This window comes from Acinetobacter colistiniresistens, from assembly GCF_000413935.1.
GTDB lineage: Bacteria > Pseudomonadota > Gammaproteobacteria > Pseudomonadales > Moraxellaceae > Acinetobacter > Acinetobacter colistiniresistens.
In genome coordinates, this window is the sequence record NZ_KE340380.1 from 115,343 (window position 1) to 230,685 (window position 115,343).

The following is a 115,343-nucleotide window of genomic DNA, read 5'->3' on the forward strand; positions in this document are numbered from 1 at the left end:
CTCGAGGAGAGTAGTTTTACATGTCAAATCAATTGCCCGTCATCAATTTAATGGGGCCTACCGCAAGTGGTAAAACAGCATTGGCATGTGAACTATATGAGCGCGGTAATTTCGAACTGATTTCCGTTGATTCTGCTTTGGTTTATAAAGATATGGATATTGGTACGGCAAAGCCAACCAAAGCAGAGCAACAACAATATCCGCATCATTTGATTGATATTATTACGCCTTTAGAAGTGTATTCAGCAGCACAATTTGTGGAAGATGTCTGTCCATTGATTGATGATATGCATGCACGCGGTAAAACCCCGATTTTAGTGGGGGGAACCATGCTGTATTTTAAAGCCTTGCTTGAAGGTTTAGCGAATAATTTACCCAATGCTGATCAGCGTATACGGGATGAGATTATTGCTAAGGCTGATCTTGAAGGCTGGCAAGCGGTTTATGATGAGTTGGCTACAGTCGATCCTGTGGCTGGGCAAAAATTTAAAGTTTCTGACAAACAGCGTATTATTCGTGCACTTGAAGTTTATCGAATTACGGGTCAGCCGATAACAAAACTACAAGCTGAACAGCCTAAAAATCAACCATATCGTTACACATTTCATAACTACGCATTGATGCCTGATCGTTTAGAATTACATCAACGCATAGAGCAAAGATTAAGCAAAATGTGGAGTATTGGTTTTTTAAATGAAGTAGAGGAATTGATTAAAAAATACGATTTAAATGATAATTTACCGTCTATGCGGTCCGTCGGTTATCGTCAAGCATTGGATTTTTTACTAAAAAGTGACTTAAGTCTCGAAAATAAAGTAGAAATGGAGAACAAAGCCCTTTTTGCGACGAGGCAATTAGCCAAACGTCAATACACATGGTTACGTTCTTTGCAAGAATTACACGATTTTAAAACTTACGTGACGATAAAGCAGGCGAAAGAAGACTTGCGAAACTTCTTTGGATAAAGCAAAATTCGCAGGCTGTCTTTTTATAATTTTTAGTTGAAAAATAAAGATAGTTTTTTTGCGCTGATTTAAAAATTTTTTGGAGTTAAAAATGTCTAAAGGTCAAACTTTACAAGATCCGTTCTTAAATTCTCTCCGTAAAGAACGTATTCCAGTTTCTATTTTCCTTGTAAACGGTATCAAATTGCAGGGGCATATTGAGTCATTTGACCAATATGTTGTTTTATTAAAGAACACTGTAAGTCAAATGGTTTATAAACACGCAATTTCTACAGTTGTTCCTGCGCGTAACCCACGTCCAGCTGGTGCTCAAGGTACTGCGGGTGGCTTCCCAGCTCAAGGTGCAGCAGGCGGCTTTGGTGGTCAAGGTTCTACTGGTGGCTTCGGTGGTCAAGGTGGCTTCGGCGGTCAAGGCGGCGGCTTCGGTGGTCAAGGTGGCGGCTTTGGTGGTCAAGGTGGCTTTGGTGGTCAAGGTGGCTTCGGTGGTCAAGGTGGCGGCTTCGGTGGTCAAGGCGGCTTCGGTGGTCAAGGTGGCTTCGGTCATCAAGGTGGCTTCGACGGCGAAACTAAATTTGAAGATGGTCAAGAAGACGAAAATAATCGTTAATTGATCAATGATCTTTAAGGAAATGCCAGTCTCTGTGTAGACTGGCATTTTTTTGTCTTTAAAAAGCTAGAATAAATATTATGGAAATGATTGTTGCTGCGGCATGTTGTAGTGTACTTGTCTCGATCTTGCTGAAATACTTAAAAGCAAAAGGATTTGATGTTTTTCAAATGATCGCGTGGAATTATTTGAGCGCCAGTCTTTTATGCTTCTATTGGTTTAAACCAGATATCACGCATATATCTTTAAATAATACCCCATGGTGGTTGATCCTTATTCTTGCGGTGTTATTGCCAAGTATATTTTTATGTTTAGCCAAATCTTTGCAATTTGCAGGCATCCTCAAAACTGAAATTGCGCAACGCTTAGCCGTGATACTTTCGTTATTAGCGGCCTATTTTATTTTTGGCGAACAGTTTAGCCAGTTAAAATTAATAGGTGTGGCACTCGGGATTATTGCGATTTTAGCGATCATTATTGGACAGGCCACAGAGCAAGCAAGTAAGGGCATAAATTTAAAATCAGCCTTGTTTTTGTTTAGTGTCTGGGCAGGTTATGCTGCAGTTGATGTACTACTCAAATATAGCAGTAGTTTAGGTTTACAGTTTGCGGTCACGCTGAATTTAACGTTTATAGCAGCCTTCATTTTGTCCATCGCCTATATCGCAATTACTCAGCCGAACTGGCAACCTAAAAATATTTTTATGGGTTTGTTTTTGGGTGTGCTGAATTTCGCCAATATTGGCTTATATGTCAAAGCCCATATGATGTTTAAAGAAACCCCAGCGATTGTTTTTGCAGGTATGAATATTCTGGTGGTTGTGTTGGGTGTAGTCAGTGGCGTGGTGCTATTTAAAGAACGGTTAAAAGCCTACACCTGGATTGGATTGATTTGTGGTGTCGTTGCGGTACTGTGTTTAGCCAAAGCAATGATGAAATAAAATAAGGGAGTAAGCAGCGTTACTCCCTGAGAATAAATCATTATAAACGGGTAAAAACAACCTCATCTGGGAGTCGTGATTTAGGCAATTTGGCATTGAAGTCTGTTTCACTGCGATAACCTAAAGCAACAACTACTGAGGCTTTTAGCCCTTTTTCAGTTAATCCGAATTCTTGATCAATCAGTGTTCGGTCAAATCCTTCCATTGGAGTCGCATCAATGCCTTCTAAGCCTGCTGCAAACAATAATTGTCCGAGTGCAAGATAGGTCTGGTTTTCCATCCATGCAGGAAGATTTTTGAGTTCATTGCGATAGAATTCAACATAGCCATGACGGGTATCTCGTTGGCCTTGTTTGGCTGCTTCATCTTTAAAGCGACCACTGAGATCATCTTGTTGTAAGAGTTGCTCTAGGTATTCAGCTGAAATATCTGTACGGGTACAAAATACGAGCGTATGTGAAGAGTTGAGAACTTTGGCTGCGTTATACACATAATTGCCTGTCAATGCCGATGCGATACGCTGCTTTGCCTCGTCAGATTCTGCAACCAAGAAGTGCCACGGTTGAATATTGACTGATGAAGGGCTAAAACGTAATACTTCTAACAGTTTCTCAAACTGGGCTTGGGGAATCTTTTTTCCTGCATCATAAGCTTTTGTGGCATAACGTGTTTTTGCTGTAGCTAAAGTATCCATCCGTCATTCACTCGATTTAAAAAATTTAATTTATTCTACTTGATCTAAATTTCACGAAAAGTAGCTAAATGTGATTTCTATATAGATTTAAGTCGTATATGAGCTTAATCAGAGCGACTAATGTTCTGATCAAGCGCAAGGAGATAACCGATTGAAGTGAAGATTTAGCGAAGCGCAAGAAAGTTAAAACTGACCAAAGCTCTAATCAAATACAATAAGTTAATGGATTAATGAGGGTGTAAGGCATAAAAATATTAAAAGAGGGCACTAAAGCAGCTAAAGAATGCTTAATTAATAAAACCACTGTTTAAACTCTAATTGATAATTTTCCTGCTCATTGAGCTCTAAAATCCAAGCTGAATCCTCACGCCAATCTCCCAAAACAATACGTTGTTTATTATGGATATGGTGTATTTCTGGCCGATGAGTATGACCATGAATAAGATAATCAACCTCGGTGATGACATTTTCCACAACTTGAGTATTTACATCCATGATGTCATAACTTTTCAGCTGCTTGGTTTCGCTACTTTTTTTACGGAAACCGTTGGCCAGTTTTTGTCTAAAGCTGAGAGGTGTGCGTTTTAATAAGCCCAGTATTACGGGATTACGGATCACTTTGCGAAAACGCTGATAGGCAATATCATCGGTACAGAGTGCATCGCCATGTTCCAGTCGGAAGATATGCTGCTGAATCTGCAGGGTATAAACGTCTGCTAATAGAATGCCATTAAATTGAGATAGGAATTTTTGCCCCAAAGCAAAATCCCGATTACCGACCTGAAAGTAAACTTGGTTGCCTGTACCCGTAAACACTTGTAAGGCACTGACAATTTCATCTAACCACGGTGCAGTATAATCATCACCAATCCATGCATTAAACCAGTCTCCTAAGATATAGAGCTGGGTGTTTTTATTTTGGTATTCATTTAATAAAGCCAAAAACCCTCGAACGAGTCGAGGGTGATCGGGTGACAAGTGTAGATCTGAAATAAACAGGTAGGTCACACTTTTATCCTTTTAAATCTCCCTAAATCCCTCTTTAAGAAAGAGGGAATAACCTCCCTTTATAAAGGGAGGTTAGAAGGGATTATTATTCAGAGATAATTTTAGCAGACTCAATTACAACGTTCTCTAAAGGAACATGTGCATGGTAACCACGGTTACCCGTACGAACACCTTTAATTGCTTCTACAATATCAAGGCCTTCAACAACTTTACCAAACACGGCATAACCCCAACCTTGTGCTGTTTTACCAGTGTGGTTTAAGAAAGAGTTATTTTTAACGTTGATAAAGAATTGAGCAGATGCAGAGTGCGGAGCTTGAGTACGCGCCATTGCAATAGTGCCTTCATCGTTGCTTAAGCCGTTGTCAGCTTCGTTTTCGATAGAGTCACGTGTTGCTTTCTCTTTGAAGTTTTCATCCATGCCACCGCCTTGGATCATAAAACCATCAATCACGCGGTGGAAAATTACGCCGTCATAGAAACCGTCACGTACATATTCTAAGAAATTTGCAACCGTTTTTGGTGCTTTTTCAGCGTTAAGCTCAAGAACAATACGACCTTTGTTGGTGTTTAATTCGACTTGAGGAAAACTCATTACATTAATCTCCTAAACATGGGCAAATTGACCATGGGTTTTTGGTTGAGAGAAGCATAAGCAAACTGTAAACTACAAGGCAAGTAAAAAACGTTAAAATCTTTCATAAAAAGTAAAGATTGCGTTTTTATTTCCCATTTTTAACTGTAAGAAGTGATTTACACCCTATGAAGCCAAATGATGTTGTTTCTGAACTGCCAAAGACCCCGACGCCGAATACCCATGCCTCTGTCGATGCCGCGCAGCAAGAACAACAGGCAGGCTTAGACTTTGTTCGTCAAGTGATTACCGATGATCTTAAAGAAGGTCGTACCCGAAAAGTGGTGACACGTTTCCCACCTGAGCCAAATGGTTATTTACATATTGGTCACGTGAAAGCGATTTGTCTCAACTTTGGTATCGCTGAAGAGTTCGAAGGTTTATGTAATTTACGCTTTGATGACACAAATCCGGATGCCGAAGAACAAGAGTACGTTGATGGTATTGCCAATGATGTGAAATGGTTAGGTTTTAACTGGAATGGTGAGCCACGTTATGCATCAGATTATTTTGATCAACTTTATGCATGGGCTGTTCAGTTGATTGAACAAGGTGATGCTTATGTTGATTTGCAAACACCAGAAGAAATCAAGATGAACCGTGGTAATTTCGTTGAGCCAGGTAAGAACTCACCATATCGTGATACCACCATTGCAGAGAATCTTGCGCGTTTTGAGCAAATGCGTAATGGTGAAATCCAAGAGGGTGGTGCTGTACTACGTGCCAAAATTGATATGGCTAGCCCGAACGTGCATATGCGTGATCCGATTCTTTATCGTGTCTTGCATTCAGAGCATCACCAAACCGGTGATAAATGGAAAATGTACCCAATGTATGACTATGCGCATCCATTGTCGGATGCGATTGAAGGCATTACGCATTCATTATGTACACTGGAATTCCAAGATCACCGTCCATTCTATGACTGGATTGTAGAGAAAGTGCATTCGCAAGCTGTTCCACGTCAGTACGAGTCGTCACGCTTAAATATCGACTATACGATTACCTCTAAACGTAAATTGCGTAAATTGGTTGAAGGCAACTATGTACAGGGCTGGAATGATCCACGGATGCCAACCGTTGTTGGTATGCGCCGTCGTGGTTTTACTGCAGAAGGCCTACGTGATTTCTGTAAGCGCGTTGGTGTATCGAAAACGGATGGTATTGTCGATGTGGCAATGCTTGAGTTCTGTATTCGCCAGTCTTTGGAAAATACCGCAGCACGCGGCATGGCGGTACTCAATCCATTAAAAGTAACCTTGACCAATTTGCCTGAAGAATTGGATCTCACCCATGCGCGTCATCCAAACGTGGATATGGGCGAACGTATCATTCCTTTGACACGTGAACTTTATATTGATAGTAAAGATTTTGAAGAAGTACCACCAAAAGGTTTTAAGCGTTTGATTCCTGAGGGTGAAGTGCGTTTACGCCATGCTTATGTGATCAAGTGTGATGAAGTGATTAAAGATGCCAGTGGTGAAGTGATCGAGCTTAAATGTTCAATCGACCCTGAAACTTTGGGTAAAAATCCAGAAGGCCGTAAGGTAAAAGGTGTGATTCATTGGGTATCAGCAAGCCAAGGTGTACCTGCAGAAGTTCGTATTTATGATCGTTTGTTTACCGAAGCGGCACCGGATGCGGATGATGATTTCTTGGCACATCTAAATCCTGAATCCTTAAAAGTAGTACAAGCGGTAATTGAACCTGCTTTAGCACAAGCGAAACCAGAGGATCGTTTCCAGTTTGAACGTGAAGGTTATTTTGTTGCGGATCAATATGATCATCAAGCTGACAAGCCAGTGTTTAACCGTATCCTTGATTTAAAGGATAGTTTTAAAGCAGATAAGAAGTAATTAAAAAAGGGCCTAATAATTGATTAGGCCCTTTCAATTTAAATAATCATAGAACTGTAAATATTGGGTAAATTGTGATTTAAATATCAGTTCTTAGCTTGGTGGGTTAATATGATAAAAGTAAATTATCATCGTAATTAATAAAAAAATAGCAGCCATTAGATAAGTGTTAACTGTATGAAAGCTTTTGATAAATTTTTAAAATATCCATTTTCCCGACCAAAAAAATATAACCAAGCACTGTATTAATTAATATACATTTCATTAAATATTGTAACTAACTACACTTTTTTTTCAATATTTTAGTCATCAAAATTTAATATTTATTTTTTTTGAGAATGATTATTTTTCGTTTTAATGATTTATTTCTTTAAGTGTCTCTACCGTCTAAATTTATTTAGACGGTAGATGAATCAAAGATTTGTAATGTAGGCTTTTAGTCTTGATCTAAATGGGACAGAAAATGATTCATAATTTGGGCAGTTTTATTCTCTAACTGTGCAGCATAGGCCTGATTATCTTGGCGCAATTGAGGAATCGATAAGCTCGCATGGCGTATTTCACAGGTATGCCCAATCAGCCATTTCTCAAAACTTTGCCCAACCACTTCAAGATGAAATTGTAAGGCGAGAATATTATTGCCAACAGAAAAGGCCTGATTTGGATAGATTGCTGAGCTTGCAAGTAAGGTCGCATCTGCTGGTAGATCGAAGGTATCCCCATGCCAGTGCAATACTTCCACATTTTCCAGTGCGGCTAAAGGATTCTGCTCAACAGCCTTAATTTCCAATTGGCTCCAACCAATTTCTTTCTGGTGTCCTGCATAGACTTTTGCACCCAATGCATGCGCGATGAGTTGTGCACCTAAGCAAATGCCAATGGTTGGTTTATTGGCTTTTAAGCGCTGTTTTAAACCTGCAATTTCATCCACTAAAAATGGATAGTCCTCGGTTTCATAGACGCCGATTGGACCACCGAGAATCACCGTTAAGCCTTCATAATTAAGTGCAGGGCTCAGATCATCGACACCTGCTTCGAAATAACGGACACGGAAGCCGAACTGATAAAAAACATCTTCTAAAGAACCGAGATCTTCAAAAGCAAGATGTTGAATGGCATAGACTGTTTTTAGATGAGCGGCGAGGGGCATAACCGAGTACCGTTGAATAAAAATATTTTGTATCTTAAATCATTTTTAAGACAGATGTCTTGATGTTGTATGCTGTGGGCGGCGCTAAAAAATAGTGTTGCCCACATCGCCATTTTAAAAAAGCAGTTTAGGTTGATGATTGTCTTCCAGAGTCGGAACAACATGTTCATCCTTTAAATCAACGCCAGAAAGCCCCAGTCGCTTGGAATTATGCATTAAAGCCAGTAAGCGTTGGGTCGCAATCGGGATACTTAATCCTGCGGGACGAATATTTGAAATACAGTTACGTTGTGAATCCAGACAGCCACTGTATGCATCCAAGGTGTAATAGAGTCCCATGCTGTCAGGTGAGCTGAGCCCCGGACGCTCACCAATCAGCATAATCAACATACGCGCCTGAAAAATTTCAGCGATTTCATCACCCAACGCAACGCGGCTGCCTGTGGCAATCACCACAGGCGCTAAAGACCATTGTTGTTCTGCAAAAGGTTGGATCAGTGCCTGTATAAAAGGCAGCGCATTTTCCTCAATGGCTCGGGCAGATAAACCATCACCAATCACGATGCAGACATCATAACCTTGCTGATGTTGTTTAGTCTGCTGAAGCTGCTGTACCGACTGGGGTGCAAGTAATCGTCCTAAATCAGGTCGTTTTAAATACAGCTCTTTGTGTTCTGCCTGACTTTGTACATGGATTGGATTGAGCCCCAGTTGTTGTAATTGCTCAGTGAGTAATTCAACATTTAAGCACTGGAAAACTGCATCTTTGGCCTGAGCATGGCTGAGTTGAAAATCCAGTAAAGCACGGGTTGGAATACTGCAACCGGTGCGTCCAATGGCAATACGAGCATCGGTAAACTGTTTTAGGGTTTCCCATTGGTCTTGATGTGTTTGGGCTGGAAATTGAATGTCTTTTGAAAGTTTCATCAGACTCTCCTCAATGCATCAATAATTTGGAGAATTGAGCGGGCATCTGTTTTGCCCAATGAATATGCTGGTGTTGCTGTTTTAAAATCCCTTGCTGCTCTAACCAAGCGGAAAACTCAGGTGCAGGCTGTAGTCCAAGTAACTGCCTGAGATAGAGTGCATCATGAAAAGAGGTCGTTTGATAATTCAGCATCACATCATCTGAACCCGGAATGCCCATAATAAAATTAATGCCTGCCGTACCAAATAGGGTCAGTAGTACATCCATATCGTTTTGATCGGCATCGGCATGATTGGTATAGCAAATATCACAGCCCATTGGCAGACCGAGCAGTTTGCCACAGAAATGATCTTCCAGACCGGCTCGGATAATTTGTTTTCCATCGTAGAGATATTCGGGGCCAATAAAACCGACTACAGTATTGACCAATAAGGGATTGTATTTGCGTGCTACTGCATAAGCACGTGCTTCAATCGTCTGTTGATCGACGCCATGATGCGCATTGCTGGACAGGGCACTGCCTTGACCTGTTTCAAAGTACATCACATTGTTGCCAAGCGTACCTCGATTTAAAGCCAGCGTCGCTTCATAACCTTCCTGCAGCATGGCAAGTGAAATACCGAAACCCTCATTGGCTTTCTGTGTACCTGCGATGGATTGAAACATCAGGTCAATTGGAACATTTTTTTCTGCCAGTTGAATGCCTGAACTGATATGGGTTAGGACACAAGACTGGGTTGGGATTTGATATTCCTGAATGACGTGGTCGATCAGTTTTAACAGTTCAGATAAATTATGCAGATTGTCAGTTGCAGGATTAATCCCAATCACCGCATCGCCATTGCCATACATCAGACCATCCAAGATACTGGCGGAAATACCCAGTACATCATCGGTGGGATGATTTGGTTGTAGACGGGTCGATAGGTGTCCTTTTAAGCCAATGGTATTGCGAAATTGGGTGATGACCTCACATTTACTTGCGACATAAATCAGATCTTGATTGCGCATGATTTTACTCACAGCTGCAACCATTTCAGGGGTTAATCCCGCTGCAAGTTGTTGTAGTTTCTCAGTTGTTGCATCCTCGCTGAGTAACCAATTACGGAAATCGCCAACCGTAAAATGTGCAATCGGTGCAAACAGATCAGCACGATGTTCATCAATAATCAGACGGGTAATTTCATCGCTTTCGTAGTCCACCACGGTTTCATTTAAAAAGTTTTTTAAAGGCACATCTGCCAGCGTGATTTGTGCTGCAACTCGTTCAGTTGCATCCTGTGCCGCAACGCCGGCCAGTTGATCGCCAGAACGTAAAGGGGTGGCTTTTGCCATCAAGGTTTTAAGATCAGCAAATTGATAATGTTGTTGGGCCACGATTTGACGGTAACGCATGCGCTTCTCCTTAATCTTCCTGATTATTGCTTTTCATCTGCGGTGATCTGGGCAAACTCTTCTTCTGGTGTTCCTTGGATGAGTCGATGGCGGCTATAAAATATAAAATAAGCAATAAAGACCATATAAATGCCTGCTGCAATACACCACACTTTAGGATTGACCAGAAAGCCTGCAACAACTGCAATCGCTGCCAGAATCAAGGCAATACTCGAAGTGAAAATACCGCCAGGTGTCTTATAGGGACGGTGCATTAAGGGGCGAGATACGCGCAGCTTAATATGCGACAGCATCATCAATACATAAGAAATGGTTGCACCGAAGACTGCAATTAAAATCAGTAGGTCACCTTCTTTACTTAAAGAAAGCAGAAAACCAATAATGCCGGGAATAATGATGGCTAAATAAGGGGCATGGTTTTTATTGGTCAATGACAGCGATGTGGGTAAATAGCCGGCACGGGAGAGGGCGAAAATTTGGCGTGAATAGGCATAGATAATCGAAAAGAAACTGGCGACCAGTCCAGCAAGACCGACAAAATTGACAAAGTTCGCCAACCAAGTGCCTTGTCCATAGACTTTGATGAGGGCATCGACCAACGGGGCACTGGAATGTTGTAAAGTACTGGCACCGGCTGCGCCTGCGCCCAAAAATAGAATCAGTAAAGCAAAGGCGGTTAAAATCAACATCGCACCAATCAGTCCGCGTGGCAGTGATTTGGCAGGATCTTTGGCTTCTTCTGCGGCTAAGGGTACACCTTCAACAGCCAAGAAAAACCAGATCGCATAGGGAACAGCGGCCCAAATACCTAAATAGCCATAAGGTAAAAAGCTGCTTGCGCCAAATTGTTGTCCTGCAGGAATATCAAACAGATTTTGCGAATTAAAATGAGGCAACATCGCAACGATAAAAACAGCCAGTGCAATCGCCGCAACCAAGGTGATGGCAAACATAATTTTAAGGGCTTCGCCAGCACCTTTCAGGTGGATACCCATAAAAATCAGATAACAGGCTAAATAAACCTGCCAGCCACCAATGCCAAATAACGATTCACAATAGGCCCCAATAAAGACCGCAATCGCTGCAGGCGCAATTGCGTATTCAATCAGAATCGCGGTACCTGTTAAGTAACCACCGAGTGGGCCAAATGCGATGCGGGCAAAACTGTAACCGCCACCCGCTGTTGGTAGCATGGTCGCCATTTCAGACATGGCAAGACATAGACACAGATACATCACGGCAACCACAGCAGTGGCAACAAACATGCCGCCCCAACCGCCTTGAGCGATACCAAAATTCCAGCCAGCGAAATCACCTGAAATGACATAGGCGACACCTAAGCCGATCAGTAATAACCAGCCCACGGCACCTTGCTTGAGTTTTCTTTGGGCAAAATAGTCTTCAGAAGTGGTTGTCGATGCTGAAAGTGCAGAAAGTGGTTCTTGATTGTTCATACAAAGCTCCGTGTATGGTTCTATCAGCAAGATGCAAAAGCAATGCCGATGTTGCACACCCTGTGCAGAAATTGAATTTTTATTTGCTTTGGTGATTCAGTTTTAGTGAAAAATAGAGGTTTTGTTTATAAACCAACAGCTATCGATTTAAACCGGTATAAGCCTTTAAAGATAAGGCTTATACCGGTCAGCAAACCGATTTGGAGCGCCTAGAAAAAGCCCATGGCTTTGGTCGAATAACTCACCAACAAGTTTTTGGTTTGTTGATAGTGATCGAGCATCATTTTATGGTTTTCACGGCCTACACCTGACTTTTTATAGCCTCCAAATGCAGCATGAGCTGGGTAGATATGATAACAATTGGTCCAAACTCGACCTGCCTCAATGGCACGACCAGCCCGATAAGCGGTATGGGTTGAACGTGACCAGACCCCAGCACCTAAACCATACATGGTGTCATTGGCGATCTGGATGGCTTCATCAAAATCCTTAAATGTGGTGACCGATAGTACAGGCCCAAAGATCTCTTCCTGAAACACTTGCATCTGGTTGTGGCCTTTAAAGATGGTCGGCTCGATGTAATAACCATTGCCCACCTCGTTGCGACCATGTCCACCCAAAAGTACCTCGGCACCTTCTTGTCGGCCTGTATCGATACAACGCAGGATTTTCTCTTGTTGTTCTAAGGAGGCTTGTGCACCGACCATGGTGTCGGTATCGAGTGGATGCCCAAGCTTGATGCGCTTGACCCGTTCGATGGCTTTTTCCATAAATTGATCGGCGATACTTTCTTGAATCAAAGCACGAGATGGGCAGGTGCAGACTTCACCCTGATTCAGCGCAAACATCGCGAAACCTTCAAGGGTTTTATCGAGGAAATCATCGTCATGATCCATCACATCGGCAAAAAATACATTCGGTGATTTTCCGCCGAGTTCCAATGTCACAGGAATAATGTTTTCAGTGGCATATTGCATAATCAATTGCCCAACTTGGGTTGAACCAGTAAAAGCAATTTTGGCAATGCGTGGACTGGCGGCCAGTGGGCGACCCACTTCGGCGCCGTAACCATTGACGATATTGAGGACACCTGCCGGTAATAGATCCTGTATCAGTTCCGCCACCAATAAAATACCAACTGGGGTTTGCTCCGCAGGTTTGATCACCACACAGTTCCCCGCAGCCAATGCGGGTGCCAGTTTCCATGCCGCCATCAAGATCGGGAAGTTCCACGGGATGATTTGCCCCACCACACCGAGTGGCTCATGAAAATGGTAGGCGATGGTATCTTCATCAATTTCTGAAATGCCACCTTCCTGAGCACGAATACAGCCTGCAAAATAACGGAAATGGTCAATGGCTAATGGGATATCTGCAGCCAGTGTTTCACGGACTGGCTTACCGTTATCCCAGGTTTCAGCAACCGCCAACATTTCCAAATTGGCTTCCATGCGGTCTGCAATTTTTAGTAGCAAATTAGAACGCGTGGTCGGAGAGGATTTGTTCCATTCTCTCTTGGCTTTATGGGCAGCATCCAGTGCCAGTTCAATATCTTCGGCACTGGAGCGTGGAATACGAGTAAAACTTTTGCCATCGACAGGGGAAATATTGTCAAAGTAAACTCCTTTGACTGGCGCAACCCATTGCCCACCGATAAAGTTTTCATACTGGTCTTTGAAATGGATTTTTGAACCAGATTGATTGGGATCAATATAGCGCATAGACATACTCCTTTATGTGTTGTGATATTTTTAAATAAAGTACCCAGTACGTTATTAACACTGAACATATCGCGCTAAAGGTTGGAAAAAGGTTGGAATTGCATGTCAAGGATGTAGGGAATTACAAATGCATACAAAAAAGGAATTATTGCAACAGCGCAAGCAGGTTGAACAACTGAGGACGCAAAGTAGCCTCAACCCGCAACATGCTGAAAAAATGGAACAGAGTATCGCCAGTTCATGGGAGCGTTCGAGTTTGGCAGATATTCCCAAAGAACGTCTGGCTGCACCTTTATCCAATCAATCGACTGAAACAAGAAGTTCACTCAGCTTGGCTTTGCAAGCTTGTCGGGAAGATCTCAAGCATGTGGCAGAACAGTCTTCAATGGTACTTGCTGTCGGTGATATGGGCAGTACCATTATCTGGACGGCGTCTTGTACACAGATGCGTAATGCGGCTGAAAGGGTTCACTTTGTTGCAGGGGGGCAGTGGCAGGAAGAACTGGTTGGCACCAATGCCTTGGCGCTTTCACTCAAGACCCGTAAATCCAGTTGTGTATTTTCCAATGAACACTATATGGCGTCGGTACATGATTGGGTTTGTTACGCTGCGCCGATTATTGACCCTTATTCCAAGCAGCTTTTAGGTGTGGTGGATTTATCCACCACATGGGAAAACCACAATAGTTTAGGGTTATTGGCCGTCGAGCGTTGTGCCGCAATTCTGCAAATGGCAGTACAGCAATTACAGCAACAACAATTGTATTTACGGACCTTTAATACGGCACAGGCCTTGATGAACGGACAGAATTTGACTTTAACTCCAAGACAAATTGAAATTCTGGTGATTTTAGCTTTGTGCCCGCAGGGATTGAATTTAGAGAATTTACATCAGGCTCTCTATGGTGAGCGTAAAGTCAGTCTTGGAACCTTAAAGGCAGAAATGTCGCATTTAAGAGATCGTTTGGGTGATGCAATTGGTTCACGACCTTATCGTCTCAACGTTCCTATTGAGGCAGATTTCTTGCAGCTTGAGCAAGCCTTGGATGCCGGTTATATCAGTACCGCACTGCAATGTTATACGGGCATCTTTTTGGCCAAAACTGAAAGCCCATTTTTATGTGCATGGCGAGATGGCTTGGAATCCCGTTTGAGTCATGCGATTTTTCAGACACAGGGCAGTGACGCTTTATTAAAGCATCTGGCCTATTCGCCTGAAGCGGTGGATGCTGCTGAACGTTTACTGGAATTACTGCCAGCTTCGCATCCTGCTAAAAATATGCTCAGCAAGTACCAAGACCACTGAGCATCCAGATATTTAAAAGGGTCGTCAGTATTACTGAATTTTTTCTGCTAACCAAGCAAACAGATCCTTATATACCTGTGCACGCACAGGCGGTGCAGATAAAACCAAATCATGCAGACCATTTTGAATGGACAGTGTTTGTACATCACCTTTCATTTTCTTGGCATTCTGAGTCATGTCTTTGACATCGAGAATCACATCGCTTTGTTGAGCGTCGATTCCCCATTTTCTTGGATTGTTAGATTGATGTGAATGCATGATCAAAGTCGGTACATTTAAAGTTACGCCTCGATGAATTTCCTTTTGTGCTTCGTGAATCGCCGTGACAAAAGACAAGTGCACAAAAGGCATGCTTTTCGGTTTCCAATCGAGATTGAAATCCCACTCACCATAAAAATCTTTATGTAAGCTTGGGGTATACCATTGATTTAGACCACTTGGAAATTTGCCATTCGGCAGGCGTTTACCCACTTCACTCAAGAGCGGGATCCCTACTTTTTTCTCAAGCACACTTTTATAGAAATCATAGAATGGACTATTGTTCCAGACTGCTTTGATTAAGCGATGATCTGGATAATGTGCCGCATATAAGGTGGCAATTAGACCGCCTGTTGAATGGCCAGCTAATAGTACTTGATTGTGATTCTCTTGACCGATAATTTCCAGTGCTTTGCTGATCTCGGCATCGTATTCACGTAAATCAAGCACATAGTAGAATTTTTGGTGAGGGAGGCGAGAGCGACCATATTTTCTCAGGTCAAGGGCGTAAAAATCGTAGCCATGCTGATTAAATTGTTCAGCCATTTCTTTTTGGAAAAAATAGTCTGCAAAACCATGAATATATAAAACCGCTTTTTTGGTCGCTTCAGCAGCCTTCTTGCGAACCAAAGTAGCAACAACTTTTCCATCATAATCATCAGCGAAATTTAAGGTCAGTTGCTGATAATTTTTACCTAGTATATCTGGTTGATATGTATAGAGATTTGAAGTAGTCATTTTTATAGATCAAGTCTGAATTCATTAACAACCACATTAAATGAAATCATCTGTATGTCAATGCAATTATGCGATAGCTATCGTTCACAAAAAGTGGCGATTCGGTGAGGAAATGCGGCGAGATTTCGTATTGCATTTTTATTTTGGGCAAAAAATCGTTAAGCTATGCGCTGTTGTTTTTGACTGAAGAAATTATGAAACAAGAGACTGCACTCAAGTTACTTAAAGCTGGGGAAAATGTTTTTTTAACGGGCTCAGCTGGTGCAGGTAAAACCTATACGCTTAATCAATACATCCATTATTTAAAAGCCCGTAAAGTGCCTGTGGCGATTACCGCATCGACAGGGATTGCGGCAACCCATATGAATGGTATGACCATTCACACTTGGGCAGGGATTGGGATTAAAGATCGTTTGAGTGATGATGACCTCAAGCGAATGAAAGAGCGTAAATATTTAAAAGAGCATTTAGAAAATGCCCAAGTTCTGATTATTGATGAAATTTCCATGTTGCATGCCAAGCAACTGAATCTGGTCAATCAAGTCCTGAAATACTTTAAAGAAAGTGATGAGGCCTTTGGTGGGATTCAGGTGATTGTGGCTGGTGACTTCTTTCAGTTACCGCCCGTTGGTAAAAAGGATGAAAGCAATCGCGATAAATTCTGCTTTATGTCTGATGCATGGGTCGAAGCCAAATTCCGTGTCTGTTATTTAACGGAACAGCATCGTCAGGATGATGAAATCCTCAATCAGATTTTAAATGCGATTCGTGCCCAGAATATTCAAGGCAATCACATCACCGCCTTACAACAATCTCGCCAGCACGATATTGGTGAGACCTTTACCCGTTTATATACGCACAATATGGATGTCGATAATATTAATTATCAGCATCTGAATGAAATCGACAATGAGAGCCATCAATTCAATGCGGTTGTCGATGGCAATGAGAAGTTGATGGAAACCTTAAAATCATCGGTGCGTGCGCCTGAAGAACTGACCTTGAAGAAAAATGCCAAGGTGATGTTTGTCAAAAATAACTTTGACATGGGTTATATCAATGGCAGTTTGGGTGAGGTGATTGGTTTTGAGGAAGACGATAAACAGGGAATCTTGCCTAAAGTAAAATTGACCGATGGCACAACCTTCTTGGTTGAGCCTGAAACATGGTCGATTGAAAATGAAGCGGGTAAGGCCATTGCCAGCTTTCAACAGATTCCGTTGCGTTTGGCTTGGGCGATTACTATTCATAAAAGTCAGGGAATGACGTTGGAAGCCGCAGAGATCAATCTGACCCATACCTTTGAAAAAGGTCAGGGCTATGTAGCGCTATCACGCTTAAAATCGCTGACAGGGCTTAAACTGCTTGGCTTTAATGAACAGGCGCTTGAACTGGATAGCTTGGCAATTAAAGCGGATCGCCGTTTTCAGGAATTATCGAGTGAAGCGGAAGTCAACTTTGAAAATATTGATTTAACCACCCAGCATAATGCCTTTATTCGCCATTGTGGCGGTACTTTGAATACCACTGAAATTGCCCGTAATGAAAAGAAAATTGCCAAGGGTGCCAAACAGAACTATGCCGCTGCAACCTTGGATGAAACCCGCACTTTATTTGAAGAGGGGTATGAAATCGAAGATATTGCACATGAACGTGGTTTAACCCCTGCAACGATTATCAATCATCTGGCACGTCTGCATAAAGAGCAGGGCTTGGATATTTCGGTGGCCAGTCCGGGGGATGAAGTGATTGAAGAAGTGCGCAAGATTTATAAGCGTCTGCATAAACGTAAAAATCCCGAACATTTTACTGATGATGGTGCAATTAAATTACGCCCTATTGTGGAAGCTACCAGTCCGCGAATGGCGTATGATCAAGTCCGTTTAGCCTTATTATTTATTGAATAGGAATCATAAAAAATGCCGCATTTGATTGCCAACTATTCAGCCAATTTAACTGAATTAAATCCACATCAATTATTAAAAGATGCGAATATTGCATTGGTTGAAACGGAATTATTTATCGCACATGATATTAAATCCCGTGCATTTAAAGATGACGTATTTTTAATCGGTTTGAATGAAACAGAAGAGGCCTATATTCATTTAAAGCTGTATATATTGAGTGGACGAACGCAGGCGCAGAAGCAAGCCGCGGGTGCAGCATTGTTGCGTCAACTGGAGCAAAAAAACTATATGCAATCTGAGGTCAGTTATTCCGTTCAGCTCTGTGTTGAAGTGATTGATATGCCCAAAGAAGATTATTTTAAAGCGACAGCTTAGTTTTAAAATCATCGCTGTTTTATCAAATAAGGAGAATTGGCCTTATTTGATAAAACATATCGATTTAGATGTATTTTGATTTAATAATCTTAAAAAAATTATTGCTAGTCATTCTAATTACTTATATTAAAATAAAATCTTTATTTCAAAATTCGTTGCAGAACATAACATTAAAAATATAGACAGATTTGTATGCTATTTATAGAATAGCGTAAATTTAAGTTAATTTTTTTATAAAATAATGTTGAGTAATATATTTCAGGCCTTGGACAGTTTGGGCCTTACTGCACAAAAACGTGCAATCCATATTCAGTTTTCCAATCAAAATTTAAATACTCAAGTGTTCCTGCAACGTATTGATGGTCAGCATCAACTGAATGCGGGCTTTAAAGCAGAATTAATTTGCCTGTCGACTAACGCCACCATACCCTTAAAACAATTTATTGGTAGCCAAGCCGCAATTGACACCGTTACGGATCAAGGTCAACTGACCCGTGTCACAGGCATTATCACCCAAGCCCTGCAAGGGCAATCGGATGGTAGCCTCACGGTATATAAGCTGACATTAGAAGACCCAACTGCACTGTGGAAACAGCGCCGTAACAGCCGCGTATTTATGAACAAGAGCGTACCTGATGTGGTGCAAATTGTCTTCAAAGAATGGCAACAAAAGAGTCCCTTATTTGCATCAAGCTTAACTTTAGACTTAAGTGGACTCAGTCAAGATTACGATATCCGTCCCTTTATTATGCAATATAACCAATCGGATGAAGATTTTTTAACATCCTTGATGCGTAGCGAAGGCATTAACTGGTTAATTGATGAAGCCGAGCGAACCGTTGCACTCAGCAGTGCAGCGATTCAGCCACAAAAGCTACGCCTGATTGATGACAATAGCCAATACCAAGCGCTAGACAGAAGAACGATTCGTTACCACCGTAGCAGTGCCACCGAACAATATGACAGCATGACCAGGCTGGTCGGACAACGCAGCTTACAACCGAGCAGTGTGCATGTACAGCGTTGGCAAGCTGATGCACTGGAACAGGAAGATGGTGCCGGCAGCATACAAAGCACGCATAAACACAGTGCTCAATACGACAATGCTAGTCTAGGGCTAGAACAGGCATGGCACTTTTCACCGGCTTGGATGCAAGACCTGAATGGGGAAGATGGTGCAACTGCATCGGGCAATTCACAGATTGAAAAACTGAATCAGAATCTGGGTCAATATTACGATCTGCAATCCAAACAATTTACCGCCGATAGCACCGTCCGCGATACCCATGTCGGTTACTGGTTTGAATTGACCGAACATCCTGAAATTGATCAACACGATGGCAACGATAAAGAATTTCTGATTACAGGCAAAAACTTCTATAACCAAAACAACTTACCTAAAGACCTCAATCAGCAAATCAACCAATTATTAGCGCAAAGCAACTGGCAGCCAACCCAACAAAGTAGCACTGAAGAGCGCCAAGCCAATCAACTAACGCTACAACGCCGTAGTATTAAAATCGTACCCGAATTTAATCCCTTACAACACCGTCCAGTCGCTTCGCCACAACGTGCCAAAGTGGTTGGACCAAGCGGTGAAGAAATCCATGTGGATGAATGGGGACGAATTAAAGTCCGTTTTCTATTCACTCGTAATGACGACCATAGCCACGATGGTGGTGCGGGTGCCAATGACAATGACACCGATTCAGCTTGGGTTGATGTACTGACGCCTTGGGCAGGTGAAGGTTATGGCGCACGCTTCTTGCCACGTATTGATGAAATCGTGGTGATTGACTTCTTTGATGGCAATATTGACCGTCCATTTGTAGTGGGACGTATCCATGAAGGCCATCGTAGCCCGACCAAGTTTGATCATGTAGGTAAGCTGCCAGACACCAAGAAACTGGCAGGGATTAAGTCCAAAGAAGTTCAAGGTGAAGGTTTTAACCAACTGCGTTTTGATGACACCACAGGACAGATCAGTGCCCAGTTGCAAAGTAGCCATGCGGCCAGTCAACTGAACCTCGGGAAACTGAGCCATCCCAAAGATAAAGCTGAAAGTGAAGACCGAGGTGAAGGTTTTGAGCTTCGTACCGACCAGTGGGGTGCTGTACGTGCAGGCGATGGTTTATTGCTTTCCACACATAAACAGAATCAAGCCCAAGGTGAACATCTGGACGCACAACCTGCCAAGCAACAGCTGGAAGGTAACGAGAGCAATGCCAAAGCCTTAAGCGAAGTGGCCAAGAATCAGCAGACTGATGAAATAGAATCGCTGGATCAACTGAAAGAATTTGCGGAGCAGATTCAAGAGAAAATTGCACAATTTAAAAAATCACTATTACTACTCAATTCACCAGCAGGGATTGGCCTAAGTACCAATGAAGATATTCATCTCTCTGCCGATGGCCAGATTAACCAGCTTGCGGGCGATAGTATCAATCTAAGCACGCAGAAAAATCTGATCACACATGCGCAAAACAGAATCAGTGTGTTTGCAGCGCAGAATGGGATTAAACAGGTGGCTGCAAAAGGTAGGTTTGAAGTTCAGGCTCAAGGGGGTGGGATGGATTTACTTGCCAAGCAAGGGATTCAGATCATTTCGACGGAAGATCGTATTGAAATCACTAGCCCGAAAGAGATTGTGATTACTGCGGGTGGTTCTCAGATTAAGCTGAATGGTTCAGGGATTTTCCCTGTGACCAGTGGCAAGTTTGAAGCGAAGGCAGGGCAGCATTTGTTTATGGGTGGGGCAAAAGTAAATACAGTTATTTCAGCATTACCCGATGTAGAAAATCCTTATGTTTTACAATACTTGGTGAAAAATAAAGAAAGTCGGGTCATGGCTGATAAACCTTACATATTATTTGATGAAGAAGGAAATGTTCAAAAGGGCACAACTGACCAAAAAGGATTTATGAAACTAAAAACATCACCATCTGCTCAACAAATTACGACTCTAGTAATGATGAATGAAATTGAGCAAGCTGGAGAAGAAGACTCGGGAGATCAACTATGAGTACCTATTTCAGTCGTCTAAAGCTCAGTGTTCAAGCCCCTCTCAAATTGAAAGATTTAACTTATAAATTTGTTGTAATAAATAATTCGACCAAGAAAAAAACAGCATTTGATGGACGTTTTGATGAACAGGGATTAACAGGTTGGACTGAAATATATAATTTAAATACTTCTCTGATTTATGAAGTCTATTTACGTGGTGAAATTCTTCAAAAAATTGCGGTACAAGCTTATCCCAATAAGAAAACGCATAGTACCTTTACCATTAAAATGACTACAGAAATGACGGAGAAAGTGAAGCAAAACATTAAGGAAATTTTTTTGAATGATAGTGAAGTTGCTTGGTATTTAGTTAAAAAAACAGAGACCATGCATGACTGGTCTAAACGAGTTTTTAAGAAGCCTTTAATTGCATCAGATTGGGATATCCTAAGGGTAAACAATCCACATATTTCGAATATAGTGCCTATTCGAATATTGTCACCTGGAATGGTCATTGTTCTATCAAATTCAACTACAGCAAAAGAGCTTCCAAAATATAAAAGGGATGCTCAAGATGCATTTAAAAACTTAGAGGAAATGAAAAAAGATAAAGATTTTGATGCTGAATTCTTTGCACAAAATTATGAATTTTTTTATAATTCTTTAATAAATGAAGATTATGTTGGCCTTAGCCATACACCTATAGAAAATGTAGATGGTACTGGTACAATATTAGCAACAAGAGCAAAAAATACTGTAGATGGTGCACTATTATTTGTTGAGGCAACTAAAAATAGAACTTTGGGAGCTTATTCCCAATTGGTAAAAAATTATGCCCAAGAACACCAGAAGAAAACACGTTTAGCAAATCCTAAACACTTTAGTAAGTTCGAAGCAGTCAATGCAGCTTTATTGAGAGATTTTGAAAATAGCATTTCCCAAAGGATGTTTAAGTGGGATACGGGAATACAAACAACAAATTTAAGAAAAAATCTGAGAAGTACAGCATTTGTAAAAAGTGCTTACTATCAAGGTGGTTTACCAGCCTATTTAAAGAATATGAATGAGGTTGGACGTGTGACTAGCGTTCTTAAACAAGGCGGTAATTTTATGATTGGGGTCGGAATTGGGGAAGCTGGAATTAATATTTACCAAGCAACTGAAACGGGGGATAATAAAAAAATTAGAAAAGCCGTATTAGTAGAACCCTTAAAGCTAGGAGGGAGTATTTATGGAGGATTAAAAGGAGCCTCTCTAGGTGCAGCTGCTGCGGTCTTAGTTATAGGGGTTGGAACAGGTGGTGTTGGATTAATTGTTATCGGTGCTTGTGCTGTTGCTGGGGGAATAGGAGGGGGAATATTAGGAGGACAAATTGGTGAGATTATAGGAACTGGTGCTGATCGTAGTATAGAATGGATGACCCAATAAAATGTTAGAAAAGACTTTTGAAATAGCTTTTGCAATTATTAGTTCAATATGGATTTCTTATTCCTTAATATCTAGTTTCAAAAGTTATGCATATGTTAAAAAGAATCTGAGTTCTATCTCTCGTTTACTTTTTGATAATCCGAAACAGTTTAAAAAGTTAGATTTGACTAGCTTCTTTTTAATAGAGACTACGACAGGAATGCTTGCTGCTGCTAGATTTAGAGAGCTAAAAGTACTAAAAAGAGATACCGTTTTTTCTAAAGGCCCCTTTCCATTAGCACCCAATATGAATGACAAAAATCTTAACCTATTATTACTAAATCATGGGGAGTGGTATAAATCTGTTGTAAAAAATTTTATTTTCTCTGCTTTTTGTTTATCAATATTGGCAATAATACTATTTTTCCCAAAGTAAAAAGGCTTTGTTGCACAAAGCTGTTGGTAAGGTCTGATTCAGCAATATAATTTCAGAATGAAGAAGCTTGCACCGAGTATTTCACATTTTAACGTATGCTTTGCCCTCAAATGGCTGAAGCATTCCTTTTATACTTTTAACTTTCATGAATTATAGAATTTAGCCCAATCGTTCATTAAACTTTTCCTTTTTCAAGATAACCTCCTCGTAAGTAAGCAGCTTCCACTTCATGTGGGAGTTTATGAGCCAGAACATGCTCACAAACTTCACGTGGATAATCGGTCTTATCAGCTGACCAGTCGGCATGGGAGCCAATATCCAACATAATCTTAGCTATACTTTTGTTATTCCTTTAACGAAATAGGACTCAATTAAAATGAAACTTTTATTTATTACTCTAATGTTAACCATGAGCTTAATTGGATGTGATGTAAATGCCAATAAAGTTAATAAAGAAGGCGATAACTCTAATTTATATTTATCTAAGATGAGTGATATTTTAACAAGTCAAAACGAAGAAGAAAAACGTGATTATTTTGATAAAATCATGATGGAAGCTGAGAGGGGGAATTCAGTTGCTCAAAACTTGATGGGTGTGATTTTTGAGAATGGATATTTTAACCAAGAGAAGGATATTAAAAAGGCAATATATTGGTATAACAAGGCTGTAGATAATAATGGATTGGCTGAAAACAATATGAGTGGTTTGTATGCATATGGTAATGGAGTAAAACAGGATTATAAAAAAGCATACGAATACTATGAAAGTGCAATGAAAAAGAATATACCTGAAGCAATTAATTCTATAGGGTTTATGTATTTTAATGGCTTTTATTTACGTCAGGATTATAAAAAAGCCTGTGAGTATTATGAGAAATCTGCTGATCTAGGATATTACCCTGCACAATCAAATCTGGCTAATTGTTATAGTAATGGTTGGAATGGTCCAGTAAATCAAAAAAATTTTTTTGAATATTCACTAAAAGCTGCTCAGCAAGGCTCTATTTCATCTCAATTTAATGTGGCGGCTGCATTTCAACGAGGTATAGGTGTTGATAAGTCTATTCCTGATGCCATCGTTTGGTATAAACGAGCTTTAGATGGAGATGATTCGAGAGCTGCATTTAATTTAGGTGTTATTTATGAAAATGGTAATGGTGTGGAACAAGATATTAATATTGCCTATGCCTATTTTTATTTGGCCAAAGAGCTTGGTTTAGATATTGCTCAAGAAAAATTAGATAAGCTCACTACTAAAGTGAATAAAGAAAATATTAGAATTTTAAAGAATGAAGGAAGTATACAAATCGCAGTAGATCAACCAGATGAGAAATGGAAAGTTTATGATGAAGAAGAGGTTGGTGGATTAGAAAATCTACAGAAAAAGAAATAATGGAATTTGTTATTAAGTTAACATTTTTTCATTTCTTATTAATTTAAAGAATGGAAAAATTATATTACAAGTTTTTTTTATCTTATATGAGTCTCCATTAAACACACTCCGTAAAGACCGACTTTATAGTTTAAGCGTTGTTTGTCTGCATGAATTTCTTCATTTTCATATGAGGTTAAACAAGGACGTACAACAATGAAAAAAGCACTGCTTCTCTTGAGTTCAATGAGTATCTTGGCAAATACGCCAGTCTTGGCCGCCGATTTCAGTATCGGTGATCCGAAAACACAAGCGGGTGAACTGAAACTGACGGGCGCCATCCGTACCCGCTATATCCATAAAGACTATATTGTCGAAGCCAATGAAGGCTCTAAAAATGATGACTGGCGGCTGGCAGATATCAAAGCGGTACTCAGTTATGAAAATCCAGACTGGATTGCTTCGATGGATGTGCGTTGCTACCAGTATGACCGCTTATGTGATGCACTATTTTTAAAAGATGCTTGGGCAGGCTATAAATTCTCGGATCAGCAACGACTGACATTCGGTTTTCAATCGGTTGATTTTGGCTTTGGACGACTATGGGGCAATAGCTATTATGAAACTTTGCTGAATACCGTTGGACTGGAAGACATTCAAAACCTTGGAGTGAAATATCAGTTTAAGGACAATCTGTATAATTTCATTCTTGGTTTTTATCCAACCGATGGTGGCAATTACAAAGGTACCTCCAAGGATTCCAGTCGCTATAGCGGTAACTTTGTGAGGGCAGATGATCTGACTCAAGGCACCGATATTGATGAAAAGAATATGTGGGTGACACGCTTATCCCGAAAATTTGAGCTCGATCAATCTCAGAATTTTTCGACTGAAATTGGCGGTTCTTACTGGTACTCAGAACTAGAAAATAATCGTACCAATCGAGATGGGCATCGCAGTACTTGGAGTGTTTTTAGCACTACCAATTATCAGGCATGGCAATGGTTGTTCTTGGCAGGAGAGCAGAATATTAAAAATGCAGATGATCTTTTGCCAAAAAGCTCGACCATTGGCGCATTTGATTATCCTTATCAAGTAGCGAACAAAGGCAAATATATGGCCAATGAAATTAACTACACCTTTGCCAAACCTTTCCATCAGTTAGAAAACATTAAACCTTATGTGTCATATAGTCGTTTTTATAAAGATGAATCAGGCTATCAAGATTCAGATCGCTTAATCGCAGGCCTATATTTTAACTATAAAAAAGTCGGCATACAGGGCGAATATATCTGGAGCCGTAATGACCCAATGACGGGTAGTGGCGCAGATGGACTGGCACAAGGGGACAGCAATCAATGGAATAAACTGTTCTATTTATCGCTGGGTTATTACTTCTAAACTTAGCACTGAAAATGAGCCAGTCTGTTTGAGATAGACTGGCTTTTTTGTTTAGGCAATTCTTAGAATCAAAGCCCCAATTAAAATGAGACAAGAGGAAATAATCCGTACCGCATTGATGCGTTCTTTTAGAATAAAAATTGAGATTAATGTAGCAAATAGAATTGAGGTTTCCCGTAGTGCCGCCACAACGGCAACAGGCGCAAAGGTCATCGCCCATAGCGCCAAGCCATAAGAGAAAAATGAACCAATGCCACCAATTAAGCCCAGATGCCAATTACGACGGAAATATACACCCATCTGACGATATTGCATTCTTAAGGCAAACATAAAAAAGATCAGACCAGACAGCACGAAACTCCACAGAATATAAGCAATTGGGGAACCCGACAGGCGAATCCCATGCCCATCCAGCAAGGTATAGCCTGCAATCAGCACTGCATTCAGCAAAGCCAGACCAATACCCTTACGTCCTGTTTGGGGAGCAGCCAAGATCATGGATAAGATCCCGACAGAAATGGTGATGATGCCGAGCCATGCATTGAACTGTAGTTGTTCATGCAGCAAAAATGTACCTAGAATTGCCACAATCAATGGTGCAGTGCCACGCATTAGCGGGTAGGTCAGTCCCATATCGGCGATGCGATAGATTTTAGCCACCAGTCCAAAATAGAAAATTTGTATAGTGGTAGACGCCAGAATATAAGACCAGCTGTCGCTGTGCGGCATTGGGAAGAAGGGCAAGAGCAGCGCTGCTAAAACTGCTGCTGAGGCAGTGACCAATACCGTGGTTAGAAACTTATTTGTGCCTGCTTTTACAATGGCATTCCATGTAGCATGGCATACCGCTGCGATTAAAATAAGGACAAATATTGCCGTGCTCATAAGCTGCCTGTTAATTCATGATCTTGCTAATGTGCATGATATGGTTGAAAAAAGAAAGCAGGCAGCTGATTGCGATTATAAAAAGACTTTTTCCGTATTTGGATTGATTGGCTCAATCGGCTGGATCAACTGACCTCGAGTCAGATTCTGAACATGTTGTAAGCGGTTGATCAGTTCATTCTGAATAAACAAGATACAGGTCTGTAGTTTAGACGAGCTTTTTAAGCGAGAAGGATATACTGCCCAAACATCGGCATCTTGCCAGTATTCAGGCAAGATATGCTGCAATTCACCGCTAATCAGTTCATCGGCGACATCCCAGATTGAACGTAAGATAATGCCATGTCCTTCAATGGCCAGTTGATGAATAATTTCGCCATTATTGGAGATAAAGCGCGGCGTGACATGCACCGACCGATCTTCCGAAGGATGACGTAATTTCCATAATACTGAGGATTGGTCACGCTCACTGATGGTCAGGCAATCGTGGTTACGTAAATCCTCCAGACTTTCAGGCATGCCATGTTTTAACAGATAACTGGGGGCTGCGCAGAAAATCCGAAAATTTGAGACCATTTTTTTCGCGATCATATTGGGGGCAATGTCGTTGCCAATGCGAATATCCAGATCAATGCTGTGTTGAATCAGGTCCTTGGTGTTGTCGATGGTATCAAATTGAATTTCCAGTTTGGGGTACATGGTCATCAATTTAGACAGAATAGGCGCAACATGTTTACGGCCAAAACCGAAGCTGCTGACAATATCGAGATGACCTGTGGGTGTGCTTAAGGGGTTATTCACCAGCTCACTGATTTCATCAAATTCATCCAGAATATTCGAAACCCGATCCAGAATCAGTTTGCCATCTTCAGTCAAACTGACATGACGGGTACTGCGATGAAACAGCTTGCAGTTCAGGTTGGTTTCTAAAATGTTGATGCGTTTACTGATAAATGCAGGTGAAGCACCCAGCTCCTCAGCTGAATCGACAAAACTCTTGCGTTTTGCGACTGTGCAAAAAACCTTTAAATCCGATAGGTTAGGTAGATTATTCACGATCCGTGTCCATTGGGGTGATAGTTTTCTTATTGATCATTGTTGCTGAAAACAGCATGTTTACAGCTAAGGATATTAACCAAAGGTGTAAGGGTGCGTTATGGCAAAAAAGTATAAAGTTGCCACGATTGCGGGTGATGGGATTGGTTTAGAAGTTCTACCAGAAGGCATCAAGGTTGTAAAGGCAGCAGCAGACAAATATGGCATTCAACTTCAAATGGATAGCTTCGATTGGGCCAGCTGTGATTACTACCTTGAACACGGCAAAATGATGCCGGATAACTGGTTTGAGGTCCTGCAGGAATATGATGCAATCTTCTTTGGTGCGGTGGGATGGCCTGAAAAGGTGCCTGATCACATTTCACTGTGGGGGTCATTGCTGCAGTTCCGTCGTCGTTTTGATCAGTATGTGAATTTACGCCCTGTTCGGTTAATGCCTGGGGTGAAATGTCCACTGGCTGGCAAACAACCCGGCGATATCGATTTTTATGTGGTGCGTGAAAACAGTGAAGGTGAGTACTCTGCCATTGGCGGTAAAGCTTTTGAAGGCACCGATCGCGAGTTTGTGTTGCAGGAAGCGGTATTTACCCGTCATGGCGTCGATCGTATTTTGAAATATGCCTTTGAATTTGCGGATCAGCGTGAGGCTAAAAAAATCACGGCTGCAACCAAATCCAATGGTATTGCCGTCAGCATGCCGTACTGGGATGAACGTGTCGATGCAATGGCAAAACACTACCCACAGATCAAGGCAGATAAACAGCATGTTGATATTTTAGCAGCACGTTTTGTCTTGCAGCCTGAGCGTTTTGATGTGGTGGTAGCGTCGAATTTATTCGGGGATATCTTGTCGGATTTAGGACCAGCCTGTACTGGCACCATTGGTTTGGCGGCTTCGGCAAACTTAAACCCTGAACGTAAGTTTCCTTCGCTATTTGAACCTGTACATGGTTCAGCACCTGATATTTACGGACAACAGATTGCCAATCCGATTGCTGCCATTTGGTCGGGTGCGATGATGCTGGATTTTCTAGCAGATGGAGATGAGCAGGTGATTCAGGCAGGACAGGAAATTATGCAGGCAATTGAACATGTCTTGGTGCATGGTCCAAAAACGCCTGATGTCGGTGGAACTGCCAAGACCTATGAAGTGGGCGATGCGATTGCCTCCTGTGTGACTGAGCAGAAAATGGATTTATTCGCGATGGAGTAAGTACCCCTTAGGGAATAGTCACTATCCGAGATGGATTGAATAGATATGGATAATCAAATTACAAAACCTTATACAGATAAGACGCTTGCGATCACCAGTCTTGCCGTTGTGTTTACATCGGTGGCTGGTCTGGCAATCTACTCATCTGAATCAATACAACTGGCTGCAAAATGGATGCAGTGGACCACTTCGATGTTCACCACGCCAGTCCTGTTATTTGCTTTTTTATCAATTATTTTTACCTTTGGTTTGGCCTTTAGTAAATACGGCAAAATCAAGCTGGGTGAAGGCAAACCGCAATATAGCACCATGTCATGGATTTTCATGTTCATTTTGTCGGGGATTGGGTCCTCCACCTTGTATTGGGGTTTTTTAGACTGGGCTTATTATTATCAAACTCCTGGGTTAAATTTAGCACCTGAATCGGCAGAAGCACTGAAATACAGTGTGGCCTATTCCTTCTTTCACTCTGGTCTAAGCGCATGGTCGATCTATGCCTTGGCGTCGATTTCACTGTGCTATAGCTACCATGTCAGAAAGAATAAAGGGCTGAGTCTGGCATCTGTGATTGAAGCAGTAACGGGCTTTAAAGCAACAGGTCCAGTTGGTCGTGTGGTTGATCTGATGTTCTTGCTGTGTATGTTTGGTGCCTTGACCATTTCACTGGTACTGACTGCCGTGACCTTTACCAACATTCTGTCGCAGCTGACAGGTATTCCCAACACCTTCGTGACTAAAGTCATCATCATCTTGGTGGTATCCATCTTATTCGCACTCAGCTCTTATGTTGGAATGGATAAAGGCATGCAGCGTTTAAGCCATATGGTGTGTTTGGGTGTGGTGTTGTTTGCGATCTATGTGCTGTGCTTTGGCCCAACCCAATTCATTATGAATAATTCATTGATGAGTTTTGGTCTGATGGCGACCAACTTTGTTGATATGAGTTTATTTACCGACCCGATGGGCGATGGAAAGTTCACCCGTGAATGGACCGTATTCTATTGGTTGTGGTGGATTTCTTATGCACCCGGTGTGGCTTTGTTTGTGACCCGTGTATCCAAAGGACGCACCATTAAAGAAGTGATTCTTGCCATGGTTATCGGCGGTAGCGTTGGTTTATGGTTCATCTTTGGGGTATTTGAAAATTATAGCGTTCACAGCTTCATTCACGGCATGGTGAATGTACCGCAAGTTCTGAGTCAACAGGGCGGTGAAGTGGCGATTGGTCAACTGCTCGGTTTATTGCCAGCAGGTAAGCTGATGATGTGGTTGTTTCTTGGCATTATGGTGATTTTCCTTGCAGCGCATATGGATGCAGTGGGCTATGCCGTCTCTGCGACCTGTACCCGTGGTCTGCGTGAAGGACAGGATCCGTCACCGAATGCGCGTTTATTCTGGTGTGTGATGTTAACACTGGTTCCGATTGCGATGATTTTCTCTAAAGCGCCATTAGATACCATGAAAACCGCGACCATTGTGACTGCCTTGCCATTTATTGTGATTATTCTGGTACAGACTTACGGCTTGGTGAAATGGCTGATCGAGGATTACTCCAAAGTGCCATCGCATTTGATCGAGCAGAATAGCTTTAATGACTTGGAAGCGCTTGAGCACACTGACTCCAATCAACAGATGCAGATTGATATTGCAGCAACCCAAGTTGCACATAAAAGCAGTCAAAAGGAATTGTCATGACAGCACAACCGAACACACGCGATGAGTTAAGTGAAGAAATGCAAAGTCTGGTGTATTGGAGCAGCATTTATTCAGCAGCGGATAACGATATTGATTCAATTCGTGCAGCCTATGATGCGATGTGCTTGCACTACACTTTACCCCGCGATGGTACGGTGAATATTGAAGATAAAACCGTTGCGCATGCAACTCATCCCGTCAATGTTCGGTTGTATTCACCTTTGGGTGAGGCTCCTGAAACGGGTTGGCCTTGTATTCTGTTTATCCATGGTGGTGGCTGGATGCTGGGAAATCTGGATTCACATGAATTTATCACCCGTTATTTATGTCGTGATCTGAATGTTGCGGTACTGAGTGTGGATTATCGTTTGGTGCCAGAACATCATTTTCCAGCTGCTTATGAAGACTGTGAAACGGCCTATCACTGGCTACGTGAGCATGGCGCAGACTGGAACATTGATCCAATGCAGATTGTGTTAGCAGGCGACAGTGCGGGTGGCAATTTAGCCACAGCATTGGCCGTTCAGTTGCAATATACCGGTGCTCAGGCCTGTGGTTTGACCTTGATCTATCCCTGTTTGGGCAGCAGTTTTGATACCGCGTCTTGCCAGCAGTATGCACAGGCGCCGTTACTCACGTTAGAGGAAATGCATTATTACCTGAAACAATATGCACCGAATGAAAGTGATTGGCAGGACACACGTTTAGCACCGCTTTTTGCAGAAGATTTCAGTGATATGCCACGCAGTTTTGTTGCGGTGGCTGAATATGATCCGCTGTGTGATGACGGACGTATTTTTGTGGACAAGTTAAAGCAAGCCAATATTGTGGCCGAGTTTTATCTCGGCAAAGGATTACTACATGGCAGTTTACGTTTAGTACGGGATTGTCCTGTGGTACAGGATTTATATCAGCACATGCTGAGTTCGTTAAAGCAAATGTTCAAGTGATTTGAACATCAGCCAATTTTGATAAAACGGTCGTTAGGACAAAACAGTTTAATGGAGTAAAACCATGAATGCAGTTGAAAAATTACCAGAAGATTTCTGTTCAAACCCAGATGTGGCATGGACATTTCCAAAAGTGTTCTATACCTCATCTCAGGTATTTGAGCGCGAAAAAGAAGAAATTTTTGCGAAAAGCTGGATTTGCGTGGCACATGGCAGTGAAGTTGCCCAAGCCAATGACTATATTACCCGTAAGGTGATTGGGGAAAATATTATCGTGATTCGCGGCAAAGACAGCGTATTACGTGCATTCTATAATGTCTGCCCGCATCGTGGTCATGAGCTATTAAGCGGTAGTGGTAAAGCCAAAAACGTGATTACCTGTCCGTATCATGCATGGACATTCAAGTTGGACGGTAGTTTAGCGCTGGCACGTAACTGTGATCATGTTGAGTCTTTCGACAAGCAAAACTCCAGCATGGTGCCATTAAAAGTGGAAGAATATGGCGGTTTTGTCTTTATCAATATGGATGAAAATGCCACTTGTGTTGAAGATCAGTTGCCTGAATTTGCACAAAAACTGAATGAAGCCTGTGCGGTCATCAAAGACTTGAAACTGGCTGCACGTTTCGTGACGGAAACACCTGCCAACTGGAAAGTGATCGTGGATAACTACTTAGAATGTTATCACTGTGGCCCAGCACATCCCGGTTTTGCTGATTCGGTGCAAGTAGATAAATACTGGCACACCACCCATCAAAACTGGACGCTGCAATATGGTTATGCACGTTCTTCAGAAAAATCTTTTAAGCTTGATCCATCGGTTAAAGATCCGACCTTTAGTGGTTTCTGGACGTGGCCGTGCACCATGTTTAACGTACCGCCGGGTGCAAACTTCATGACGGTGATCTATGAGTTCCCGATGGATGCGGAAACCACTTTGCAGCACTATGACATTTTCTTCACCAATGAAGAGCTGACCCAAGATCAGAAAGATTTGATTGAATGGTATCGCAATGTCTTCCGCCCTGAAGATCTTGAACTGGTTGAAAGCGTACAACGTGGTTTAAAATCACGGGGTTATCGTGGTCAGGGGCGTATCATGACTGACAAGCAACGTTCGGGAATCAGTGAACACGGTATTGCGTATTTCCAGAATCTGGTTGCGCAACATCACAAGTAATTTTGTCTCAGGCATCAGATAATTTAAGGTGCGGTGATCAGGCCGTACCTTGCTTCAATCGATAGGAACATGACATGTCAAGTTTGCAAGCAAGTCCGTTATTTAAACAACGCGGACTGATCAATGGTCAATGGGTCAGTGCACAATCCGATGCCACCATTGCTGTGACCAATCCTGCAACGGGAGAGGAAATTGGTGTCATTCCCAATATGGGGGCAGACGAAGCCACTGTCGCGGTGGAAGCGGCGTATCAGGCTTTAGCAGCGTGGAAAGGTTTAACTGCACAAAAACGTGCAGACCTGTTATTGGCTTGGTATCAATTGGTTTTGTCACATGCCGATGAACTGGCGCGAATGATGACCATTGAACAGGGTAAACCCTTAGCTGAAGCGTTGGGTGAAGTGAAATATGCGGCTTCGTTTATCCAATGGTTTGCCGAAGAAGGCAAACGTGTTTATGGCGATGTGATTCCAACCACCAATAGCCAGCAGCGATTTATTATCACCAAAGAACCTGTCGGTGTGGTGGCGGCAATTACGCCGTGGAATTTCCCGATAGCGATGATTACCCGTAAAGCAGCGCCTGCTTTGGCGGCAGGTTGTACCATTGTGATTAAACCCGCCAATGAAACGCCGTATTGCGCACTTGCGCTTGCCAAACTAGCGGAAATGGCTGGTATTCCAGCAGGGGTGGTGAATGTCGTCACTGGCAAATCACAAGACATTGGTTCGGTGTTTACCAGCCATGAAAAAGTTAAAAAACTGACCTTTACTGGTTCTACACCTGTGGGTCGTTTATTGATGCAGCAATGCTCAGGCACCATTAAGAAATTGGCGCTGGAACTCGGTGGCAATGCACCATTGATCGTGTTTGATGATGCGGATCTGGATAAAGCGGTACAAGGGGCAATTTTTGCCAAGTTCCGTAATGCAGGACAAACCTGTGTCTGCGCCAATCGAATCTATGTGCATGACAAGGTTTATCAAGCATTTACCGAGAAATTTGTGCAAGAGGTACAGAAATTCAAAATCGGCAATGGTTTGGAACAGAATGTACAGATCGGGCCGTTAATCAATGACAAGGCGGTACTGAAAGCAAAACAGTTGATTGATGACGCTTGCGGTAAAGGTGCAAAAGTCGCTTGTGGCGGTCAACAGCATTCACTGGGTCAGACTTTCTTTGAACCGACGGTTTTAACCGATGTGTCTCGTGATATGGAGATTGTTCAGGAAGAAATTTTTGGGCCAGTCGCGCCGTTAATCCGCTTTACTGAGGAAGCTGATGTCATTGCGCAAGCCAACGATACCATTTTTGGTTTGGCCGCTTATGTGTATAGCGAAAACATTTCACGGATCTGGCGTGTCGCTGAACAGCTGGAATACGGCATGGTCGGGATGAACTCAACTGCGATTTCCAACGAAGTGGTGCCATTTGGCGGGGTGAAACAATCAGGTGTTGGTCGTGAAGGTTCTAAATATGGTTTGGAAGAGTTCATGACCATTAAATATATGTGCTTAGGGTTATAGCAACAATGCCTGTGAGGACTCTCTTCACCGAGGGTCAACAGGCAATATGCGCTTAAAATTAGAAAATGCTTAGATGAGCAGCATGCGGTAAAGAGGATTTAGACATGGCTAGTCATTATGAAATGTTTGCATCAGTGGTCACACGCGTAGAGCAACTGACCCCACTGATCAAACGGTTTACATTTAAACGTCAGGACGGACAAAATTTCCCTCAATTCAGTGGTGGCAGTCATATCATTGTGAAAATGAACGACCAGCTGTCCAATGCCTATTCACTGATGAGCTGTGCTCAAGATCTTTCAACTTACCAAGTTTGTGTCCGTAAAGATATTGAAGGTAAAGGCGGTTCAGTCTATATGCATGATCAGTGCAATGAAGGCTGTGAAATTCTGATTTCTGAACCAAAGAATCTGTTTCCATTGGCAGCAGATGGGGAGAAACATATTCTGATTGCTGGCGGGATTGGGATTACGCCATTTGTGCCGCAAATGGATGAACTGGCTGCACGTGGTGCTGACTATGAGTTGCATTATGCCTATCGTTCGCCAGAGCATGCTGCACTGTTAGAAGAGTTCAAGCAAAAACATAGTGAACATATTTTTAGCTATATCGATTCGGATGGAAAATGTCTGGATCTAGATCAACTGATTGGCGCTCAACCGAAAGGCACGCACGTCTATGTGTGTGGACCTAAACCGATGATTGATGCGGTGATTGATCGTTGTAATTACCATCGCTATCGTGATGAATATATCCATTGGGAGCAATTTGCATCTACGATACCAGAAGAAGGTGAAGCATTTACGGTGGTCTTGGCAAAATCCAATCAGCAAGTCGAAGTGCAAGGCAATCAAACCATTTTACAAGCAATTGAATTGCTCAATATTGATGTAGAATGTTTATGTCGTGAAGGGGTTTGTGGCACCTGTGAAACCATGATTCTGGAAGGGGAAGCCGAACATTTTGATCAGTACTTGAGTGATGATGAAAAAGCCTCACAGCAATCGATGATGATCTGTGTGTCGCGTGCCAAAGGTAAAAAACTGGTACTCGATCTTTAATTTTAAACGTTGATTTTTTTAAGCATAAAAAGCAGCCGAAGCTGCTTTTTATTGACTGAAACGTTGATTCAGATTTATTTTTTGCCTTTCTTGGTTTTTAAGTACTCTTGATAGGCTTCTTCGGCAAAACGTCTTAATGAGTCTCCGATTGCAGCATATTGGTATTCATTGAGATTGGCCAATGACGCACGGGCAGAAGGGTGCTGTACCCCAAAGCCTGAACCGGGTAAGAGCACCACACCTGTTTCATCTGCGACGCGGAATAATAATTCGGTCGGATTCTTATTTTTCATCACCCAATCTGCAAAATCATCTCCGTACAATGTTCGAGAGGTGTTTTCCAAATTCACCAAAGTATAGTAGTCGACCGAATTTGGATCGACAGGCACTTCAACCCCTAACTGGCGATATAGCGCAGCATCACGCTCACGTACCACAGATTTAACTGCTTTTTTATAGTTCTGCTGCGAATCCATCATATTGAACAGGGCGAAGAGTACCATTTGCACTTGCTGTGGTGTGGAAAGACCTGCGGTGTGATTCAGAGCCACATTGCGGCTATCCGCCACTAGACGATCAATAAATTTGATCTTGGCTGGATCGGTGGTTAAAGATGAATAGCGTTCTTCCAGTTCTTTCTTGTCTTTTTTCGAGAGTGCCGCCAGTTTTTGATCAAGAATATTATTGTTTGAGAGCGCAATCACGCCCAATCTCCAACCCGTTGCCCCAAAATATTTCGAGAATGAATACACCAAGATGGTATTGTCAGGACAGATCGCAAATAGTGATTTGAAGTTGTCTGCAAAGGTACCATACACATCATCCGTTAAAATAATCAGGTCAGGTCGCTTTTTCACGATATCGGCCAAGATCGCCAAACCTTCATCGCTGAGTTTTACGGAAGGTGGATTACTTGGATTCACCAGAAAGAACGCTTTAATCGATGGGTCTTCCAGTTTCCGTAATTCAGATTCTGGATATTGCCAGTCGAGCTTTGGATCGGCTTCGATCAGGACTTCTTCCAGTTGATAGTCATTCAGTTTCGGAATTTCCAGATAGGGCGTGAAAATGGGGCTGCCAATTGCAATCCGATCGCCATTGGCAATAATTTTATTCTCTTTTAAGGAGTTAAAAATATAGGCCATTGCTGCGGTTCCGCCTTCAACAGCAAATAAGTCCAAGCCTTCTTTGGGCATGCCTTGGACGCCCATTTCACGCAGAATGTATTCTTTGATAATCGATTCACTGATGCGTAGCATTCGGTCGGGTACAGGGTAATTACAGCCTAAAATCCCTTCGACCATTTCCAGTAAAAAAGCATCGGGGTCTAGGCCGAGTTGGTCTCTGACATAGGAAATGGCTTTGCCGAGAAAGACTACACCGGGTTTATCCCGATTATGCATAATGAAATTGTCGAAACGAGACTGTAAACCGACAGGTCGGGGGAACCCACCTAAACCTTCTGGCATATAGGAGAACGAAAATTCTGATTCTGTGGTGGAAAATAGCCCCAATTGAAAGAAGGCTCGACGCGGAATCGTGGCTAAAAAGTTCGGATTGCCACGCCCTGCATTAAGCATCATCCTGTCTGTTTTACTTTGGGCAAGTTCGATTAAATTATCTTTTAGTTCGAATGGGCTAAGTTTTGAGTATTTTGAATAATCAACGTTCCCCATGGGAAGTCTCCTTAATTATAGTTGAAGCAATAAGTAGTTGAATACAAATTATCTTTAGGCAAGGCCGACGATGAGGGGGCCTAGCAAAGTCAAGAATACGTTTGCCAGTGCATAAGTAATGGCAAATGGAACCGTGGGAATGGAATTTCCAGCTTTATCTAAAATCGCACCAAAGGCAGGGTTGGCACTACGAGAACCTGATAAGGCACCTGCCATAACGGCAACATTCTGATAACGCAATACATAACGTGCGAAAAGCATGGAAAGAATCAGTGGAACTAAGGTAACCACGACGCCAATCATAAATAGGGACAGACCACTATCTTTAATGGTTTGAATGGCTTGTAGACCAGATTGTAAACCCACAGCAGCCACAAAACCTGCAAGACCTAAATCTTTAAGCAGTTGCGAAGCAGCTAAAGGCATGTTGCCATGAACCTGATTACGGCTGCGTAGCCAACCAAATAGAAGCCCTGAGAGTAATGCACCGCCACCTGCACCCAGTGTTAAAGGGACATCGCCAATACGAATCACAAACAGACCAATGAGTAAGCCGACCACAAGGCCTGCACCGTGGAAAATCCAGTCGGTTTTTAAGCTTTCTGGCAAGGCCGTGCCTGCTTCTTTGACTAAACGATCAAGATCACTTTTGGTGCCATAAACGGTGATGACATCACCTTGTTGCAGCACGGTATCATCACTCAACGTTTGGGTTTCATCATTACGTTTAATTGCCAGTACATAAATCCCATGTTTTAAAGTGTCAGGGGTATTGGTCTTAATATCACCTAAACTACGATTGATATATTTGGAATTTCTCAGGATTACATCGGTGGTATCCATAATCATTTCCATGCCTTGTGAAGACTGTAACTCAGTACCAATTTGATCTGAAACAGCCACCACACTGGCACGACGGCCGACGAGCAATATCACGTCATCTGTTTGTAAAGTCAGTTCTGGTGCTACATCAATCAGTTGATCTTTACGTTTTAACCGTTCAATGGTGATGCTAGCTTGTTTAGCTTCCAGCTCTGCCACCGTTTGCCCACTGGCTTGTTTGACCTTATAAATGCGTCCAACAATTTCAGGCATCGCCAGTTCTTGACCTGGGGCTAATTCAAAAGCACCTTTGAGCCGTTCTGACTGGGCTTTCAACGCATCATCATGAATTTCTTTGCCCATAAATTTAGGCAAGATATTCACACAGACAATAATGGCACCCAATGAACCGAAAATATAAGTCACGGCATAGCCGATCGCGACATTGGCTTGCAGCTTTTGAATCTCAGCTAAGGGGAGGTCGAGACGGGAAATCGCATCACCTGCAGTACCGATAATTGCAGATTGGGTCATGCCACCTGCAGCGAGTCCCGCGGCTAAACCTTTATCGAGGTGGAACAGTTTCGCCATCACCAATACGGTAATTAAACCACTCACTGCCATAAAGACCGCTAACAAGATCTCCTTGATTGATTGAGGGCCTAATGATTTAAAGAACTGGGGACCGCTTTCAAAACCAACGGCATAAATGAACAAGGCAAATAAAATGGCCTTGACGCCGTTGTCGACTGGGACACCGATGAGGCTGAGTACCACTGCAACAAGTAGAGAGCCTGCTACACCACCGAACTGAAATTTTCCGAATTGAAACTGACCGATCCAGAAACCGATTGCCAAAGACAAGAACAGTAATATCTCTGGACTATGTTTTAATTCGCCTTGTAACCATTCAATCATTATTCGATCTCACTGTTATTATTCGTTCTATCTTTAGGTTTAAATTTATTTATTTTTAATGTTTTTTTAAAATACTATGCTTCTCACGCTAATACAAATGAGCTGGTTTTTAGCTTTATTATTTTAAAAAATTATTTATATATCAATTTCTTATTTTAATAATTCAGGATGAAGTCTGGTATAAAATTTAAACATTGAGGTGTTGATTACAATATGTAATTTTTACATACAAAACATAACATTTAGGGTCGTAAAGTATAAAGTGTGAGATAAATATCACATTAAAGAAAAAATATTAAATCCTCATAACATTTAATTTTTATATTTGTCATCAAATATAAACGTTTAGATCTAACTCATAAACTATGGGAATTAAAATTTCACTTAAATATTATTTATTTTAATGAAGTAGTATTCGGGATTTTGAAATGACTGAATAATAAAACAGCACAATCAGCAAAAAATTAATGTTCATTTAAGCAAAGGTGATTAACTTAAACATACCGACACAATTGTTGTCGCAATACACCTTTCGCCACATTTCCAGATGTGGCTTTTTTTTGCCTTAATATTTTGATTGTGAGTTAAATCACTTGGCGTAGATCACGCGCCGTTTCCTGTAATAAGGGCAAGATGTGAGTAATTAAATAATCTTTGGTGGTACGCATGGTGGGAGAAACGATATTTAAGGCAGCAACGACAGTCGCATTAGAGTCATAAATTGGCACTGCGACCGCATGCACGCCCAATTCATGTTCTTCACAGGAATAGCACCAATCTTGCTCTTTGATTTCATGTAGTAAGGCTAAAAAAGCCTCACTCTCGGTATGAGTATATTTGGTGAGACGTTTTAAGGGATATTTTGCTAACCATCGTTTTTGTGCTTCAGGCGTTAAATGTGCCAGTAGAATCTTTCCAGCAGAAGTCGCATGGGCAGGGAGCCGATTGCCTAAATGCAAACCATAAGGATTGACCCGATCGGTTTGTTGATGAGCGGCGCTACGGGCAATGGTAATTGCTTCATAACCATCTAAAACCATCACCGAATAAATCAGCGAAGTTTGATTGGTTAAAAGGTTTAATAAAGGCTGACAGATTTTAGGAAGCGGGGAGCCATCTAAATAAGCCCCAGAGAATTTAAGGATCTTGGGCGATAAATAATAGTAATGCCCATCAAAATCCAAATAGCCTAAGTATTCTAGCGTCAGTAAATGACGTCGAGCAGCGGCACGCGTCATGCCTGTTTTTTCTGCTGCGGTACTCATGTTGAGACGGTGGCGATCAGGTCCAAAGCATTCCAAAATGCTGAGACCTTTTGCAATACCTGCAATAAAATCTTCGTGCCGAATCATTTTTTTGTTTTCGGTATGATGGATCAAACGCGGATTCTTTTCCTGATCATTTTCCATAATTTAGACATCCTTGCTAAAACGGTTTTTCTATCAAAAACATTCTAAGCGAAAGATGACGAATTTACTTGGATAATGTTCGATCATCGAACATAAAAATTAATCATCGAACAAAATGCATTTTTAAACGTAGAACTCAGCGCAGAATTTATCAAGAATAAGTAGAAGAAATCCGAACAAAGCACTCGATTTAATTTCATCGGTTTTCAGGATGAAAATACGAGTGATGCATCGTACAGGAAGTAGTCAGATGATTGATAAGAGTAGCACCTCATTCACCGAGGCACTGTCACAGATCAAGGATGGCGCAACCATCATGATTGGTGGCTTTGGCACCGCAGGACAACCCGCAGAATTGATTGATGGACTGATCGAACTTGGCATCAAGGACTTGGTCATCGTCAATAATAATGCTGGTAATGGCGACTATGGTTTGGCCAAACTGCTTAAAACAGGTGCGGTACGTAAAATCATCTGTTCTTTCCCACGTCAATCCGATTCATGGGTCTTCGATGAACTGTATCGTGCTGGCAAGATTGAACTGGAACTGGTGCCGCAAGGCAATCTTGCGTGCCGTATTCAAGCTGCGGGTATGGGCTTAGGCGCAGTCTTCACTCCAACAGGCTTTGGTACCTTACTGGCAGAAGGCAAAGAAACCCGCCATATCGAGGGCAAAGACTATGTACTTGAGTATCCCATCAAAGCCGACTTTGCCTTGATCAAAGCCCATCAGGGCGACCGCTGGGGCAATCTGGTCTATAACAAATCCGCACGTAACTTTGGCCCAATCATGGCGATGGCGGCGGATGTCACTATTGCTCAAGTGTCTGAATTGGTCGAACTGGGGCAGCTTGATCCTGAACATATCATTACCCCCGGGATTTTTGTCCAGCATGTGGTCGCTGTTGATCCGACGATTGGCGCAGGAGCATAAACATGAGCTATCAAAAACTAAGCCGTGACCAGATTGCTGAACGTGTAGCGCAAGATATTCCTGATGGTGCTTATGTCAATCTCGGCATTGGCCTGCCAACCAAGATTTCCAATTATCTTCCTGCGGATAAAGATGTATTTCTGCATTCGGAAAATGGCTTGCTGGCATTTGGTCCTCCACCTGCAAAAGGTGAAGAAGACCCTGAGCTGATCAATGCAGGTAAAGAATACGTCACTATGCTCACTGGTGGCAGCTTTTTCCACCACGGTGATTCCTTTGCCATGATGCGTGGTGGCCATTTGGATATTGCCGTGCTAGGTGCTTTCCAAGTGGCAGCCAATGGTGATCTGGCCAACTGGCATACCGGTGCAGCAGATGCGATTCCTGCAGTCGGTGGTGCGATGGATCTCGCTGTCGGTGCCAAGAAAGTATTTATCACTACCGATCACACCACTAAGCAAGGTGAACCGAAGATTGTTGAAACTCTTTCATATCCAGCAACGGGGTTGAAATGTGTCGATCGTATTTATACCGACCTGTGTGTAATTGATGTGACTGCTGACGGTTTAAAAGTGATTGAGAAAGTAGACGGTTTTAGCTTTGAGGAATTGCAAGCTTTGACGGGTGCAAAATTGATTGATGCGACACTAGCTTAAGGATTGAAATCCCCCTAAATCCCCCTTTGTTAAGGGGGACTTCCTCTAAACAATAGAGTGAGGTCTCCCTCCTTTTTAAAGGAGGGATTAAGGGAGGATTAAAGGGAAAAACACATGAAAAACGCTTATATCATCGATGCTATCCGTACCCCATTCGGTCGTTATGCGGGCGGATTAGCCCCAGTACGTGCTGACGACTTGGGAGCGATTCCAATTCAGGCCTTGATGCAACGTAATCCAAGTGTCGATTGGCAGCAAGTCGATGATGTGATCTATGGCTGTGCCAATCAGGCGGGTGAAGATAACCGTAACATCGGGCGTATGTCAGCACTATTGGCAGGTTTACCTTATCAAGTACCCGCCACTACAGTAAACCGTTTATGTGGTTCATCACTGGATGCCATTGCCATGGCTGCACGTGCCATTAAAGCCAATGAAGCTGATTTAATCATTGCGGGTGGTGTGGAAAGCATGAGCCGTGCACCCTATGTGATGGGTAAATCCGACAGCGCCTTTGGCCGTAGTCAAAAGATTGAAGACACCACCATGGGGTGGCGTTTTATCAATCCAAAACTCAAAGAACGGTATGGTGTGGATAGCATGCCGCAAACCGCAGAAAACGTGGCGGAACTGTTCAATATCAATCGTGCTGATCAAGACCAATTTGCCCTTAACAGCCAACAACGTACTGCAACTGCGCAAGCCAAAGGCTTCTTTGCCCGCGAAATCATCCCTGTGACGATTCCACAGCGTAAAGGTGATGCGATTGTGGTGGATACGGATGAGCATCCACGTGCATCAACCACGTTAGAAGCCTTAACCAAACTCAAGGGTGTGGTCAAAGTAGAAGGCACTGTGACAGCGGGTAATGCCTCTGGGATTAATGATGGTGCTGCTGCCGTATTGATTGCTTCAGATGAAGCGGTGGAAAAATACCAGCTCAAACCACGTGCCAAAATCATTGCTGCGACTACAGTTGGTGTTGAACCACGGATTATGGGTTTTGCGCCTGCACCTGCCATTAAGAAATTACTAAAACAGGCCAATCTCACTCTAGCGCAGATGGACGTGATTGAACTAAATGAAGCTTTTGCGGCACAGGCTTTAGCCGTCACTCGTGATTTAGGCTTGAGTGATGATGATGCACGAATCAATCCGAATGGTGGTGCGATTGCTTTGGGTCATCCTTTGGGTGCCTCTGGTGCACGTTTAGTGACAACCGCTTTGAACCAGCTTGAACAGATCAAAGGTCTGTACGCCCTGTGTTCGATGTGTATTGGTGTTGGGCAAGGGATTGCATTGATTATTCAACGTGTTGAGTGAGGTTTGCCATGAGCCAGTTATACGCCAGCTTATTTTATCAGCCTGAAGTCACTGCCATTTTTAGTGATCAAGCTTTATTGAGTTATATGATTCAAGCCGAAGTGGCTTTAGCCAAAGCTCAGGCACAGGTCAATGTGATTCCTGCTTCAGCGGCAACGATGATTGAACAGGTCGGACACAATGCTGTAGCACAAATCGATATGGATGCGTTGGCTACAGCAGCAGGATTGGCTGGTAATGTTGCGATTCCATTGGTCAAGCAATTCACCGCTTTGGTGAAACAGCAAGATGAAGATGCTGCTCGCTATGTACATTGGGGTGCGACTAGTCAAGACATCATTGATACGGCAACGATTTTGCAGAGTCGTGATGCCTTGGTATTGATCGAACAGCAACTGCAACAGGCCTATCAAACGTCCTTAAAGCAAGCCCAGCAATACCGCCATCAGGTCATGATTGGACGGACTTGGTTACAGCAAGCTTTGCCGATTACTTTGGGACATAAATTTGCGCGATGGGCAGCAGCCTTGAAACGTGATCTAGATCGCTTACAGGCAATGAAAACTCGTGTATTCACTGTGCAACTCGGTGGTGCAGTAGGTTCACTGGCATCTTTACAAGATAAAGGTTCAGCGGTGGTCGAAGCTTTTGCTGAGCAACTCAATTTAACCGTACCAGAATGTACTTGGCATGGTGAACGCGACCGTATGGTTGAACTTGCCAGTATGCTTGCTTTGATCGTTGGAAATGTTGGCAAGATGGCAAAAGATTGGTCATTGCTAATGCAAACTGAAATCGCTGAAGTTTTTGAACCCGCAGCAAAGGGGCGAGGCGGTTCATCAACCATGCCACATAAGCGTAATCCTGTTGCAGCAGCCTCAATTCTTGCCGCAGCCAATCGCGTGCCTGCCTTAATGGCAAGTGTCTATCAAAGCATGGTGCAAGAGCATGAACGTGCTTTGGGTGCATGGCATGCGGAATGGCTGGCAATCCCAGAAGTTTTCCAGTTATGTGCGGGTGCTTTAGAACGTAGCTGCGATGTGCTCGAACATATGCAAGTCAATGCAGAGGCGATGCAACGCAATCTTGAATGTACTCAAGGTTTGATCATGGCTGAAGCGGTGATGATGGCGCTGGCACCAAAGCTTGGGCGTATGAATGCGCATCATCTGGTTGAGCAGGCCTGTCAGCAAGCGGTTGCTCAACAACAGCATTTAAAAACCATTTTGTCAGCGATGGATGAAGTCAACACATATTTTAATGATCAAGCATTGGATGAGCTGTTCCAGCCTGCATCTTATTTGGGCAATATTCAGGCGCAAATTGATGCCGTGCTACACGCAGCACAAGGAGAGTAAGCGCATGATCACGCATATCAAGAATCGTCAAGGACATTCACTTGCAGTTCAAGTGCAAGGTCTAAAAGATGCGCCAGTCATCATGTTCTCCAACTCTTTGGGAACGGACCACGGGATGTGGCAGGCACAGGTAGCCGCTTTGGCTGATCATTATCAAATTATTAGCTATGACACACGTGGGCATGGCGCAAGTGCAGTCATTGCCAATAGCACCCTGCAAAATCTGGCTGAAGATGTGGTCGATATTCTGGATGCCTTAGCCATTGAAAAAGTTCATTTCTGTGGCATTTCAATGGGTGGGATTACTGCATTGGCTTTAGCCATTCAACATCCCGAACGTTTTCACAGTATTAGCGTGGCAAATTCAGCTGCAAAAATTGGTACTGCCGAAGCGTGGAATAGCCGTGCAGAGAGTGTTGAACAAAACGGTTTGGCTGAAATTGTAAAGACCACGCATACACGTTGGTTTAGTGAACATTTTGATTATGCGCATGATGTTTTGGCACAAAAGACGATTCAGAGTCTTGCGCTGACACCTGCACAAGGTTATGCCAATGCATGTCGTGCTTTAGCTGATGCAGATGTTCGGGAGCAACTTGGCCAGATTCAGATTCCAACGTTAATTATTGCAGGGCAGTACGATCCTGTCACAACGGTTCAAGATGCAGAGTTTATGCACCAACTCATTGCAAGCAGTCAGCTTGAGGTCTTGGCGGCGTCGCATTTATCCAATATCGAACAACCCCAAGTGTTTAATCAGGCACTGTCCAAGTTTATTCAAAACATATAACCAGCAGGGTTAGCAAGGAATTCGCTTACAAGGAGGCAACTATGGCACAGGAATTTGCTGTATCAAAAAATAGTATTGATGCACAGGCATTAATTGATAATGCACCCATTAGCAAATATCAGTGGATGATCGCAATTATTTGTTTTCTCATTGTATTTGTCGATGGAATCGATACTGCGGCAATGGGCTTTATTGCACCAGCATTAACTCAGGACTGGGGCATTGACCGTTCCCAACTTGGACCGGTAATGAGTGCAGCACTCGGTGGCATGATTATTGGGGCACTGGTGTCAGGTCCAACCGCTGATCGTTTTGGGCGCAAGATTGTTTTAACTGTTGCAATGCTGATTTTTGGTGGTTTTACCTTGGCATCTGCTTATGCTGAAAACCTGAATCAATTGGTGGTATTACGTTTTTTAACAGGAATTGGTCTCGGGGCAGCGATGCCAAATGCAGCCACCTTGTTCTCTGAATATTGTCCAACACGGGTACGTTCGTTAATGGTGACCTGTATGTTCTGTGGCTATAACCTAGGTATGGCAACAGGGGGCTTTATCAGTAGCTGGCTGATTCCAGCATTTGGATGGCACAGCTTATTTTTATTGGGTGGCTGGACACCATTGATTCTCATGGTTCTGGTGATTTTATTTTTACCTGAATCTTATCGTTTTCTGATTATCAAAGGTCGAGATTCAGCAAAAATTCGCAAAATTTTAAATCATATTGCACCTGAGAAAGCACAAGCAGCCGAAAGCTTTCATATCCCAGAAGAACAATCTGCTGTGGCAGAAAAGAAAAATGTATTTGGCATGCTGTTCTCCCAACAATATGCCAAAGGTACGGTCTTATTGTGGACCACTTATTTCATGGGTTTAGTCGTGGTTTACCTGCTCACCAGCTGGTTGCCAACCTTGATGCGTGAAACAGGTGCAACCATGGAACGTGCAGCATTTATTGGCGGCTTGTTCCAGTTTGGTGGGGTGCTCAGTGCCTTATTTATTGGCTGGGCAATGGATCGTTTCAATCCAAACCGCATTATTTCAGGTTTCTATTTTATCGCAGGTCTGTTTGCCGTTGCCGTTGGACAAAGTCTCAATAATCCAACCTTATTAGCGATCTTAGTGCTCTGTGCAGGCATTGCCATTAATGGTGCGCAATCGTCTATGCCAGCCTTAAGTGCGCGTTTCTATCCAACCCAATGCCGTGCAACAGGTGTGGCATGGATGACAGGGATTGGCCGTTTCGGTGCCGTATTTGGTGCATGGATTGGTGCAGTGTTATTGGGCAATGACTGGTCTTTTACCGCCATTCTCAGCTTGCTGATGATTCCTGCTACCGCAGCAGCCATCGCAATTTTTGTTAAATCTCTCGTTGCTCATACCGATGCAACCTAAGGCTCATATTTTCAAGATGAGGAGCAACATTCATGAATGATGAACAACGTTATCAACAAGGACTGAAAGTCCGTACCGAAGTGTTGGGTGAAACACATGTCGGCCGCTCTTTAGCCAACCTAAATGATTTCAATCAGGATTTTCAGAACTTTATTAGTCGTTTTGCCTGGGGCGAAGTCTGGTCACGTGAAGGTTTGCCGCGTCATACCCGTAGCTTGGTCACGATTGCCATCTTATTGGCTTTAGGTCGAGAAGACGAACTCAGAATGCATTTACGTGCTTGCTTCAACAATGGTGTTACCAAGGACGAACTAAAAGAACTGATTTTGCATAGTGCTTTATATGCCGGTTTGCCAGCAGCAAATGCGGCGATGCATATGGCCGAAGACGTCTTTAAAGAACTTGGCATCGACGTGCAGCCCGTTGCAGCACAATCACAGGATTAAGGAGACAGGCATGTTAAAGCATACATTAGGTGCATACCCACAACGTAATACCGATGATCATCCGCCAGCATATACACCCGGTTATAAGACCAGTGTATTACGCTCGCCAAAGAATGCCTTGATCTCAATTAATGAAACCTTGACTGAAGTCACTTCACCACATTTTTCACCGAGTATTTTTGGCCCTAAAGATAATGACCTGATCTTGAATTACGCCAAAGAAGGTCTACCTGTTGGTGAACGGATTATTGTGCATGGGTATGTGCGTGATCAGTTTGGTCGTCCTGTTAAAAACGCCTTATTAGAAGTGTGGCAGGCCAATGCATCAGGCCGTTATCGTCATCCAAATGACAAATTTATTGGTGCGATGGATCCTAATTTTGGTGGCTGTGGTCGTACCTTAACTGATGAAAATGGTTTTTATATTTTCCGTACCATCAAACCCGGCCCTTATCCGTGGCGCAACCGAATTAATGAATGGCGTCCAGCGCATATTCATTTTTCCTTGATTGCAGATGGTTGGGCGCAGCGTCTGATTTCGCAGTTCTATTTTGAAGGCGATACCTTGATTGATACTTGCCCGATTTTAAAAACCATTCCATCTGAAGATCAGCGTCGTGCCTTGATTGCATTGGAAGATAAGAACAATTTCATTGAAGCAGACAGTCGTTGTTACCGCTTTGATATTCATCTTCGTGGTCGTCGTGCGACTTATTTTGAAAATGATTTGACTTAAGGGAGATATACGATGAATGCATGGAATTTTCAGGAATTGAAGGAAACCCCATCACAAACGGGTGGTCCTTATGTACATATCGGTCTACTACCGCAACAAGCCAATATTAAAGTGTTTGAGCATAATTTCAATCACCAGTTAGTCAATGAGCAAACCCAAGGCCAACGGATTCGTCTGGAAGGTCAGGTGTTTGACGGGCTGGGTTTGCCATTACGAGATGTATTGCTGGAAATTTGGCAAGCAGATGCCAATGGGGTGTATCCAAGTCAGGCGGACACTCAAGGCAAAACAGTCGATCCACATTTTCTGGGTTGGGGCCGTACGGGGGCTAATTTTGAAACAGGCTTCTGGAGCTTTAATACGGTAAAACCGGGCGCTGTTGCTGGGCGTAAAGGTTCAATTCAAGCACCGCATATTGCTGTCGCAGTTTTTGCCCGTGGTATCAATATTGGTTTGCATACCCGTATTTATTTTGAAGATGAAGTGGATGCCAATGCCAATGATCCAATTCTAAACAGCATTGAATGGGCAGTACGTCGCCAAACGCTGATCGCCAAACGCAGTGAAGTGGAGGGTGAAGTGGTTTATCGCTTTGATATTCGTATTCAGGGTGATGATGAAACAGTGTTCTTTGATATTTAGGCATTTCTTTAAATAGCTTCCTTTCAAAGATGGACTGATTATGGAATCACTTAGATCCTGAAATTGAAAAGTACTCCTCACTTTTGATGGGTGAGGAGAGATTAAAAATGAAATGAAAACTCGGTAAGACGCCGCCGAATGAATAAATCTATTATTAAGGACGATACAGATGAAAATGAAAACACTGGCAGCAGTGATGTTGCTTGTTAGCCCCTTTTTGATGGTTCAAACAGTACAAGCACAGGACAGTGTCCAAAAACAGGTTGAATTATCTGAACTTGTAAAGCTGCCTGTCAAAACTATTGTACCCATCACAGCCAAAACCAAAGAGCAGGCAATTGCTCAGGCAAAAGTGATCGCAGCGAATCCAGATGCTGATCTCGCGGAGTTTCGGATTGATTTACTCAATTTTGCCAATGATAGCAAGCAAGTGATTACCTTGGGCCAAGAGCTAAAACAGATTCTGGGTGCTAAGCCAATGATTGCCACGATTCGTACTCATAACGAAGGCGGGCAGTTAACAATTAGCGATGCAGATTATGGCAAGACCTATCAAGCGTATTTACAGCAGCCCTTTATGGATATGCTCGATGTGGAAATGTTCCGTGATCAACAAATTGTGAAGAATACCGTCAAATTGGCACATGCGAAAAAAGTGCTGATCGTGATGTCCAATCATGATTTTCAAAGAACACCACCTGAGACTGAAATCATCAAACGTTTACTTAAACAGGATGAGTTAGGCGCCGATATTCTTAAAATTGCAGTGATGCCGCAAAGCAAACAGGATGTATTCAGCTTAATGAATGCGACTTTAAGCGTCAGTCAGCAATCTAAAAAGCCATTGCTCACCATGTCGATGGGTAAGCTGGGGACAATTTCTCGGATTGCCACTGCAAATATGGGTGGCAGTTTCAGTTTTGGCATGATTGGCGAAGCATCTGCACCGGGGCAGATTGACGTCACGCAACTGAAACAGTTTTTAAAGACCATTCAACCAACACAATAATTTAAAAAGGATTTTTAGACATGAAAGCAATTTATGTACGTTTAAGTACTTTAGCCATCGCTATGGCCGTTTCGGGTTGGGCAGCAGCAGAAACTTATATCGTCGATCGTTATCAAGATGACAATGATAAAGGTTCTTTACGTTGGGCAATTGAACAAGCCAATCGCAAACCGACAGAAGCCAGTGAGATTCTGATTCAAGCGGTAGGCAAAGCACCTTATGCAATTAAGGTCAACAGTCCATTACCTGAAATCAAAGCGCCTGTAAAAATCATTGGTACACAATGGGCGAAGACAGGTGAATTTATCGCAGTCGATGGATCAAATTATATTAAAGGTACAGGAGTTGAAGCTTGCCCTGGTGCAGTTGAAGGGCAATTCGGGACCAATGTCCGGACCACAACTTTGCCGGGCATCGTATTACGCGACATCAGTGGGGTCACCATCCAAGGCTTGGAAATTCGCCATTTCTGTATTGGAATTTTGATGAACCGTGCCAGCAATAACCTGATTCAAAACAACCGTATCATGCACAACTACGGTGGTGCAGGAGTGATGCTGACTGGAGATGATGGTAAGGGTAATCCTACAGCGACCACCACCAATAACAACAAAGTATTGAATAACTATTTTCAGGACAATGGTGACGGGCTTGAACTGACTCGTGGCGCAGCATTTAACTTGGTCGCCAATAACCAGTTTATTTCTACAGCAGCAAATCCTGAACCATCACAAGGCATTGAAATCTTGTGGGGTAATGACAATGCGGTGATAGGCAATAAATTTGAGAATTACTCAGATGGTTTACAGATCAACTGGGGTAAGCGTAACTATATTGCCTATAACGAACTGACCAATAACTCCAATGGTTTTAACCTGACGGGTGACGGCAATATTTTTGACAGCAATAAAGTACATGGTAATCGGGTGGGAATCGCGATCCGCTCTGAAAAAGATGCCAATGCCCACATTACTCTGACCAAAAACTTAATCTGGAATAACGGCAAAGACATTAAACGTTGTGAGGCGGGCGGAAGTTGCGTACCGAATCAACGTGTCGGTGCGATTATCTTTGATATTCCAGGTTTAGAGCATGCACATTTTGTGGGTTCACGTGGTCATGGAGTCAAAATTGATCCTGCAAACTTGCAAAAAACCTGCAACAAACCAGATGAGCAAGGCTGTAATGCTCAACCGAATCAGAATATTCAGGCACCAAAACTAAGCCTGTCAAAAGGACAAATTAGGGCTGAGATCAATGCACGACTGAATCAGCGTTATCAGGTCGAGTTTTTTGGCAACACATCAGTAAATTCAAATGAAGCAGAGCTTTATTTAGGTTCAGCGGTTGCTGCAACCAATGCACAAGGAACCGCAACGCTGACTTGGAAACCAACAACCCAAGTGGCTTCAGTGACAGCAACGATCACTGACCGTGTAGGTGCAACATCTGAACTCAGTTCAGCTGTAAAACTGAAATAAACGGCAAGGAGGCCGAATATGAAGTCGAATGCATTATTGCTCAAACTGAGCTGTCTGCCAGTTGCTGTATGTGCTGGTCAATCTAGTTTTGCGGATCAGCCGTGGTCACCAGAGCGTCAATGGTTACTCGGTGATTGGAATGGTCAGCGTCAGCAACTGGAAAAAGAAGGCTATAAATTTACAGCCTCAATCATGAGTCAAAGTGCCACAAACTTGGATGGAGGTTATAACGATGACAATGCCTTTAAAAATGCTGCACAACTGTCGCTAGGCGCCAATTTCGATTTAGAGAAAATTGCGGGCTGGAAAGATACCAGTGCCAGCCTTTTAATCACCAAACGTGATGGTAATGCCTTAACCTTGGATCGAATTAAAGATCCGCGTTCTAGTGCACTCGGCAATTCACAGGAAATCTATGGTCGTGGCAAAATCTGGCGTCTGAGTCAGGCGTGGGTGAAAAAGGGCTTCGTTGATAATACGGTGCAGTTCAAGATTGGCCGTATGGGCATGTCTGAAGATTTTAATGGCTCGCAATGCGAATTTCAGAACCTGTTACTGTGTGGTGGTCAGCTTGGGAAGTCGATTGGTTCAATTTGGTATAACTTGCCTGTTGGATTATGGGGTGCCAATGTTAAATATCAATTTGCACCTGAATGGACGTTAGGTGTCGGTGTCTACGAAGTTAATCCAGATAATATTAAAACTGATCGCAATCGTGATGGGTTTAATCTGGATATGGACCATGTCAAAGGGGCAACTATTCCTGTCGAACTGGCATGGCGACCAAAACTTGCTGCCTTTAATGGCTTATCCAGCGAATATAAAATCGGTGCATTGTATTCAACAGCCGAAGCCAATGATATTGCCACGGTCGGCAAAATACATGATGGCAAGCATAGTTTTTGGTTGAATGCACAACAACAACTGAGTCAAACAGGCAATGATCCGAAACGTGGCTTATATGTCAGCTTTAATGCGGTGATTAATGATAAAGCCACGACAGCTGTTCAAAGTACGCAGCAATTAGCCCTCTGGTACAAAGGCCCTTTTGATGGCCGTCCAAATGATTCGATTGGCTTTGGTATTGCCAATTATCTCGTCAATGATCGTTATAAAGATCGTCAAATTGCACTCAATGAAACTCGCGGTTATCAGCAATACGATGCGCTTGCTGCAGATTATGTACCCGTTCAGCGTGATGAGCTCAATGTTGAACTGAATTACACCTATCAGTGGTCACCTGCGGTCATGTTAAGACCGAACCTACAATATATCCATCAACCAGCGGGTGTTAAAGAAGTGGATGATGCATGGGTTGCAGGCTTGAGCATGCGCGTGAATTTCTAATACAGGAGTATGACAGATGTCTGAATCTTCAAACTCACATACCATACTGAAGATATGGTGCTTTATTTTGGCGCTAGTTTTGTTGCTCACAGGCCTGTTTTTTACAGTCTGTGGGTTTCAACTCGCGATGCTGGGTGGATCATGGTATTTCGTGATCTCGGGTGTATTCACGCTGATCTCTGCTGTTTTTATTTTTAAGAAAAAAGCACTGGGTGTCTGGCTATTCAGTTTAGTTTTTGCAGGAACGATCATCTGGTCATTGATTGATGCAGGTTGGGAGTTCTGGCCTCTATTTTCAAGACTGATGTTCCCAGCAGGCTTATTTGCCGCGCTGATGTTTACTTTACCTGCCATTCGCCGTTATCAATATCAACCGAGTGCAGATCTTCCTGCTTATGTTCTTGGGATATTGACGGTTATCGGCATGGTGATAGGTTTTTATCAGATGTTCCAACCACATCCAACGGTTGCGGCCTCTGGACAGGCCTTGCCTTTGGTTCCTGTAAAAACTGATATGAAACTGACCAACTGGCAGCACTATGGTCAAGATGCAGGTGGTAGTCGTTTTGCTGCATTGGATCAGATCACACGAGACAATGTGCATCAGTTGAAAGAGGTCTGGCGTTTCCGTACGGGTGATTTCACCACAGGCTCGGGAAATGGTGCAGAAGATCAAATGACTCCGTTACAGGTGGGTAATAAGATTTATCTATGTACGCCGCATAACAATATTTTTGCCTTGGAAGCAGACTCAGGCAAACAACTCTGGAAAGCGGAAGTCAATTCCAAGTCGGATGCATGGGAACGTTGCCGCGGTGTTGCTTATTTTGACTCAACCCAAGCGCTGGTTCAGCCGACTTTGGCTGGTGCGACGCCTGTTCAAGCTGTCGCAAACAACAGCTCATGTCTACGCCGTGTTTATACCAATACACCAGATGGTCGCCTGATTGCAGTCAATGCAGATACAGGTGAGCGTTGTAAAGACTTTGGTGTAGAGGGAACAGTAGATCTTCTGAAAGGTCTAGGTGAGGGTACAACTGCTCCACGTTTTGAGGTGACATCTGCACCAACCATTGCGGGGACAGTGATTGTAGTAGGGAGTCGGATTGCCGATAACTTTGCTGCCGATATGCCAGGTGGGGTGATTCGTGCATACGATGTCATTACAGGTGAATTACGTTGGGCCTTTGATCCTCGTAATCCAGATCCAAACCATGTGTTAAAAGAAGGCGAAACCTATAAACGCAGTTCAGCCAATTCTTGGGCGGCGATGTCTTATGATCCACAAATGAACACGGTATTCTTGCCAATGGGTAGCTCATCTGTGGATGTATGGGGCGGTAATCGTCAACCTTTAGACCATAAATATAATTCTTCTGTTCTGGCTTTGGATGCAACTACAGGTAAGGAAAAGTGGGTCTATCAGACCGTTCATAATGATTTATGGGATTTTGATTTGCCAATGCAACCCAGCTTGGTAGATTTCCCAATGCAAGATGGCAGCAATCAACCCGCCGTAGTGATTGGCACCAAATCAGGTCAGTTCTTTGTCTTGGATCGTGTCACAGGCCAACCACTCACCAAAGTGATTGAGCAGCCAGTGAAACCTGCCGATATCAAAGGAGAGCAATACAGCCCAACTCAACCACGTTCGGTAGAAATGCCACAAATTGGTAACCAGACCATAACTGAATCGGATATGTGGGGTGCAACACCATTTGACCAGCTGATGTGCCGTATCAACTTCAAATCAATGCGTTATGAAGGCTTATTTACTGCACCAGGTACCGATAAGTCATTGAGCTTTCCAGGTTCTTTGGGCGGGATGAACTGGGGCAGCATTGCCTTCGATCCAAGCCATCAGTATATGTTCGTCAATGACATGCGCTTAGGCCTATGGATTCAGTTGATTGAACAAACCCCAGAAGATCTGGCTGTTCAGGCCAATGGTGGTGAAAAAGTCAATACGGGTATGGGTGCGGTGCCAATGAAAGGAACACCGTACAAAGTCAATAAAGATCGTTTCTGGTCGAAATTGATGATCCCTTGCCAAAAACCGCCATATGGCACCATGACGGCAGTGGACATGAAAACTCGTCAGGTGGCGTGGCAAGTACCTATGGGAACCGTGCAGGATACTGGCCCAATGGGAATCAAAATGGGTTTACCTGTTCCAATTGGCATGCCAACGATTGGTGGTCCAATGGCAACTCAAGGTGGTTTAGTCTTCTTTGCAGCGACTCAAGATTATTACTTGCGTGCATTGGATTCATCTTCGGGCAAAGAGTTATGGAAAGCGCGTTTACCTGTGGGTAGCCAAGGTACACCGATCAGCTATGTTTCTCCGAAAAACGGTAAACAGTATGTGCTGATTACTGCGGGTGGTGCACGTCAGTCGCCTGATCATGGCGACTATGTAATTGCATATGGTTTGAATTAAGCTGAAATTGAAATAAACAAAACGGCAATCGCAGTGATTGCCGTTTTTCATTGATTTAGTTTTAAGTTGCTGCAGTTAAAACAGGCATCTGTACAGCATCAGAAATCACCGCAAATTGTGGTTGAGCATTTTGTCCCAGTTGATAATCTGAAAAATTAACTTGCCAGAAACCTAAGCTTGCGGTTGTTGCGATATAGAAAACCTGATTGCTGTGATCACGAACGATTTCCCATTGAGTATAGTCACCCTTGATATTGCCACTTTGGTCAATACATTGTTCGCGTGTGACATAGATACCTTTAATCACATTCATCACATTGCGATCGCGGCAGTGTTAGTTGGGCGTTGTGTTTGGTTTAACCAAGGAATAGAGTAATTCAGCGTGAAGGCTGTACGTAAGAATCGATCAGAAGGCAGTGCAGAAGAAGAGAGCCCGATTGAACCCCCACCATTACCTGCTTTATTCACATTGAGACCAATGATGGTCTGGCTGTTCGTTTCAACATTGGTAACGCCCAGATAATTTTCTAGGTTGGTACGATGCCATTCAATAAATGGGGTATTGGTCATGACCCCAATATCGGTATTGTCAGTAATCGACAATTGCCCATCACGAAATTCAAGTACCAGACTCGCCCCAGTTTTATCGTGAAACTGGAAATGAATTGGGATTAAATTTTTGAGCTCATCCGTGTGATTAAACTCGCTATGTTCAGAAAACTGTAGCGGATCCCAAAAATATAAGACTTCTCCAAGAGAAGTTGGCTGTCCTTGCTGAATGGCGTATAAATCCTGTTTTAGTGTTTCAACTGAATTGTAGTTAGAAGCCGCCCAGCCACAAATATCCAACGCGGAAATCAATTTGGCATTGTGTGGTGCATCAGCTTTTTTAGGATAACGGGAGGGTGGTAGCCATAATGCTGCTGCTGAAAATCCGTCTGTGTTCATGGCATCGCATAGTTTGGTGTCAAACAGGTTTAATGGGAGTTTAATTCCAATTCCCATAAACCCATATTTTGTTGTCCAGTGATAGGCAGGTGCATTTGGGCTTAAAGTATCAATTGCTTTTAAGGGTGTTGCCAATGGAATTGCAGCCAGTTGCCAAGTAAAGGTAGCGGCAAAATCCATGGTACGCCCAGAAATACGATAGCCTGTTGCTTGAGGTAGAATAAATTCGGTACACATATTATTTTCTCTTTTGATTATTAGAATAAATCATGATTTTTGGTTTTTATTTGATCTTAAATTATTCTGTAAGTGCTCTAAATATATAAGATCGTTTGAGCATTTAAAAAATTAGCAGAGGATATTTTGATAGTCAAATAGTTTTAATTTAAATATAAGGTTCTATTTTTAAATATTATTTTAAATAAAAATAAATAATTAGATGCTGTATTTTCTAGTTTAAATCATTCGTACATTACAGTCAGAAAGTCGATATTGCGTGTGGGTAAGTAGAGTTGGCATATTCATTGCTTCATTTATGATATCTGGTCAGACCAGTCAGACAATGCATTAAATTGGAGCAGCGATGCAACTCGAAACATTCAATCAGCTAGATTCAGATGCGGCCCAACGGGTTTTGCAAGGCTGTGTGCACATTCCAACTTGGATTTCTGAACTGCTACAGCAACGTCCTTATAGCTCTAAAGCACAGCTTTATCAAACTGCGCTGGCACATGCTCAAACGTGGCAATGGCCTGAAATTTCTGCGGCCTTGGCGCAACATCCACGGATTGGCGAAAAAAAAGCGGCAGCAGTGCTGTCTGAAAAAGAACAGCAATTTTCTCAGCAAGAACAAGGGCAGATCCAAACCGATGCAGTACTGCAACTGGCACTTTATCAGGGCAATTTAGATTATGAGCACAAATTTGGGCATATTTATCTGATTCGTGCGGCAGGTCGTTCTGGGCAGCAGATATTGTCTGAGCTGCAACGCCGACTCAAAAACACAGCAAAACAAGAACAGGCCGAAGTGAAGCAGCAATTGGGGGAAATTGCACTGCTTCGTTTAAATCAGGAGATTCAATAATGGCGGGTATCAGTACACATATTTTAAATGCATCACTGGGTCAGCCTGCGCAAAAGGTTTTGGTGAAGTTACTGCAGCAAGTGGATCAGGATTACATCTTATTGGATCAACAATTTACTGATGCAGATGGCCGTATTAAAACATTCAACATCGAGATATTTGTGCAAGGCAATTACCAATTAATTTTTGAAGTTGCCGCTTATTTTCAAGCTTTAAATACCGAAACTTTTTATCCACGTGTGTGGATTGATTTTAAGGTCATGGATATTCAACAGCACTATCACGTGCCGTTATTAATCAGTCCGTTTTCATATTCAACCTATCGTGGCAGCTAAACCAACTCAAGCAATGTGGACATCATGAATTTAATTTGAGGAATTAACCCATGCAGCAAGACAACCTAGACCGTGAGGCTCACGGATCAGCAGAACATCAATATTTAGGCATGAACAAAAACCTCATTTATGGTTTGCAGCATGTCTTGACCATGTATGGCGGCATCATTGCACCGCCGCTCATTATTGGCGCTGCGGCGGGCTTGCAAGCCTCTGAAATTGGACTATTGGTGGCGGCTGCATTATTTGTAGGGGGAATTGCCACCGTTTTGCAAACTGTTGGTTTCAAGCATTTCGGCGCAAAATTGCCGATTGTTCAGGGCGTCTCTTTCGCAGGTGTCGCCACCATTCTCGCTATTGTAACCACAGGTGGTGGTTTGGCATCGGCGTTTGGTGCCGTGATTGTGGCTTCGATTATTGGCCTGTTGCTCACACCGTTTTTCGCAAAAATCATCCGTTTTTTCCCACCGGTAGTGACTGGTTGTGTGATTACCATGATCGGTATTTCGCTGACGCCTGTGGCAATCCGCTGGATTATGGGCGGCAATCCCAAAGCTGAAAACTGGGGAGATCCAGCCAATGTCGGTTTGGCATTGATGACCTTAGCGATTGTGATTATTTTTAGTATGTTACGCAGTCAAATCTTGCGTCGGCTTGCAATTTTGATTGCCATTGTGTTGGGAACCGTACTGGCTTATTTTGCAGGATTCACTGATTTTTCCAATGTCGGTTCAGGTTCTATTTTTGCTTTGCCGAGCTTTTTCCACTTTGGTTCTCCTGTCTTTGAGTTTTCTGCCATTCTTTCCATGGTGATTGTGACATTGGTGGTGATGACGGAAACCACCGCAGATATTATCGCGATTGGTGAAATCGTGGGCAGCAAAGTCGATTCTAAACGTATTGGGGATGGTTTACGTGCAGACATGCTATCGAGTGCAATCTCACCGATCTTCGGCTCATTTATGCAAACGGCATTCGCACAGAATGTTGGACTAGTGGCGATTACTGGAATTAAAAGCCGATTTGTGGTGGCAACTGCAGGCGGAATTCTGATTGTTTTAGGTTTACTGCCGATTGTGGGACGGTTAGTCGCATCGATTCCGATGCCGGTATTAGGTGGAGCGGGGATTGTCCTGTTTGGAACGGTTGCAGCCAGCGGAATTCGCACTTTAGCGAAAGTGGATTATAACGAGAACAAGAACCTGATTATTGTCGCGACCTCATTGGCGATCGGCATGATTCCGATTGTAAACCATGAGTTTTACGCACAATTTCCTGTTTCTGTGCAGATGTTATTACACTCTGGGATCAGTTCGACCTGTATCACTGCAATTCTACTGAATATTATTTTCAATCATCTTCCATTCACTAAAAAATCAGTTGAAGTGGCAAGCTTGCCCTTAAATTCAGGACATTAATCATCACGGATTCAGGCTTGAAAATTCAAACTGAATCCTGCTTTTTACCTGCACATCGTTAAACGTCACTTATTCAATTTTGAATAGGTCTGGGGGCGTTTTGGCTTTAAAAAGTGCAAAGCAAGATTTTTAAAGCATTAGCAGGTCGGTTTTAAATGTTTTAAATCAATTTTTAGATCAAAGATCTAGGGGACAACTATGCAAAAAATTCGCTTAACATCGATTGCTTTCGCAGTCGCTATGGGGACAACGCTACCTGCATGGGCTGCTGATACCAGCTTAAATGCTTTATTTAATCTGCAACAAGATTGTCAGCGTCAGGACAATTCAATTGAATCGATTTCTGCTGTATTCGCCTGTGGTAGTGTGCATGGCGTGGTCAAGTCTACGTATTATTCACTCAATAATGGTTATTTTGTGAATAATTTAAATCAAGATACCGCGGTGATTGGCGGCTATATCAAATATGAAACAGCGCCTTTTTATGGGGTGCAGGCAGGAATTGGCTATGATATTCAGCGTCGTTTAGATAAGAAAGATAATAAAGCTGAAGTTGATGAACTTAAGGAAGATCGTGATGGTTTAGCAGAAGCTTATCTGACATGGAAAAATGATATGGCTCGGATGACCATCGGTAATCAGCGTCTCAATTTACCTTTTATGGGGGATTATGCGGATCGCCGTGTCTTGATGTTCTTATATCAAGCTGCGGATGTGCAGATTGGGAATAACAATGATTTCCTGCGCTTGACCAAAGTAAATAAATATAAAAGTTATGCAGAAGATGAGTTCACCAAAAGCTCACGTCAAAATTCAACATTGCAAACCGATGGGGTCTGGTCTTTTGGTGCTGGGAAACGCTTTGCACTAGCGGATGATAAGACCCTAAAAACCCAACTGTGGTATCAGGATTATGATGATTATCTCCGTTTGATCTATACCCAAGCGGATCTGGCATTTCCAAAATTGAATTATGCCCCTGAGTTGTCATTGCAATATATGTCTGGCAAGGATCAGGGCAAGGCACTTGCAGGCGAGATCAATAGTCAGGTTTGGGGTGTACAAGCTGCGTTTAAAGTGTTACCCGCTGCCAGTTTGAAGCTGGCCTATAACTATATTAAGCCCGATCAAAAGAGCTATTTAAATGGTGCGCTGCTTATGCCTTATGCCAGTCAGACATCGTCTGGTGAAATCTTCGCACAACCATTTTTTACCAGTACCCAAGATTTAGGTGCGGGCAATGCCTTGATGCTGTCTTTGGAGGGCAAACTGACAGATCAAGTGATTGCAGGGGCACGTTATTCATTTATGGATTTAAAAGAGGCAGAGAATGTCGCCAGTCGAAATCAATCTGAATACATGCTGTTTGGCATTTATAACTTCACGGGTGCTTTGAAAGGTTTTAGTGTCAGTAATTTTGCAGGGATTCAGACTTCTCCGCGCTATGACAAGAATTTTTTACAAAACCGTTTTGCACTGAGCTACAAATTTTAAAGGACGAGGTAATGACTATGATGGCCAGCTTAAATAGCCGTTCAAGAATCTGGATTAAACAACCACTCGCAATTTATACCGCGAATCAACTCGATGCGAGTAATGGCTTGGTGATTGAAAATAATAAAATCATTGAGGTTTTGGCAAAGGATCAGCAACCCAGTCAGCCCTGTGATGAGATATTCGATGCCAAAGACGTGGTGGTGATTCCTGGCTTGGTAAATAGCCACCATCATTTTTATCAAACCTTGACTCGAGCTTGGGCACCTGTGGTTAATCTCCCTTTATTTCCATGGTTGGTTAATCTGTATCCAGTATGGGCACGTCTAAATCCAGAGCAGTTACATGTCGCGACTCAAGTGGCTTTGGCCGAGTTGTTGTTATCGGGCTGTACCTTTGCTGCGGATCATCATTATTTATTCCCGCAACAATTGACCGATGCAATTGATATTCAAGTCAATGCCGCGCAGCAATTGGGAATGCGGGTGATGTTAACCCGCGGTTCGATGAGTCTTGGACAAGAACAGGGTGGTTTACCGCCACAGCATACCGTACAAAGTATGGAGGTCATTTTAAGGGACAGTGAACGCTTGGTGCAGAGCTATCATCAACGCGGAGATAACGGCATGGTCAATATTGCCTTGGCACCGTGTTCTCCTTTTTCGGTGACACAGGAGATTATGCGAGAAAGCGCGCAACTTGCCCAGACACTGGATGTTCGATTGCATACACACCTTGCGGAAACTTTGGATGAGGAAAGCTTCTGTCTGGAAAAGTTTGGCATGCGTACGGTGGATTATTTAGAACACGTGGGTTGGCTAAATGAACGGACTTGGTTGGCACATGGTATTCATTTTAATGCAGATGAAATTCAGCGTTTAGGGCAGGCGGGTGTAGGGATTTGTCATTGTCCCCATTCCAATATGCGCCTCGCTTCAGGGATTTGTCCGACCCTCGATTTAATGCAGGCAGGTGCAAAGGTGGGTTTGGGGGTTGATGGTTCTGCGTCTGGAGATGCTTCAAATTTAATTCTGGAGGTTCGTCAGGCCATGTATTTACAGCGTTTAAAATACTGTGCTGAACGGATTACTCCTGAGTTGGCCTTGCACTGGGGAACCCATGGTTCGGCGCAGCTATTAGGGCGTGGACAGCATTTAGGACAATTTGCACCTGACTTTCAAGCCGATTTGGCCTGTTATAAACTCGATGAATTGAAATTCTCAGGCAGTCATGACCCGATTGCAGCCTTACTCTTGTGTGGTGCCGATAAAGCGGAACATGTGATGGTCGCAGGCCAGTGGCAAGTCAAACATGGCGAGATTCAAGGGCTTGATTTAGAAGAACTGAAAGCAAAACATCGTGCCGCAGCAAAAGCCTTATTGGCGGCTTAAGAAATCGTTATTGATTTAAAATGAAGGAAGGGGCTGATAAGCGCCCCTTTTTTAATTTAATCGAGTGGATTGCCAATAATATTACTGATAATCCCTTGCATGATATGTGAGCCTTGTTCTTGGTACAGCGATTGATACCATTCTTCAGTCACTTGTGGATCTTTCATATGGGTGACATCACAACGCTTACGGGCTCGGAGCACCATTTCTTTAGTACGATCATTGCGCTTGTTTTGATAACGCGCCAATGCATCCTCTAAACCAAAGGTATTTATTTGTAAGGCACGAGCGAGATAAATCGCATCCTCCATGGCTTGGCAGCCGCCTTGTCCGATATCTGGGGTGGTGCTATGCGCTGCATCACCGAGTAGCACCACACGCCCTTTATAAAAATCCATAAACGGTTCAATGTCATGAATTTCGACACGATTGGTTTTTTGCGCATCTAAACCTTCAATCAGTTTTTGTACAGGTTCACACCAACCGCTGAAATAGGATTTCAGGTCTTGCTTATACTGTTCACGCTGATTTTCCAATCCAGCCGCTAGCGGTACATCAAAGAAAAAATAGAAACGATTTTGGGCAACTGGCATTAGTGAAACACGCTTACCTTCACCGATATACGTCGTCCATTGCATGGCAGGTGCAATCGCTTCATCTATATCAATTAAACCATTCCAATTCACATAACCTGCATAGCGACGTTCAACCTGATAACCGAGGACAAATTTTCGGGTGAGCGAATGTGTGCCATCTGCACCAATCAGTAAATCGGCTGTAATTTGTGAGCCATCCTGAAAATGAAGGGTGACATCATCTTGATGGCTTTCAATCTCGGTCATTTTCATGCCCAGTTTGATATCTGCCAGACCAAATTGTTGCATTAATAATTGTTGTAGATCAGCTCGGGCGACAGGGTAGGCACGTTGCCCGACTTCTTTATATAAAGGTGATAAGCTAAATTGAGTCATGGTTTGTTGGCTCAGTCCATCCACATAGGCCAAAGATTCCATTTGCCCACCAAGCGCCTGAATTTGATCGGTTAAGCCCAGATAGTTGAGGCACTTCACCCCATTTGACCACAGTGAAATAGCGGCGCCGACGGGTAAGATTTCGGCAGCTTGTTCATAGATCGTGACCTGATGACCAAATTTTTTTAAAGCGATACCAGCAGTCAAACCGCCCATACCTGCACCTACAATCGCAATATTCATCGTTCAGACCCTAAAATATAAATAAGTTTCTAAACAGTTCTAAGCGAGAAGTGTGCCAATTTTAGTAACTGGTTTTACTGGTCATACCAGATAATTTGCTTTATTAAAAAGCAAAAATAGAAAGGCTGCATGGATATGGTTCAAAGCATGGGGCAAAGTGGTGCAGATTTAATTTTCGTGCTTAGATTGAGCTGTTATGTCGAGAAAAGTACACCCCTGCACGTTGTGCAGCACCAATAATATGCGCTTGCATGGCTTTTTCAGCCGCAGCTGCATCCTGATTAAATAAGGCTTGCAGAATTAACTCATGTTCTTGAATAGTTTTAAATGCCAGATTAGGTTGAACAAAAGGCAGGATCTGACTTTTTTTAATCCATTCAGTATGCATTTTAAGTGTTTGAATAATTGATTGATTATGGCTAAGTTCAATAATGTGCTGATGAAAAGCATAATCAAATTCAGAGGCTGCCTGCCAGTTTTGTTCTTTGATTGCACTGGCAAGTGACTGGTAGTGTTGTTGGAGGGTCGACTTATCCTGTTCGGTTAAATATTCACATGCAAGCAGGGCACAGAAACCTTCCAATACATAACGTAATTGATAGAAATCTTTAAGCGAAACACGGTGTTCGCCATCCCATTGTTCTGCGGCTTGGCTATGCTGTGAAATCACATAAACCCCTTTACCCGCCTTGATTTCCAATAAGCCTAAAGCGGCAAGGCGGGTTAATGCCTCACGTAAAGAAGCGCGACTGATTCCCAACTGGAGTGCAAGATCACGTTGCGAGGGTAAGGCAGAACCGACTGCATACGTATTTTGTTGAATGCGTTGATGAATCACTTCCACCGCTTGCTCAGTCACCTGAGATGATTTTCCATTAAGCATCGCCTGTGGACTCATCAGCAACACACCTTAAATATCAAAATAAACAGTTTGATTCTACACAAAATTTATATTTTTGTTGGCGCTGTTGCATAAAAATAGCTATATTTTTAATGACAGGTCAGACCAGTTGGACTGGATCTTGCATAATAGAATAGAAATGAAACCTTCAGGAATGATCAATGACAGTGCATGTTGCTAAAACCGTAGCTTTACCGACCCATTTGCAGGCGTTCACCAATCTTGCTGATGCCAGAATTGGTGCAAGTATCGTCAGTTGTTCTGATGAATTTTTTGCAGAAGCGGCAAGAATGTTGCAAAGCACACCCGCTCAATTCATTGAAGGAAAATATGATGACAATGGCAAATGGATGGATGGGTGGGAAACGCGACGTAAACGTGAGTCTGGTTATGATTGGTGTATTGTTCGTTTAGGCGCAACAGGGACTGTATCTGGATTTGATATTGATACCTCATTCTTTACAGGCAATTATCCAGCCTCTGCTTCAATTGAGGGCTGCTATGCACCAGATAATCAATTGGAAGGAATCACTTGGACGACGTTATTAGAAAATTCGGTTTTATCTCCGGATCAGCATCATTTTTTCGACTGTGCTGCTCAGAAAATTACCCATATTCGAATCAATATTTTCCCTGATGGCGGTATTGCGCGTTTAAGAGTCTATGGCCGTGTGCTGCTCGAAAATGTCGATACAACCCAGCAGATGGATTTGATTGGTTTAAAAAATGGTGGGCGTATTGTGGCCTTTAGCGATGCGCATTTTGGCCATCCGAATAATTTACTCAGCCCTGATCGTGGTTTAAATATGGGCGATGGTTGGGAGACCAAACGTCGCCGTGCTCCTGGTTTTGACTGGTGCATTATTGCCTTGGGACAAACAGGGCAGATTGAAAAAATTGACGTCGATACCGCGTATTTTAAAGGAAATTTTCCTGCGTTTTGTTCGATTCAAGCCGCTTATGTTGAAGATGCCACCGATGCGCAACTTATTCCGCAGAGTATGTTCTGGCCTTTTGTATTGGAACAGCAGCCTTTGACCATGGACAATATTCATGAATATGTTGCAGAAGTGCTTCAACATCAAAAAGTGAATTATATCCGCGTCAATATGATTCCTGATGGCGGGATTAGTCGGATTCGTTTATGGGGGAAAGCGCTTAAATAATTTCTCATGAGTGAATAGCCTCATTGTGACCCAATGGGGCCAATAAGAAATTGAAGAGAATCAACCTATGCATGAAAAAAATATTGAAATTCGGCCCTTAACTCAAGACAGTTTTGCTGCTTTTGGGGATGTGATTGAAAAGAGCAACAAAGACTTTATTCCGATTAATCAGGGACTCACTGAACGCTATCACGCCTTATCTCTGGCACAGATATCAGGCGATCAGGTCGCCGTAGGGATGAGTATTTTTCATAATCTTTTTGCAACTCCCATTCCATTTCAGATTGAGATGTTAGAACGACATCCTTATGGTTCACAGTCTTTTATTCCATTACAGCAACAGAAATTCATTGTTGTTGTGGCGTTGCCTTTTGATCAAGCGCGACCTGATGAGCAACGGATTCAAGCTTTTATCAGCAATGGGCAGCAGGGAATTACCTACCATCAAGGGGTATGGCATCATCCTTTAATTACTTTGGAAGCAGATAGTGATTTTTTAGTTGTTGATCGTATTGGTGGTGGCAGTAATTGCGATGTCCATCATTTATCTCAATCGCGCTGGATCACTGAAGCTTTAGTACAGTCAGAGATCGTGAATCTCTGACTGTATAAATTTAATTAAAAGAAGATATATACATTTAAAATGTTGGAAGGTTGTTCATTTTAATTTAGAATTCTCGATCTTATGAATATTCGCGTATCTTTATTATTTTCTAATTAAGATTTTTATATAAAACATAAATATTGATTTTCTATGTCAACAAAACGTTATGTAGCAAGAGAATTGCTTGAACAGCATACAAAGCAAAAGAAGCAAGAAAAATTAGAACAAAGACGTTTGGCGCTTGAACAACAAGCTAAAGAAAAAAGAAAAGCGAAAGTAAAGATTGCTTTTTTGATTATCGTATTTGTTTTACCTTTATTTTTATTTCCAGCACATCCTCGCAATCAGTGGCAGTATGAGGTTTATCGTTATATCACAGAGCAGATGTTGATTACGGTGGGAACCAAAGGTCCTCTGCCATTTTTTACTATTCTTTCAAGTGTTTATTATACGATTATAACATCTGTTTTTGGCGGTTATTTATGCTTCTTATTCATTAAGAGAGTGGGTGTGAACAAGGAGTTCCAGAAAAAAATTTATAGTAAATTTTTTCAGGCCGAGTTTAAAGCATCGAAGAAATATCCATGGCTGGAGAAACCATTAATTAAAAAAATGATAGTTTCAGGTATATTTCTTTTATTCCTCTTAATCGGTATCCTACATTTTCTCCATGATGAAATTTCCTTTCAGGATGGTAGCCGTAGAGGTGCACTCATCCAGTTAAGTTATAATTATCGGATTGGTGTACTTTTTTGGGAAGCATGTATTAGCACTATTACGATATTTCCATTTTTCTATTTTGGTTTTTTATTCATTTATCTTTGTAACTATTTTTTCCGAGGATTAGGTACGGGAAAAATTATTATTCCCCAAAAAGTGGTAGCTAAAAGAACCAAGAATAGATCTAGAAAAAGATCAGAAACGAGAAAAATAAATCGATAATTTTTTAATAGCAGACAGAGACAATCGGCCTCTGCCTACAATGAATTAACGACTAGATAGGGTTCGAAAATTACTTCAACCCTATCTAAATCATTAGTATTTCCCTTTAAAATTTGCACTAATTCTTTGTTTTAAATATTCCTTCGCTGTAATTGCTGGATATTTCTGTTGTGGGCTTTCAATCATCACATCTTCATTGGCTTGGCAGAAGAAGGCGAGGCTATAACGCGCTCCTTGATACTCATCTGCTTCTGGATTTTTGACACGATGGAAATTAGACGGTAATTGATCATCACTCCAACGCATCAACATATCGCCGATATTACAGGTGATCACATCATCCCGTGGTTCGATACTGGTCCATTGTTGTTGTTCCATATCTTTACCTGGACAGACTTGCAGACCACCTTGACCATTACGTTGGAATAATAAGGTTAAACAATCAAAATCTGTATGTGCGCCTGCACGCCATAGACCTAATTGATCTTTTAAAGCGGGATCAATGGCATAGTAATGCAGCATTCTTAAAGTGCTTTGATAACTGTCTTGTTCAGGATCATGGGCAAGGCTAAAGAAGTTATCAGCAAAACCCAGTTTATAAGCAAAACAGGAGAGTATTTTCATACCAACGTGCCAACAGGCCTGTTCAAATTCAAGCATGGTATTTTTAAAATCAGGTAGCTCTTGTTCAGTTGGATAAAGCCCATCCATACGTGGACGAGTGATTTGGTAGGATTCTTTCTGGTCTGGGGTACTGGTCGATGGACGAACCTGAGCCTTACTTTCCCAACCTGCATTTCGATGGAGTGGGTAGCGTGCTTTGACCGGTTCAGGCAGAGCAAAAAACTGTTGTGTCATGTCAAATGCAGTTTGAATCTGCTCAAGTGGAATACCATGATGCGAGACCTGAAAAAAACCAATATCAGTGGCAGCCGCCCAGAGTTGTTCCGCAATCTCATATTTGCGTTGTTGAAAGTCAGATAAATCAATCACTCGAACTTCGCGTTCAAAGGTTTCTTGACCCAAAGCTCCCATACGCGCTTCTTTTTGTAGTTCTTCTAAGCTGTAGTCATGTTCAGCGATTGGAGTCATATTAGCGCTATTCATATTTCAACCTCATCTTTTGGATAAACCGTGACCCAATCAAATAGATTGAAAGAGACGGGGTCACATTCAAAAAAGAGCCGCACTTTTTCCATAAGAGAAAGCTTTATAAAAAAGTGAGCTGATTTCTGAGCAATGACCCGCATAACAGTCGATGTAACTGACTATGCTGAACGCTTCTACTCTGACAGAAAGAATGAAGCACTTTTTGTGCCAGTTTATAAAGTGAAACAGGTCAATATGACGAGAAACGCTGCAATTTCTTGTGAAAATATTGAAATTCAAACAATAGTGGACTTTAATCTGTCTAAAGATGTCACAGAATTAAATGACCTTCAGAAGGAATGTTGTCATATGAGCAATTTATCACACCGACGTCAGTGATCACTGATTGAATAACAGAGTGTTCTCGCTGAAGATTTTCGATTTTTACTCTTTTTTGATGGAATAAACTACCAATGACCACTTTGCCCTCCCTTATGCCAGAGTCCCAGTTTTGGGCATTGATGACAAAGGTAGATCGTCTGTCGCTGTTTACTGGGCATGATGCTGCGAGCCTGCTTCCACTCAAGTCCACACTCAGCAATCTACATCCCGATGAGATTGTTGCCTTTGCTCTACGCTTGGCAGAGCGATTGGAGAAGTTGTTGATAGCATCGCGTGCAAGACGAGGCTCCTTTGGCGACGATGCGCTGCTTTATGCCGCCTGTTATGCGATTGCACGGGGACAGGCTTGGTTCGAGGCATCACTACGCTGGCCGAGGATATTCGACGATAGAATCGATCCTGAGTTGTATTGGTGTGAATCTCTGCTGTATGTGGGCTGTCAGGCTTGGTGTCTAGCGACCGATGGCAAAAAGGATGATTTTCCGGTTTGGACGCTGGAAGATGGATTACAACCTTTTACGAACAAGATGCCTATGATGGAAATGAGTATAGAAAACAATGCTTTAGCAACCGCCACATGGGACAATTTTGTCGTCTATGCTCATTTCGAGCAGCACCCCGCCATTGGGCGGACGGTAGAACCTGACGCGCAAGTTCGAGTGACATTTACTGACTTGTTGGATGATTATTTCTGGTGTTTGCTGGGCATAGATGATTACCTTGGCTTGATCGATGAGGCTGACGAAAGCTTTCAGATACTGTACGATGCGAGCAAGAATCTATACTGGGCTGAGGTCCCGTACCCAGTTGAGCGAGCTTCTTATGGGCAAGAGTTTTCAAGAGAAGAGATCTTGGCTTTGCTCAATCAATTACCAAGGTATTTCAGTACAGGGATGTTCAATTGCCCGCAAAAATTGGTCTGGGACGAATAAGGTAGTCGCAAATATTCAGGGTACGATTTGAATGATACAGGAAAAGAGGTAAATGATTAGGCTTGCGCATCAAGCTAATTACTGCCTTAGTCAATGAATTAACTCAATATAATTCTTTCACAAAAGATTTATTGAAACGTCAGCACCCCGAGAGTGCATCTCCACTTACTTAACGCACCATTAAACTGCATACAAAACCAAAGACTCAATGTAGTTGATTCACCTAAAAACAACTAATAATAAATCCAACCTAGAGAATTACTATAAAAAACAAGATCAAATCAATCTTGGCATAGAGCTTGCTAAATCATGATTGAGTATAAGCGGTCAGTATGTTGCAAACATACGGGACATTGCTCTACAGCGTTTGCTGTTCCTCTTTTGGGGACAAAGCCAATTGATTTGGTTTTGAGAGAAATGTGTAGCTTATACATTGATTGACCCCCTAAAAAGAACAGCAAAATGAATCTATACAGATTTAGGGGTCTTAATATGAATATTCAGCACTATGTAGGCAAAGGGCGACGTACTGTTATCGCGGGCGCATTATTGGGGCTAGGTACAGTGCTCAGCTCAACTAGTTTTGCAGCCGATAAACTGGTTTTACAAACCACTTGGTTTGCACAAGCCGAACAAGGAGGATATTACCAAGCACTGGCACAAGGAATTTATAAAAAATACGGGCTTGATGTCGATATTAAAATTGGTGGCCCACAGGTCAATAACATGACCTTATTATTATCAAAACGTGCCGATATTATTATTAATTATGACCTACAGGTCTTAAAAGGCATTGAAAGTAACTTTCCCATCAAAGCCGTTGCAGCACCATTCCAGTTTGATCCCCAAGGCGTGCTAACCCACAGCGATGTAAAGTCTCTAGCCGATCTCAAAGGCAAAACTATTCTAGTCTCGACCAGCGGACAAGCAAGCTGGTGGCCTTGGTTAAAAGGCAAATATAAATTAGATGCCGCACAGGCACGTCCTTATACCTTCAATATGCAGCCATTCTTAGCAGGCAAAAATGTAGTCCAGCAAGCCTATGCTACCTCAGAAGTCTTTCAGGCGAAAAAAGCAGAACCTTCGAGTAATTTCTTTTTATTTGCTGATGCGGGTTATCCAGCCTATGGCGGCATTTTAGTGACTCGCAATGATGTCATTCAAAATAAACCTGATGTACTGCGTCGTTTTGTTCAAGCATCGATGGAAGGATGGAAAAACTATTTAGCTGATCCACGTTTGGGCAATAGCATCATTAAAAAAGAAAACCCGAATATGAATGATGAACTACTGACTTTTGCAGTCGGGCAAATGCGCAAATTAAAACTGATTGATGGTGGCGATGCCAAGACCCAAGGCATTGGCGTCATGACAGACGCACGTTGGAAAGCAACCCGAGATTTTATGGTGAGCTCAGGTTTACTCAAAGCTCAAACCAATTGGAAAACCGCTTATACCACGCAGTTTGTTAAAGCCGCCAAATAATCTTAGATACTTGCCTGAGAAGTAAGTCTGGGTGAAAGGGTGAACAAAATAGGGCACTCGCACGAAGGGGAAACCACATGAATTCTGCTTTACCACTTGATACGCCAATACATGAATCTTCAACCTTTATCACGCCGATGATTATGGCGAGAGGAGTTGAAAAAACTTATCCAAATGGCACCAATGCCTTACAGCAACTCGATTTAAATATTGCCCGTGGTGAAATTGTTTCATTACTGGGGCCATCAGGTTGCGGTAAAAGTACTTTGTTGAAAATGTTCGCCGATCTGGAACAACCTTCTGCAGGTTTGGTGCGTTGGAATGGCAAGGCTGAAATGCAATCCCAATGCAAAATGGCCATGGTGTTTCAGGAAGCAACGCTCATGCCATGGGCCAATATTGAAGACAATGTACGTTTACCTTTGGATTTACAGCATATTGCCAAATCAACCAGTACGCCCAAAGTCCAAGCTGCTTTAAAAGCCGTTGGTTTAGAAAAATTCGGCACCGCTTATCCACGTGAACTTTCGGGTGGCATGCAAATGCGTGCCTCTTTGGCCAGAGCTTTGGTGACTGAACCTGATCTATTACTGATGGATGAACCTTTTGGCGCATTGGATGAATTTACTCGCCATAAACTCGACAGTGATATCCGTCAATTATGGTCAGAACGAGATCTCACAGTGGTATTTGTCACACATAGTATTTACGAAGCGGTGTATCTGTCTTCACGGGTCATTGTAATGGGTGCACGACCGGGACGCGTAGTGGCGGATCTAAACATTAAAGGGCCTTATCAACGTGATGAGTCTTTCCGAAGCTCAGACATTTTTATTCAACAATGTTCGCATCTATCGCAATTATTGGCTGAGGCAAGTGGAGGACATGATCATGATTAAACCATTGCTACAACATCCAACGGTACAACGTATTGCTGCTCCACTTGGGCTTGGCTTGATTTTTCTCATGTTTTGGCAACTGAGTTTTCAACAACTGGAAGTGCCTGTTTATGTTGTACCGAAGCCCAGTGATATTGTGATGGCACTGATTAATCAGTCTAGTGTGCTATTCGGTAGTTTATGGGTAACTTTAAAAATCACCTTATTGGCTTTTGTCTGCGCCGTAATGATTGGCACATTGATCGCTTTTGTATTTGTACAAAGTCGTGTGCTCGAAGCCTGTTTTATGCCGTATGCCATTTTATTTCAGGTCACACCGATTGTTGCAATCGCACCTCTGGTCATCATCTGGATTCAAAATACCACTTTGGCATTGGTGGTGTGTGCCATGTTAGTCGCGGTTTTTCCAATACTGACCAATACCACGCTAGGTCTGCGTAGTGTCAATAAAGGTTTGCTCAATCTTTTTCAAATCAATAAAGCTAGTCGCTGGCAAATTCTAATGCGGTTACGTGTGCCGAATGCTTTGCCTTATTTCTTTGGTGGCTTACGGATTTCCTGTGGCTTGGCGTTAATCGGCGCTGTGGTTTCCGAGTTTGTTGCAGGCGCGGGTGGCACCAGTGCAGGCTTGGCCTATCAAATCTTACAAGCAGGTTTTCAGTTGGATTTACCCTTGATGTTTGCTGCATTATTCCTGATTACCTGTACGGGTCTGGGCTTATTTGTATTGATGTCCTTATTAAGCCAGTTGTTTTTAAGCAAATGGCATGAGAGTGAGCAAGTATGAGTTCAGTGTCTTTAAATAATAGCTATTTAATTCAAAATGCCCATGCCATTTTGACGGGATTATCTGGAGATGCGGCACGTTGCACATCCAATGATATCCGTATCCAATCAGGACAAATTACTGAAATAGGGCGGCTAATCGCTCAGCCGAATGAACAGATTGTGAATGCCAGAGATTGTGTGATTTACCCAGCATGGGTGAATACCCATCATCATCTATTTCAGTCTTTACTCAAGGGTGAACCACAAGGACTGAATCAAAGTCTGACTTCGTGGTTGGCGAGTACGCCGTATCGATTTCGTGGTGCATTCGATGAAGCGACTTTTCGGATTGCTGTACGTATTGGCTTGATTGAGTTATTACGTTCAGGTTGTGCAACGGTAGCAGACCATCATTATTTATATTGGCCAAAAATGCCGTTTGATGGTGCTGCAATTTTATTTGATGAAGCCGAAAAATTGGGTATGCGCTTTGTGCTGTGTCGCGGTGGCGCAACACTTACACGTGGTTTGGAAAGTGAGTTACCTCAAGCCCTGCGTCCTGAGAAATTTGAAGACTATATGTTGGATATTGAGCGTTTGGTGCAGCACTATCATCAGCCAGATTCAAATGCTTTTCGAAAAATCGTGATGGCACCGACTTCAACCTTGCATTCGACCACAGCACAGCAATTAAGGGAAAGTGCCAAAATCGCTAGACAATTGGAGATTCGGATGCATAGTCATTTATCTGAAACGGTGGATTATCTGGATGCAGCTAGAGCTAAGTTTGCTATGACCCCAGTCCAATTCTGTGCTGAACAGGACTGGATTGGCAGTGATGTGTGGTTTGCCCATCTGGTGAAATTATTGCCCGAAGAAATTCAGTTGTTAGGCCAAACTCAAACAGGAATCGCGCACTGTTCGCAGAGTAATGCTCGTTTGGGTAGCGGTATTGCTGATCTGGTTGCGTTGGAACAGGCAGGCATGACCATTTCGATTGGGGTAGACGGTGCGGGTTCCAATGAAGCCGCAGATATGTTGTCTGAAACCCATGCCGCTTGGTTATTACAACGGGCCAGAAAAGGGATGTTGGCGACACCACAATATCTGGGTGGACAATTTGAAGGTGGTGCAGATGCTGCCAGTATTGAGGATGTGATCCGTTGGGGAACGGTAGGCGGTGCTAAGATTTTAGGACTTGATCAAGTCGGTACAATTGAGATCGGGCAACAGGCGGACTTGGTCATTTATCAGTTAGACGATCCTCGTTATTTTGGCTTACATGATATGGCGATTGGGCCTGTGGCAAGTGGCGGACGTGCGCATATTAAGGCGATGTTTGTAGCAGGGAAAATGGTGATGGAGAATGATCAGATTCCTGATCTGGATATGATGGAATTGGCTTGGCAAGCCAAGCAAGCGGTGAAGTTGTTACAACAGCGGAGTGTGGACATGGCAAAAATTGATATACGCTGAATTATCAGGAGACTTTCCCTTGGGAGATTCTAGGCAGCCAACTTATAAAAGTCTTCGGCCATTTGATTTGGTGTCTTAAAACCCAAACCCTTTTGAATTCTTCGATGATTATAAAATAATTCAATGTATTTTATAATATCTGCTTTGGCTTCTTCTCTGGTTTGATAGTTGTAATGATGCACTAACTCATTTTTCAGTATTCCCCAAAAGCTTTCAATCGGTGCATTATCGTAACAGTCTCCGCGCTTGCTCATTGAACCTTGAAAACCATATTGCTCAAGTATATTTCGATATTCATGGCTGCAATATTGACTTCCTCTGTCTGAATGCACAATCAGTTCTTTGGTTGGTTTTTGATTGTGAATAGCCATATTTAGCGCATTACAAACAAGCTGTGCTGTCATGCGCTCATTTAAGCTATAGCCAACCACTTGCTTCGTGTAAAGGTCTTTTACCGCTGCTAAGTACAGCCATCCTTCAACAGTCCATATGTACGTAATATCACTTGACCATGCTTGATTTGGTCTAGTCATTGAGAATTGTTGCTCCAGCAGGTTTTCATAGATCGCTCGATTATGGTCACTATTCGTAGTCCTTTTAAAACGCTTGTGTCGCTTACAATACAGGTGGTTCAGCGCTTTTATCTGACGTACAGCGTACATACTCATTTTTATGCCCTGAGCTTGTAAGTATTTGGTTAATCGAATATAACCATAGCTCTGCCTTGTCTCCTCATGGGCTATTTTCACCAATATCGTCTGTTGATTTCGTTGAATCGTTCTTTTGCTCACGCCTCTCTTGAGCCAATCATAAAAACATGAAACTGAAACATGAAGTAATCGAGCCATTAAGGTAATTGGAAAAGAATATCTTTTTTGTTTCATATAGGCGTACCTTACTGACTTTCTTTGGCAAAGTACGCTGCTGCCTTTTTTAAAAATTCACGTTCCATTTCAGCTATTTTGAGCTGTTGTTTGAGTTTTTTATTTTCTTCGAGTAGAGCGTTTAGATCAGGTGAATACTGTTTTGTACCTGCTAAAGTTCCAGCCTTTGCTTTGGTATTCCAATTTGAAAGAGTTTGCATTGAAATGCTAAGTTGTCTAGCTGTTTCCGAGACATTGCCTTGATTGGCTTCAATTAATTTGATGGCTTCAGCTTTAAATTCTGTGGTGTAAGTCTTGTGTTTCTTGCTCATGGTAAACTCCTGATGAGTGTGTTTAGTTTACCAAGTTAAAACCTCCTGTTTTTTCAGCACACATCAAATAGCCTAAGCCATATTAGTTCACGAATATCTGATAGTGATTTATTTTTAATTTTGCATTATCAGATATAGGATGAAATTAATGATGAACTTTTGCGATGTCCCTGTAAATATGCTTTGGATGCACGATTTAAATGACGGTATTTAAACTCACTTTACAGATATCTACAGGGGAGCAACAGGCTGTTAGAAGGTTGAAATCCGGCCCATCAAATCGTTGTACTCCGCTCAACGCTATAATGTAATTCAACCATACCTTCACCCATTTGATGAACAGAGTTTAGTTTAAGTGTTGGAGCAAGTGCTCTTCGGGGAAAAAGTGCTTTTCCTTTTGCAAGAGTAACAGAGCCAATTTGTATAATAAGCTCATCAAGCAAATTTGCATCATAGAACTGACCTGCCAATTCGCCACCGCCTACAATCCAGATATTCTTATCCTCAATGATGGATTGTATTTCATAATAAACAGGGCTAACTTCTCCTTGTACAAAATGGATATCTGCACCTTCAATCAAGGGTAGTTTACGACTGGAAAATACCCAAGTTGGCTGAGTATAAGGCCAAGCTGAACCTGTTTCGGCAGCAACTTGCTCTGCGTTATTCAATATCCATTCATAAGTGGCTGAGCCCATGACCAAAGCGCCAACATTTGTAATAAACACTGGATAACTTGAGTTATCCAGTTCGCCTAATGCAAATAACCATTCTAAAGAATCGTCTTCGGTCGCAATAAATCCGTCTAGGCTACTTGCTGCAAAATATTGTACTTTCATCCTGATCATCTCCTTATTCTAAAGGAGTATCTTAGAACTTATTTTCTTTGGATAAATTGTTTAAATCGGATATACGACACCTTATGACGCTTTAAAAAGCCTAAGCTTGAAAAGGATGATGTTTATACCAATGCTCAGCAATCTGCTGACGGGTACAAATCCAGACCCGATCATGATTTTGTACATAATCCAAGAAGCGCTGTAGTGCCTTAAAGCGGGCAGGACGTCCTAGAATGCGGCAATGCATACCAATAGACAGCATTTTCGGACGACTTGCTCCCTCTGCATAGAGAACATCAAAAGCATCTTTTAAATATTCAAAAAAATCCTCACTACGATTAAAGCCAGTAGGAGACGCAAACTTCATGTCATTGGTATCAAGTGTATAGGGGATAATTAAATGCGGACGGGTTGTACCCGCTGCATTGCTGAGTGTTGTCCAAAAAGGTAAGTCATCACCGTAATAATCACTGTCATATTGCACCTGATCATATTCTGCCAATAACTGACGGGTATTGGGGCTATCGCGGCCTGTATACCAACCCGTTGGCATTTCACCAAACAAATCTTTGAGAATGTGCATGGCTTCCGCCATATGTTGTTTCTCAGTTTCAACATCCATATTTTGATAATGAATCCAGCGTAAGCCATGTGATACCACATCATAATGGTGCTGTTTGATCGCTTCGACCACCAATGGATTTCGTTGCAAAGCCATTACCACAGCAAAAATGGTCATGGGTAATTGGCGTTTGGCAAATTCCTGTTGAATCCGCCAAAAACCGACCCGTGAGCCATATTCATAAATCGAGTCCATCGAAAGATGCCGCGCAGGATAACTTTCTGCACCACTGATTTCAGACAAAAACTGTTCTGATCCTTCATCGCCATGCAAAATATGCTTTTCACCACCTTCTTCATAATTCAACACAAACTGCACCGCAATTTTCGCTTGATTGGGCCATTGGGCATGGGGCGGTTGATCGGCATAACCGACCATATCACGTGGATAATCTGCTGTTAAATGAGTGTCTGTATTGGGCCAAACCATAGTAATGCCTGAATGTGGAAAAGGTGAATCTTCACATCAACTTACTCGATAAAATCTTTAGGTGTCAAACATTATATTGATTTAAATCAGTGATTTATGTGTTTTATTTTGGTGCAAAAACACCATGTTGTTGATGAATATTCTTTAACATGCGCGATTTTAGTGCCTCCATCTCGATAATGATTTGATTCATCATGATTTGCGCAATCCGAGAAAGTTGCCGTTTTGGTGCAACACAAAGTGCAACGGTAATCGGATGTAGGCCATGGTCATTGATTGCTCTAAATTCAAACTCACCATTTTCAATATAAGGGGCAGCATCCAGATAACTCATAATGCTAATGCCTAAGTTCTGTCTGAGCAATGAAATCATCATATGGATATCATTGCACTCGATAGTATGACGTGGGTGAAAGTTCTGCTTTTTATATAAGGCCGTAACATGGTCATGAATGACCAAAGGCTCGGCAGGAACAATATGATTGAATTCCAGTGTATCAGAGAAGTAGATTTTTTCTTTATGGGCTAAAGGATGCTGTTTGGGAATCACGAAACCCAAGGGCATTTCAATAAAGGCGCTGATTTGTAATTGGTGCTGATGTTTAGGGTTCAGAATCAAACCAAAGTCGAGTTCAGCATTGATCACCAGATCCGCGATACGATCACTGTCCAAGACACGAAGCTTAAAATTAATCCATGGATATTGCTCAACAATAGACTGCATCACTGCACTGACAAAGCTTTCACTCAGTGCTGCAATCATCCCAAAATCAATTGAACCGCGTTGTATGCCTTGGATTTCATTCAAACGTTTCTGGGTGATTTGAAACTCTTTTTGCCAGCTGCGTAGATCGGCATAGAGTAATTCGCCAGCCAAAGTCAGCTTGAGTCCACTGGGTAAACGTTCAAATAAAGCCACACCGAGCTCTTCTTCTGCCAAAACGATCTGCCGATGCACGGCGGAGACAGAAATAAAAAGTTGATCGGCCGCTTTTCTTAAACTGCCTGTTTTGGCAACGGCAATAAAATAATCGGCAAAACGTGAAAATGGCAGGGCCATTGCAAACTCACTTGAGATAAAGCAGGTTTCAATACAAAAGCAATTTTAGTGCCTAGACTGTTCTAATTTTTAGAATGAGTCATGTAAATCATTCTAATAGACGAAAATATTGATCTATTCCACACTGCAAACAACAGCGGAAAGACGAAATCACGAGCACAGGATATGAACGCAATTCCATTCATCAATCTTCCAAATAAGCCATGCCATAGCCAATTTGATGATCAGGATTGGCAGATTCTTGCACAGCATTGGTATCCCGTCGCACGTATTGAAGATGTGAGCAGCAAACCGCAGCAAGTGACCTTATTGGATATGAATCTGGCGCTATATAAGACCGAAACAGGGCAGATTCATTTGGCTCGGGATATTTGCCCGCATCGCGGTGTGCCTTTGAGCAAAGGCTGGGTTGAGGGAGACACTTTGATTTGTCCTTATCATGGCTTACATTTTAATGAGGATGGCAAATGCAGCAAAATTCCAGCTCAACCTGATTTAACTAAAATCTCAGAGCGCTTTTCGCTGACCAAGTTTCCCGTGGTTTTAAAATATGGCTTGGTTTGGACTAGCATTTTGGGTAGAGACGAAAGTTTGGCGAATTTTCCTGTGTTAGAGACATGGGAGAGTGCGGCACATCAAGCCATCTTGCCGTCATCAGTGGATATTGCAGGTTCAAGTGGTCGTCAACTGGAAGGCTTTATTGATGTTGCACATTTTGCTTGGGTACATCATCAGGCTTTTGCCGATCGAGATAATCCTGTGGTGCCTAAATATTCGACTGAACGTACCGATTATGGCTTACATACAAACTACACCAGTAATGTCAGCAACTATCCGCATGGCATGCAGCATTTAGCGCCCGATGATTTTTTATGGGAACGGATCTTTGATGTTTATCCGCCATTTTCAGCAGTGCTGACCATTCATTTTCCAAATGACGGGGTGCTCAAGATTTTAAATGCCTGTTGTCCCATCTCGCATAATAAGACTCGCTTATTTGTACCGTTAACCCGTAATTTCGATACCACAGGTGATTTACAAGCGGTCTATGATTTTAATGCGCAGATTTTTGCTGAAGATCAAGAGATGGTAGAGGTGCAAAAGCCAGAAGAGTTACCTTTAGATATTAGTATGGAAGCGCATTTTGAAGCCGACCGTTCTTCGACCATGTATCGCCGTATCTTGGCAGAATGGGGTTTAAGCAAACGATATACGGTGTAGATTAAATAAATTTTCGATATTTAAGTGGAGTGCTGTGTATTCTATCTGACCTAAATTGTTTATTTGTATAGGCTTGTATATACAATTGCGCTAAATTCAATATACAATGACTTATAATGTTTAGTATGAGTTTTAGCCAATGTCAAGAGCGACAAAGCAAAACGATTTGGATTTGTCCTTAGAAGAAGATAGTCCCGTTCCTTTGTATTTGCGTGTGAAACAAATGATTTCACAAAAAATCTATGAGGGAACGTGGACGGTTAATAAAAAGATTCCTTCAGAAAGTGAATTGGTCAATTTACTCGGCTGTAGCCGCATGACCGTGAACCGTGCCTTACGCGAACTGACCAGTGAAGGTTTATTGGTACGTATTCAAGGTGTCGGTTCTTTTGTTGCCGAAGGGCAAGGGCGTACCGCTTTATTTCATGTCAATAATATTGCCGAAGAAATCATTGCCCGAAACCATAAGCATCATGCCGAAGTTTTGGTGCTGGAACAAATTCAGGCCAATGCCGAGCAAAGCATGTTGATGCAGATGCGTGAAGGGCAAAAGCTGTTCCATTCAATTATTGTACATTATGAAAATGATGTGCCAGTACAGATTGAAGACCGATTGGTTGATCCGGTATTGATTCCTGATTACTTGTCACAAGACTTTAAAAGCATTACACCGAATGCGTATTTGATGTCGAAAGCACCTGTGACCGAGGGTGAGCATGTGGTCACAGCGATTCTGGCTTCTGCACAAGAATGCAAATGGCTGAAAATTAATAAGACCGAACCGTGTCTATTGATTCGTCGTCGGACTTGGTCGAATAAACAACTGATTTCCAGTGCGCGATTGATTTATCCGGGTAGCCGTTATTATCTGGAAGGTAAATTTACCCAATGATTCAACAGTTAAGCGTATCTGATTATCAGCAGATGCTGTGGAAGAATGGTGCGGGCTATACCAGAGAGCTTGCCCGAAGTGACGGGGATGGTCTAGATGCGTTTGATTGGCGCATTTCCATGGCGGATGTTAAAACTTCGGGCGATTTTTCCAAGTTCAATGGTATGCAGCGCATCCTTACAGTATTGGAAGGTGCTGGCATCATACTGAAGATTGATGATGATTCTGAGCATCTGAAAACCTTACAATCCGCCCAATTTAGTGGAGATAGCACGACCAGTTGTGAACTCAGTGATGGGCCGATTCGGGACTTTAATCTGATTTATAATCCAGACAAATGGTGTTCTCGCTATCAATGGATACGTGAGCCAACGAGTTCTGAGCTTTTCAGCTCAGCGGATCTGATTTTTATTTTTAATCAGAGTCCTGAACCATTAGAAATTGAAGTAGAGCAACAGATTTTCTGTTTAGCCCAGCATGAAAGTCTTAAAATAGAGCAGCAAAAAGCATTGAAAAAACTGGTTTTAAAACCACAGCATTTAAAGCAAGCTTGTCTGATCGAACTCACAAAAAATTAAGTTTTTCACTTTTTCTTAAAACACATACAACCTCAAGTTGTATGTGTTTTTTATGGCTAACATAAAAATAAATCTATTTATTTCATAAGCTTGTAAATTATTTTCATAAAAGAATTGAAAAGCATCTTTTCAAGATAAAAGTTTTGTGTAGTATATGGATGTATATACAAGTTAATACATTGCTATACAGTAAAGCAGGTTAATTTGCTGATTCAAACTCAATGGAAGGAGTCCGATTGTGACAACAACGACAACAACGACAACAAAATTTCGTGATGTAGAAATTCGCGCACCACGTGGTACAAAGCTCAATGCAAAAAGCTGGTTAACAGAAGCGCCTTTACGCATGCTGATGAACAATCTTGACCCTGATGTTGCAGAAAATCCAAAAGAGCTTGTTGTTTACGGTGGTATCGGTCGTGCTGCACGTAACTGGGAATGTTTTGACAAGATCGTTGAAACACTTAAAAATTTAGAAACAGATGAAACCTTATTGGTTCAATCAGGTAAGCCAGTCGGCGTATTTAAAACTCATAAAGATGCACCGCGTGTTTTGATTGCGAACTCAAATCTTGTCCCACATTGGGGAACTTGGGAGCATTTCAATGAATTGGATGCCAAAGGTCTTGCAATGTATGGGCAGATGACAGCGGGTTCATGGATTTATATTGGTAGCCAAGGCATTGTACAAGGCACTTATGAAACCTTTGTAGAAGCAGGCCGCCAACACTATAACGGCGATTTAACAGGTCGTTGGGTGTTGACTGCTGGTTTAGGCGGTATGGGTGGTGCACAACCTTTGGCTGCAACACTTGCAGGTGCATGCTCACTTAATATCGAATGCCAACAAACCAGCATCGATTTCCGTTTACGTACCCGTTATGTCGATGAACAAGCAACTGATTTAGATGATGCTTTGGCGCGTATTGAAAAATATACCAAAGAAGGCAAGGCGGTTTCTATTGCACTACATGGCAATGCTGCTGAAATTTTACCTGAGTTAGTCCGTCGTGGTGTACATCCAGATATGGTGACTGACCAAACCAGCGCACATGACCCATTGAATGGTTATTTGCCAATTGGCTGGACATGGGAAGAGTACCGTCAGCGCGCTAAAACTGAGCCAGAAGCGGTGGTCAAAGCAGCAAAACAATCAATGGCGCAGCACGTTCAAGCGATGTTGGATTTCCAGAAAATGGGTGTTCCAACTTTTGACTATGGCAACAACATTCGTCAAATGGCACAAGACGAAGGCGTAAAAAATGCCTTTGATTTCCCGGGCTTCGTTCCTGCTTACATTCGTCCATTGTTCTGTCGCGGTGTTGGTCCATTCCGTTGGGCGGCACTTTCAGGTGATCCAGAAGATATCTATAAGACAGATGCCAAAGTAAAAGAACTCATTCCAGATGATGAACATTTACATCGTTGGTTAGATATGGCGCGTGAACGGATCAGCTTCCAAGGTTTACCAGCGCGTATTTGCTGGGTGGGCTTAGGCTTACGTGCAAAATTGGGCTTGGCATTCAATGAAATGGTGCGTAGTGGTGAACTTTCAGCACCGATCGTGATTGGTCGTGACCATTTGGATTCAGGTTCAGTCTCTAGTCCAAACCGTGAAACAGAATCAATGAAAGATGGTTCAGATGCTGTATCTGATTGGCCATTATTAAATGCCTTGTTGAATACTGCTGGTGGTGCGACTTGGGTATCATTACATCACGGTGGTGGTGTAGGTATGGGCTTCTCGCAGCACTCAGGTGTGGTGATCGTGTGTGATGGTACCGATGAAGCTGCGGCACGTATTGCACGTGTACTAACCAATGACCCTGCAACAGGGGTGATGCGTCATGCCGATGCGGGTTATGACATCGCAATTGATTGTGCTAAAGAGCAAGGCTTGAACTTGCCAATGATCACACAATAAACAGACAAGGACATTACGATGCTTTTTGCAATTGTGCATTCAGCATCGTAAGCGAACAATAGAGTGCAAAACAGGACGCCAATAATGGAACTTTTAATTCAAGCCGGCAAACTCACCTTAGCAGACCTTCGTAAAGCCTATTTCAATCCAATTAAAGTCAAGTTGGACGACAGTGCTTCAGCAGGAATCGATGCCAGCGTTGCTTGTGTGGAACAAATCGTCAATGAAGGTCGTACCGCATACGGGATCAATACAGGTTTTGGTTTACTCGCTTCGACTAAAATTGCACCAGAAGACTTAGAACAATTACAACGTTCTTTAGTGCTTTCACATGCGGCAGGTGTGGGTGAGCCCTTAGATGATGCCATGGTACGTTTGATCATGTTGCTGAAAGCGAACAGCTTGGCACGTGGTTTTTCTGGGATTCGCCGTAAAGTGATTGATGCACTTTTGGCTTTGATCAATGCTGAAGTGTATCCGCATATTCCATTAAAAGGTTCAGTGGGTGCTTCAGGTGACTTGGCGCCGCTTGCACATATGTCTTTGGTGTTAATTGGCGAAAGCAAAGCACGTTATAAAGGTGAATGGTTACCTGCGGTTGAAGCGTTAAAAATTGCAGGTTTAGAGCCGATTTCTTTGGCGGCGAAAGAAGGTTTGGCATTACTGAATGGTACACAGGCATCCACTGCTTATGCGTTACGTGGTTTATTCGAAGCAGAAGACCTATTCGCTGCCGCAACGGTTTGCGGTGGTTTAAGCGTTGAAGCAATGTTGGGTTCACGTGCGCCATTCGATGCACGTATTCATGAAGTGCGTGGTCAACGTGGTCAAATTGATGTTGCCGCTGCGTATCGTGACTTACTAACTGAATCAAGTGAAATTTCTCATTCACATGAAGATTGTAGCAAGGTTCAAGACCCATATTCATTACGCTGCCAACCGCAGGTGATGGGTGCTTGTTTGACTCAAATCCGTCAAGCCGCAGAAGTTTTAGAAATTGAATCAAATGCTGTCTCAGATAACCCATTGGTCTTTGCTGCTGAGGGTGATGTAATTTCAGGTGGTAACTTCCACGCTGAGCCTGTGGCAATGGCTGCGGATAACCTTGCATTGGCCATTGCAGAAATTGGTTCGCTATCTGAACGTCGTATTTCTATGATGATGGACCGTCATATGTCACAATTGCCGCCGTTCTTGGTTGCCAATGGTGGAGTCAACTCTGGCTTCATGATTGCTCAAGTAACAGCCGCTGCGTTAGCAAGTGACAATAAAGCACTTGCACATCCTGCCAGTGTTGATAGTTTACCGACTTCTGCAAATCAGGAAGACCATGTTTCCATGGCACCGAATGCGGGCAAACGTTTATGGTATATGGCTGATAACGTTCGCGGCATTCTTGCAGTTGAATGGTTAGGTGCATGTCAGGGTCTAGATTTCCGTGAAGGATTGAAGAGTTCTCCAAAACTGGAGCGCGCACGTAAACTGTTGCGTGACCAAGTACCTTACTACAGTGAAGATCGTTTCTTTGCACCCGATATCGAGCAGGCAAGTGAATTGCTCGCAAGTGGTTGCTTGAACGCATTGCTGGTTCCGAAGCTATTACCGAGTTTGTCTGAAGTGTGATCAATAAAACGGTCACATGGAGTGGCCGAATCTAACTAAATTTCCTCAAGGATTGGAGATTATAATGTCACAACACTCCACATTACAGCGGGGGTTAAACACCCGTCATATTCGTTTCTTGGCATTAGGTTCAGCCATCGGGACAGGGCTCTTTTACGGTTCGGCGACAGCCATCAAAATGGCAGGGCCATCTGTATTGATCGCATATATTGTTGCAGGGATTGCAATTTATATCGTGATGCGTGCACTCGGTGAGATGGCTGTACGTAATCCGGTATCAGGCTCTTTTAGTGAGTACGCATCACATTATATTGGTCCATTAGCTGGGTTTACCACGGGATGGACCTACGTTTTTGAAATGGTGATTGTCGCCTTGGCCGATGTCACGGCTTTCGGGATCTATATGGGATTCTGGTACCCCGATGTACCCCGATGGATCTGGATTCTGTCTCTGATTATGTTCTTGGGTGCAATCAACCTGATTCACGTGAAAGTCTTTGGCGAACTTGAGTTCTGGCTTTCAATCGTCAAGGTCACAGCCATTGTTGCCATGATCTTGGGTGGTTTCGGTTTAATGTTCTATGGTTTCCATGCTGACCATAGTGGTTTTACCACGGGCATTCAAAACTTATGGATTCATGATGGCTTTATGCCAAATGGAATTGCAGGTTTGGTTGCATGTTTATCTGTGGTGGTATTTGCTTTTGGCGGGATTGAAATTATTGGTTTGACTGCAGGTGAGTCGCAAGATCCGAAAACGTCGATTCCTCGTGCCATTAACGCCGTTCCAGTCCGAATCTTACTGTTCTATGTATTGACGATTTTTGTGTTGATGTCGATTTTCCCATGGAATCAAATTGGTAGCCAAGGTAGTCCATTTGTTCAAATTTTTGAAAATCTAGGCATTGGATCAGCGGCTACGATTTTGAATATTGTGGTGGTTACCGCAGCAATCTCGGCAATTAACAGTGACGTATTCGGTGCAGGACGTATGCTGTATGGCATGTCGAACCGTGGACAAGCACCGCAAGTTTTCCAAAAAATCTCAAAGAATGGCGTGCCTTGGATGACGGTTGTGGTGATGGCTGGGGTGTTATTGATCGGTGTTGTGCTGAACTATCTCATTCCTGAAAATGTCTTCATCATCATTGCTTCAATCGCAACCTTTGCAACCGTTTGGGTATGGCTGATGATTTTACTTTCGCAGGTCGCAATGCGTCGTAAGCTGTCTAAAGAAGAAATTAAAGCCTTGGATTTCCCTGTGATTGGCTGGCCGTATGCACCTGCATTTGCGATTGTATTCATGCTGTTTATCTTGGCGATGATGGGATATTTCCCTGACTCACGACCTGCGATTTATGTCGGGGTAACGTGGTTAATTCTCCTTTGGATTGCTTATACCATTTGGGTGAAGCCCAAGCAAAACAGCGTAAAAGAAAATCAGACCTTGCAACAAAACATTGAATTGGAAAGCTAACAATCAAATTGCTCAGGTGTTGATCATGCCTGAGCAGTGAGAGGAGTTTTAAATGAAAAAGCTTTGGAAAAACTGTCATATCGCCACCATGCAAGATGGACAATATTCCAGTATTGAAGATGCAGGGATGGTCACGCTAGGACAGCATATTCACTGGATTGGAGCATTTAAAGATCTTCCTGCCGATGTATATTCTGAAACCATTGACTTAAATGGGGCATGGGTAACGCCGGGCTTGATTGATTGCCATACCCATAGTGTATTTGGTGGCAACCGTAGTGTTGAGTTTGAAAAACGCTTGCAAGGCGTCAGCTATGCTGAAATCGCAGCCAGTGGTGGGGGAATTGCCAGTACCGTTCGTGCCACCCGTGAAGCCAGTGAAGAACAGTTGTTGGCATCGGCGTTAAAACGAATTCGTTGTCTGCTCAAAGATGGTGTCACCACCATTGAGATTAAATCAGGCTACGGTCTGGACTATGCCAACGAACGCAAAATGCTGCGTGTGATTCGTCAGATTGCAGATACTTTGCCAATGACAGTTCGCAGTACCTGCTTGGCGGCGCACGCTTTACCGCCTGAGTATAAGGATCAAAGTGATGCTTATATTGAGCATATCTGCAATGAAATGCTGCCAAAACTTCATCAGGAAGGCTTGGTCGATGCGGTCGATGCATTTTGTGAATACTTGGCCTTTTCTCCAGCACAAGTTGAACGTCTCTTTAAAACAGCTCAGTCTCTGAATTTACCGATCAAACTGCATGCAGAGCAACTCTCTTCACTTGGTGGATCTAGTTTGGCAGCACGTTATCAAGCGTTGTCAGCAGATCATTTAGAGTTTATGACCGAGGATGATGTCAAGGCGATGGCTGCCGCAGGTACAGTTGCAGTGTTATTGCCAGGTGCGTTCTATTTTCTACGAGAAACCCAATCCCCACCGTTAGAGAGTTTGCATCAACATGGGGTGCGGATTGCCTTATCCAGTGATTTAAATCCGGGCACATCGCCAGCCTTGTCATTGCGATTGATGATGAATATGGGCAGTACCTTGTTCCGTTTAACTCCTGAACAAACCTTAGCGGGTGTGACCACGCATGCAGCGCATGCCTTGGGTTTACAAGATACACACGGTACGTTGGAAGTCGGTAAAGTTGCCGATTTTATCGCATGGGAGATTGAGCATCCATCCGAGATCGTTTACTGGTTGGGTGGGGATTTGCCAAAGCGGATTATTCAGCATGGTCAAGAAATCTCGATCTAGCAATGTAGCTCATTTATAAAGGATGCTAGAGACAATGAATCATTCATTTACATGGCAAGGGCGTAAAGATGGCGAGGGTGCTGAACACTTGAGGATTCACCAAGTCATCAATACCACGCCAAAAGCAGATTATGCCCTGATTGGCTTTAGCTCGGATGAAGGGGTAAAGCGCAATAAAGGCCGCTTAGGTGCGGCAGATGCTCCAGATAGCATTCGTGCGCAGTTAGCCAATTTGCCTGTACATCAACCCATCACGATTGCTGATATCGGGACTGTGGTGTGTGACGGTTCAAAACTGGAACAAGCACAGGCTGAACTGGCTGAACAGGTCGAAAGAAGCTTAACACAGGGCATGAAACCGATTGTTTTAGGTGGTGGTCATGAAGTGGCTTTTGGCAGCTTTTCTGGCTTGTTTCAATATCTGCAAAACAATGAACCCAATAAGAAAATTGGCATCATCAATTTCGATGCACATTTTGATTTGCGTGAAGCTGAACAGGTGACCTCTGGCACACCATTTTTGAATGCAGCCAGACTGTCTGAACAGCATCAGCAAGAATTTCATTATTTGTGTATTGGCGTGGCGAAACATTCAAATACCAAGGTTTTATTTGAAACCGCAGATCGGCTGAATTGTACTTATATTTACGATTATGAGTTACAGAAACAAAGTGTTGAAACTTTGATCGAAAAGTTGACAGCTTTTACAGGAAAAGTTGACTATTTGTATATTACAGTTGATCTTGATGTATTTAGTGCTAGCATTGCGCCAGGTGTAAGCGCACCTGCGGTAAAAGGAATTGATTTATCAGTTTTTGACCCATTACTAGAGGCCATTAAGGAAACCGGAAAGATTAAAGTTTTTGATGTGGCGGAATGTAATCCACGGTTTGATTTGGACAGTAGAACTGCCAAATTAGCCGCTTATATAATTTTTAACTACATATTTGATTGATGGATCATGTGAATTCATCAAAAGGTTAAAACATGTCTAATTTATCTTATGTCTCTCAAAATGACGGTCCATGGGCAACTTATCTTGAACAGATCGAGCGTGTTGCTCCATATCTAGATGGTCTAGAAGGTTATGTGGATACATTGAAGCGCCCAAAACGTGCTTTGATTGTTGATGTGCCAATTGTTATGGACGATGGCACAATTCGTCATTTTGAGGGTTATCGTGTACAACACAACTTGTCACGTGGTCCGGGTAAAGGCGGTATTCGCTATCACCCAGATGTAGATTTAAATGAAGTAATGGCTCTTTCAGCATGGATGACAATTAAAACTGCGGTGGTAAATTTACCATTTGGCGGTGCAAAAGGCGGTATCCGTGTTGATCCACGTCAGCTTTCTCCACGTGAATTAGAACGCTTAACACGTCGCTATACCAGCGAAATCAGCCATATCATTGGCCCACAGAAAGATATTCCTGCGCCAGATGTAGGGACTAACCCGAATGTCATGGGTTGGATCATGGATACTTATTCATCGGGTCAAGGTCATACTGTGACAGGTGTAGTAACTGGTAAGCCTGTACATCTTGGTGGTTCGTTGGGTCGTATTAAAGCGACTGGCCGTGGTGTATTTATCACGGGTCAACAAGTGGCTGAAAAAATCAAACTACCTTTAGAAGGCGCAAAAATTGCGGTTCAGGGTTTTGGTAACGTGGGTAGTGAAGCTGCTTATCTGTTTGCAGAATCAAAATCTAAAATCGTGACGATTCAAGATCACACCGGTACGATTTTCAATCCAGAAGGGATCGACCTTGCTGCATTGAAAACACACATGGAAACTCACCAAGGTGTGGGTGGCTTTGCTGGTGCACAAGTGATCAGTGATGAAGCGTTCTGGACTGTAGACATGGATATTTTGATCCCTGCTGCATTGGAAAGCCAAATCACGGTTGAACGTGCGAAAAACTTGTCGGCAAAATTGGTACTCGAAGGTGCGAATGGTCCAACTTTCCCAGAAGCGGATGACGTTTTAGTTGAACGCGGTATCACTGTTGTTCCTGACGTAATCTGTAACGCTGGTGGTGTAACCGTATCTTACTTTGAATGGGTTCAAGATATGTCGAGCTACTTCTGGTCTGAAGAAGAAATTAACGAAAGACTAGACAAGCTAATGATTCAAGCCATCAATGATGTATGGCATAAATCAAGTGAGAAAGAATGTACCTTACGTACTGCTGCCTTCATTTTAGGCTGTGAACGTATCTTAAAAGCACGTAAAGAGCGTGGTATTTTCCCAGGCTAATCCTGCGAATCAATACCCAAACGACCTTAAGACGCATGTTTTAAGGTCGTTTTTCTTATTGCTGAATTAATCCAGAAAGAAATCTTTTTGTAGCTGGGTGTTGCCGCTGACACAGGCATATTGGGAAAAATCAGTGATCCCGATCCGTGTCAACGCTTGTTCATCAGTGAGGCTCTGTCCCGTCAGTTCACCTTTTGTCGTACTGTAAATTGCGAAAGCCGCATCAGCCATGATCTCAGGTTTACGGCTGAGTTGCCGTGTATTTTCCTCGCCTAGGTTTTTCGAAACTGCTGCTGTTGCGATATAGGTCTCAGGCCACAGGGTATTACAGGAAATACCATAGTGACGGAACTCTTCTGCCATACCCAAAGTCAGAATGGTCATGCCATATTTAGACAATGCATAAGGCGAGAGCATACCCAACCATTTCGGTGACATATTCACAGGTGGTGATAGACTCAGAATATGCGGATGCTCTGCTTGTTTAAGAAAAGGTAAGGCGGCTTGGGCACAAATAAAGGTGGCACGGTGATTAATGCTTTGAATCAGGTCATATTGTTTTAATGAAGTGGCTTCCACACCGGTGAGGGCAATTGCACCTGCATTATTTATTAATACATCAATACCACCAAAGTTTTTGGCTGCTTGTTGCATGGCAGCATGAATTTGCTGTTCATCTCGCACATCTAAAAGTAAGGGCAGTGCTTTGCCGCCAGAAGCTTCAATCTCTTCGGCGACGCTATAAATTGTGCCTGTTAATTTGGCTGTTTCCACTTCAGTTTTTGCTGCAATCACCACATTTGCCCCAGCTTGTGCTGCTTTCAGCGCAATGGCTCGGCCAATTCCTCGGCTGCTACCCGTAATAAAAATAGTTTTTCCTTGCATATTTCTCATGGTGAAGTCCTGTCTTTAATTTTTATTGGGGTTGAATTAAATCATAAATGGGTGAGCGAATTTTTCAGGCTGATAAAGCTGACGTTGCTTGGCAATCTCGACAATCCGATGACGTAATTGGCGTTTGATTACGGCATAGGTCAGGCGATGCTTTTGTGACATTTCTTCCGCAAACTTAAATACTTCCAGATTTAATGATTCGGCAGGGTGAATCTGATGCACCACTTGCGCGTCTAAACACTCGGCACCTGTCATGGTTTTTCCAGTTAAAGACATTTCCCAAATCGCATGCTGATTGGGAAGCAGTTGCACAATTTCTGCAATACAGTCAGTAAAGGGAATGGTCAGTTTGACTTCGGGAAAACAAAAGCGTCCTTTGTCTGCCCGCATCAAGCGAAAGTCACAGGCTGATGCCAAAATTGCACCACCAGCATAAGCATTGCCATTAATTTCAGCAATCACAGGGAGGTTAAGCAAGGCCAAACGCAGCAGCATATTTTCCAGTTGTAAGGTAAAGGCTTTTTTATCTTGCATAGACTGTTGCATTAGCCAAGCGAGGTCTAGACCATTACAAAAGGTCTTGGGGTGATCACTTTGAATCACCAGACAGGCGTTATGCGAATCACGCTCAATTTCATCAAAGATCTCGATATATTCATTCAGCACATCTTGGTTTAAGACATTGTCCTGATCGCCATTGGTTAAGGTGAGAACATAAATAGACTGTTGCTGATCAAGCGTCATGGTGGTCATTGAAGCGCTTCCTGATTGTGCGTTAGTTTTTTGATTGCAGTCATTATTCCCAATAAAACACTCGCACAATAGGTGGGACTATGCCATATTGATGATCATTTTAGGACAGTGGATGTTCGATGCGAGATCCGTTTGGATTGTTTCAGGAAACCATTTCAGTTTCTTATGCACATTTATTATTAGAAATTGTGCATGATTATGCCATTGATACTGAAACAGTTTTGTCTGGTACGGGATTAAGGCTCGCAGAAATGAAACAAGCCGATGCCAAAATGAGTGCGCACCAGTGGTCAAAACTGGTGGTCAATGCCTTAAAGCTGACGGGTAATCCACGTCTAGGCATTGAATATGGCTTTAAATTACGACCGACGTCGCATGGGGCTTTAGGTTTTGCATTTCTCAGCTGTACCGATGTCGAAACTGCTTTAAGCCTTTGCCAGCAGTATTTCTGTACCCGCATCCAAAATTTTATCCCTGAATTAAATATTCAAGAAGATTTTGTCTATGTACATTTGGATGATGTACATCCTGTTAAATTAGGTAATGCACAGCAATCTGATCAATTAAGATCTTTCTTAATTGAGAGCTTACTGTTTGGTGCCATTCATTTTCTTAGTTTATTTTCTAAAAAAATTGCAGAAAATTGTGAAGTCTTTGTCGACTGGGCGGACGCACAGAATTATAAAAGTGTTGATCTTGGTCAAATCACCATTCATTTTAATCAGCAACGTAATGGTCTGCGTTTTCCCAAGCACTATTTACTGTGTAAAAATCCAAATGCAGATCAAACGGCCTTTCAGCAAGCGCTGTTGTATTGTGAAAATGACAAACTGAAATTACTCAAAGAAGCGACGCGTGACCTTCAGAAAAGCATTCGTTCCGAGTTGCTCTATAAAGCAGGCAATGCCTATCCAACCTTGCCCATGATTGCACAGCGTTTGAATATGTCTGAGCGCACCATCAAGCGGCATTTGCAGGCACAAGGGACAACGTTCTTGCAAATTTTAGCGGAGGTTCGTTTTAATCAAGCCAAGAAGTTACTGCAACAGCCACAATACAGTATTCAGGATGTTGCAGCTCTGGTGGGGTATGAAGAAGCCACAAATTTTATTCGCGCGTTTAAAAAGATGTTTGGGGAAACACCCAGTCAGTATCGGAAAAGCTATTTGTCCAAGGCCGATTCATCCGACATCGCCAACTGAACCGTTTCAATAAAGCGTTCTAACGAATGCTGAATCTGTTCTGTCCATTCAAAGGAACAATTCATGCGAATAAAATGTTGATGTGAAGGCAGTACATTAAATAACGGACTTGGCGCAACACCCACCTGTTGCTGAATCAGTTGTTCATAGACTTGCATGCTGCTGACTTTTTCCGGAAGTTGAATCCAGAGAAAATAGCCACTTGGATAGTTATACACCTTACAGTCTTTCGGTAGATGCTGTTTCAGATATTGAAAGAACTGCTTTTTATTCTTTTCCAAAGCCCGTCGAAGCGTTCTTAAATGTTTTTCATAATGATGATGAGAGAGGAACTCCACCAGTGCATTCTGGATCAGCGCATTGGCAGAAATGGTACTCATTAATTGCAGATGCTGAATATGCTCGGAAAATTTACCTGCATAGACCCAACCCATACGAAAACCTGAACCCAAGGTTTTGGAAAAAGAAGAGCAGTGCAACACCAGATTCTGTTGATCAAAATACTTCATTGGCAGCGGTTTTTGATTGCCATAAAATAGCTCTTCATAGACATCATCTTCGATTAAATGAATTTGATGCTCATGCAACAATTTGGCAATTTTATATTTAATTTCATCGCTGACGGTAAAGCCAATCGGGTTATGCGCATTCAGCATAAACCAGCAGACCTTGATCGGATAACTTTTAATGACCTGTTCAAAGGCTTCAATATCAAAGCCATGCTGTGGATGTTCTGGCAGGGTAATCACTTTCAGGCCCAAACGTTCTGCCGCCTGCCATGCGCCATAGAAAATGGTTTGCTGCAACAAGATATAATCGCCCGGTTGGGTAATCGCTTGCAGGGAAAGATTGAGGGCTTCCAACCCTCCAGAGGTGATGACAATGTCATCGGCATCGGTAGGAATCCCTTGCATACAATAGCGTTGCGCAATCAATTTTCGGAGGGCTAAATTTCCGGGCGGTAGATTGGTGGTCTGATCATAACTATGTCGATTACGGGAAAGCTGTCCCATGATCTGGATCAGCTTGGGCGGATACAGCAACTGACTGTCTGGAAAAGCCGAACCTAGAGGACTGACCTGTTTAGACTGAATCGATTTAAGATACTTAAACACCAAGGAGTTGATTTCAATTTTTGGATTTAAAGACACCACTGAATAGGCTTGCGGAATCTGAATTTTATTTTGCTCAGCCACAAAATAACCTGACTTTTCTTTGGAATAAATCAGCCCTTGTGCTTCCAGTTCTTGGTAAGCATTCATCACCGTAATTAAGCTAAAGCCTGAGCGCTGTACTTGTTCACGCAAAGAGGGCAGTTTGGTGTGCGGTTTCCATGACCCATTCTCAATGAGAAGTTTGAGCTGGTGTGCTAACTGTTCTGATTTATACATAAACTCAAGTGAATCCGTATAGATGGAACAGCTTTTATGCTAGCTGTTCCATCTCTTTTTTTAATAAGCAAACATCAATAACAGTCTAAATAAACCTGCAATGATGGCAAGTGCAAAAAAACCAACTAACCATAAGATTATAAACCATTGTGTTTGGCTTAAATGCAGAGATTTTATTTTCATGCAAAGCTGCTCCTTAGTGATAACCCGTATCTCCAACCCGTACTTTATCTTTAAACACCCAGTAAGAGAGGATGGTATAGGCAATAATGATTGGAATTAAAATGACAGCCCCAACCAAGGCAAACTTTTGACTGGAATGTGGTGCTGCTGCTTCCCAAATGGTAACGGACGGCGGAATAATATTCGGCCAGAGGCTGATCACAAATCCACTAAAGGCCAAAAATACCAAGGCCAAGGTATAGATAAACGGCTTGAAATCCTGACGTTGCTTACATGCCTTTAAAATCAGGAAGGTAAACAACAACACCAAGATGGGCACTGGGCTAAAGTACAGCAGATTTGGCAAAGCAAACCAACGTGCTGCAATTTCAGGATGCGTGAGTGGTGTATATAAACTGACACCTGCAAAGACCACAAACAGTAAGATGATCAGTTTAGGCATCAGGCCATACATCTGATCTTGTAACTCATGATCAGTTTTCATAATCAGCCAGCCACAACCAAGTGCGGCGTACATCGCAACCACACTCAGGCCTGTAAATAGAGCGAATGGGGTCAGCCAGTCCAAGCCTGAACCTGAGAAAATACCATTGGTGGTTTGGATCCCTTGAATATAAGCACCTAAAATCACGCCTTGCAGGAAGCTAGAGAGAATCGAACCCCAGATAAAAGCTTGATCCCATAAATATTTGGTGCGATTGGCTTTAAAACGAAATTCAAACGCAACACCACGGAAAATCAGTGCAATCACCATCAGGGTAATCGGCATATACAAAGCAGAAAGCACTGTTGAATACACCAATGGAAAGGCGGCGAATAGGCCAGCACCGCCAAGCACCATCCACGTTTCATTGCCATCCCACACGGGTGCGACGGTATTCATCATCACATCACGTTCTTCGCTGCTTTTGATAAAGGGGAATAGAATGCCAATCCCGAGATCAAAGCCATCCAGAATGACATAGATCAGAACACCGAGACCGATAATGCCAACCCAAATCAGAGATAAATCAATCATGGTGCTTCTCCTTGTTTGGGTCTTGTTGATCAATGCTTTCATCAACAGCACTTAATGGACGCATTGGTGTTTTAAAGTGTCCAGGACCTGCAGGTTCAAGATCAATGGCTTCAATAAACTCAGGACCTTTTTTCAGCAGTTTCAACATATAGTAAATCCCGCTACCAAACACGATGGTATAGACCACCACAAAGATAATCAGACTGATACCGACTTGATCCGCAGTGACCGCATGCGATAAACCATCTTTGGTCCGCATCACCCCATACACCACCCAAGGTTGACGGCCTACTTCAGTAGTGACCCAGCCTGCAAGTAGCGCAATATAGCCTGTTGGTCCCATGACAAAAGCGAATTTATGAAACCAAGAGGAACCATACAATTTGCCTTTTTTACGTAACCACAAAGCAATGAAAGACAGCAGTACCATTAACATGCCAAGCCCAACCATGACACGGAAACTCCAGAACACAATGGTTGAATTGGGTCGGTCTTCAGGGGCAAAGTCTTTTAAGCCTTTCACTGTGCCATCCATGGAGTGGGTTAGGATCAGACTGCCTAAATGGGGGATAGCAACAGCGTATTTAGTCCGTTCTTCTTGCATATCTGGAATACCAAACAGATAGAGCGGCATCGCTTCATCATGGTTGGTCTCCCAATGACCCTCCATCGCGGCAAGTTTGGCAGGTTGATGTTTCAAGGTATTCAAACCATGATTATCGCCAATCACCACTTGCAAACATGAGGTGACGAGCACCATCCATAAACCCATAGAAAAGGATTTTTTCACCAACTCATCACGTCGGCCTTTGATCAGGTGCCATGCAGCAGTACCAACCACCAGTAAGGAGGACACTAAAAATGCAGCGGCTGCCATATGAGCAAAGCGATAAGGGAAAGAGGGATTGAACACGATTGCCCACCAGTCGGTTGGCACAATAATCCCGTTTTCAATGGCAAAACCTTGAGGCGTTTGCATCCAACTGTTGGAGGACAAAATCCAGAACATGGAAATACAGGTGCCGATCGCAACCATCAGGGTGGCAAAGAAATGGGCTTTGGGGCTGACGCGTCCCCAACCAAAGAGCATGATGCCCAAGAAGCCTGCTTCCAAGAAGAAAGCACTCAGGACTTCATAGGTGAGTAGAGGGCCTGTAACACTCCCTGCAACACGGGAAAACTCGCTCCAGTTAGTCCCAAACTGGTAGCTCATGACTACGCCAGAGACGACACCCATCCCAAAGGCAACTGCAAAGATTTTAATCCAGTATTTGAATAGATCTTTATAAATCGGGTTTTGGGTACGTAGCCATTTCCATTCCAGCATGGCAAGGAAACAGGCGAGACCAATCGAGGTAGCGGGAAAGATAATGTGAAATGAAACAGTAAATGCAAACTGTATTCGGGCTAATTCTAAAGCAGTGAGACCGAGATCCATATATCCTCTCCTATAACAGACTTAAACGAGTCGCTAGGAAAATGTGAAAGAACGGACTTAAACCCTTAAAAATAAGCAGAACCTAAAAACGGTATTGGGATATTTCAAAGCAATTTAAGTTTTATTCATCATCCAATCTTCTGTTGTATATAAGTAGATACAATTTCTTTTTGTTTTTTTATAACAGATACGTGCTTCTACCATGATCTGTTATATTTTTTTAAGCAAACTCTGTAGCTATTCAGCAGTTTAGACCTGATTCAAAATAGCATAAGCAACGATGCAGTATGTTTGAATATTGATCAATCATTGTAAGTTGTCTGAGCAAAAACTTTTGACTGAATGGCGTATGACTATGTTTGTAACCGAAGAACTCAATGCGATGATTCGACTATTTAAAGACAGTACACCTTCGCAATCAGTACAAGAACAGCTACGCCTTGAATATGTAAATCTTGAAGCAACCTTACTAAGGGGCAAAGTGCTGAGAGATTTTTCTAAAGAGAAGGTCGCTTATATTGCGCAGGCGGAAATCGTGGAAAATGACAATAATCTCGGCTATTTATTCGCGCCATTTATTATTGCCAATTTAAACCAGCCTGTGATTTATACGACGCCAATTTCAGCGTCTGTTTTGTCGATTTTAAAGCAATATTATCAGGCTGAAAAAAAAGTTAGTTTGAAAATTGAAGAAGTACTGCATAGCCTGAAATTGTATGTTGATTTGGTTGATCAAGCTAAAAGTGAAGAAGATTTCTTGTTTCGCTGTCTGGTCAAGGCGCTGTGTCGAACGGATATCTTTCATATCTTCTTGGTCACACATGTGCCGATTGATCAGCAACAGATAAAGATTTTGGAAGATTATTTTGATGTAAAAATTGATGTCATTTATGCGGATAAGACTGAAAGCATGCTGGCTGATGAGTTGATCAATACCCGAAAGTTGTTATTTAAAAACAAAGATGAATGGCATAAAAAAGTCTGCACTTTGTTTGCACAGCTAAATGCTCAACTGATCGCACAAATTGGTCAGTTTAGTCCAGCTCAAGCAGCGCATTTAATTGAAGATATGTTTTATTCAGAGCACATTTTTGAAAAGTTATCGGTCTATGCCGAATACATGCAAACCCGCATTCAAAATGGCGCCAGTTTTAAGGCCTTGTCTACGATGTGATTGAATTGAATTTTAATATTTGAATAGGAGCAGAGCGATGTCTCAAGAGCAATCGAAGTTTCCATACCTTGCCGTTGGCATCAGTATTTTATTGGGTTGTTTATTTCTGGTGTTTTTCTTTCTGGCGGTCAGTAATCAGCCTGACTATATGCCTTCTCAACAAAAGCAAAATAGCACTCAAGCTCAGCACACTCAGTCCGTCAGTAAATAATGGATAAACAAGCAAATGCCATGTCGAGGTTTTTCTCACTTACTGGTGCTTAGAGCACGCACCAGTAAGTTTTTTTATTGCGCTTGAATGGCGTTCGCAGTTTTTTTATTAATAGAATAAGACAAATCAAGAATAGAAAAGAAGCACAATTCATGTTAATCCTATCTGTAGCAAATGTTAAGAATAGCTCAGATGAGGGCAACATAATGGATAACTCAGAACAACCTATACATAAGCAAGAAAATACCAGTTTTGCAAGAATTGAACCCTATACCCAACCTGCGGGTGGATGGGGCGCATTGTTAAGTGTTGCCCGAAACCTCAAAAGGCAGGATGTTTTAAAAAAGGGTTCAATCACCTTACTCAATATTAATCAACCCACAGGCTTTGATTGTCCAGGTTGTGCATGGCCTGAGAAAAAAGATGCGCATGCCTTTAACTTCTGCGAAAACGGCGCCAAAGCGGTTGCTTTTGAAGCAACCAGTAAAACGGTTACGCCTGAGTTCTTTGCGCAACATACGGTGAGTTGGCTCACTGAACAAAATGATTTCTATCTAGAAGACCTTGGACGTTTAACCGATCCAATGCGTTATGACCCTGTTTCGGATAAATATGTACCGATTTCTTGGGATGATGCTTTTCAACTGATTGCTCAGCATTTGCAGGCGCTGGATCATCCAGATCAAGCAGCCTTTTATACTTCAGGGCGTGCCAGTAATGAAGCTGCATTTCTGTATCAACTTTTTGTTCGCAGCTTTGGTACCAACAATTTTCCAGACTGTTCCAATATGTGTCATGAAACCACCAGTGTCGGTTTAAAAGATGCGATAGGTTTAGGCAAAGGCACCGTGATTCTGGATGATTTTGATCAAGCAGATGCTATTTTTAGTTTTGGGCATAATCCGGGTACCAACCATCCACGGATGTTGGCAACCTTGAGGGAGGTCTCTCGAAGAGGTGGTAATATTGTTGCGATTAACCCGATCAAAGAACGTGGACTAGAGCGCTTCCAAGATCCGCAAGCACCTTTGGAAATGATGACCAATGGCAGTACTCCAATCAGCCGCTATTATTTCCAACCCAAAATTGGTGGCGATTATGCACTGATGTTTGGAGTAATGAAGCATTTATCCGAATGGGATAAAAAAGCTTTGGCGAAAGGGAAAGCCAGTGTTTTTGATCGCAGCTTTATTGACATGAATACCATGGGTTTTGATGAGATGCTGGCTGAGATTGATGGTACAGAATGGTCACAGATTCATAAACATACGGGACTGTCACCTGAACATTTAGAGTCAATTGCCAAGATGTATCTGGATGCGAAAACTGCCATTTTCTGTTGGGGGATGGGGATTACCCAACACCGTCACGGGACAGCCAATATTCATATGCTGGCAAACCTGATGCTGGCACGTGGACATATCGGTCGTCCGGGGGCAGGTCTCTGTCCAGTTCGGGGGCATAGTAATGTGCAGGGTGACCGAACCATGGGCATCAATGAAAATCCAAGTGATGCACTTCTAGATAGTATTGATCGGGTCTTTGGTATCAAGTCACCGCGTAAACATGGTTTTGGGGTGGTCGATACCATCAAGGCGATGTATGAAGGCGAGGTCAAAGTCTTTATTGGCCTTGGTGGAAACTTTGCGGTTGCCACACCTGATACGCCCTATACTCAAGAGGCGTTACGCCGTTGTGATTTAACCGTCAACATTACCACCAAGCTGAATCGCAGCCATCTCGTCTGTGGCAAAACAGCCTTAATGTTACCGTGTTTGGGACGAACCGAAGTGGATATGCAGCTGCATGGACCTCAAGCAATTTCAGTCGAAGACTCAATGAGTAATGTACATCTTTCCGCAGGTCGCAATCCGCCGATTTCAGAAAATATCTTATCCGAGCCTGATATTGTGGCGCGTATGGCAGCAGCAGCCTTGCCTGACAGTGCAGTGAGATGGCGTTGGTATATTGAGAGCTATGATCGTATTCGCGATTCCATTGCTGATGTTTTTGATGAATTTCATGATTTCAACCAACGGGTTTATCAACCAAGTGGGTTTCATTTAGAGCATCCTGCCAATCAACATGTTTGGCATACGCCAAGTGGCAAGGCTCAGTTTTTAATTACCCCATTAACTGAAGTCTATGAGGACAAGGAAAATCAGTATGCTGCGGCCTATACTGAGCAGCAAGTCTATACGCTGATGACCACACGTTCGCATGACCAGTACAACACCACGTTATATGGTTTGGATGATCGCTACCGCGGTGTATTTGGGCAACGTCGTGTCCTGTTTATGAATCAAACTGATATTGATGCAGCAGGCTTCGTGGCAGATCAATGGGTCGATATTGAAAGTGTGTTCTCGGATGGTGTGAAACGGATTGTACATAGTTTCCGTATTGTGCCGTATAACATTCCGCAAGGCAGTCTGGCGGCCTATTATCCTGAAACCAATCCATTGGTGGCTTTGGGCAGCCATGATAAATATGCCAAAATCCCAGCATCAAAAAGCATTCCTGTGATTCTACATGCCGGTAATGCCCCCGCGCATTTCAATTTGAATGTGGAAGTTGATCCTGAGCATGCCAATGAACGCGTCAGTAACGCATAGTTTATGGGCGTCAATCTGGATGTAAAAGAGGTAAGGCGTGGACACAAAAACACGAGGCTACGAAACGGTGCAAGTGCATCGTTTCAATCATGATCGTTCTGAAAATGAAATAGACTATATTGTGCAGGAATATCCTGTTGCCTTGGTCTATAACGGCATCTCTCATGCAGTGATGATGGCGACGCCGTCAGATCTTGAGGTATTTGCCAAAGGCTTTAGTCTGTCTGAAGGAATTCTGCATAGTTTAAGCGAACTGTATTCACTCGACATTCGTCAAAATGAACTGGGGGTTGAAGTGGATATGACCATTTCAACCCGTGCTTTTGTCGCCTTAAAAGAGCATCGGCGTATGATGGTGGGACGTACAGGCTGCGGTCTTTGTGGGATTGAAAGTTTAAAACAACTTTATGCTGATCTGCCTGTGGTCAGTACTCAAGTGCTATCAACATGGCTAAATCAGATTCCCAATGCGATTGCCCAACTCAAAGTTAGACAAAAAATTACTGCGCTCACGGGAGGGGCGCATGCGGCAGCATGGGTGGTGAAAGGGCAAATCGTAGCGTTATTTGAAGATGTTGGACGGCATAATGCTTTAGATAAGTTATTGGGTTATCTGGCGGAGCAAAAGTTCAATGTTGCCGATGGTTTTGTGGTGATGACCAGTCGTGCCAGTTATGAGCTGATTCGTAAGTGCGCACAATCCAATATTGCTTTACTGGCAACCATTTCTGCACCGACCAGTATGGCCATCGCAATGGCAAAGCAATCGAATCTGACTTTAGCAAGTTTCTGTCGGGGGGATAGCTTTGTTTTATATACCGAATAATAGTAAAAATTTGTGATTATGTTGCTGACTCAGGGTTTGAATTGTGTAGGATATGAACACTAAGTTCTTCTATTCCTAAAAATTATGAATGTTCCTTTAAGATATCAACCTGTTATCAATAATCTTTCGGGTGAGAATGCCTTATTTATTGTGCTTGGAATCAATACCCAACCTGATCATTCGGGTGTAATCGATTTTCTGGCCAATTTTTCTGCATTGGTTCGAAGCCTGACCAACCGTTTTCCTAATGGTAATTTTAGTGCTTCGGTTGGTATCGGTTCTAATGCTTGGGATTTACTTTTTCCAGAGCTGAATAAACCGAAAGAGCTGGCGCCATTTCAAGAAATTAAAGGACCAAGACATACCGCAGTCGCAACGGCAGGTGATTTGTTTTTCCATATTCGTGCGAATCAAATGGCAATTTGCTATGAGTTAGCGGCAATTCTGCATGAACAACTCAAAGACGATACCTATTCGATCAGCGAAACCAAAGGTTTCCGTTACTTCGATGGTCGTGCCATTATTGGCTTTGTGGACGGGACAGAGAACCCTGAACATGAAATTGCCAAAGAGATTGCCTATGTAGGGGAAGAAGATGCCGAGTTCCTTGGTGGCAGCTATGTCTTTATTCAAAAATATCTGCATAACATGGAGATGTGGAAAGGCCTCAGCACTGAAGAGCAGGAAAAAGTCATTGGTCGTAAGAAATATGATGACGTGGAACTTGGTGATGATGTAAAACCACAAAGCGCACATAATGTGGCCAGTAAGGCACATGATGCTGAGGGCAATGAACTCAAAATTTTAAGAGCTAATATGCCATTTTCCAATCCAACCGAAGGAGAGTACGGTACCTTCTTTATTGGCTACTCACGCTCGTTTAACATTACCAAAACCATGCTTGAAAATATGTTCTTGGGTAAGGAAACAGGACATGTTGATCGTTTATTAGATTTTAGTACACCTGTTTCAGGCAGTTTATTCTTTGTGCCTACCTTTGACTTTCTCGAAGATTTGGGTGAATAAATTAAATCAGCTGAAATGGAATATTTCATTTCAGCTGAACATCATTATGCTGCAATGAGATAGTGTTGTAATTGAGTGCGGAATTGATCTGGAATACGCTCCGATTTTTGCGTACTGAAATCAAAATATACCTGAACCGCTTTGCCACGCGCGACACAATGATCATTTTGCCAAGCTTCATGCGCAACAATGAATGAAGAATTGCCGATATGCTCAATCCAGGTTTTGATTTCAATATCCGCACCATAATAAATCTGCGCCACAAAATCGACTTCGACACGTGCTAGAATCAAAGGCAGATTTTTGATTTCCATACTCGGATTAAAGAGACGAAAAACGGGTTCGCGTGCAGTTTCAAACCAGCCTGTAATCACGGTATTGTTGATATGTCCGAATGCATCGGTTTCATAGAATCTTGGTGTAATCGAAAGTGTAAACATAATTAAGCAATTATTTTCTTATTTAAACCTAAATACTATAAGGGCTGAGTCTGTAAAAATCAGCCCAAATAATAGACTTAAGCGTTTACGAATCCCGAGAAAAACCACCACCGAGCGCTTTATACAATTCGATCTGATTATTCAGTTTGGTTTGTTCCAGCATTAATAAACCTTGTTGGGCTGCATAAGCAGAACGTTGTGCGTCCAAAACTGTTAAATAACTATCAATACCCGCTCTAAACCGAGCCGTCGATAATTTATAAGTTGTATCCGTTGCTGAGACCAAACGGCGTTGTGCACTTAAACGTTCTTCAATATGGGCATGCGCAGCAAGTGCATCATTGACCTCTCGAAAAGCAGATTGAATGGCTTTTTCATAATCAGACAATGCAATTTTTTGCTCAGTTTCTGCAATTTTAACATTGGCTTTACGGGTGCCCCAATCAAAAATCGGAACATCAATACTTGGGCCAACAGACCAAGAGAAACCACCAGATTTAAATAGGTCCTTCAGATCGCTGGAAGCGTATCCCGCTGAACCCGTCAGGCTAATGGTTGGGAACATGCGTGCTTTGGCTGCACCAATATTGGCACCTGCGGCACGAAGTTGATATTCAGCAGCTTTGAGGTCTGGTCGATTATTCAGTAATTCACTGCTTAAACCTGTTGCAAAACGGGTTTCCGCGGTAATGCGCTGGATTGCACGATTGGGCAGGAGGTGCTGGGGAACGGCTTGACCTGCCAGTAAGTTAAGTAAGTTTTGTGCTTGTGACACTTGGGTCTTATAAGTCGCGACATCATTGCGGGCCGTTTCAACTGAAATCTGTGCCTGACGTAGCGGGACTTCACTATCAATCCCGACATCAAAGCGTTTTTTGTTGAGGTTATAGGAATCCAGTTGTGCTTTTAAGGTCTGTTCTGCAAGGTCTAAATTGGCTTGCGCAAAGGCATAATCTAGCCATGCTTGGCTCACTTGGCTGACTAAACTAATTTGAGTGGCTTCTCGGGCACTTTGCGTGGCAAAGTAATTATTCAGTGCCGCATCCTTTAGACTTTGTACACGCCCCCAGAAGTCCAGTTCATAGGCAGTTACACCAAGGCCCACTTGAAAGGTCGAGTAAGGATTATTGGGATTCACCGCAGGGTTGACCTGTCGAACTGCACTGCCATTTGCACCAATAGTGGGGAACTGGTCATTCTTGCTGATTTGATATTGTTGCTGCGCACGTTGAATATTCAGCGTTGCAGTACGTAAGTCACGATTGTGATTTAAACTGATGTCAATCACTTGTAATAAACGTGCATCGGCAAAGAATTGTTGATAGCCCTGAGTTGCAATCGAAGAGCCCGTTTCTGTCTGTGCAAAGTTTTGTGGAATATCTGATTTGATCACAGGTTGGGGTGCCTGCATATTCATACATGCCGTCAAGGCCATTGAAAGCGTAGAAACAAGCAGGCCACGAGATAAGACAGTCGTTTTAGACATGGTCTTCTCCAAATAATATAAAAATGAAGGCAGAGCAGGAGCAGAGAAAAAGGTTGATTTCCTCTGCTCAATGTCAGTTAAGATGGATTTTTGCTTTTCGAAGAAAACAGCTTTTCAACTGCACCCAGAATGAAAATAAAGAACACTGGGACAAAGAAGATCGCCAGAATCGTTGCTGAAATCATGCCACCAAATACACCTGTGCCTAAGGCATGCTGTGTTTCTGAACTGGCACCTGATGCAATGACCAATGGAATCACACCACAAGTAAAGGCCAGTGAAGTCATTAGAATCGGACGTAAACGAAGTTTGGCTGCGGCAACAGTGGCTTCAACTAAACTCATGCCTTCTTCTTTCAGCATTTTGGCAAATTCGACAATCAGAATTGCGTTCTTGGCGGATAAACCGATGATGGTAATCAGACCAATTTTAAAGAACACATCATTCATTAAACCACGTGACATAATCGCAACCACGGCACCGAAAATACCCAAAGGTACAACCAGCATGACTGAAAGCGGAATGGCCCAACTTTCATAAAGCGCAGCCAGAACCAGAAACACGACCAGCATAGACAAGGCAAGTAAGAAAGCCATCTGCGATTCAGATTGCTTTTCTTGCAAAGAAATACCTGTCCATTCATAGCCAATGCCTTTTGGTAGTTTGGCAATCAGGTTTTCCATTTCACGCATGGCATCGCCTGATGAGGTATCAAAGTTCGGAATACCTGCAATACTCAACGATGGACGTCCGTTATAGCGGTTATATTGCTGTGGTGCTTTATTCCATTGCGGTGTAACCACTTCAGATAAAGAGACCAATTGCCCATTTGAACCCATCACTTTCAGATTCAAAATATCTTTTAATTGCATTCGTGACTTGGCATCGACCTGTACAATCACTTGTTGCATACGTCCCTGATTTGGGAAGTCATTGATGTACATCGAACCCATTGAGGTGGAAATGATGTCAGAAACGTCAGAGAACTTCACACCCAGAACATTTAACTTGGCACGGTCAATTTTTAAAGAAATATTGTCACCTTGCGGTAAGCCTTCATTCCAGACCATATAGAACTTTTTGTTTTTGGCTGCCATTTCCATTAACTGGTCTTGTGCAGCTAAAAGTGCAGGCATGCCCAAATTCGCTCGGTCTTGTAAACGTAAGCTGAAACCCGCAAAAGTCCCAAGTTCATCAATGGCTGGCGGAAGTACAGCCATGGTTGCGCCTTCTTTACTATGCGCCATGGTCGTATTGACGGAGTTGGTCATCTCGGTTGCAGTTGTCGTACGGTCTTTAAAATCCGTTAGCGTTGTAAACGCGACAGCGACGTTTTGACCCGCACCACTAAAGCCCCAACCCATAATCGTGGTGTTACTTTTTACATTTGGGTTGTCTTTTAAGCCGTTTTCAAACTCATTTACCACACCTCGCGTTCTTTCAGCAGTGGCGTCTGAAGGGAGCTGGAATGAGGTCATGAACCAACCTTGATCCTCTTCAGGCATGAATGCCGTTGGCCAATACTTCATACCTGCGAAGGTAAGACCTGTAATCACCACAAAGATCGCCATCATTGGAATACTATGTTTGACCACTTTCAGCAGGATCAATTCATATTTTTTGGTGACTTTATCAAAGCTACGATCAAACCACGCAAAGAAGCCTTTCTTTTGATGATGGCCATCAATCGGTTTCAAAATCGTGGCGCATAGTGCAGGGGTTAAGATCAATGCCAATAATGCCGAGAACAGGATAGACACCGACATGGTTAAGGTGAATTGTTGATAGATAATACCAACTGAACCACTGGCAAAAGCCATCGGTAAGAACACCGCCGCAAGGACTAAGGTAATTCCAATAATCGGGCTGGTGATTTCCTTCATGGCTTTGGAGGTGGCTTCTTTCGGTGCTAGCCCTTCTGTTGCCATAATCCGCTCGACGTTTTCCACCACTACAATCGCATCGTCGACGATAATCCCGATCGCGAGCACCATACCAAACATGGTCAGTACGTTAATCGAAAAGCCTGCCAACAGCATGACTGCAAATGTCCCGAGTAACGCAATCGGTGCAACAATTGCTGGAATCAGGGTGTAGCGGACATTATGCAGGAATAAATACATCACAATGAAAACCAGAACCATGGCTTCAAGTAAAGTATGAATTACTTTTTCGATTGAAATCTTAACGAAAGGCGCAGTGTCATAAGGGATACTGAATTGCATGCCTTCAGGTAAATTGAGTTTTAATTCTTCAATCTTGGCTCTGACACCTTCAGCTGTTTTTACCGCATTGGCACCCGGACTGAGCTGAATTGCAGCTGCCGTTGCAGGTTTGCCATCTTCTAAAATCGCAAAGTTATAGGCTTGTGAACCCATTTCTACATTGGCAACATCAGATAGTTTAATGACACTACCACTGGTCTTACTTTTGAGACTGATATTCTTGAATTGTTCAACATCACCCAATTGACCTTGTGCCGAAAGTGGAACGGTAATCAGTTGACCTTTGGCAGCAGGGAGGTCACCCAGTCGACCCGGCGCAATCTCGACGTTATTTTCACGGATCGCGTTGTTGACATCACTAATCGACAGTCCATAAGACACCAGTTTATTTGGGTCGACCCAAATCCGCATGGCTTTTTCGGCACCGAAGGATTGGACTTTACCTACACCTTCAACACGTTTCAGTTCTTCCACTACATTACGGACTAAATAATCACTGAGATCAACTTCAGAATACTGACCATTGGGGGAGTTGACACCGACCAACATCAAGAAGCCTGATGAAGAGGCTTCCACTTGTAGGCCTTGTTGGCGAACCACTTGCGGTAGACGTGCTTCAACTGCCTTGATCTTGTTCTGGACATCCACCTGTGCCATTTCAACATCAGTACCCGGTTTAAAGGTCGCTGAAATTTCAGCAGTGCCCGAGGTATCGGTGGTCGAGCTATAATACAGCAGGTTTTTGACGCCTGATAATTCCCGTTCAATCAAGGTCACCACACTGTCATTGATGGTCTTGGGTGTCGCACCGGGATAAGTCGCACTAATGTTGACTTGAGGGGGTGCCACACTCGGGAAGCGGGCGATCGGCAGTTTGGGAATACTCAGAACCCCAAATAAAATAATAAAAATCGCAATCACCCATGCGAACACAGGGCGGCGAATGAAAAATTGTGACATCATCATTGAGCTCCTTGTGTTGCTGGTACTTTCCACGGACTTATTTCAAGTTTTTGATTGGGCTGAATACGGTCAATCCCTTCTACAACCACTTTATCGCCTGTTTTAAGGCCTTTATTGGCAATATAGAACTGATCATATTGTTGTCCCAGTTCAATTGGGCGAATATCTGCCGCACCTTTGGCATTGATTACATAGACTTGCGGGTCGCCGTTAATATTGCGTTGAATCGCTTGGGCTGGAATCAGTAAAGCTTGAGGAACGGAAGCACGATCAATGCTGACACGCACATACATGCCTGGAAGAAGTTTGCGTTCCGGATTGTGCACCTCGATTCGAATAGTCACATCACCTGTTTCTGGGTCGACATTGATGTCTTCAAACAGCATCTTGGCAGTGACGTTATAAGGTTTGCCATGGCTATTTGAAATCCGCACAGTTTTTTCATTATTGGCAGATAACTCACCACTTTGTAATGCGGCCTGTAAATGTTCGTACTCACTAATTGACTGTTTTACATCAACATAAACTTTATCAATCTGTTGTACGGTTGCCATGGTGTTGGCATCGCCTTGGCTGACCAATGCACCTTCAGTGACAAACGATTGTCCGATCCGACCAGAAATTGGGGCACGAACAGTGGCGTATTGCAGATTTAGGTTTTGGCGAGTAAGCAAAGCTTTCATCTGTGCAACGTCGGCTAAAGCCTGACGATATTCAGCCTGTGCATTACTGACTTCTTGCTTACTGATCGCATTGCTTGGTAGTAATTGTTCATAGCGTTCTAACTGAACTTTTAAACGTGCCACTTCAGCTTCGGCTTTGTTGAGTGAGGCGCGATTACTATTTACGTCTGCTTGGAAGGTTTCTGCATTAATTTTATACAGTGCTTGTCCAGCTTTAACTTCACTGCCTTGTCTGAATAAGACTTTTTCAATAATACCACCCACCTGAGGGCGAATTTCAGCAGTGCGGAAGGCTTGTACACGAGCAGGGAGATTTTCACTAAAATTCACAGATTGCGGTTGAATATTTAACACGCTCACTTTGGCTGGGGGCGTCTCAGCGGGCTTTGCCTGTTCAGAACCACAGCCTTGTAATACAAGCCCGATGGATAAAAATAATGGAAGTAATAGATGCTTTTGCATTCTGTCCAAACCTTGGGAGTTTTTGATGCTGACATTATTTTCCAGCTTTGTGTAACCAACATCGGGGAAGTGTGGAAAAAGTGTGGAGATTGACAGATAAATCATCGTATGATGAATGGATTGTTTTATTTGCCTAGATGGTTATGTTTGAGCATTCTTTTTCTTTCGATTGTCATGACAAACTTATTCTCGTCGTAGAAGATGAATATGAGATTGGCGATATTATTGAGCACTATCTCAAGCGTGAAGGTATGCGTGTAATTCGTGCCATGAACGGTAAGCAAGCGATTGAAACGCATGCTGCACAACCGATTGATTTAATTCTACTGGATATTAAATTGCCTGAATTGAATGGTTGGGATGTACTAAATAAAATTCGTCAAAAGGCGCAAACCCCCGTCATTATGTTGACTGCACTTGACCAAGATATTGATAAGGTGATGGCATTACGGATTGGTGCGGATGACTTTGTGGTCAAGCCTTTTAATCCCAATGAAGTGGTTGCACGGGTGCAGGCTGTGCTACGACGGGCGCAACAAAATAGTCAAACAATCAACAAAAATCTCATCTATAAAAACATCGAAATTAATACCGATATTCATAGTGTCTATGTTCATCAACAAGACAAAAAAGTCATGCTGAATCTCACCCTGACCGAATATAAAATATTGCTACAAATGATTGATCATCCGCATAAAGTTTTTACGCGAGGCGAACTTTTAAATCACTGCCTGCCGGATAGTGATGCTTTAGAGCGCACTGTTGACAGCCATGTCAGTAAGCTGAGAAAGAAACTGGAAGAACATGGGTTGCAACAGATGCTGATCAATGTGCGAGGGGTGGGTTATCGACTTGATCATCCGCAAGATGCATAAGCCTTAATTTATAAATATTAAAAAGAACCCATCTGGAAAATTGAGATGAAAAACAAGTCAGGTATCAGTAAACAGCTTTTTATTGCCTTAAGTATCGTGAACTTAAGCGTGACACTTTTTTCTATCCTGCTTGGCTATTTTATTTATAACTATGCCATTGATGCAGGCTGGATTACGCTAAGTTCTTTACAGGAGGACTGGACCGAATTCCATTTTGTTGATTGGATTTGGTTATCTACGGTCATTTTTTGTGGTTCGGTGATCTCTTTAATCATTGGCATGCACCTTGCTCAACGCTTTATTACACCGATTAACTATTTGGCGGAAGCGGCAAAGAAAATCAGTCAGGGGGATCTTTCTGCCAGAGCAGATGATCGCCAGATTCATTCGGCTGAAATTTCAGAGCTGATGCATAATTTTAATGACATGGCACAACAGTTAGAAAGTTCGGTGGAAAATGCTCAAGTCTGGAATGCCGCAATTGCGCATGAACTGAGAACGCCAATCACGATTTTGCAAGGGCGCTTACAGGGCGTTTTAGATGGCGTGTTTAAACCCGACGAGGCTTTGTTTAAAAGCCTGTTGAGTCAAGTAGAAGGGCTATCACATTTAGTTGAAGACTTAAGAACCCTGAGTTTGGTTGAAAATCAGCAACTCAGGCTCAATTATGAGCTGGTCGATTTAAAGGCGCTCGCTGAAAAAGTGTTAAAGCTATTTGAAGATCGTTTACAGCAAGCACAACTGCAACCTGTATTGGAAATTACATCGACACCGATGAGTTGTGATCGTCGTCGTCTTGAACAAGTGCTGGTTGCCCTGATTGATAATGCGATTCGCTATGCAAATGCTGGAAAACTGAAAATTTCTTCGCTTCTGATCGCTCAAGAATGGGTGCTGCAAATTGAAGATCAAGGGCCGGGTATTGCAGAGCAATACCAGCAAGATTTATTTAATCCTTTCTTTAGGTTGGAACAGTCCAGAAATAAAGAATTTGGGGGAACGGGATTGGGTTTGGCTGTCGTTCATGCCATCGTCATTGCGCACAAGGGCTCTATTGAGTACCTTAATCCACAACAGAACAGCGTGTTTAGAATCACACTTCCTGCTAAGCCCCAGCCTTAGCCAACTCTGCCTCAATATAACTGATAATCATGGTGCTTAGGCCCTTTACCATTTCATCAAAGCTGATTTGCGGGTTGGGCAGGATTAAGTGACGGGCAACGTTGAAAATACTGCTGTTAATACTGATATACGCAGTTACGCTGAGGTTATTCACTTTTAAATAGCGGGGATGGCGAATCATGTATTTCATTAACACCTCCATCAGTGCCATCTCAATCTGACTAATATATCTTTCGTATTTCAATTCAGTCGCATAGCGTAGACAAATGAGATAACGATCGTCATCACGAGTCAATAAATCTCTAAATGTATAGAAAATCATTTCGAATAAAGGCTCTAGCTCTTGTTCGATCATGATCGGCGTCAGCTCTTTCACCATATCCAAGACTTCTTTGACAAACGTTCTTGCCATCGCATCGTAAATTTCTTCTTTATTTTTAAAATATTCATAAAGAGATCCAACACTGACACCTGCAATGTCTGCAATATGCCGTGTGGTGGTGCCGCTGGTACCGTTGGTTGCAACGGCAATAAAGCCTGCTTCAATAATCGTGTCTACGGTCACTTTCGAGCGTGACTGACGTGGTTTTCGTGTCGCCATGAAGTCTTATTGTTAAAATCCGAACATAATGTCAGATTAACATGTGGGTCAATGGGTGAAAAGGATTAGTTCATTAATCCGAACAAGTGAAATTACAGGTTTTTAATATTTGTTCTTTAGGATGTAATAAATAAGTATTTATGAAATACATCAATTCATTTTTTAGAAAATATTAATTTTTTAAATTGTTTTAATTTATTGATAATTATAAAAAATAAACTATTTTTTAATAAAGCATGCAGCTTTTTAAGCAAAGATTACTTTAAGGCTGATCGAGAAAATATCTATAAATAAGTATAAAAATTACCCGAATTGAATCCGAACATAAGATCGGTTTACAGTATGTCTCATACGAAGAAATGGTTCTGAAAAATCTCCCGAATATTTTTTCGTACCTTCCTGAAATATGGAGATGCGAAAAAGAGATGAACCAGACGCAAAGAATGTAAAAGGGCAAATGACGCTCAAGTGCAGTAGGTAGGTGTAGCCATGATTAGCAGCACATTAAAGAAAGGTTTAAATCTATTTAAATCGAACCCGATAACTGAGCAAATCGATTTTGCGAGTAAAAAAACAATTCCAATTCGCCACTTGGCAATCGGATTTGAAGGTAAAGAAGTTGATCTATCATTTTATATGAACAATCAATTCGCAACGATTTTTTTCGCAACACTTTCAGTGTTTCTGACCTATGGTGAAGATTTGGTGATTGAAACCGCTCGCCATCATCGTGATCAACTGAAAGATCCGATTTTAAAACAACGCGTCACCTCATTGATTGGTCAGGAAGCAATTCACTCAAAACTACATAATGAGTTTAATGATGCAATTGTTGAGCTTGATTATCCGGTCAGACTTTATCGTTTCTTGGGTGAAAAATTCTTTGATTACATTTTCTTAAAATTTCCGCAACCGCTCAAGCTCTCATTGATGGCCGGGATCGAGCATTTTACTGCGGTATTGGCGGAATACATGATGGCGCATGAACAGAACTTCTATTTCTCTGATGATGCCAAAACACGTGCTTTATGGATGTGGCATATGTTGGAAGAGTCTGAGCATAAAGATGTTGCTTATGATGTGTATCAAACCCTCAATGGTAATTATGTATTACGGATTTCGGGGTTCTTGTTGGCATATTTCACCATCCTGGGGCTGATTCCGTTTTCAGCAACGATGGTGCCAATTTTGCGTAAGCCGCAAGAGATGTTAACTGCGAAATTCTGGAAAGATGCACGGCGCGGCGTCAAGCTGATTTTCAGCCCGAATGATGGTGTGTTTGGAAGTACTCAAGGGCGTATTTTTGATTATTTACGCACGGATTTCCATCCAAATGATCATGATGCATCTGCCTATTTCGAATACTACGAAAAGAAACTTTTATCAGAGGGTGGGGCGTTATATCCATTCTTTGTGAAAGAGTTTACACCTAAAGTTCAGGCCGCATAATCGGGATGTCTGGACTGGTTTAAACAGGCTCAACGGAAATATGGTAGTGGTTGGCAAAAAAGCTCATGTTGATATAAGCAGTTTAGTTCTAGCCATATTTCAATGCTGCACTATGCTGTTTAGATAGTCCAAATATCTGTGATTCTTCAATCTCTATGGAGATCAAGCCATGGTCGCTCAAATTATTCGAAATGTCTTTTCAGACAAGCATCGTCGTAAATATCAGGGAATTGTGCAGAATTTAGCAAGTCAGTCACCAATTCCAATTCGCCATTTTGATTTTCAATTTGATTCTGAAAAACTGGATCTCAAGTTTTTAATGCAGAAAGAGTGGGCGACGGCGTATTTTGCGGCCTTATCTATTTTTCTCACTTATGGTGAGGAACTGGTGATTGAAACTGCTCGTTTTCATCGTGATTTTATTAAGGATCCGATCTTAAAGCAAAGATTAACCTCTTTGATTGGGCAGGAAGCAATTCATTCAAAATTGCACAATGAATATAACGACATCATGATTCCCAATGATGTGCCTGTGAAATTGTACCGCTTTTTAGCAGAACAGGTATTTCATTATACTTTTTTAAAATTTCCACAACCGCTTAAGCTGTCGTTGATGGCTGGGATTGAGCATTTTACTGCGGTGCTCGCTGAGTTTGGCATGAAGCATGAATATATTTTCCAATATTCAGATGATGAAAAAGCACGTGCTTTGTGGATGTGGCATATGTTGGAAGAATCTGAACATAAAGATATTGCCTACGATACGTATCAGGTGCTCTCAGGGAATTATCCATTAAGAATTTTTGGTTTTTTTCTCGCATTTCTTACTATTGGCGCGGGCGTTGGGGCAGGTGGTTTATTTTTACCCTTTCTTCGCCGTCCAAGTAACCTCATTAACCTCAGTTTCTGGAAAGAAGCGGGTGCCAGTTGGGCAGTACTTTTTAATTTAAAAGATGGCATGTTTGGTAGTACCTTACCCCACATTTTTGATTATTTGCGTCCAGATTTCCACCCTAATGATCATGACACAACAGCCTATTTGGCCTATTACAAAGAGCGCTTATTGAACCCTGAAACAGGCTTATTAACGCCCTATTTGCTTAAAGAATTTGTGCCACCTGTACGAGTAGCTTCTGCATAACGTGGTCGCTGTAAATACAAGATAGCTGGAAAAAAAGATGAAATTATTTGGAAAGAAAAACAAGCCAAGCCAAAAAGCCTTTGCTGTCGTAACTGGCGCAGGGAGTGGTATAGGACGTAGTTTTGCGCTTGAGCTGGCAAAGCGTGGCGGTACGGTGGTCTGTTCAGACATTAACCTCGATGCGGCAAAAGAAACTGTCAGTCTGGTCGAAGCACTTGGTGCAAAAGCCTTTGCTGTGCAATGTGATGTGGCCAAAGAAGAGCAAGTCAATCAACTGGCTGAACAGGCTCAACAATTGATGCAAAATCCAGTGACACTGGTGATTAATAATGCCGGGATTGGTCTTGGTGGCAAGTTTGATGAAATGTCTTCTGAAGACTGGCATTGGTGCATGAATATTAATTTATGGGGCGTGATCTACGGTTGCCGTGCTTTTGTACCGAAGTTTAAGCAGCAAGGCCATGGTGCAATTATTAATGTTGCATCAGCAGCATCTTATACCGCAGCACCTGAAATGACCGTCTATAACGTTTCTAAAGCGGGCGTACGTGCCTTGTCTGAAACGCTGTCGGCTGAATTGAAAAAATCGAATATCAAGGTCAATGTCCTTTGTACAACCTTAGTACCGACCAACATTATTAAAAACGGCAAGGTTCCACATAAAGGGTTGTTGGATTATGCGCTGACCCATTTGGCGTTTACCACCAGTGACAAGGTCGCCAAACTGACTCTGGATCGTTTGGATAAGGGTGAGCTTTATACCATTCCACAAATTGATGCCAAGTTGTTTTGGTTTTTAAAACGTACTGCTCCGAACTTATATGCCAAGTTCTTGGGCACTTCGTATCGATTAATGAAGTAATTCCTGATTAGGGAACGATTTTAACAACTGAGATCAACCACAATTCCAGAACGGGATGACAGATCTTGGTGAATAAGTGAAAGGATATTTTAAATGACAGCTCAAGCAAAAAAATTAAACTCAGCTGAAGGGAAAGCACTCCCACAACATATCTATGACACCTTTATTGTGGGTGCGGGTATTTCAGGGATTGCCACTGCGATTCGTCTTGATCAAGTGGGATATAGCAACTACAAGATTATTGAAAAGGCGACACGTGTGGGGGGGACTTGGCGCGAAAATACCTACCCAGGGTGTGGTTGTGATGTGCCATCAGCACTCTATTCATACTCTTTTGCCCCAAGTGCAAAATGGAGCCATTTATTTGCTCGCCAACCTGAGATTCTGAGCTATTTAGAGGAAGTCAGCCAAGATTTTGGTGTCAATTCAAAAATTGAGTTTGGTACAGAGCTGTTGAATGCAGCATGGGACAATGAACGTAATTTATGGGTCATGGATACCAATAAAGGGCAATTCTTGGCACGTACCACGATTTTTGCCACAGGGCCAATTACTGAGGCTCAAATTCCTAAACTTGACGGCTTAGAGACCTTTAAAGGGGAAATGTTCCATTCTGCCAAGTGGAATCATGATTATGATCTGACTGGCAAGCGTATTGCGGTGATCGGGACAGGTGCATCTGCGATTCAATTTGTACCTCAGATTCAACCTTTAGCTAAAGAATTATATGTGTATCAACGTACTGCACCGTGGGTGGTACCAAAGCCAGACACTGACCTGGGTGATGTAAGCAAAGCACTGATTGAAAAATTCCCTTTGATTCAAAAAACCTGGCGCAAAACGGTTGCTCAGTCACTGAATGCGATTAACTTTGGTTTACGTAATCCAGCTGTGTTAAAACCTGTGGGTGAATTAGCCAAACTGATTTTACGTTTCCAGATTGAAGATTCTGAATTACGTAAAAACGTAACGCCGAACTTTACTATCGGCTGTAAACGTCTTTTATTTGCTAACAACTATTATCCAGCCTTACAACAGCCGAATACCCAGCTTATTCCACACGGATTGGTAAAAGTAGAAGGCAATACTGTGGTGTCTGCTAATGGCGAGCGTCATGAAGTGGATGTGATTATTTGGGGAACCGGTTTTGAAGTATCGCATCCGCCCATTGGTAAGCGTGTGAGCAATGAAAAAGGGCAGATATTGAATGATCTTTGGAAAAGCAGTTCACCTGAAGCCTATTTAGGAACCAGTATTGAAAATGTACCAAATGCTTTCTTGGTCTTAGGACCAAACGTCTTGGTCTATGACTCTTTTATTGGTTTGGCAGAAGCACAACTCGACTACATTGTGGATGGTTTACTCAAAATCAGAGACAAAGGCATTGCGAAGCTGAACATCAAACCAGAAGTGATTAAGCAGCACAATGAATTAGTACAAAAACATCTGAAAACCACCGTGTTTAACGCGGGTGGATGTAAGAGCTACTATTTAGATGCCAATGGTCGTAATTTTGCTGCTTGGCCTTGGTCATTGAAGAAGTTAAAGCAACGTTTAAAACAGATGGATTTGAATGATTACCAAGTGACCTATCAGACTGAAAAAACCAACTGATTTTTAGGTTAATCATGAAAAAGCAGTAAATTTTATCGAGCGATGGAATTTGCTGCTTCTTTTTTGCAAGATAGAAAAAAATACAGGAAAAAAACATGAAAGAAGGACAGTCGAGCCGAACCGCTGAGGCCGCGGCCGCATTACGTGCCAATCATTTTCAAAATGCGAATAACCCAGTATTTTCAGATCCCTTTGCGTTTGAGTTGACCAGCAGGGGGTGGAAGAAATTACTGACCACGCCACTGACAGTCAAAGTGATGA

Annotated in this window: 99 protein-coding genes and 2 pseudogenes (2 of these 101 running past the window's edge); 67 read left to right on the plus strand and 34 right to left on the minus strand. The window is 42.6% G+C overall.

Annotation, left to right across the window (positions count from 1 at the left end):
- From mutL to F907_RS09555, 4 genes are all read left to right on the plus strand, one after another.
- A protein-coding gene (mutL, locus tag F907_RS09570; RefSeq protein WP_016652100.1) for a DNA mismatch repair endonuclease MutL crosses the window boundary here: on the plus strand, positions 1–14 show its end. The gene continues 1,927 nt to the left of window position 1, outside the view; only the last 14 of its 1,941 coding nucleotides appear in the window; the start codon falls outside the window, past its left edge; its stop codon occupies positions 12–14.
- Positions 15–20: 6 nt separating this feature from the next.
- The gene (gene miaA / locus F907_RS09565) at positions 21–965 is read left to right on the plus strand and encodes a tRNA (adenosine(37)-N6)-dimethylallyltransferase MiaA (RefSeq protein ID WP_016652101.1); all 945 of its coding nucleotides are present in this window, start codon (positions 21–23) and stop codon (positions 963–965) included.
- A gap of 91 nt (positions 966–1,056) precedes the next feature.
- Complete coding sequence (hfq, locus tag F907_RS09560; protein ID WP_016652102.1) at positions 1,057–1,572, plus strand: RNA chaperone Hfq; 516 nt, start codon at positions 1,057–1,059, stop codon at positions 1,570–1,572.
- A gap of 80 nt (positions 1,573–1,652) precedes the next feature.
- Positions 1,653–2,513, plus strand: a complete 861-nt coding sequence (locus F907_RS09555; protein ID WP_016652103.1) for an EamA family transporter — start codon at positions 1,653–1,655, stop codon at positions 2,511–2,513.
- Between the two features lie 40 nt (positions 2,514–2,553).
- On the opposite strand, the gene F907_RS09550 is transcribed toward F907_RS09555, so the two are convergent.
- The 3 genes from F907_RS09550 to F907_RS09540 form a co-directional block, all read right to left on the minus strand.
- The gene (locus tag F907_RS09550) at positions 2,554–3,207 is read right to left on the minus strand and encodes an oxygen-insensitive NAD(P)H nitroreductase (RefSeq protein WP_016652104.1); all 654 of its coding nucleotides are present in this window, start codon (positions 3,205–3,207) and stop codon (positions 2,554–2,556) included.
- 291 nt (positions 3,208–3,498) lie between these two features.
- Positions 3,499–4,215: a UDP-2,3-diacylglucosamine diphosphatase gene (locus F907_RS09545; RefSeq protein ID WP_016652105.1), complete on the minus strand. Its 717-nt coding sequence runs from the start codon at positions 4,213–4,215 to the stop codon at positions 3,499–3,501.
- Between the two features lie 85 nt (positions 4,216–4,300).
- On the minus strand, positions 4,301–4,810 hold the full coding sequence (locus F907_RS09540; RefSeq protein ID WP_016652106.1) for a peptidylprolyl isomerase: 510 nt from the start codon (positions 4,808–4,810) through the stop codon (positions 4,301–4,303).
- A 167-nt stretch (positions 4,811–4,977) separates the two neighbouring features.
- On the opposite strand from F907_RS09540, the gene F907_RS09535 reads away from it, so the two are divergent.
- On the plus strand, positions 4,978–6,705 hold the full coding sequence (locus tag F907_RS09535; protein ID WP_016652107.1) for a glutamine--tRNA ligase/YqeY domain fusion protein: 1,728 nt from the start codon (positions 4,978–4,980) through the stop codon (positions 6,703–6,705).
- A gap of 436 nt (positions 6,706–7,141) precedes the next feature.
- On the opposite strand, the gene F907_RS09530 is transcribed toward F907_RS09535, so the two are convergent.
- The 5 genes from F907_RS09530 to exaC all read right to left on the minus strand — a co-directional run bounded on the left by F907_RS09530 (position 7,142) and on the right by exaC (position 13,353).
- Entirely contained in the window at positions 7,142–7,855 is a 714-nt protein-coding gene (locus F907_RS09530) for a glutamine amidotransferase (RefSeq protein WP_016652108.1), read from the minus strand.
- Between the two features lie 114 nt (positions 7,856–7,969).
- Positions 7,970–8,782, minus strand: a complete 813-nt coding sequence (gene eutC / locus F907_RS09525; protein WP_016652109.1) for an ethanolamine ammonia-lyase subunit EutC — start codon at positions 8,780–8,782, stop codon at positions 7,970–7,972.
- Positions 8,783–8,792: 10 nt separating this feature from the next.
- Complete coding sequence (locus F907_RS09520; protein ID WP_016652110.1) at positions 8,793–10,178, minus strand: ethanolamine ammonia-lyase subunit EutB; 1,386 nt, start codon at positions 10,176–10,178, stop codon at positions 8,793–8,795.
- 23 nt (positions 10,179–10,201) lie between these two features.
- Complete coding sequence (eat, locus tag F907_RS09515) at positions 10,202–11,632, minus strand: ethanolamine permease (protein ID WP_016652111.1); 1,431 nt, start codon at positions 11,630–11,632, stop codon at positions 10,202–10,204.
- 209 nt (positions 11,633–11,841) lie between these two features.
- Positions 11,842–13,353 (minus strand): acetaldehyde dehydrogenase ExaC, encoded by a 1,512-nt coding sequence (exaC, locus tag F907_RS09510; protein WP_016652112.1) that lies wholly within the window; start codon positions 13,351–13,353, stop codon positions 11,842–11,844.
- 127 nt (positions 13,354–13,480) lie between these two features.
- Here exaC and F907_RS09505 point away from each other — a divergent pair, with 127 nt between their 5' ends.
- Positions 13,481–14,659: a hypothetical protein gene (locus tag F907_RS09505; RefSeq protein WP_016652113.1), complete on the plus strand. Its 1,179-nt coding sequence runs from the start codon at positions 13,481–13,483 to the stop codon at positions 14,657–14,659.
- Between the two features lie 30 nt (positions 14,660–14,689).
- Here F907_RS09505 and F907_RS09500 read toward each other — a convergent pair whose 3' ends face one another.
- Complete coding sequence (locus tag F907_RS09500; RefSeq protein ID WP_016652114.1) at positions 14,690–15,655, minus strand: alpha/beta hydrolase; 966 nt, start codon at positions 15,653–15,655, stop codon at positions 14,690–14,692.
- Positions 15,656–15,849: 194 nt separating this feature from the next.
- Here F907_RS09500 and F907_RS09495 point away from each other — a divergent pair, with 194 nt between their 5' ends.
- The 5 genes from F907_RS09495 to F907_RS09475 all read left to right on the plus strand — a co-directional run bounded on the left by F907_RS09495 (position 15,850) and on the right by F907_RS09475 (position 22,783).
- Entirely contained in the window at positions 15,850–17,562 is a 1,713-nt protein-coding gene (locus tag F907_RS09495; RefSeq protein ID WP_016652115.1) for an AAA family ATPase, read from the plus strand.
- Between the two features lie 12 nt (positions 17,563–17,574).
- Positions 17,575–17,937 carry a 5-carboxymethyl-2-hydroxymuconate Delta-isomerase gene (locus tag F907_RS09490; protein ID WP_016652116.1) on the plus strand — a complete coding sequence of 121 codons (363 nt, stop codon included), beginning with the start codon at positions 17,575–17,577 and terminating at the stop codon, positions 17,935–17,937.
- 241 nt (positions 17,938–18,178) lie between these two features.
- Complete coding sequence (locus F907_RS09485; RefSeq protein ID WP_016652117.1) at positions 18,179–20,959, plus strand: type VI secretion system Vgr family protein; 2,781 nt, start codon at positions 18,179–18,181, stop codon at positions 20,957–20,959.
- Positions 20,956–22,368, plus strand: coding sequence for a hypothetical protein (locus tag F907_RS09480; protein ID WP_016652118.1), 1,413 nt, complete (start codon positions 20,956–20,958; stop codon positions 22,366–22,368). Before F907_RS09485 ends, F907_RS09480 begins: the two co-directional genes overlap by 4 nt.
- Before the next feature lies 1 nt (position 22,369).
- Positions 22,370–22,783 (plus strand): hypothetical protein, encoded by a 414-nt coding sequence (locus F907_RS09475; protein WP_016652119.1) that lies wholly within the window; start codon positions 22,370–22,372, stop codon positions 22,781–22,783.
- A gap of 143 nt (positions 22,784–22,926) precedes the next feature.
- Here F907_RS09475 and F907_RS0118010 read toward each other — a convergent pair.
- A pseudogene (locus F907_RS0118010) lies at positions 22,927–23,084 on the minus strand (tyrosine-type recombinase/integrase); the annotation flags it as partial.
- A gap of 75 nt (positions 23,085–23,159) precedes the next feature.
- Between F907_RS0118010 and F907_RS09470 the strand changes: the two are divergent.
- Together F907_RS09470 and F907_RS09465 are read left to right on the plus strand one after the other, a co-directional pair.
- Positions 23,160–24,176 (plus strand): SEL1-like repeat protein, encoded by a 1,017-nt coding sequence (locus tag F907_RS09470; RefSeq protein ID WP_016652121.1) that lies wholly within the window; start codon positions 23,160–23,162, stop codon positions 24,174–24,176.
- Positions 24,177–24,371: 195 nt separating this feature from the next.
- The gene (locus F907_RS09465; protein WP_016652122.1) at positions 24,372–25,556 is read left to right on the plus strand and encodes a porin; all 1,185 of its coding nucleotides are present in this window, start codon (positions 24,372–24,374) and stop codon (positions 25,554–25,556) included.
- Between the two features lie 51 nt (positions 25,557–25,607).
- On the opposite strand, the gene F907_RS09460 is transcribed toward F907_RS09465, so the two are convergent.
- Positions 25,608–26,441 (minus strand): DMT family transporter, encoded by an 834-nt coding sequence (locus F907_RS09460; RefSeq protein WP_016652123.1) that lies wholly within the window; start codon positions 26,439–26,441, stop codon positions 25,608–25,610.
- 75 nt (positions 26,442–26,516) lie between these two features.
- On the minus strand, positions 26,517–27,497 hold the full coding sequence (locus F907_RS09455) for a LysR family transcriptional regulator (protein WP_016652124.1): 981 nt from the start codon (positions 27,495–27,497) through the stop codon (positions 26,517–26,519).
- Between the two features lie 100 nt (positions 27,498–27,597).
- Between F907_RS09455 and F907_RS09450 the strand changes: the two genes are divergently transcribed.
- The 6 genes from F907_RS09450 (at position 27,598) to cntB (ending at position 35,122) form a co-directional block, all read left to right on the plus strand.
- Entirely contained in the window at positions 27,598–28,710 is a 1,113-nt protein-coding gene (locus F907_RS09450) for a tartrate dehydrogenase (protein ID WP_016652125.1), read from the plus strand.
- A 39-nt stretch (positions 28,711–28,749) separates the two neighbouring features.
- Entirely contained in the window at positions 28,750–30,405 is a 1,656-nt protein-coding gene (locus F907_RS09445; protein WP_167321493.1) for a BCCT family transporter, read from the plus strand.
- Positions 30,402–31,355, plus strand: a complete 954-nt coding sequence (locus tag F907_RS09440; RefSeq protein WP_016652127.1) for an alpha/beta hydrolase — start codon at positions 30,402–30,404, stop codon at positions 31,353–31,355. Before F907_RS09445 ends, F907_RS09440 begins: the two co-directional genes overlap by 4 nt.
- 64 nt (positions 31,356–31,419) lie before the next feature.
- A complete protein-coding gene (cntA, locus tag F907_RS09435; protein ID WP_005274384.1) occupies positions 31,420–32,535 on the plus strand; it encodes a carnitine monooxygenase subunit alpha in 1,116 nt (371 codons plus the stop codon).
- A gap of 74 nt (positions 32,536–32,609) precedes the next feature.
- Positions 32,610–34,061, plus strand: coding sequence for an NAD-dependent succinate-semialdehyde dehydrogenase (locus F907_RS09430; RefSeq protein WP_016652128.1), 1,452 nt, complete (start codon positions 32,610–32,612; stop codon positions 34,059–34,061).
- Positions 34,062–34,165: 104 nt separating this feature from the next.
- Positions 34,166–35,122: a carnitine monooxygenase, reductase subunit CntB gene (gene cntB / locus F907_RS09425; RefSeq protein WP_016652129.1), complete on the plus strand. Its 957-nt coding sequence runs from the start codon at positions 34,166–34,168 to the stop codon at positions 35,120–35,122.
- 74 nt (positions 35,123–35,196) lie between these two features.
- Here cntB and F907_RS09420 read toward each other — a convergent pair whose 3' ends face one another.
- The 3 genes from F907_RS09420 to pcaU form a co-directional block, all read right to left on the minus strand.
- Entirely contained in the window at positions 35,197–36,798 is a 1,602-nt protein-coding gene (locus F907_RS09420; RefSeq protein ID WP_016652130.1) for a bifunctional aspartate transaminase/aspartate 4-decarboxylase, read from the minus strand.
- Positions 36,799–36,852: 54 nt separating this feature from the next.
- Positions 36,853–38,538 carry an aspartate-alanine antiporter gene (gene aspT / locus F907_RS09415; RefSeq protein ID WP_005274393.1) on the minus strand — a complete coding sequence of 562 codons (1,686 nt, stop codon included), beginning with the start codon at positions 38,536–38,538 and terminating at the stop codon, positions 36,853–36,855.
- 584 nt (positions 38,539–39,122) lie between these two features.
- Complete coding sequence (pcaU, locus tag F907_RS09410) at positions 39,123–39,947, minus strand: IclR family transcriptional regulator PcaU (protein WP_005242248.1); 825 nt, start codon at positions 39,945–39,947, stop codon at positions 39,123–39,125.
- A gap of 250 nt (positions 39,948–40,197) precedes the next feature.
- On the opposite strand from pcaU, the gene F907_RS09405 reads away from it, so the two are divergent.
- The 13 genes from F907_RS09405 (at position 40,198) to F907_RS09345 (ending at position 54,503) form a co-directional block, all read left to right on the plus strand.
- On the plus strand, positions 40,198–40,881 hold the full coding sequence (locus F907_RS09405; RefSeq protein ID WP_016652131.1) for a 3-oxoacid CoA-transferase subunit A: 684 nt from the start codon (positions 40,198–40,200) through the stop codon (positions 40,879–40,881).
- 2 nt (positions 40,882–40,883) lie between these two features.
- Complete coding sequence (locus tag F907_RS09400) at positions 40,884–41,537, plus strand: 3-oxoacid CoA-transferase subunit B (RefSeq protein WP_016652132.1); 654 nt, start codon at positions 40,884–40,886, stop codon at positions 41,535–41,537.
- A gap of 114 nt (positions 41,538–41,651) precedes the next feature.
- A complete protein-coding gene (gene pcaF, locus F907_RS09395) occupies positions 41,652–42,860 on the plus strand; it encodes a 3-oxoadipyl-CoA thiolase (RefSeq protein WP_016652133.1) in 1,209 nt (402 codons plus the stop codon).
- A gap of 8 nt (positions 42,861–42,868) precedes the next feature.
- Complete coding sequence (locus F907_RS09390; protein WP_016652134.1) at positions 42,869–44,218, plus strand: 3-carboxy-cis,cis-muconate cycloisomerase; 1,350 nt, start codon at positions 42,869–42,871, stop codon at positions 44,216–44,218.
- 4 nt (positions 44,219–44,222) lie between these two features.
- Positions 44,223–45,008: a 3-oxoadipate enol-lactonase gene (gene pcaD / locus F907_RS09385; protein ID WP_016652135.1), complete on the plus strand. Its 786-nt coding sequence runs from the start codon at positions 44,223–44,225 to the stop codon at positions 45,006–45,008.
- 41 nt (positions 45,009–45,049) lie between these two features.
- Positions 45,050–46,402, plus strand: coding sequence for a 4-hydroxybenzoate transporter PcaK (locus tag F907_RS09380; RefSeq protein WP_005274410.1), 1,353 nt, complete (start codon positions 45,050–45,052; stop codon positions 46,400–46,402).
- 32 nt (positions 46,403–46,434) lie between these two features.
- Positions 46,435–46,848 (plus strand): 4-carboxymuconolactone decarboxylase, encoded by a 414-nt coding sequence (gene pcaC, locus F907_RS09375; RefSeq protein WP_016652136.1) that lies wholly within the window; start codon positions 46,435–46,437, stop codon positions 46,846–46,848.
- A 10-nt stretch (positions 46,849–46,858) separates the two neighbouring features.
- On the plus strand, positions 46,859–47,584 hold the full coding sequence (gene pcaH, locus F907_RS09370; protein ID WP_004806145.1) for a protocatechuate 3,4-dioxygenase subunit beta: 726 nt from the start codon (positions 46,859–46,861) through the stop codon (positions 47,582–47,584).
- 12 nt (positions 47,585–47,596) lie between these two features.
- Complete coding sequence (gene pcaG / locus F907_RS09365) at positions 47,597–48,226, plus strand: protocatechuate 3,4-dioxygenase subunit alpha (protein WP_016652137.1); 630 nt, start codon at positions 47,597–47,599, stop codon at positions 48,224–48,226.
- Positions 48,227–48,395: 169 nt separating this feature from the next.
- Positions 48,396–49,235 carry a type I 3-dehydroquinate dehydratase gene (gene aroD / locus F907_RS09360; protein ID WP_016652138.1) on the plus strand — a complete coding sequence of 280 codons (840 nt, stop codon included), beginning with the start codon at positions 48,396–48,398 and terminating at the stop codon, positions 49,233–49,235.
- A 20-nt stretch (positions 49,236–49,255) separates the two neighbouring features.
- Positions 49,256–50,716: a NosD domain-containing protein gene (locus F907_RS09355; protein ID WP_016652139.1), complete on the plus strand. Its 1,461-nt coding sequence runs from the start codon at positions 49,256–49,258 to the stop codon at positions 50,714–50,716.
- Positions 50,717–50,734: 18 nt separating this feature from the next.
- The gene (locus F907_RS09350; protein ID WP_016652140.1) at positions 50,735–52,063 is read left to right on the plus strand and encodes a carbohydrate porin; all 1,329 of its coding nucleotides are present in this window, start codon (positions 50,735–50,737) and stop codon (positions 52,061–52,063) included.
- Between the two features lie 16 nt (positions 52,064–52,079).
- Positions 52,080–54,503, plus strand: a complete 2,424-nt coding sequence (locus F907_RS09345; protein WP_016652141.1) for a glucose/quinate/shikimate family membrane-bound PQQ-dependent dehydrogenase — start codon at positions 52,080–52,082, stop codon at positions 54,501–54,503.
- A gap of 61 nt (positions 54,504–54,564) precedes the next feature.
- Here the strand turns inward: F907_RS09345 and F907_RS0118015 are convergent.
- A pseudogene (locus F907_RS0118015) lies at positions 54,565–55,688 on the minus strand (linear amide C-N hydrolase).
- 346 nt (positions 55,689–56,034) lie between these two features.
- On the opposite strand from F907_RS0118015, the gene uraD reads away from it, so the two are divergent.
- The 5 genes from uraD to F907_RS09320 all read left to right on the plus strand — a co-directional run bounded on the left by uraD (position 56,035) and on the right by F907_RS09320 (position 61,173).
- Positions 56,035–56,535: a 2-oxo-4-hydroxy-4-carboxy-5-ureidoimidazoline decarboxylase gene (gene uraD, locus F907_RS09340; protein ID WP_016652144.1), complete on the plus strand. Its 501-nt coding sequence runs from the start codon at positions 56,035–56,037 to the stop codon at positions 56,533–56,535.
- The gene (gene uraH, locus F907_RS09335; RefSeq protein WP_016652145.1) at positions 56,535–56,870 is read left to right on the plus strand and encodes a hydroxyisourate hydrolase; all 336 of its coding nucleotides are present in this window, start codon (positions 56,535–56,537) and stop codon (positions 56,868–56,870) included. Before uraD ends, uraH begins: the two co-directional genes overlap by 1 nt.
- 50 nt (positions 56,871–56,920) lie before the next feature.
- On the plus strand, positions 56,921–58,288 hold the full coding sequence (locus F907_RS09330; RefSeq protein WP_016652146.1) for a nucleobase:cation symporter-2 family protein: 1,368 nt from the start codon (positions 56,921–56,923) through the stop codon (positions 58,286–58,288).
- 198 nt (positions 58,289–58,486) lie between these two features.
- Positions 58,487–59,782, plus strand: a complete 1,296-nt coding sequence (locus tag F907_RS09325) for an OprD family outer membrane porin (RefSeq protein WP_016652147.1) — start codon at positions 58,487–58,489, stop codon at positions 59,780–59,782.
- A 17-nt stretch (positions 59,783–59,799) separates the two neighbouring features.
- Positions 59,800–61,173, plus strand: coding sequence for an 8-oxoguanine deaminase (locus tag F907_RS09320; protein WP_016652148.1), 1,374 nt, complete (start codon positions 59,800–59,802; stop codon positions 61,171–61,173).
- 56 nt (positions 61,174–61,229) lie between these two features.
- On the opposite strand, the gene hpxO is transcribed toward F907_RS09320, so the two are convergent.
- Both hpxO and F907_RS09310 read right to left on the minus strand, forming a co-directional pair.
- Positions 61,230–62,387, minus strand: a complete 1,158-nt coding sequence (hpxO, locus tag F907_RS09315; RefSeq protein ID WP_016652149.1) for an FAD-dependent urate hydroxylase HpxO — start codon at positions 62,385–62,387, stop codon at positions 61,230–61,232.
- 181 nt (positions 62,388–62,568) lie between these two features.
- Positions 62,569–63,285 carry a FadR/GntR family transcriptional regulator gene (locus F907_RS09310; protein ID WP_016652150.1) on the minus strand — a complete coding sequence of 239 codons (717 nt, stop codon included), beginning with the start codon at positions 63,283–63,285 and terminating at the stop codon, positions 62,569–62,571.
- Positions 63,286–63,449: 164 nt separating this feature from the next.
- Between F907_RS09310 and alc the strand changes: the two genes are divergently transcribed.
- The 3 genes from alc to F907_RS09295 all read left to right on the plus strand — a co-directional run bounded on the left by alc (position 63,450) and on the right by F907_RS09295 (position 66,000).
- Positions 63,450–64,454 (plus strand): allantoicase, encoded by a 1,005-nt coding sequence (alc, locus tag F907_RS09305; RefSeq protein WP_016652151.1) that lies wholly within the window; start codon positions 63,450–63,452, stop codon positions 64,452–64,454.
- Positions 64,455–64,521: 67 nt separating this feature from the next.
- Positions 64,522–65,058, plus strand: a complete 537-nt coding sequence (locus F907_RS09300; RefSeq protein ID WP_016652152.1) for an ureidoglycolate lyase — start codon at positions 64,522–64,524, stop codon at positions 65,056–65,058.
- 150 nt (positions 65,059–65,208) lie between these two features.
- Positions 65,209–66,000, plus strand: coding sequence for a hypothetical protein (locus F907_RS09295; protein WP_016652153.1), 792 nt, complete (start codon positions 65,209–65,211; stop codon positions 65,998–66,000).
- A 93-nt stretch (positions 66,001–66,093) separates the two neighbouring features.
- On the opposite strand, the gene F907_RS09290 is transcribed toward F907_RS09295, so the two are convergent.
- On the minus strand, positions 66,094–67,107 hold the full coding sequence (locus tag F907_RS09290; RefSeq protein ID WP_016652154.1) for an isopenicillin N synthase family dioxygenase: 1,014 nt from the start codon (positions 67,105–67,107) through the stop codon (positions 66,094–66,096).
- A 476-nt stretch (positions 67,108–67,583) separates the two neighbouring features.
- On the opposite strand from F907_RS09290, the gene F907_RS09280 reads away from it, so the two are divergent.
- The 5 genes from F907_RS09280 to F907_RS09260 all read left to right on the plus strand — a co-directional run bounded on the left by F907_RS09280 (position 67,584) and on the right by F907_RS09260 (position 73,051).
- A complete protein-coding gene (locus F907_RS09280) occupies positions 67,584–68,423 on the plus strand; it encodes a DUF4240 domain-containing protein (RefSeq protein WP_228129558.1) in 840 nt (279 codons plus the stop codon).
- A gap of 492 nt (positions 68,424–68,915) precedes the next feature.
- Positions 68,916–69,908: an ABC transporter substrate-binding protein gene (locus F907_RS09275; protein ID WP_016652157.1), complete on the plus strand. Its 993-nt coding sequence runs from the start codon at positions 68,916–68,918 to the stop codon at positions 69,906–69,908.
- A 77-nt stretch (positions 69,909–69,985) separates the two neighbouring features.
- Entirely contained in the window at positions 69,986–70,807 is an 822-nt protein-coding gene (locus F907_RS09270; protein ID WP_016652158.1) for an ABC transporter ATP-binding protein, read from the plus strand.
- Positions 70,800–71,594 carry an ABC transporter permease gene (locus F907_RS09265; protein ID WP_016652159.1) on the plus strand — a complete coding sequence of 265 codons (795 nt, stop codon included), beginning with the start codon at positions 70,800–70,802 and terminating at the stop codon, positions 71,592–71,594. Before F907_RS09270 ends, F907_RS09265 begins: the two co-directional genes overlap by 8 nt.
- Complete coding sequence (locus tag F907_RS09260; RefSeq protein WP_016652160.1) at positions 71,591–73,051, plus strand: amidohydrolase family protein; 1,461 nt, start codon at positions 71,591–71,593, stop codon at positions 73,049–73,051. The genes F907_RS09265 and F907_RS09260 overlap by 4 nt, the downstream gene beginning before the upstream one ends.
- 29 nt (positions 73,052–73,080) lie before the next feature.
- On the opposite strand, the gene F907_RS09255 is transcribed toward F907_RS09260, so the two are convergent.
- The 4 genes from F907_RS09255 to F907_RS09235 form a co-directional block, all read right to left on the minus strand.
- Positions 73,081–74,246, minus strand: a protein-coding gene (locus tag F907_RS09255) for an IS3-like element ISAba22 family transposase (protein ID WP_085944217.1) whose coding sequence is annotated in 2 segments (ribosomal slippage) — positions 73,081–73,988 and positions 73,988–74,246 — 1,167 coding nt in all. Because the reading frame shifts where the segments join, the coding sequence is not laid out codon by codon here.
- A 275-nt stretch (positions 74,247–74,521) separates the two neighbouring features.
- Positions 74,522–75,085: a dihydrofolate reductase family protein gene (locus F907_RS09245; protein WP_016652161.1), complete on the minus strand. Its 564-nt coding sequence runs from the start codon at positions 75,083–75,085 to the stop codon at positions 74,522–74,524.
- 100 nt (positions 75,086–75,185) lie between these two features.
- Positions 75,186–76,136, minus strand: a complete 951-nt coding sequence (gene puuE / locus F907_RS09240) for an allantoinase PuuE (protein ID WP_016652162.1) — start codon at positions 76,134–76,136, stop codon at positions 75,186–75,188.
- Between the two features lie 103 nt (positions 76,137–76,239).
- The gene (locus tag F907_RS09235; RefSeq protein WP_016652163.1) at positions 76,240–77,196 is read right to left on the minus strand and encodes a LysR family transcriptional regulator; all 957 of its coding nucleotides are present in this window, start codon (positions 77,194–77,196) and stop codon (positions 76,240–76,242) included.
- Between the two features lie 165 nt (positions 77,197–77,361).
- Between F907_RS09235 and F907_RS09230 the strand changes: the two genes are divergently transcribed.
- From F907_RS09230 to F907_RS09190, 9 genes are all read left to right on the plus strand, one after another.
- Positions 77,362–78,417, plus strand: a complete 1,056-nt coding sequence (locus F907_RS09230) for an aromatic ring-hydroxylating oxygenase subunit alpha (RefSeq protein WP_016652164.1) — start codon at positions 77,362–77,364, stop codon at positions 78,415–78,417.
- 139 nt (positions 78,418–78,556) lie between these two features.
- Positions 78,557–79,309, plus strand: coding sequence for a histidine utilization repressor (hutC, locus tag F907_RS09225; RefSeq protein ID WP_016652165.1), 753 nt, complete (start codon positions 78,557–78,559; stop codon positions 79,307–79,309).
- Entirely contained in the window at positions 79,306–79,887 is a 582-nt protein-coding gene (locus F907_RS09220) for a HutD/Ves family protein (RefSeq protein ID WP_016652166.1), read from the plus strand. The genes hutC and F907_RS09220 overlap by 4 nt, the downstream gene beginning before the upstream one ends.
- A 238-nt stretch (positions 79,888–80,125) precedes the next feature.
- On the plus strand, positions 80,126–81,811 hold the full coding sequence (gene hutU, locus F907_RS09215; RefSeq protein ID WP_016652167.1) for a urocanate hydratase: 1,686 nt from the start codon (positions 80,126–80,128) through the stop codon (positions 81,809–81,811).
- An 84-nt stretch (positions 81,812–81,895) separates the two neighbouring features.
- Complete coding sequence (gene hutH / locus F907_RS09210; protein WP_016652168.1) at positions 81,896–83,434, plus strand: histidine ammonia-lyase; 1,539 nt, start codon at positions 81,896–81,898, stop codon at positions 83,432–83,434.
- A gap of 64 nt (positions 83,435–83,498) precedes the next feature.
- The gene (locus F907_RS09205; protein WP_005274507.1) at positions 83,499–84,911 is read left to right on the plus strand and encodes an amino acid permease; all 1,413 of its coding nucleotides are present in this window, start codon (positions 83,499–83,501) and stop codon (positions 84,909–84,911) included.
- 52 nt (positions 84,912–84,963) lie between these two features.
- Positions 84,964–86,169 carry an imidazolonepropionase gene (gene hutI / locus F907_RS09200; RefSeq protein ID WP_016652169.1) on the plus strand — a complete coding sequence of 402 codons (1,206 nt, stop codon included), beginning with the start codon at positions 84,964–84,966 and terminating at the stop codon, positions 86,167–86,169.
- Between the two features lie 34 nt (positions 86,170–86,203).
- The gene (gene hutG / locus F907_RS09195) at positions 86,204–87,124 is read left to right on the plus strand and encodes a formimidoylglutamase (RefSeq protein WP_016652170.1); all 921 of its coding nucleotides are present in this window, start codon (positions 86,204–86,206) and stop codon (positions 87,122–87,124) included.
- Between the two features lie 32 nt (positions 87,125–87,156).
- Positions 87,157–88,428 (plus strand): Glu/Leu/Phe/Val family dehydrogenase, encoded by a 1,272-nt coding sequence (locus F907_RS09190; protein ID WP_005242142.1) that lies wholly within the window; start codon positions 87,157–87,159, stop codon positions 88,426–88,428.
- A gap of 66 nt (positions 88,429–88,494) precedes the next feature.
- On the opposite strand, the gene F907_RS09185 is transcribed toward F907_RS09190, so the two are convergent.
- Positions 88,495–89,322, minus strand: a complete 828-nt coding sequence (locus F907_RS09185) for an SDR family oxidoreductase (RefSeq protein WP_016652171.1) — start codon at positions 89,320–89,322, stop codon at positions 88,495–88,497.
- A 36-nt stretch (positions 89,323–89,358) separates the two neighbouring features.
- Positions 89,359–90,075 (minus strand): enoyl-CoA hydratase/isomerase family protein, encoded by a 717-nt coding sequence (locus F907_RS09180; protein ID WP_005274523.1) that lies wholly within the window; start codon positions 90,073–90,075, stop codon positions 89,359–89,361.
- 119 nt (positions 90,076–90,194) lie between these two features.
- On the opposite strand from F907_RS09180, the gene F907_RS09175 reads away from it, so the two are divergent.
- The gene (locus F907_RS09175; RefSeq protein ID WP_016652172.1) at positions 90,195–91,277 is read left to right on the plus strand and encodes an AraC family transcriptional regulator; all 1,083 of its coding nucleotides are present in this window, start codon (positions 90,195–90,197) and stop codon (positions 91,275–91,277) included.
- Here the strand turns inward: F907_RS09175 and F907_RS09170 are convergent.
- Genes F907_RS09170 through F907_RS09160 form a run of 4 tightly spaced genes read right to left on the minus strand, consistent with a single transcriptional unit; the run spans position 91,238 to position 95,307 of the window.
- Complete coding sequence (locus F907_RS09170; protein WP_016652173.1) at positions 91,238–92,668, minus strand: aminotransferase-like domain-containing protein; 1,431 nt, start codon at positions 92,666–92,668, stop codon at positions 91,238–91,240. The genes F907_RS09175 and F907_RS09170 overlap by 40 nt on opposite strands.
- Before the next feature lie 60 nt (positions 92,669–92,728).
- The gene (locus tag F907_RS19370) at positions 92,729–92,851 is read right to left on the minus strand and encodes a hypothetical protein (protein ID WP_005154018.1); all 123 of its coding nucleotides are present in this window, start codon (positions 92,849–92,851) and stop codon (positions 92,729–92,731) included.
- Positions 92,852–92,864: 13 nt separating this feature from the next.
- Positions 92,865–93,869 carry a cytochrome d ubiquinol oxidase subunit II gene (cydB, locus tag F907_RS09165; protein ID WP_016652174.1) on the minus strand — a complete coding sequence of 335 codons (1,005 nt, stop codon included), beginning with the start codon at positions 93,867–93,869 and terminating at the stop codon, positions 92,865–92,867.
- Positions 93,862–95,307 carry a cytochrome ubiquinol oxidase subunit I gene (locus F907_RS09160; protein WP_016652175.1) on the minus strand — a complete coding sequence of 482 codons (1,446 nt, stop codon included), beginning with the start codon at positions 95,305–95,307 and terminating at the stop codon, positions 93,862–93,864. Before F907_RS09160 ends, cydB begins: the two co-directional genes overlap by 8 nt.
- Positions 95,308–95,662: 355 nt before the next feature.
- On the opposite strand from F907_RS09160, the gene F907_RS09155 reads away from it, so the two are divergent.
- From F907_RS09155 to F907_RS09140, 5 genes are all read left to right on the plus strand, one after another.
- Positions 95,663–96,481 carry a hypothetical protein gene (locus tag F907_RS09155; RefSeq protein WP_032862075.1) on the plus strand — a complete coding sequence of 273 codons (819 nt, stop codon included), beginning with the start codon at positions 95,663–95,665 and terminating at the stop codon, positions 96,479–96,481.
- Between the two features lie 37 nt (positions 96,482–96,518).
- A complete protein-coding gene (locus F907_RS18945; RefSeq protein ID WP_005274536.1) occupies positions 96,519–96,692 on the plus strand; it encodes a cbb3-type cytochrome oxidase assembly protein in 174 nt (57 codons plus the stop codon).
- A gap of 206 nt (positions 96,693–96,898) precedes the next feature.
- Positions 96,899–99,307 (plus strand): FdhF/YdeP family oxidoreductase, encoded by a 2,409-nt coding sequence (locus F907_RS09150; RefSeq protein ID WP_016652177.1) that lies wholly within the window; start codon positions 96,899–96,901, stop codon positions 99,305–99,307.
- Between the two features lie 37 nt (positions 99,308–99,344).
- Positions 99,345–100,133, plus strand: a complete 789-nt coding sequence (gene fdhD, locus F907_RS09145; protein WP_016652178.1) for a formate dehydrogenase accessory sulfurtransferase FdhD — start codon at positions 99,345–99,347, stop codon at positions 100,131–100,133.
- Between the two features lie 84 nt (positions 100,134–100,217).
- Positions 100,218–101,159: a Dyp-type peroxidase gene (locus tag F907_RS09140; RefSeq protein WP_016652179.1), complete on the plus strand. Its 942-nt coding sequence runs from the start codon at positions 100,218–100,220 to the stop codon at positions 101,157–101,159.
- 44 nt (positions 101,160–101,203) lie between these two features.
- Here F907_RS09140 and F907_RS09135 read toward each other — a convergent pair whose 3' ends face one another.
- The 4 genes from F907_RS09135 to F907_RS09120 form a co-directional block, all read right to left on the minus strand.
- Entirely contained in the window at positions 101,204–101,599 is a 396-nt protein-coding gene (locus tag F907_RS09135) for an acyl-CoA thioesterase (protein ID WP_016652180.1), read from the minus strand.
- 85 nt (positions 101,600–101,684) lie between these two features.
- On the minus strand, positions 101,685–103,085 hold the full coding sequence (adeC, locus tag F907_RS09130; protein ID WP_016652181.1) for an AdeC/AdeK/OprM family multidrug efflux complex outer membrane factor: 1,401 nt from the start codon (positions 103,083–103,085) through the stop codon (positions 101,685–101,687).
- 77 nt (positions 103,086–103,162) lie between these two features.
- Entirely contained in the window at positions 103,163–106,273 is a 3,111-nt protein-coding gene (locus F907_RS09125) for an efflux RND transporter permease subunit (RefSeq protein WP_016652182.1), read from the minus strand.
- Complete coding sequence (locus tag F907_RS09120; RefSeq protein ID WP_005274544.1) at positions 106,273–107,418, minus strand: efflux RND transporter periplasmic adaptor subunit; 1,146 nt, start codon at positions 107,416–107,418, stop codon at positions 106,273–106,275. The genes F907_RS09125 and F907_RS09120 overlap by 1 nt, the downstream gene beginning before the upstream one ends.
- A gap of 143 nt (positions 107,419–107,561) precedes the next feature.
- Between F907_RS09120 and adeR the strand changes: the two genes are divergently transcribed.
- Positions 107,562–108,293, plus strand: a complete 732-nt coding sequence (adeR, locus tag F907_RS09115) for an efflux system response regulator transcription factor AdeR (protein WP_016652183.1) — start codon at positions 107,562–107,564, stop codon at positions 108,291–108,293.
- 45 nt (positions 108,294–108,338) lie between these two features.
- Positions 108,339–109,415: a two-component sensor histidine kinase AdeS gene (adeS, locus tag F907_RS09110; protein WP_016652184.1), complete on the plus strand. Its 1,077-nt coding sequence runs from the start codon at positions 108,339–108,341 to the stop codon at positions 109,413–109,415.
- Here the strand turns inward: adeS and F907_RS09105 are convergent.
- Positions 109,399–110,016, minus strand: coding sequence for a TetR/AcrR family transcriptional regulator (locus F907_RS09105; RefSeq protein ID WP_005274549.1), 618 nt, complete (start codon positions 110,014–110,016; stop codon positions 109,399–109,401). The genes adeS and F907_RS09105 overlap by 17 nt on opposite strands.
- Before the next feature lie 489 nt (positions 110,017–110,505).
- Between F907_RS09105 and F907_RS09100 the strand changes: the two genes are divergently transcribed.
- From F907_RS09100 to F907_RS09080, 5 genes are all read left to right on the plus strand, one after another.
- The gene (locus F907_RS09100) at positions 110,506–111,465 is read left to right on the plus strand and encodes a metal-dependent hydrolase (RefSeq protein ID WP_016652185.1); all 960 of its coding nucleotides are present in this window, start codon (positions 110,506–110,508) and stop codon (positions 111,463–111,465) included.
- Between the two features lie 169 nt (positions 111,466–111,634).
- Entirely contained in the window at positions 111,635–112,606 is a 972-nt protein-coding gene (locus F907_RS09095) for a metal-dependent hydrolase (RefSeq protein ID WP_016652186.1), read from the plus strand.
- Positions 112,607–112,643: 37 nt separating this feature from the next.
- Positions 112,644–113,468, plus strand: coding sequence for an SDR family NAD(P)-dependent oxidoreductase (locus F907_RS09090; RefSeq protein WP_016652187.1), 825 nt, complete (start codon positions 112,644–112,646; stop codon positions 113,466–113,468).
- A gap of 93 nt (positions 113,469–113,561) precedes the next feature.
- Complete coding sequence (locus F907_RS09085; RefSeq protein WP_016652188.1) at positions 113,562–115,082, plus strand: flavin-containing monooxygenase; 1,521 nt, start codon at positions 113,562–113,564, stop codon at positions 115,080–115,082.
- A 95-nt stretch (positions 115,083–115,177) separates the two neighbouring features.
- Positions 115,178–115,343, plus strand: the start of a protein-coding gene (locus F907_RS09080; RefSeq protein ID WP_016652189.1) for a class I SAM-dependent methyltransferase. It continues 713 nt past the right edge of the window; 166 of the gene's 879 nt are visible here — the first part of the coding sequence; its start codon is at positions 115,178–115,180; its stop codon lies beyond the right edge, outside the window.

Bases quoted from the DNA above. Each gene is read 5' to 3' on its own strand.
- F907_RS09290 (WP_016652154.1), bottom strand. From the start codon at position 67,107: ATGAATAGCGCTAATATGACTCCAATCGCTGAACATGACTACAGCTTA.
- F907_RS09100 (WP_016652185.1), top strand. From the start codon at position 110,506: ATGATTAGCAGCACATTAAAGAAAGGTTTAAATCTATTTAAATCGAAC.
- aroD (WP_016652138.1), top strand. From the start codon at position 48,396: ATGAAAATGAAAACACTGGCAGCAGTGATGTTGCTTGTTAGCCCCTTT.
- exaC (WP_016652112.1), bottom strand. From the start codon at position 13,353: ATGCGCTATATTGATCCCAATCAATCTGGTTCAAAAATCCATTTCAAA.
- F907_RS09555 (WP_016652103.1), top strand. From the start codon at position 1,653: ATGGAAATGATTGTTGCTGCGGCATGTTGTAGTGTACTTGTCTCGATC.
- cntA (WP_005274384.1), top strand. From the start codon at position 31,420: ATGAATGCAGTTGAAAAATTACCAGAAGATTTCTGTTCAAACCCAGAT.
- pcaF (WP_016652133.1), top strand. From the start codon at position 41,652: ATGAAAAACGCTTATATCATCGATGCTATCCGTACCCCATTCGGTCGT.
- pcaU (WP_005242248.1), bottom strand. From the start codon at position 39,947: ATGGAAAATGATCAGGAAAAGAATCCGCGTTTGATCCATCATACCGAA.
- adeC (WP_016652181.1), bottom strand. From the start codon at position 103,085: ATGTCTAAAACGACTGTCTTATCTCGTGGCCTGCTTGTTTCTACGCTT.
- uraD (WP_016652144.1), top strand. From the start codon at position 56,035: ATGCAACTCGAAACATTCAATCAGCTAGATTCAGATGCGGCCCAACGG.
- F907_RS09330 (WP_016652146.1), top strand. From the start codon at position 56,921: ATGCAGCAAGACAACCTAGACCGTGAGGCTCACGGATCAGCAGAACAT.
- F907_RS09535 (WP_016652107.1), top strand. From the start codon at position 4,978: ATGAAGCCAAATGATGTTGTTTCTGAACTGCCAAAGACCCCGACGCCG.
- pcaD (WP_016652135.1), top strand. From the start codon at position 44,223: ATGATCACGCATATCAAGAATCGTCAAGGACATTCACTTGCAGTTCAA.
- F907_RS09380 (WP_005274410.1), top strand. From the start codon at position 45,050: ATGGCACAGGAATTTGCTGTATCAAAAAATAGTATTGATGCACAGGCA.
- puuE (WP_016652162.1), bottom strand. From the start codon at position 76,136: ATGGTTTGGCCCAATACAGACACTCATTTAACAGCAGATTATCCACGT.
- F907_RS09350 (WP_016652140.1), top strand. From the start codon at position 50,735: ATGAAGTCGAATGCATTATTGCTCAAACTGAGCTGTCTGCCAGTTGCT.
- F907_RS09420 (WP_016652130.1), bottom strand. From the start codon at position 36,798: ATGGGGAACGTTGATTATTCAAAATACTCAAAACTTAGCCCATTCGAA.
- hutG (WP_016652170.1), top strand. From the start codon at position 86,204: ATGAATCATTCATTTACATGGCAAGGGCGTAAAGATGGCGAGGGTGCT.
- adeS (WP_016652184.1), top strand. From the start codon at position 108,339: ATGAAAAACAAGTCAGGTATCAGTAAACAGCTTTTTATTGCCTTAAGT.
- uraH (WP_016652145.1), top strand. From the start codon at position 56,535: ATGGCGGGTATCAGTACACATATTTTAAATGCATCACTGGGTCAGCCT.
- F907_RS19370 (WP_005154018.1), bottom strand. From the start codon at position 92,851: ATGAAAATAAAATCTCTGCATTTAAGCCAAACACAATGGTTTATAATC.
- F907_RS09260 (WP_016652160.1), top strand. From the start codon at position 71,591: ATGAGTTCAGTGTCTTTAAATAATAGCTATTTAATTCAAAATGCCCAT.
- alc (WP_016652151.1), top strand. From the start codon at position 63,450: ATGACAGTGCATGTTGCTAAAACCGTAGCTTTACCGACCCATTTGCAG.
- F907_RS09495 (WP_016652115.1), top strand. From the start codon at position 15,850: ATGAAACAAGAGACTGCACTCAAGTTACTTAAAGCTGGGGAAAATGTT.
- F907_RS09095 (WP_016652186.1), top strand. From the start codon at position 111,635: ATGGTCGCTCAAATTATTCGAAATGTCTTTTCAGACAAGCATCGTCGT.
- F907_RS09150 (WP_016652177.1), top strand. From the start codon at position 96,899: ATGGATAACTCAGAACAACCTATACATAAGCAAGAAAATACCAGTTTT.
- F907_RS09300 (WP_016652152.1), top strand. From the start codon at position 64,522: ATGCATGAAAAAAATATTGAAATTCGGCCCTTAACTCAAGACAGTTTT.
- F907_RS09550 (WP_016652104.1), bottom strand. From the start codon at position 3,207: ATGGATACTTTAGCTACAGCAAAAACACGTTATGCCACAAAAGCTTAT.
- F907_RS09280 (WP_228129558.1), top strand. From the start codon at position 67,584: ATGCCAGAGTCCCAGTTTTGGGCATTGATGACAAAGGTAGATCGTCTG.
- F907_RS09275 (WP_016652157.1), top strand. From the start codon at position 68,916: ATGAATATTCAGCACTATGTAGGCAAAGGGCGACGTACTGTTATCGCG.
- miaA (WP_016652101.1), top strand. From the start codon at position 21: ATGTCAAATCAATTGCCCGTCATCAATTTAATGGGGCCTACCGCAAGT.
- F907_RS09105 (WP_005274549.1), bottom strand. From the start codon at position 110,016: ATGGCGACACGAAAACCACGTCAGTCACGCTCGAAAGTGACCGTAGAC.
- F907_RS09320 (WP_016652148.1), top strand. From the start codon at position 59,800: ATGATGGCCAGCTTAAATAGCCGTTCAAGAATCTGGATTAAACAACCA.
- F907_RS09490 (WP_016652116.1), top strand. From the start codon at position 17,575: ATGCCGCATTTGATTGCCAACTATTCAGCCAATTTAACTGAATTAAAT.
- F907_RS09175 (WP_016652172.1), top strand. From the start codon at position 90,195: ATGCGAGATCCGTTTGGATTGTTTCAGGAAACCATTTCAGTTTCTTAT.
- F907_RS09390 (WP_016652134.1), top strand. From the start codon at position 42,869: ATGAGCCAGTTATACGCCAGCTTATTTTATCAGCCTGAAGTCACTGCC.
- F907_RS09485 (WP_016652117.1), top strand. From the start codon at position 18,179: ATGTTGAGTAATATATTTCAGGCCTTGGACAGTTTGGGCCTTACTGCA.
- F907_RS09405 (WP_016652131.1), top strand. From the start codon at position 40,198: ATGATTGATAAGAGTAGCACCTCATTCACCGAGGCACTGTCACAGATC.
- F907_RS09440 (WP_016652127.1), top strand. From the start codon at position 30,402: ATGACAGCACAACCGAACACACGCGATGAGTTAAGTGAAGAAATGCAA.
- F907_RS09345 (WP_016652141.1), top strand. From the start codon at position 52,080: ATGTCTGAATCTTCAAACTCACATACCATACTGAAGATATGGTGCTTT.
- pcaG (WP_016652137.1), top strand. From the start codon at position 47,597: ATGAATGCATGGAATTTTCAGGAATTGAAGGAAACCCCATCACAAACG.
- hpxO (WP_016652149.1), bottom strand. From the start codon at position 62,387: ATGAATATTGCGATTGTAGGTGCAGGTATGGGCGGTTTGACTGCTGGT.
- F907_RS09140 (WP_016652179.1), top strand. From the start codon at position 100,218: ATGAATGTTCCTTTAAGATATCAACCTGTTATCAATAATCTTTCGGGT.
- pcaH (WP_004806145.1), top strand. From the start codon at position 46,859: ATGTTAAAGCATACATTAGGTGCATACCCACAACGTAATACCGATGAT.
- F907_RS09530 (WP_016652108.1), bottom strand. From the start codon at position 7,855: ATGCCCCTCGCCGCTCATCTAAAAACAGTCTATGCCATTCAACATCTT.
- F907_RS09480 (WP_016652118.1), top strand. From the start codon at position 20,956: ATGAGTACCTATTTCAGTCGTCTAAAGCTCAGTGTTCAAGCCCCTCTC.
- F907_RS09430 (WP_016652128.1), top strand. From the start codon at position 32,610: ATGTCAAGTTTGCAAGCAAGTCCGTTATTTAAACAACGCGGACTGATC.
- F907_RS09235 (WP_016652163.1), bottom strand. From the start codon at position 77,196: ATGGCCCTGCCATTTTCACGTTTTGCCGATTATTTTATTGCCGTTGCC.
- F907_RS09460 (WP_016652123.1), bottom strand. From the start codon at position 26,441: ATGAGCACGGCAATATTTGTCCTTATTTTAATCGCAGCGGTATGCCAT.
- F907_RS09520 (WP_016652110.1), bottom strand. From the start codon at position 10,178: ATGCGTTACCGTCAAATCGTGGCCCAACAACATTATCAATTTGCTGAT.
- hfq (WP_016652102.1), top strand. From the start codon at position 1,057: ATGTCTAAAGGTCAAACTTTACAAGATCCGTTCTTAAATTCTCTCCGT.
- F907_RS09270 (WP_016652158.1), top strand. From the start codon at position 69,986: ATGAATTCTGCTTTACCACTTGATACGCCAATACATGAATCTTCAACC.
- F907_RS09505 (WP_016652113.1), top strand. From the start codon at position 13,481: ATGCATACAAAAAAGGAATTATTGCAACAGCGCAAGCAGGTTGAACAA.
- F907_RS09325 (WP_016652147.1), top strand. From the start codon at position 58,487: ATGCAAAAAATTCGCTTAACATCGATTGCTTTCGCAGTCGCTATGGGG.
- F907_RS09190 (WP_005242142.1), top strand. From the start codon at position 87,157: ATGTCTAATTTATCTTATGTCTCTCAAAATGACGGTCCATGGGCAACT.
- F907_RS09220 (WP_016652166.1), top strand. From the start codon at position 79,306: ATGATTCAACAGTTAAGCGTATCTGATTATCAGCAGATGCTGTGGAAG.
- F907_RS09400 (WP_016652132.1), top strand. From the start codon at position 40,884: ATGAGCTATCAAAAACTAAGCCGTGACCAGATTGCTGAACGTGTAGCG.
- hutH (WP_016652168.1), top strand. From the start codon at position 81,896: ATGGAACTTTTAATTCAAGCCGGCAAACTCACCTTAGCAGACCTTCGT.
- pcaC (WP_016652136.1), top strand. From the start codon at position 46,435: ATGAATGATGAACAACGTTATCAACAAGGACTGAAAGTCCGTACCGAA.
- F907_RS09205 (WP_005274507.1), top strand. From the start codon at position 83,499: ATGTCACAACACTCCACATTACAGCGGGGGTTAAACACCCGTCATATT.
- F907_RS09170 (WP_016652173.1), bottom strand. From the start codon at position 92,668: ATGTATAAATCAGAACAGTTAGCACACCAGCTCAAACTTCTCATTGAG.
- aspT (WP_005274393.1), bottom strand. From the start codon at position 38,538: ATGATTGAATGGTTACAAGGCGAATTAAAACATAGTCCAGAGATATTA.
- F907_RS09310 (WP_016652150.1), bottom strand. From the start codon at position 63,285: ATGAGTCCACAGGCGATGCTTAATGGAAAATCATCTCAGGTGACTGAG.
- F907_RS09120 (WP_005274544.1), bottom strand. From the start codon at position 107,418: ATGCAAAAGCATCTATTACTTCCATTATTTTTATCCATCGGGCTTGTA.
- F907_RS09265 (WP_016652159.1), top strand. From the start codon at position 70,800: ATGATTAAACCATTGCTACAACATCCAACGGTACAACGTATTGCTGCT.
- F907_RS09090 (WP_016652187.1), top strand. From the start codon at position 112,644: ATGAAATTATTTGGAAAGAAAAACAAGCCAAGCCAAAAAGCCTTTGCT.
- F907_RS09540 (WP_016652106.1), bottom strand. From the start codon at position 4,810: ATGAGTTTTCCTCAAGTCGAATTAAACACCAACAAAGGTCGTATTGTT.
- adeR (WP_016652183.1), top strand. From the start codon at position 107,562: ATGTTTGAGCATTCTTTTTCTTTCGATTGTCATGACAAACTTATTCTC.
- F907_RS09230 (WP_016652164.1), top strand. From the start codon at position 77,362: ATGAACGCAATTCCATTCATCAATCTTCCAAATAAGCCATGCCATAGC.
- F907_RS09245 (WP_016652161.1), bottom strand. From the start codon at position 75,085: ATGAAAGTACAATATTTTGCAGCAAGTAGCCTAGACGGATTTATTGCG.
- eat (WP_016652111.1), bottom strand. From the start codon at position 11,632: ATGAACAATCAAGAACCACTTTCTGCACTTTCAGCATCGACAACCACT.
- F907_RS09500 (WP_016652114.1), bottom strand. From the start codon at position 15,655: ATGACTACTTCAAATCTCTATACATATCAACCAGATATACTAGGTAAA.
- F907_RS09125 (WP_016652182.1), bottom strand. From the start codon at position 106,273: ATGATGTCACAATTTTTCATTCGCCGCCCTGTGTTCGCATGGGTGATT.
- F907_RS09155 (WP_032862075.1), top strand. From the start codon at position 95,663: ATGTTTGTAACCGAAGAACTCAATGCGATGATTCGACTATTTAAAGAC.
- F907_RS09475 (WP_016652119.1), top strand. From the start codon at position 22,370: ATGTTAGAAAAGACTTTTGAAATAGCTTTTGCAATTATTAGTTCAATA.
- F907_RS09450 (WP_016652125.1), top strand. From the start codon at position 27,598: ATGGCAAAAAAGTATAAAGTTGCCACGATTGCGGGTGATGGGATTGGT.
- hutI (WP_016652169.1), top strand. From the start codon at position 84,964: ATGAAAAAGCTTTGGAAAAACTGTCATATCGCCACCATGCAAGATGGA.
- eutC (WP_016652109.1), bottom strand. From the start codon at position 8,782: ATGAAACTTTCAAAAGACATTCAATTTCCAGCCCAAACACATCAAGAC.
- F907_RS09185 (WP_016652171.1), bottom strand. From the start codon at position 89,322: ATGAGAAATATGCAAGGAAAAACTATTTTTATTACGGGTAGCAGCCGA.
- F907_RS09180 (WP_005274523.1), bottom strand. From the start codon at position 90,075: ATGACCACCATGACGCTTGATCAGCAACAGTCTATTTATGTTCTCACC.
- cntB (WP_016652129.1), top strand. From the start codon at position 34,166: ATGGCTAGTCATTATGAAATGTTTGCATCAGTGGTCACACGCGTAGAG.
- F907_RS09470 (WP_016652121.1), top strand. From the start codon at position 23,160: ATGAAACTTTTATTTATTACTCTAATGTTAACCATGAGCTTAATTGGA.
- hutC (WP_016652165.1), top strand. From the start codon at position 78,557: ATGTCAAGAGCGACAAAGCAAAACGATTTGGATTTGTCCTTAGAAGAA.
- F907_RS09135 (WP_016652180.1), bottom strand. From the start codon at position 101,599: ATGTTTACACTTTCGATTACACCAAGATTCTATGAAACCGATGCATTC.
- cydB (WP_016652174.1), bottom strand. From the start codon at position 93,869: ATGATTGATTTATCTCTGATTTGGGTTGGCATTATCGGTCTCGGTGTT.
- F907_RS09355 (WP_016652139.1), top strand. From the start codon at position 49,256: ATGAAAGCAATTTATGTACGTTTAAGTACTTTAGCCATCGCTATGGCC.
- F907_RS18945 (WP_005274536.1), top strand. From the start codon at position 96,519: ATGTCTCAAGAGCAATCGAAGTTTCCATACCTTGCCGTTGGCATCAGT.
- F907_RS09465 (WP_016652122.1), top strand. From the start codon at position 24,372: ATGAAAAAAGCACTGCTTCTCTTGAGTTCAATGAGTATCTTGGCAAAT.
- F907_RS09085 (WP_016652188.1), top strand. From the start codon at position 113,562: ATGACAGCTCAAGCAAAAAAATTAAACTCAGCTGAAGGGAAAGCACTC.
- F907_RS09160 (WP_016652175.1), bottom strand. From the start codon at position 95,307: ATGGATCTCGGTCTCACTGCTTTAGAATTAGCCCGAATACAGTTTGCA.
- F907_RS09295 (WP_016652153.1), top strand. From the start codon at position 65,209: ATGTCAACAAAACGTTATGTAGCAAGAGAATTGCTTGAACAGCATACA.